This window comes from Deinococcus hopiensis KR-140, from assembly GCF_900176165.1.
Taxonomy (GTDB): domain Bacteria; phylum Deinococcota; class Deinococci; order Deinococcales; family Deinococcaceae; genus Deinococcus; species Deinococcus hopiensis.
On the sequence record NZ_FWWU01000009.1, the window covers coordinates 1,242,501 to 1,353,886 of the forward strand.

Here is a 111,386-nt window from a genome sequence, read left to right on the forward strand (position 1 = left end):
AGGACGACCCGCCTGACGGTCGCGCTCCGTTTGACGGAGGCGAGGACATTCTGGGTTCCCCGAAGTGCTGGCCCGATCAACTGCCGTTCTCGGTCGTCCGGCCGGCTGAGGAAGTACGGAGACGCCGTGTGGATCACGGCCGAACAGCCCTCCACCGCGCCGTCGAAGCTGCCTTCTTTGAGCAGGTCCGCCTCAAACAACCGGAGCCGCTCCGGATACTGGTCGGCGAGGTCGAGCAGGTGCTGGGTCTTGGGGTGCTCCTGCAAGCGGCGCACGGTACCGTGGACGGTGTGGCCGTCGCGCAGGAGTTCTTCCACGATCCAGGAGGCCAGGTAGCCGGCCGCGCCGCTCACCAGGATGCGCTGTTGTGCTTGAGGCATAGCTGCTCCGCTCAAGACGCCCACTTACTTGTAGCGGCGGTCCGTCAGCATCAGCTGAACGCCCCAGGTGCCGATGACGAGGCCGAGCGTCCAGAACTGGCTGAATGCCGGGATGAGGTGCCCAGCTTGCAGGATGCCGAGAACGGCCGAGGCTGACGCGATGACCGCAAGGCTGTTCACGCAGGCGTTCTGGTGCAAGATCTGTTCCAGTTCGTCCGTTCGCCGGTAGATAAAGCGTGTGAAGGGCACGAGGGCAACCGCAAGGATGACCAGCGGCGTGAGAAGCAACCGTTGCTGGAGAGCCGGAAGTCCGAGCAGGTCGGTGGCCTGAGCGGCCAGAACCAGGCCGCCGAGAATGGAGAGTCCGAGGAGCACCTTGAGTAGGTACGCGGGGTGTGGGTGTGCGGCGGGACTGTCGTTCATGGACTCCTCCAGTGGAGATGTAAAGATCTCTTTACATAGCGTGCCGGTGCGACCCTGAAATGTCAAGAGACCTTTACAAAAGCTTCTGTGAGGCGCTCCGGCCAACGCGGGTAACCTGCCGCCCTGTCCCTGAGATTCTCCGGGATCGAGAGAAGGCAGGGTATCCTTGCGGAAAGTGATCACGCGACCTGCCTTTCTCCCGTCTGCCCGGCCCCTGACCGCCCTGCTGACCCTCGCCGCCCTGGTGGGCGGAGGCGCGCTCGCCCAGACAGGCGGCATCTTGCCCCTCGTGTCGGTGGGTGAGAAGTGGCCCCAGGCGCAGGAAACGTACGTGATCCGCGTCTCGCCCCAGGACGCCGGAAAACCGCTGGGCCTGGAGGTCTACAGCCCCACCTTCAACCTGGCCGACTATGTGGACGGCCGCCGGGGCGAGGGCTACTTCGGAGATGAGCTGTACAAGAAAAACGAGCCCTTCGAGAGCATCTTCACCCTCACGGGTCCGGGCGGCACGGTGGTGGAGCGCCGATTCTCCGCCAACCGCCAGCACACCTGGGAGAGCCTGTTTGCCGGGGGGGTGCCTGCCGGGACCTACACCCTCAAGGTGACCAGCAAGGGCGACGGCAAGAACTCCTTTGCGCTGCGGGTGGCGGCCCCCTTTGGACTGGATACCAGCGACTTTTCGGTCAACGCCCGTGACACCTCCAACGTGCCCCTGCTCGCCGCGCGTCTGACCATCCCCGCCGAGTGGGTGGGCAAAACGGTGGCCCTGCTGAACTACGACATGGACGGCGCGCAGGAAGCCGAGAGCTGGGTGGAGCAGCCCGGTGGCAAAAGGGTCAACCTCAGCACCAGCGAGAACGGCAAGTCGGCCACGGACCGCTTCACGGTCACCCCCGAACTCGTCGGCGAGTGGAAGGTGTACATCCGCGTGCTGCCCACCACCAAGCAGTACAGCAACGCGGTGCGCTATTCCTTCCGGCTGGGCGAGCAGCCCATTCCCGCCCGCGTGGGCGGCTTTACCCCTCCTGAGAACGTGAAGATCGCCAACCAGCTCCTCGTGGATGTGGTGGACCCCCAGGGCCGGCCCATTCCCGGCGCGAGCTACACGCTGGTGGGCGACACCGTGGTGCGCCCGACGCTGCCGCCCGGCTACGTTCCGGTGAGCAGCGCGATTGTAGAGGGCACCGGCAACCTCGTCTCGCCCACGGAGGTGCGCTACCAGCCGGGCTACAACAAGGTGCGCTTCGTGGCCCGCGCGCCGGAGGGGCAGCTCGCGGTGGACGCGGTGGCGATCTACGGAGACCAGCGCATTCCTCTGCCCGGCATTCCCTTCGAGGTGGCGGGGCGGACGCTGACCACCCCCGCCACGCTGCCCCTCGCGCCCGGTGACTACCCGGTCAAGCCCACCCTGATTCCCGGCAGCACCGTCACGCCGCCTGTCCCAGGGCGGGTGTCCGATGCCGGTACGGGCCGCGTCACCATCGAGTACCGGGTGCAGACGGACCTCACGCTCGTCACGGCTCCCGACGTCCTGAACGCCTGCGATGTGACGCAGCTGACCGCCACCGCCAAGACCGACTTTCCGTACCGACTGCCGGGACGGCTGAAACTCAACCTCCCGGCAGGCTGGACGAGCGACTATCCGCTGGAACTTCCCGGCGACTTCAGCAGCAGCGTGCCCCTGCGCCTGAAGGTGCCCGTGCGCGTATGCCGGAGCGACACGGCCGAAGCGGTGCTGGACCCCACCGATCTACGCACCACCGGGCAAGCGCGCGTGCGTAACCCCAGCGGCGCGAACGTGACCCGCGCGGTGCAGGGCGGAGCACGCGCCACGCTGGGCAAGAACGTGGAGGTCTCGGCGCAGGGTTACGCAGTCACGCTGACCTTCACGGTGGACAGCACCCTCGAAAATGTCCGGCTGTTCGATCCACTGCCCGCCGGCGGGGGCACTCCCGCTGTGCGCGGGCCGCTGAGCGTGCAGGGTCCCAGCCTCGCGGGTGTCTCCCCCCGGGCCGACGGCGACACGGTGATTCTCACGCGGGTGATTCCGGGCACGTACACCATCACGTACGCGCTGCTCACGGACCTGCCCGCCGACCGCGCCGTCACGGCCCCGGACCTCGACTGGTAAGGACCGGGGAGGGGATACCGCCTGGACCTTCGGTGAGCTGAGGTTCGCCGGCGAGGAATACCTCGGTCCCGAGCAAGTGGCGGCGTATGACCGCAAGGCACGGTTTGGTCCTGGGCCGGAGTTGCGCCTGTTGAGCGCGCTGGGCCTGGCGGCGGGGAGCTGCCGCTGCGTGCGGCCAGCCTCTCCCCGACCATGCTGGAATGCCGCGCAGGGGAAGGTGGCGCGGGGTGGGCGTTCTGGGATTCACCGCTGAGGAGCCGTTCGGCCTCGCCTATTCCCGCAACGCCCTGCACCGCCTGCCCGACTGCTGGCAGGTGCAGGCGCTGCTGCGTCCCGGTGACGTGTGACGGCCGCGCGATCTGGCGTTTTCCTGCGCGTCCGAGGAGCGGGAGGTTCGGCTCGGAGCGTGGCTGGAGCGCGCTTTGCACGGCGGGGGAGGCGTTGCCCATCCACAACTTGAAGCGCACCTGCGGGGCGAGTTGGGGACCTCCACGTGGCTGCTCGGGCCCAGCTGGAACGCGTGGGCTTTGCGATTGGGACAGCGGAGTACAGCGCTTCGGGCGTTTTCGGGGCCCATGTATGCCGCCGAATCTGAATGTCAGCAGGGCTGCCCCCGGAGCGCCGTTTTTCCGGTACTCTGTGGCCATGAAGCGTTTGTGGTTCGCCCTGTTCGCCGCGTCCCTGCTGGGGGCGTGCGGCACGGTCGCCACCCCGGCCTCCTCCACCCCGCGCACTGCCGGGGAGCTGCTGGGCGCGCCGACCTCCCTGCAGGTTTCCGGGCGCAGCGTGCGCGCCGACGCCGCCCCTGTTCTGGCGGGCGACACCTTTCGCGTCCGGGTGAAGGTGCAGGCCAGCCGCGCGCCCCTGCCGCCCCTGACCGTCACCGGGGTGTATGTGGTCACCGAGGACGGTGTGTGGCGTGCCGGACGCACGCGCAGCGGTGAGGCGGGTTGCGCCGCCCAGAGCTGCGTGCAGGGTACCGGTGAGGGCGCAGCGTCCGGCCTGCGTGCGGGGGACGGCGTACAGGTGGTGGTCAGCCTGAAGGACGCGGGCGGGCGCACCATGTGGCTGCGCGACCCCCAGGCCAGCATCAAGTAGCCGGGCTACCCGCCCACCGTCACCGCACCGTCGCGCACCTGCAGCGTGTGATCGGCCCGGGTCGCCACCTCCCGGTCATGCGTAATGAGCACCACGGTGCGGCCCTCACGTGCCGGACCGATCAGCAACTCCAGCACGCGCTCGCCGGTGCGGGTGTCGAGATTGCCCGTCGGCTCGTCGGCCAGCAGCACGTCCGGATTGCGCGCCAGCGCGCGGGCGATGGCGACGCGCTGCGCCTCGCCGCCAGACAGCTGGGCGGGCAGGTGTGAGGCCCGGCCCGAGAGCCCCACGCCCTCCAGCAGCGCCCGCGCCCGTTCGCGACGCTCCCGCTTCGGCACGCCTGCCAGCGTGAGGGGAAACTCCACGTTTTCCAGTGCGGTCAGGATGGGCACGAGGTTGTGGTTCTGAAACACGAAGCCGTAGTGGGCCAACCGGAAGTCGGCCCGCCGCACTTCTGGGAGGGCGTGCAGGTCCGTCTCGCCCACGACGACCCGCCCCGTCGTCGGTGTGTCGAAGCCCGCCAGCAGGTTGAGCAGGGTACTTTTTCCACTGCCGGACGGCCCCACCACCGCCGTGAGGCCCGGCGCGAAGACGTGCGTGAAGGGCGCGAGGGCCGTGATGGTGCCCTCACCGCTCGGGTAAACGCGCGAGAGCTGCTCAGCGTGAAGGACGCAAGGAGCGGTGCGCTGGGAGGGAGCCACCATCACACCCGCCCCAGCGCGTCCACGATACTCAGGCGGCTGGCGCTGCGCGCGGGCAGCAGCCCCGAGAGCAAGCCCAGCAGCAGGCTGATGCCCAGCGCCAGCAACGTCAGCCGGGGCGTGAGGGCCGCCGCGTCGATTCCAGCGAGTTGCTGGGTATAGAGGTTCACAGCCCAGATGCCCAGCAGGCCCAGCAGCAGGCCCCCCACGCCGCCCACCAGCGACAGCAGCAGCGACTCGGTGAGCACCAGCGTCCGCACAAAGCCAGGCCGCGCGCCGATGGCCCGCAGGGTGCCGAACTCGCGGGTGCGCTCGAACACGCCCATCATTACCGTATTCGCCACGGCCAGACCGCCGACGATCAGGGCGATCAGCGAGATGCCGAAGCGCACAGCGTCACTGATCTTGAGCGCCCGGTCAATAAAACTCAGGAAGTCCGACTGCGTGGCCGCTTCCAGATTCAGCCGCTCGCTGATCTGCCGGGCAACAGTGCGCGCCTCACGCGGATCGGTCAGTTTGACGGCCACGAGCGAGACGCGCCCCTCGGCTCCCTCGGCGCGCTGCAGGGTTTCCAGGGGCAGAAAGATGAAGTTGTCCACCAGCCCCGATTGCGGCGCGAGGACTCCCACCACCCGCACGCTGCTGCGCCGATTGAGGTTGAGCCGCTTGCCCAGTTCCAGTCCCAGGTTCTGCGCGGCCTTGGCTCCCAACACCGCCGCACCCTGCCCCTCGTCCCCGGCAACCAGGAGTCGGCCCCGCGCCAGCGCGGTGTTGGGAAATACGGCCCCGATGCCGCCCGCTGCGGGGAGGCCATACAGGATCACGCTCTGGGCAGGGTCCAGGCCGCCCCGCACCGCCATGACCACGGGTGTCAGCGACTCGAGCCCCAGTTCCGCGCTCTGCTTTTGCAGGTCCCTTACCGTGCTCTGCGGCAGGTTGGGCTGCAGCGCCAGTCCCTGCGAGAGCGGCGTCAGGCTCACCTGAATATCCGGTCCGATACCGCCGAGTTCGGAGGTAAAGACCTTGCGGATGCCCTCACCCAGCGACAGAAAGACCACCATGCTCGCCACGGCGACCGTGATGCCCAGCGCCGTGAGGAACGTCCGAACCGGGCGGCGGGTCAGTCCCCGCCACGCCAGCGCCCACGTCTCGGTCCATTTCACGGTCTTCACGGTACGCCTCCGGGCGGGGGGTTGCCGGGACAAACGGCGGGCAGGAGCCACCAGTCGCCAGCAACCCATGTGTTCCTCGCCTGCTCCTCACGCCGGGCCTCTAGGGTGCCCCTATGCTGCGCCGCCTTACCCTTTGTGCCCTGCTGCTCGCCTCCTGCGCTGGGGCACAGACCCTCGTGCCGCTGGACTCGCGGCCTGCCACGCGCCAACTGCCTGCGCTGATCGCGGGGCTTGGTGGAGCCAGGGTACATGTGCCGGACGCCGCCCTGCTCGGCAACGCTGAACGCGGCGCGGACCCGGCGGCGCTGGCCGCGTGGCTGGGGGCCCAGCCCACGGACAAGCCGCTGATCGTCGCCCTGGACGCCTTCGCCTACGGTGGTCTGTTGCAGTCGCGCACGAGCGCGCTGAGTCCCCAGGAAGCCCTCGCCCGCGTCGAGCCGGTGCGCGAGTGGCAAACCCGGACCGGGCAACCCGTCTACGCCTTCATTACCCTGCCGCGTGAACCCGGCGCGCGGGACCGGGCGCGCAACCTGGCCGTGGTTCGGGAGATGATCGCGTGGGCGCGGGCGGGCGCGTTCCGCGAGCTGCACGTGACCTGGGACGATGCCCTGCCCGGCAGCCCTTCTCCCGCCGAGGGCGCGGAACTGGCGAAAACAGCGCCTGAAAACGTGCGCGTCTATCCCGGGGCCGACGAGGTGCTCGCCCTGCTGGTGGCCCGCGCCCTCGCGCCAGCCCAGAAGACGGTGCGCGTGGAGTACAGCAATTCGGCGGCGGCAGAGGCAGCGGTCAAGTACGAGGGCATTTCCCTGACCCAGAGCGCGGCCAACCACGCGGCGGCGGGCGGCTTCCGACTGGTGGAGTCGGGGGTGGCGGACCTGACCCTGTTCGTCTACAACGGAGGAGACGCCCGGCAGGCGGCCGTTCGCGTGAGCAGCCTGCTGCGAAAGGGTCCGGTGGCCGTGGCCGACGTGGCGCAGGTCAACCTGGGCAACGCCCGGCTGTGGCGTGACCTGTTCACCTTGCGCCAGCACGCCAACCTGCGCGCGTTGGCGGCATGGGGTACGCCGGGCAACAACCTGGGCACTGCCCTGGCCCACGCCCGCCTTACCCTGGAGGGAGCCAATCCGGTGCGGCAGGACGCTCTGCTCGCCCACGAGTACGCCAACGACGTGGTGTACAGCACCGAGGTCCGCGCCGCCCTGCGTAAGGCCATTCCCGAGAAGGAGCTGAACACCCCGGCCGGGCAAGCCAAGCTGCTGGAACTTGCCCGCCAGTATTTCCCGTTGCGGGTGGGGTTAAATTACCGCCTGCAAGACGCCTCACTGCCCTGGGGCCGCTCCTTCGAGTGGGACTTCCGGCTTGAGGGGCGCTAAAAAGTCCTGGGATGAAGCCGGAACTCTGGGCGACGCCGCGGCGCTGACCGCCCGGCTTCCCTTTGTTGTGGGAAGCCGCGGCGGTCAGCGCAGTGAGCGCCGTTCTGCCCGGCACCTGCCGTGAACAAGGGGCAGGAGGGCCAGGAAGAACCTGCCCAGTATGAAAGCAATTTTTACCTCGACTTGTACTACGCGGTTATGATTTTCTGTTCGAACATCCCAACACGCTGCCCAGGTCCTCTCCGCCCTGCGTTCCTGGAGGTGTTCCATGTGTACCCGTCTCGGATCGCTGCTCGTGCTCGGCCTGCGCCTCTCTGCGTGCAGCACCACCCCAGAAGCCACCGCACAGAAAACCCCCGGGCAGAGCGGTCTGCAGGCGCAGGCGAGCACGACACCGACAGCGACGTTCAGCACGAGCAGCGCGTGGGACAGCGGCTTTGGCGGCGTGGTCACCCTGCGTAACCCCACCGCCGCCATCAAAGGCTGGACCCTCAAATTCAGGTTCAACGGCAACGCCGCCCTCACCGGTACCCCCTGGGGTGCCGGCGGCGCCGTCTCCAAAGACAGTACCGGCCTCTACGCCATCACCCCCAACACCTGGGGCGGCGACACCATCCCCGCTGGAGGCGCGGTCACCGTCTCCTACGACGGCACCGGCACCTTCAGCGGCGTAAACACCTGCACCCTCAACGGCAATCCCTGCGACGGCACCACCCCCCCGCAGACACCACCGCTCCCACGGTCAGCGTCACGGCCAGCCCGACGGGCGTGACGGCGGCCGGAACGGTGAACCTGAGCGCGGCGAGCGACAACGTGGGGGTGACGAAAGTGGAGTTCTACCGGGGCTCAATCCTGCTGAGCACCGACACCACCTCGCCCTACACGGCGGCGGACAGCGTGACTTCGGCGCAGAACGGGACGCAGACGTACGTGGCCAAAGCCTTCGACGCCGCCGGAAATACCAGGTCCGCCTCCGCCAGCGTCACCGTCAATATCGCTGGCGCCACGCCGGCTCCCACAGGCCTCAAATATTCGGCGGCCCCCTACGTCATGCCGGGTGAGAGCCTGCTGGACCTGAAGCAGGTGATGGCGGTGACGGGGCAGAAGACCTTCATGCTGGCCTTTATCCTCGCGCCCAACGGGGGCGGCTGCACGCCGACGTGGGACGGCACGCACGCGGCCGATCAGCACCGATACGCTGGCGCAGCCGGTCATCAACACCATTCGGGGCAATGGGGGCGACGTGTCGCTGTCCATCGGCGGCTACGGCGGCACCAAACTGGGGCAGGCGTGCGCAGACGCGGCCTCCACCGCCGCCGCGTACCAGCAGGTGATCGACAAGTACGGAGGTCAAGGCCCTGGACTTTGATCTGGAAGAACCCGAGTACGAGAACCTGAGCGCCATCAACAACGAGATTGGCGCGGCCGCCATCCTCCAGCGCAACAACCCCGGGCTGTATCTGCCGTTCACCATGCCGGGCACGGCGTCCGGCACCGGATACTTCGGGAAGAATGTGCTGGACACAGCCAGGCGGCTGGGCGTGACGAACGCGAACTTCTCGATCATGCCCTTTGACGGCGGCTTTAACGGCGCGAGTAGCCAGATCGCTGCGCTGGAGCAGTTCCACTCCATGCTGATTACCGCCTTCGGCTGGGACAGCGCCACAGCTTACGCCCACGAGGGCGTCTCTATGATGAACGGCCGCACCGACACTGCCGAGCACTTCTATCCCGCCGATTTCCAGAGCGTGCTGGACTACGCCCACCAGAAGGGCCTGGGCCGCTACACCTTCTGGTCCGTGGGCCGGGACCGCGCCTGCCCCAACAACGCCGATCAGCTCTCGTCCATCTGCAGCGGCATCGCGCAGACCGACGGGGCCTTTACCAGGTTCACAGCGCAGTTCTAGCGTTGCCCGGGGAGGACGCTGCGAGTGGAGTTCGGGTCGCGGCGTCCCTCCTTGTGGAGACGGGGCATCATGAGGCATGGAACACACCCAGGTGGTTCAGGAAGAGCGCGGAGGCGGGCTGCACCTGCGTGTCCACGCCCTCACGCACGTCACCCGTTTCTCGCGCAGCGCCGAGGGGCAACTGAACGAGCACCGTGACCTCGACGGGCGCTTTATGGTGGAGGCGCGGCTGGAAGGGGGCGGTGTCCTGCTGGAGCCGGGGGCATTTCTGTACAGCGTCGGGAGAATCGAGGCCGAGGTGCGCCAGCAGCAGGCAGGCGGCTTTCTGCGCCGGGCGGTGGCGACAGCGGGCTCAGGGGAGTCGGCCTTCGCCACCCATTTCGGCGGGCGCGGCACGGTCTGGACCGAGCCCAGCAACCGGCACTTCCTGATCTCCAGCACGGACCGTCCGGACGACACGGTGCTGCTGGACGACGGCGCCTTTTACCTCGCGCAGGACACGATGCAACTCGGCAGCCACAGGCACACCAACATCTCCGGCGCACTCTCGGGGAATGGGCTGCAGCAGCCCAAGCTGACGGGTCAGGGTCTGTTTGTGGTGGAGTCGCCCGTGCCCGTCAGCGAGGTGGAGGTGATCGAGGTGAACGCCGGGCAGGGCCTGGTGGTGGACGGCGACATGATGCTGATGTACACGGGAAACTTGCAGGTCAGCCTGCGCCCACTGGTCCGGGGCCTGCGCAACATGCTCCGCAGCGGCGAGGGGCTGGTCTACACCTTCAGCGGCGAGGGCACGGTGTTCCTGACGCCTACTGCGCGGCGGGTGTCGGCGGCCTCGGTGGCGGGCTGAGGGCAAGTTCGCAGCCGTTTGGCCGACGTGCTGGATAGACTCCACCCCATGCCCCTCGGTTGCCTCGCCGCACTCTTTGGAATTCGCGAAAAGCCTGCCGCCGCCCGCGAAACCCGCGTGCCCACCTCGCTCCCGCTCAACCTCAAGCGCTACTTCTTCAGCAGGGATGAGAAGGCTTTTTTCGGCACGCTGGAGGGGGTGCTGAGGGACACGCCGTACCGGGTGTTTCCCAATGTGCGGCTCGACGATCTGTTCGAGGTCCAGAAAGCGGCACCGAAGGGCACGCGCAACCGGATTCAGAACAAACACGTGGATTTTCTGCTTGTGGATGCCCGGGACGCCTACCGCCCGGTCCTCGCCATTGAACTGGACGGACGCTCGCACGAGCGCGTGCGGCAGCAACACCGCGACGCTGTGAAGGACGTGGCGTTCAAATCGGCGGGGCTGAAGCTGCTGCGCCTGTCCTCCCGGGCGTACCGGGCGGCAGAATTGCGGGAGGTGCTGGGCAAAGAGTTGCGGTTATAACGGGCCATATGGCTTCTGAAAAGGACCTCCGTTTCCTCGGGCGTGCCGGGTTCTCTCCCCGGCGCGGTGACCTCATGAACATGCCCGACTTTACCCGGCGCATCACCCTGTAGGCAGTGCAGGGCCTGTCTTCAACCCAACTGGATCGCGGCGTCAGGCCGGAGGGAAACAGCAGTGGCGCCCTGCTGGCCCACACCGCTGCAGTGGCGCGTGGGTCTACCGCCCCGCCACTCTCTTCTGAATACCAGCAGAACGCCGGGGAAAAGCAAGAGTGGGGCCCGGCTCCTGCCCCTCGGGTGGCGAGGGACCGGTACCGGGGCTGGACACTGGAGCAGTGCGAGGAGCTGCCGGGGGAGGTGCGGCAGCGTACTCCTCACGGAATTCGCCGGGCGGAACGACGACTGGTTGCGGCGTAAAGTCGCGCCGCCAGGGGGCGCTCTGGTCAATTTCCACTGGGCCTGGTTTCCCATGCTGGAGGATGAACTGCGTCACCGGGGCAGATTCTGCTGATTTGCAACCCCCTGCCCGGGGAATGATGGTCCCTTCCTGCGCGGCTTACCCGCCACGCGCTACCCTGAGCCCCAATGAGCCTCACCCCCGCCGAACTGCAAACGTACCTCTCGGCCCTCGTCACCGGAGAACTCAAGCTCTCCACCATGATCTGGGGTCCGCCCGGCGTGGGCAAGAGCAGCGTGGTGGCGCAGGTCGCTGCCCGGCACCACCTGGGCTTCGTGGACGTGCGCCTCTCGCAACTCGCCCCCACGGACCTGCGCGGGTTGCCCGTACCCGAGGCAGATGGAGCGGGCGGGGGCGTGAGCCGCTGGTATCCCCCTGAGTTCCTGCCCCGGGAGGGCCGCGGCGTCCTCTTTCTGGACGAGGTGAACATGGCCCCACCCACCATGCAGGGCATGGCCCAGCAGTTGATCCTGGACCGCCGGGTGGGCAGCTACGAGCTTCCGGAAGGCTGGTTCGTGTGGGCGGCGGGCAACCGAAAGGAGGACCGCGCCTCCGTGTTCGACATGCCCGCGCCCCTCGCCAATAGGTTTCTGCACCTCACCGTGCGGCCCGATTTCGACGCGTGGCGTTCCTATGCGTTGGGGCGCGGCCTGCACGAACATGTGATCGCCTTCCTGACCTTCCGCCCCGAACTGCTGCACCGCCTGGACCCCACGCAACCCGGCTGGCCCAGCCCCCGCGCGTGGGAGATGGCCTCGCAGCTCCACCGCGCCCGGTTGGACGCTGCGCCCGCCGTGGGTGAGGCGGCCGGGGCCGAGTTCAGCGCCTTTGTCCGGCTGTACGAGCAGCTGCCGGACCTGGGCCTGGTGCTGCGCGGCCAGGGCACCGGGTTGAGACTCCCGGACGAGCCCAGCGTGCGCTACGCCGCCGTGGTGGGCCTGGCTGCCCGCGCCGCCAACGCCGACGAGGCTTTTCACGCTTTCGGCTGGCTGGCCGGCGCCGCTGGGCCCGAATGGCTGCAACTGTACGTCGCCACCCTGGTCAGCAAGTTCCAGGCCATCGGGCAACTGGGGGAACTGGCCGGGCTGCTGGGACGCGACGCGCGGCTGGCTGAACTGGTGCAGGGGACGTTGGCCCTGGCCGAAGGGTAAGCGTGACACCTCCCCCGCCCGTGACCCCCGAGTTTCAGCGCCTGATCTCCGGCTCGCGCCTGCGCCTGCGCGGCAAATCGGCCTTCTTTGCCACGCTGCTGCTGCATGCCGAATTCGTGCCCTCGCGCGAGGTGGTCGCGGCGGGCACCGACGGCGAGCGGATCTATGTGAACCCCGACGTGGCCCCCACCCTGCCCCCCTACGTGCTGGACGGCCTGCTGCTGCACGAGGTGCTGCACGCCGCCCTGTCGCATGTGCAGCGGCGCGGCCCGCGTGAGAAGAAGCGCTGGAATAAGGCTGCCGACACCATCGTCAACGGCATGGTGGTTGCCGCCGGGCTGCCCACGCCACCCCAGAGCGTGCGCGACGAGCATCTGGAACGGCTGAGCGTGGAGGAGGTTTACAGCGCGCTCCAAGGGCAGGACGACGGCGAGGGGAACGGGGAGGGCGACGATCTGCTCGACGGCCCGCCTTCCGACGCGCCCCCACGTGAGGGCAAGCCGAACCAGAACGTGACCCGCCAGTGGCAGCAGGCGATGGCCCAGGCCCGCAGTGTGGACGCCATGAGCGGCGGCAAGGGCGACGATCCGCTGGGGGCGCACCGTGAACTCGCGCGGCTGGCCCCGGCGCGTCTGGACTGGCGGGCGCAACTGTGGCGCTTTCTGGCCCGCACGCCGGTGGATTTCGGGGGTTTTGACCGCCGCTTTGTCGGGCGCGGGCTGTATCTGGAGGCGCTGGACGACGAATCCCTGACCGCCCTGGTGGCGGTGGACACCTCGGGCAGTGTGAACGACGAGGCGGTGCGCGCCCTGGTGGCCGAGGTGCAGGGCGTGCTTGGGGCGTATCCGCACGTCAGGGCGGTCCTCTACTACGCCGACACCGAAGCGTATGGCCCCTTTGACCTGCGCCCCGGTGACGAGGTGCCGGCGCCCGTGGGCGGCGGCGGCACCGATTTCCGGCCCATTTTCAAGCTCACCGACACGCATGAGCCCGACGTGCTGATTTACCTGACGGACGGCTATGGGGATTTTCCCGAGCAGGCCCCGTCAATGCCGACGCTGTGGGTGGTGCCGCCCGGTGGGCTGGAGGACGAGGGCTTTCCTTTCGGGGACGTGCTGCGATTGGAAGAGTAGGCCTATCCTGCCTCCATGATTCGCCCCGCCTCATTCATGCCCTCTACCGAGCCCCTGCCCCCCGGAGACGCGCTGCTGTTGCTGTTTCAGGGAGGCCGCCTGCTGCTGCGCGAGGACGGCACGCTGCCGCTGGGTCAGGCGGCGGACTTTGGATCCGCGTTCGTGAATCCGCTGGGTACGCTGGAGGAGCAGCCGGTGGTGGCGGCGCAGCTGGTGGATGACGCTCCGGCTGGTTTCGAGCTGCGCCCCCTGCGCAGCGTGTTCGGCCTGCTGCCGGAAGACCTCTTCGGCCTCGCCGGGTACGGGGTGCAGATCGTGGAATGGGACCGCACCCACCGCTTCTGCGGCCACTGCGCCACGCCCACGGTCCGGAATGGGCACGAACATTCCAAGACCTGCCCGAACTGCAGCCTGACCGTCTACCCCCGCGTCGCGCCCGTGGTGATGGTCCTCGTGACACGTGGCGGCGGCGCGGCGCGGGAGTTCCTGCTCGCGCGTGGGCCGCACTTTCCGCCCGGGATGTATTCGGCGCTCGCCGGCTTCGTCGAGCCGTCCGAGACGCTCGAGGATGCCTGCCACCGCGAGGTTCGCGAGGAGGTGGGCGTGGAGATCCGGGCGCTGCGCTACTTCGCCAGTCAGCCCTGGCCCTTTCCGCACTCGCTGATGATCGCCTTTACCGCCGAGTACGTGGGCGGCGAGATCACTCCGCAGCCCGGTGAGATTGAGGACGCGCGCTGGTATCCGGTGGGGGAGTTGCCGTCCCTGCCCATGCCCTTCAGCATTGCGCGGAGGCTGATCGACGCGGTGGCGCAGGCCGGGCCGTGAGCCTATCCCTCGGCACTCTGCCCTCTGCCCCGTTCTGCCATCATTTCCCCCATGACCTTCCCTGACCTCGGTTCACGGCCTCCCACGGCGCTGGGGGTGGACGCCGCCCTGGGCACCGCCTCGGACACGCGGGCGGACGCGGAGACGCTGACCAGCCTCAGCGTGCATCCCGACAGCCGCGTGCGGGCCCTCGTCGCCCGGCATCCGAATACGCCCGTGGAGGTGCTGGGCACCCTTGCGCCCGGCTTTCCGCGCGAGGTGCTCGCCAACTCGGGCCTGCCCCTGATTCGCCTGGCTCGCCCCAACCTGCTGAACGCGTTTCCAGCCGAAGGCGTGATCGCCCTGCTGGGGCTCCCCGAGGTGCCCGGCTGGGTGCTGGACGGCGCGGCCCGGCACGAGGACTTCGGGGTGCGCGCTGCCCTCGCCGCACAACCTGGGCTGAGTGCCCAGCGGGTAGAAGCCCTGGCGAGCGACGCAGGCTGGCAGGTGCGCGAGGCGGTGGCGAAGCGGCCTGCCCTGCCCGAACCCCTCATGCGCCAGCTGGCGGGCGACGACGACTATGACGTGCGAAAGGCCGTGGCGATCCGTCCCGATCTGCCCGGTGACGTGCTGCGGACCCTGGTGGCCGACGCGCACGGTACGGTGCGGGCGAGCGCGGCGCGTCGGCTGGACCTGCCGCTCGACTGCATGCTGACCCTGGGTGCCGACGGGGACCTGGACGTGCTCGCCACCCTGGCCCGCCGGGTGGATCTGCCACGGAACGTGCGCGGATGGCTGGCTGGGCACGAACATCCAGCGGTGCGCGCGGCGGCCCTGCTGGCGTGGCAGGTGCCCGCCGGGTGGCTGGACCGCGCCGAGCACGACGCCGATCCCGAGGTGCGCGCGGCCCTGGCCCGCCGCCCGGACACTGGCCCCGAGCGCCTCGCCCGGCTGGCTGGAGACGAGTCGGAAACGGTGCGGCGCGCCCTTCTGGAACGCAACGATCTGCCCGAAGCGGCCGTGCTGGCGCTGGCCCGCGCTCCCGAGCAGGACATCCGCCTGCACGTTGCGAGCGCCGAGGGCCTCACGCCCGCCGTGCTGGACGCGCTGCTGCAAGACGCCGATCCGGCCATTCGGACCATTCTGGCCGTACGGCCGGACCTCGGCTCCGAGCGCCTCGCCCGCCTCGCGGCGGACGCAGACGCGGAAGTGCGCCGTGGGGTGGCCTACGCCGAGGCCCCCAGCGGCGCTGTGCTGGAAACGCTGAGCCGGGACGCGAATGCCGGGGTGCGCCGCGCGGCCGCCCGTCACCCTGCCCTGCCTGCCCACCTCCTGCCCCTCCTGGCCGCTGACAGGGACGAGGGCGTGCGCCTGGCAATGGCTGGGCGGGCGGCGCTGCCGGGAGAAGTGCGGGCGCGCTTGGCGGCCGATCCCGATGAGAACGTGCGGGCGGAAGCCCTGGAGGATTGACTGGGGAAGCCTTCGGTCGCCAGCTTCTGCCCATACGAACTCCTCAAGATTCAGGAGAAAACACGCCCTCCGCGGTATGGAGCAGCACGCGGGGAATGGCCGCCTGTTGGGTAATTCTGCAGCGCCCGTACCATAATGATTCAGGTTCATCGGTGATGAAATAACCGATGAACCTGAGCGGAACGAGCGGGAAAAACGGTGGCGGAGAGGTGTGGAATCACCGAAGCGAAGCGGAGGGGAGCGGAGGGAACGGATGATCCGGAAACCGTATCAGTCCACCTCGGCCGCCTGCAGGGCAATCGATTCCAGTTCCTCCAGGTCCAGCAGGGTGACGGTCTGGGTGCTCACCCGAACGGCCCCCGCCGCTTCCATCTTGCGCAGCACGCGGGCGACGGTCTCGCGGCTGCTGCTCGCCCGGCCCATGATGTCGTGGGTGGTCAGGGGCAACACTTCGGGGTCCGGCACGCCCGCTGCCACCCGCTGCGCGTACAGACCCGCAAAGACGTGAGCGAGCGCCGCTTCCGTGTTCAGGCCGAAGGCGATCAACTCGTCGTTGAGAAAGGTCACGCGCCGGGCCAGCATCTCCGCGAGGTTCCACAGCACGCGTGGGTGACGGCGCAAGATCAGCTCAAAGTGGTCGCGGTGGAGCGCCAGCGTGCGCACGGGCGTCAGGGCGCGGACGGTCGCGCTGCGTTCCTGCCGGGCCAGCACTGCCGTCTCGCCCAGCACACCAGGTGCGTAGAGATCGCCCAGCACGCGCTCGCGGCTGCCAAGGCTGACCCGGCTCACGCGCACGGCCCCGGTGGTCAGCAGGTGCAGCACCTCGCCTTCCCGGTCCTGCTCGACGAGCAGTTCGCCAGGGGTAAAGTGCTGCTCGGCCACCACCTTGAGGGCTTCCAGCACCGCGTCCTCGGACACGTTTTGGAACAGGGGCGAGCGTTTCAGGTCGTCGAGCCGACTCATCCCCGTGATCCTAGCGCCCATCAAGGGGGCAGCTATCCCGGTCCGCCTTTAGGCCTACGCTACAGTGCCCTCCGTGACCGCCTCCAGCCCCCATTCCCCCGCCGCCCTCCTGGCCCGGGACCTGCGCCACGGTTTCGCTGGCAGTGACGTGCTGCACGGCGTCTCGCTGGAGGTCCGTTCCGGCGAGGTGGTGGCCGTGACGGGGCCGTCAGGCAGTGGCAAGAGCACCCTGCTGCACCTGCTTGGTGGCCTGGACACCCCCCAGAGCGGCGAGGTGTGGTGGGCAGGTGAGCGGGTGGATACCCTGAGCACCCAGGCCCGCGCGGGCCGCCGTGCTGGACGTGTGGGCCTGGTGTTTCAGCACCACTACCTGCTTGAAGACCTCACCGTGGCCCAGAACGTGCAGGTGCCCGCCCTGTTGGCCGGGCAAGACGGCGCGGCGCGGGCGCACGACCTGCTCGCCCGTGTGGGCCTGGCAGAGCGTGGCCGGGACCTGCCCGGCGTCCTGAGCGGCGGCGAACGCCAGCGGGTGGCCGTGGCCCGCGCCCTGGCGACGCGCCCGGCGGTGGTCCTCGCCGACGAGCCCACCGGCAGCCTCGACCGTGCCAACGCCGAGCGGGTGGCCGCCCTGCTGCTGGACCTCGCGCGCCAGGAAGGTGCAGGCGTGCTGCTCGTCACGCACGATGATCGCGTGGCAGCGCGGGCGGACCGGGCGCTGCACCTGCTGGACGGGAGGATTGGGGAAGCCGTTGGCCTTTAGCCGTTGGCCCTTGGGAACAACTCAGGCCAACGGCCGAAGGTCCCCTCACCATCCCGCCCGCCCGTACACGTCTGGCAGCGCGGGTGTAACCCCCAGTTCGCGCGCCGCCCGTTGGGTCCAGTGGGGGTCACGCAAGAAGGTTCGGGCAAGGGCCGTCAGATCGGCCGCGCCGTCCCGCAGCACCTGTTCAGCCTGACCGGGCGTCTCGATCATGCCGACGGCCATCACGTGCAGGTCCGGCACCTCGGCCTTGATGCGGGCGGCGAAAGGCACCTGGTACAGCGGCCCGGCGGTGATCTGCTGAGCGGCGGTGAGGCCGCCGCTGCTCACGTCCAGCACGTCCACGCCCTCGTACCGGAGCAGCGAGGCGAGCTGGGCGGCCTCGTCTACGCTCCAGCCGCCGTCGGCCCAGTCGGTGGCGCTCACCCGCACGAAGAGGGGCAGATGCATGGGCCACACGGCCCGGACGGCCCGGACCACCTCCAGCAAGAAGCGCGCGCGGTTTTCGAAGGGACCGCCGTACTCGTCAGTGCGCGTATTGGCGAGCGGCGACAGGAACTCGTGCAGCAGGTAGCCGTGGGCGGCGTGGACCTCGACCACGTCAAAGCCCGCCATCTGGGCGCGGCGGGCGGCGGCGGCGAAGTCGGCGGTCACGCGGCGGATGTCTTCCGCCGTCATGGTGACGGGCCGGGGGTAGGTCACGTGAAAGGGCTGATCGTCCGGGCCGATAACCTGCCAGCCGCCCGCCTCCGGGGGCACCGCGCCCCGGCCGCGCCAGGGGGAATAGGTGCTCGCCTTGCGCCCCGCGTGCGCGAGCTGCACGCCAATGAGCCCGCCGAAACGGTGAACGAAGTCGGTGATGTGCCCCAGGGGCACGATGTGTTCGTCGGCCCACAGACCCAGGTCCTCGGGGCTGATGCGGCCTTCTGGTGAGACGGCGGCGGCCTCGGTGAGAATCAGGCCCGCGCCGCCCAGCGCGTATTGGCCGAGGTGGACGAGGTGAAAGTCGTTGGCCAGCCCGTTTTGCGAGGAATACATGCACATGGGCGACACGACGGCGCGGTTGGGCAGGGTCAGGCTGTGCAGTTTGAGCGGGGTAAAGAGCAGGGGCAGGGTGGCCCCCTCGGCAGAAGCCGTGTTTGAGGCGGGAAGGGTCATGCGCCGACTGTAGCCAGTGGAACCGGGCATGTGCCAGGGGCGGACGCTTCATGCAGGGGAGAACCCGCCGTCTGGCCGGCGCCCTGCGCCGGGGCAGCGGGACACACCGTCTCCATGCACATCGTTTCCAGTCTGGACGGCCTCACGCCCACACATCTGCACGGCTTTTTCGAAAGCTGGCCGAAGCCACCGACACCCCAGACGCTGCGCCGCCTCCTGTCCCAGTCGTACCGCATTTCCCTCGCCGTAGAAGAAGACGGCCAGGTGGTGGGCCTCGCCCAGGCCACCGGCGACGGCGTGCTGACCGCCTTTATTCCGATGCTTGAAGTCCACGCCTCCCACCAGGGCCGGGGCCCGGAGCTGATGCGCCACCTGCTGGACAACTCGGCGACCTGTACGCCGTGGACCTGAGCTGCGACGCCGTGGTGCCATTTTACGAGCGGCTGGGGATGGAGCGGGCGAAGGCGGTGGTTCTGCGCAACCGCGCGCGGCAGGACGGAGCGGAGACGCAGTGAGGTCTTGCCTGTGTCCCCCTCGCCCTTTCTGCTGCCGCCTGTCTTTGCCCGGTTGGAACAGGCCCAGACTGTCCTCTGACCGGGATGGGGGCGGGGGGTGAGCTGTTCTGCGGGCTGCCGCTGTATTTCGCGCAGACGGCCCTGGGCAAATGGGTCATCCTCGCTGACTCGTCCTTTTCCAGCTTGGACCTTACCTCGGCCCAGCTGGTGGGGAAGCGCTGTACGAGGTGCAGGCCGGGACGCGCGCGGACCTGAGGTATTTCCCTGGGCTGCATCTGGCACGCTGGCCTGCTCTGGAGCAGCTTCAGGCCATCTGTGCCCTTCTCCGGACGGGTGGTTTGGCCCCTGCTCCCGGCCAACCGGCAACTGGTGCAGGAGGTCGGGGTAGACACCGTGCTGCTGGTGGACGGCGGCACCGACAGCCGGATGCGCGGTGATGAGGCGGGGCTCGGCACGCCGGAGCAAGACGCCGTGAGCCTGGCGGCCGTGCAGGCGCTGGAAGGGGTGGACCAGAAACGGCTGCTGTGCCGGGCCTTCGGGGTTGACGCCTTTCACGGGGTCGCCCATGCCCAGAGTATCTGGAGGCGGTGGCAGCTCTCGCGCGGGAAGGAGCGGACCTGGGAGCCTGGAGCCTCACGCCCGACATGCCCGAAGGCCAGCCGTACCGGGAGGTCCTCGCGTTTGTCCACGCCCAAATGCCCGACTTCCCCAGCATTGTGCCGTCCTCCGTGCTGGACGCGGTGGAGGGCCACTTCGGGGACCACCACTCCCTGGACCCGATGCGGGAGACACGGACGATAGGCGGGGTGACGCGGATCATTGAAGCCTTCCGCGCGGAACTGCCCGAGGTCAGGCCGTGGGAGAATATCCCGTTGTGAAGCCGCGCAGGACGGTCATCATCCACTGGAGGCCCTATGAAGCAAAGTGCAGTGGCAGCTCAGAAAATCGATGAACGAATCGCGGAACTCGGCGGTTGGCGCGGAGAGATGCTCGCGTGGGTGCGGACCCTCGTGCGCGACGCCGATCCCGAGGTGACCGAGGAGTGGAAGTGGGAGGTGCCCGTGTGGTCCCGCGCAGGCGTGATCTGCACCGGCGAGACGTACAAGGCCGCCGTGAAGATGACCTTCGCCCACGGCGCAGCCCTGGCAGACCCGGCGGGCCTCTTCAACGCCAGCCTGAAGGGGGGCACCCGGCGGGCCATCGACATCCGTGAAGGCGAGCGCCCCGACGCCGAAGCCCTGAAGACCCTCATCCGCGCAGCGGTGGCGCACAACCTTGCCCGAACGCGCGGCTGATCGGGAGCGTCCTCAACTGCTCGCGCTTGTGTGGCTCGCCACCGCCTTCCTCCAGAACAGGCGCGTGAGCGTAAACAGCAGCGCCGCAACCAGCGGTGAGGCGAGCGCCAGCCCCGGCGTCAGTGTGTCCGTCATTGCCTGTGCGGGCACGGTGGTTACAAAGGCGACGGGCAACACGAAGGTCAGGAACGTGCGGATGGGCACCGGAAAGGCCGTCACCGGAAAGCGGGCGGCGCCGAACACCCCGCCAAATAATTCGTTGGCGTTTTGCGTCTTTACGAACCGGAAGGCCGTCGTGGACAGCGCCAGCCAGATGCAATAGACCTCTTGCGAAAGTCACGATCGGCAGGCTTGGGTGAGGTTGCACAGCGCTGCGATGAGCTGAACCCGGAGTGCAAACCGACGCCGCCGATGTCGGTACACGCCCTTCAGCACACGGAAGATCTTCATGCGACGGATCATATGCTCGATTGCCTGCCTGGTATGCGCGAGGACACGGTTGTCCTGGCGCTGCTCCGCGGACAGAGGCGACGCCTGCGTCGCCTTATGGGGGGTAAGGGCGTGCCTGTGGCTTCTCCACAGGCCCTGATACCCTGCATCTCCAATAAGCGCCGTTTGGTGAGGAAAACGAACGCCTGACTGACGAAACAGCTTTAGGTCATGAACCGCCCCAGCGCTCGTGGCGGTGCCCAGGATGCGCTGCGTCACTGTGCACATCAGCACCTGAAATTTCAGGGTGTGCCGCTTTTTCTTGCCGCTGTACCACGCGCGCTGCTTTTTTTGGGCCGTTCACAGGGCACTTCGGAAGCATCGACCGCGACGATGCTGTACACGAGTTGTGCTTCCTGAAACACGCGTTTCTTGGGCAGCTGGAACCGTGCACTGGCAATCAGAGCCGCTTCCACGCGTTCCACCGTGCGATGCACGGTGGCTTCGTGCACACCCCAGTCGTCACCCAGGTGGGCGAAGGTCCGGTACTCGCGCCAGAATTCCAGGGTCATCAGCAGTTGTTCCGCCACGCTGAGCGCGGCGGGGCGGCCTGATTTCTTTTTCTGTCCTTCGCGTAGGGTCAGCACCTCTTCCATCTCAGCAAACGTTTCCGGGTAGACCCCGGTGCGTCGACGGAACTGCTTGCGATTCATCTTCAGCGTGCGTGTCAGACGGTCTCGCTCCACCCTCCCAGCTTAGCCTACGACTTTCGCAAGAGGTCTAATACACGATCACCACCGAGCACAGGTACAGCAGTGCGGCGAAGGCGACGCCGATGGTCGAGAGGGTCAGGTGCGCCCCCGCGTACACCAAGAGCCCCAGACCCACGAGCAGGTCCGTCACCCGCAGCACGTTCAGATACCGGGTGCTCACATTGAGCTGCGCGCCGATGGGCTTGAGCAGCGTAAAGTCCATGCTGCCCGTCCGCACAGCCTCGGCGATCTTGCCCATGTTGGGCTGGATAAACGCGCTGATCACGCCCTCAGTCAGCATAAAGCGCCCCACCACCAGCAGCGCGGCGCCCGACTGGGCCAGACTCGCCAGCACTGCGCCCACGAAGTTCGCCCGGTATTCCAGCTGCGCGGCCAGCGTCGCCTCCGTAAAGATGCGGACGAGCCGCAGGTAACGCTTCACGCCCCCACCGCCCCGTATTTGCGTGGTCCCACGCGCCACACCGACAGCCGCAGCAGCCAGAAGGCCAGCAGCCACGCGGTCAGCACGAGGGCCCCTTGCCCTGCGTCGGCCAGCCCGCCCTTGCCTGTGAGCAGGCGGGCGGGCAGACCCAGCATGTCGGGAAAGGGTGTCCAGACGGCCACCCGCTGCACCCACTCCAGGTAGAAGCTCAGCGGCGCGAACATCCCGCCCAGCGCGGCGTACACGGGCCACACCACCTCCTGAGAACTGGTGCTCGATTCGGTCCAGAAGGCGAGCAGGCCCACGCAGTATTCCCACAGAAAGCGGGCGCTGAAGCCCAGCAGGGCGAGTCCAAGCGCTGCTGGGTAAGCCCAGAGGTCACCCGTGACCCGCGCTCCCGCCAGCCACGCGAACAGCGCCGTCAGCGCCAGAAACCGCACCAGCCGCGGCGAGAGGGTGCCCTGACGCACCTCGGTGTCCAGCTCCCACGCCACCCACACCACCATCAGTTGACCGACCACCCAGGTGGACAGGAAGTAGGCGGCAAAGTCCCCTGGCGTGTACCCGCGAATCCGTCCGCCGGGAGCCGAGCCCGCCTGCGCCATGCACACCAGCAGCATCGCGAGTGACAGCGTGCCCGACAGCGTCCAGATGATGACTTCGGCGCGGTACTCGGTCATCAGCGCGAACTGGGTGGAGAGCGTCACGCGCAGCTTGCGCAGAAAGGGGGCCACGGACACCCTCCCTCTCCCGCGCCCCGAACAGCGCCGCCATCACCGTCTCGATGGGCGGGTCCTCCACCGTCAGGTCCACCACGTCGAGGTCCGCGAGGAGGCGGGCGGCGCGCGGACTGACCTCCGAGCGGGGCACGGTGAGTTCGGCGCTCAGGCCGTCCACCTTCACGCCTGTTCCGTATTTCCGAAGGGCCAGGGCCGAGATGGGCTGACGCAGTTGCAGCCTGACCGTCTTGCCACCGCTGCTGCGTTCGGCAAGTTTGGCGGGGTCCCCGTCGAACACGAGTTGCCCCGCGTCAATGACCAGTATCCGGCGGGCCAGGGCCGTCACGTCGGTCATGTAATGGCCGGTCAGGATCACCGTCGCGTCGTAGCGGGCGTTGTAGTCGCGGATAAAGGCGCGGACCGAATGCCCTCCAGACCCAGCACTTCCGTGAACTCGGCCATCGTCTCACGGTACTGGGCCCCGGAGATTTCGTAGATGGCCTGATTCACCAGAAAGGAATCGAGGGCGGGCAGGTCCCAGATGAGCTGCTGCTTTTGCCCCATCACCATGGTGATGGGCCGGAGAAAGTCGGCCTGGCGGCGCGGCTCGAAGCCCGCCACCCACACCTCGCCGCCGGACGGGTGCAGCAGGCCCGAGAGCATCTTGAGGGTGGTGGTCTTGCCCGCCCCGTTGGGCCCCACAAACCCCACCACCTCGCCCGGCGCAAGATCAGAGGTCACGCCGCGCACCGCCTCTACCTCACGGCCTTTGCGGCGCACGAAGGAACGGAGGTTGCCCAGAAAGCCGGGTTCCTTCTCGTGGACGGTGTGGCTCTTGCGTGCGTCTCGGACCTGCACGCTGGCGTCCGGTTGGGATGAGGTCATGGCTGCCCTCCCGGGCGGGCGGCGGGGTAGGGGAAGCGGCCAGCTTCCAGCAGGCAGGGCGGCTGGGCAGATGGTGTCGCCATCGTGCAGGACGCCGGCTTCACGCGCGCCGCACTCGTCGCCGCGGGGCGTGGTGACGATGGGGAGGCCCAGCCACGAGGGATGTGCCCGGAGGTCCGATTGACAGTTTTAAAACAAACTGTTTTAAATAAAACAATGAAGGACGAAGACCTGCATTCCAACCTCTGCATGGCCCTGATGCGCGTGGGGGCAGCGGTGACCGGGGGCTTTGACCGCTTCTTCGCGGTCCACAGGCTGACGCACGCGCAGTTCCGAACCCTGCTGGCCGTGTACGAGGCCGGTTCAGAGGGCGTGGCCCCCTCGGTGCTGGCCGAGCAGCTTTTTCTGGAACGCACCACCGTGACCGCCGTGACCACCCGGCTCGTGGACCGGGGCTGGCTGGAGCGCGCGCCCGGCGAAAACCGCCGCACTGTGCGGCTGCGGCTGACCCGTAAGGGCCTGGAGGTCTTGCGGGAACTCGTTCCCCTGGCCTCCGTGCTTGCGGCCCAGACCCTGGAGCCCCTGTCCACGCCGGCGCTTCAGGTCCTGCAAGGGGCGCTGAATGCTGCAGAGGAAGCGTTGCGGCACACCCTTCCCAGGGCCCGTGGCGCGGGTCTGCGGGCGCCCGGAGAGGAGTGACGATGTACCACTTCATTGTTCGCCGCATCATTCGGGGGGCCTTTGGTGGCCTGAATGCTGGAAAGGCCACGGGCGTGACCCGCCTGTTTGCTCCGGACGCCCGGCACCTTTTTATCGGCGAGCACGCGCTGGGCGGGGAGCGGTCCACGCCGGCCTCCATCGGGCGCTGGTATGCCCGCCTGCTTGCGGTCTTTCCGGGCATCCGCTTCGAGCTGGAGCGCGTTCTGGTCAGTGGCTGGCCGTGGAATACCCTTGTCGTGGCGGAGTGGCGGGAGAGCAGCCCCGGTATTGACGGCGTGCCCAACGAGAACACTGGCGTAAACATTATCGAGCTGCGCTGGGGGCAGGTGCGGCGCGTCAGCATCTACACCGATACCGCCACGCTGGAGCGCAACCTAAAGCGCCTCGCTCGCGCCGGGGTGACGGAAGCCGCCGCACCTCCCATCGTGGACCTTTCCCGCATGGGCAGCTGAACCCACCTCTTCTCCAGTCTGGTGGGGTTCCTCCGGAAGCCGGGCGGGAAAGAGGACAGGTGCCATCCTTTTTATGTTGTCTCTAAAGTAGGAACACTGCCGCAACACCTTTCGGCCTTACCCTCGGTCCATGTCTGCGCCCGCCTCCTTTCGGGAAGATCAACCTTCCCCGCTCTCCTCTCCACCGACGCCCGTGGCCTTAGGCACCCTGTTCGTCGGCGTGGCCCTCTCGGGCATAGGCGGCGGCCTGCCGGCCCACGCCCGGCGGACACTGCTCGCGCGCGGCTGGCTGACCGAGGGGACGTTCGCGGAGATGTTCACGCTCGCCCAGCTGATGCCCGGGCCGAACGCGGTGAATCTGGCAGCGGTGGTGGGCGCGCGGATGTGCGGAGGCGTGGGGGCCACGGCCTCGGTGCTCGGTATCCTGCTGCCCGGTCTCCTGGCGATGCTGGCGGCGAGTGCGGCGACGCTGGGGCGTCCCGGCGGCTTGCCCCCGGTGCTTCAGAGTGGACTGAAGGGCGCGGCCTGTGCGGCGCTGGGCGTGCTGCTGACGGCTGCGCTGCCGGTGGTGCGGGTGGGGTGGGGGATACGCGGCGGGCCAACCGTGACGGTCCTGACCCTGGTGGCCCTGGGGGTGCTGCGGCTGGACCTGCTGCCGGTGCTGCTCGTGCTGGTGGGAGCGGGGCTGCTGCTGCACCGTCCCCGGAGGACGGCGTGACGGATCTGACAGACCTGCTGCTGGCTTTTGTCCGGCTGGGCCTGATCAGCTTCGGTGGGGCCAATGTGGCGGAAATCGAGCGATCGCTGGTGCTGGAACACAGTTGGATCAGTTCCCAGACGATGGCGAGCGGCTTTGCCCTGGGGCAGATCATGCCGGGCCCAAACCTGCTGGCGGTCACGCACTACGGGTACGCCATTGCGGGCCTGCCCGGCGCGATGACGGCCACCCTGGGCTTTTACGGTCCCACGGCGCTCCTGAGTGCGGGCGCGGCCCTGCTCTGGCAGCGGCACAGCGGGCACCCGTGGGCGGCGGCTTTTCGCAGCGCCCTGCTGCCTTTCGGGGGCGGGGTGGTGCTGGCGAGCGCCGTGGTGCTGGCGCGCGGCACGGTCACGTCGTGGCCCACGGCCCTGCTCGTGGGCCTGGCCTTCACCGCGTTGTGGCGGACAGAGGCAAACAGCGCTTTGGTGGTGCTGCTTGCGGCGGTGTTGGGGGCACTGCTGAAGCTCTGATCCGGTTTCCGGATCATCCGTTCCGTCCCCTCCGCTTCGGCGGTTTCACGCCTCTGCGTCACCGTCTTTTCTGCTCACTCCGCTTGGGTTGATTCGTTCCGTCCGCTCTCCTGCGGGTCTGCTCAGGGCAGGTTGTTCTGAAACAACGGCTTGGCTGGAATCCTTCTGAACCCTACTTCGGCGACCCCCCTACCGTCGTTAGCCGGATGCCCTCGCGCGGGGCGAGGTGTAAGAAGGGCCCGCAGCACGTCCAGCATCTCGGAAGCGTTGTCGTGCAGCAGCACGCTTCCGCCGGGGCGCAGGCGGCTGTCGAGGTGGGCGCGCAGCAGATCGTCCCCGATGTTCAGGAAGTCCCCTGGACCGTCGGTCCAGAACACGGTGGTCAGGCCCAGGGTTCCGGCGGCTCGCAGGATTTCCGGGATGTACTCGCTGCGGGGCGGCCGGAGGTCGCGGGCAGGCCTGCCGGTCAGTTCGCGGATCACGCCGTTGGCGAGGTCCATCTCCTGGGCGGTCTCGGCGGGGGTCAGCTGCGGCAGGCGCAGGTGGTGGTAGGTGTGGTTGCCCACCTCGTGGCCCTCGGCCACCATGTCGCGGATGAAGTAGGGGTAGGCCCGCGCGTTGCGCCCAATCACGAAAAACGTGGCGTGGGCCCTGCTGCGCCGCAGGAGGTCTAGCAGCGGCGGCTCGAACAGCGGGTGCGGCGCGTCGTCGAAGGTCAGCGCGGCCATCCCCTCCGCTGTGGGTTTGCCCTTGTAGAGCAGGTGATCATGCAGGCCGCTCTCGGCGTTCAGCCGGGGCTGTTCTCCGCGCACTTGGTCCGGCGCGCGGAATTCGGGCAGGTTGCCGGGATTCCGCCACACGCGCTCATACGCGCTTGCGCCGGGGGCCCAGGCACTGAAGTCCTTCAGGCGGTCAAGCGGCACGCTGGCGGTCAGCAGGGGCAGCGTGGCGCCCAAGCTCGCATAACTGCCCCGGTCATACACGCCCAGGTCCACCCCGTCCAGCGCGGGGCGGGTGTCCAGCACACGGCGGGCCACCGTTTCCACCAGCGCCTTTAGGCCCGCGCGCTCCTGCAGCGTAATGGGTACCACGGCGTGCGCCACCGCGATAAAGCCGTTGCTGAGGTACGCGGCGCGGTGGACCTGCGGCGCCGCTGGGCTCAGCGTCGGTATTGGCAGGACCTGACCCCACTGGGTTCCCGGCGCGAGCGGCTGGGTCTGGTCTGGCGGCAGGGCCGGAATGGTGCCCACGTGGGGGCGGGCACGCTGCCGGGAGAAGTCCGCGCGCGCCTCCACCGCGGGCCACGCCCCCAAGGCGAGGATCAGGGCGAGGCGTGTGGGAGACAGGTCCAGCATGGATGTGAAAACAGAGCGGTCAGGCGGTGCTCGGTGCCCCCGTTGTGGGCGGTTTCCCCCGCGCCCACTTGAGCTTGCCGTCCATGCTGGTGGGCGTAGGGCCCTACGCCACATACAGCCGGGCAGCGGCCAGGTACTGGGCCCGCGCGTCGGCGTCGCGGCCCTGCTTGCGCTCCACGTTGCCCAGCATCGCCGCCGCAAGGGCATGCCGCCCGCCCACGTGCCCAGATAGGTGCGGGCCGGGGTCAGCACCGCCCCCTGCATGGACTGGAGCTCGCCCGTCCAGCGCACCTGCCAGTCCATCAACACCCACACCTTGAACAGGGTGGGCAGCGCATAGGCAGCCAGCGCGTTGCGGCCTGGGAGGGTGGCGCGAGCCAGCGGGCCACGGCGCTCTCGGGGCAGCGGGCCGCCAGCCAGCACACCCCCAGAATGCCCACCGTCGCCAGCCCAGCGCTATACAGACACGTCGGGGGAGTTCAGATCGCTTTGGCGAAGGGCAGGTGCCCGGAGGCGACCCAGCCGTGGCCCAGGCCAGTCAGGCCCACACCCAGCCCCAGCGGCGAGAGCGGCGCGCCGCTCATGTGCTGGAGCGGAATGGCGGTCTCGCCCACCATTCCAGTGCCCGCCGGGTGCGGGGCGTCTGCCAGGAAGGGGCCGTAGCCCGCGAGCAGCGCCGCTGCCACCCCCGCCTGTCAGCGCCAGCGCAGGCCTCCCAGCAGCGCGCCGCCCAGCGTGGCGAGGGCGATCAGTTGCAGCACGCCGAGCCCCCACAGCAGGCGGTGCTCGGTAACGCTCGTGAGGAAGGCCCCCACCGGGTACACCCCCGCCCGCCGCAGGGCCGCGGGCGAGAAGGGCAGCGCCGCTCCCGCGCAGAACGGGAACCACGGAAACACCAGGTCTGTGAGCCTCACGCCGCCGAAGGGCGCGTGCATCAGCCGCGCGGGCGTCCGGCTTCCCACCGCCACGTTGTTCGCCAGCATCAGCGCTGTCAGCCCCGCCATGCGTCCAAGGCCGTGAGGCGACCGGGCCGGGAGGACCTCTCCACCAGGGGTCCTGGGCCGCCTCCGGGGCAAAAGACGGAGGGAACAGGCTCATCACCCCTGATCGCTTCTGAAATCACGCCCGGGTGAAGTGGCCTACCGCCGCCCCGGCCCGGTACACTGGACCACATGACCATCACCCCCACCGTGATGATGCGAATGCTCCCGCGCGCCTGAGACGCTGCAGCAGGGGGCGGGGTGCGTGCAGAGGCGCATCCCGCCCACTTGTCTCTGGCGCGTGCCGCCCGCCACACCATTTTTTCCGTATCCTGACACGGTTGTCCGGCCATCTGCCGGGGGGGAGCCGAGCATGACACATCAGCCTGAAGGCCAATTCAGAGAAAACCCGTCCACTGGGGCGGGGCGGGAATTCCTGATCACCACCGCCATCGACTACGCCAACGGCGCGCCGCACATCGGCCACGTCTATGAGAAAATTCTGACCGACGCCCTCGCCCGTTACCACCGCCTCGCCGGGTACGACGTGACCTTCGTGACCGGCACCGACGAGCACGGCGAGAAGATCGCCAAGGCCGCCGCCAAGGCCGGGCAGACCCCGCAGAGCTTCGTGGATGATCTCGCCCGGCGCGCCTTCCAGGGCCTGTGGGACCGCCTGGAAATCAGCTACGACGACTTTATCCGCACCACCGAGCGACGCCACCAGCGCTATGTGGAGGAGGTGTTGCAGCGCGTGTACGACGCGGGCGACATCTACTTCGCCCAGTACGAGGGACTGTACTCGGTGGGCGCCGAACGCTACGTCACCGAAAAGGAACTCGTCGAAGGCCCGGATGGGGTGCGGCGCTACCCCGGTGACAAGGACCCGCCCGAACTGCGCCGGGAAGCCAACTACTTCTTCCGTATGGAGAAGTACCAGGACTGGCTGCGGGCGCACATCCAGGCCAATCCCGACTTCATCCAGCCCGCCGGCTACCGCAACGAGGTGCTGGAGATGCTGAAAGAGCCCATCGGGGACCTGAGCATCAGCCGTCCCAAGTCGCGTGTGCCCTGGGGGATCGAGTTGCCCTGGGACCCAGACCACGTGACGTACGTGTGGTTTGACGCCCTGCTCAATTACGTCTCCGCGCCGGTCAGCCGGGGCAAGCCCGAGGCCATCATCGGCGCCGCCTGGCACGTCGTCGGCAAGGACATCCTCAAGCCCCACGCCGTGTTCTGGCCCACCATGCTGCGCGCGGCGGGGCTGCCCCTCTACCGCCGCCTGGTGGTGCACAGCCATATCCTCGCGGAAGACGGGCGCAAGATGGGCAAGTCGCTGGGCAACGCCATTGATCCCGAAGCGCTGGTGGCCGCGTACCCCGTGGACGCCATCCGCTACACCCTGCTGCGCGAGGCCAGCTTGAGCGCCGACAGCCCGTACGGCGAGGGCATCCTGGTGTCGCGGCTGAACTCCGACCTCGCCAACGACCTGGGCAATCTGCTCTCGCGTACGGTCAGCATGGTTCAGAAGTACCGCGGCGGCGTGCTGCCCCAGGCCGTGGAGGTGGGTGACCGCGAGCGCGAGATTGAGGCGGCGGCCCTGGCCCTGCCCGGCGAGGTTCTGCGGCTGGTCAATGACCTGAAGGTCAACATGGCGATTGAAGCGGCCATGAACTTCGTGCGTGATCTCAACCGCTATATCGCTGAGAGTGCGCCGTGGAACCTCGCCAAGTCCGACCAGACCGCCCGCCGACTGGACACAGTGCTGTACACCGCCGTCGAAGGCCTGCGCGTGGCGAGCGTGGCGCTGGAGGCGGTGATTCCCGTCAAGGCCCGCGAGCTGCGCGCCCAGATTGGGCTCGGCGGGCAGTTCTACGCCCTCACCGGAGCTTGGGGCCTCACGCCTGCTGGAACGCGCCTCGTGGGCGGCCCGGTCCTGTTTCCCAAGCCGGAGCCGAAGCCCGAACTACCCAGGGCGGGGGAGGAGCCGGCCTCCGCGCCCGTCCCCGCACCCAAACCCAAGAGGGAGAAACCTGCCATGACCCAGACCGCCGAACCCACGGCCCAGACCGCCGCCCCCGCTCCCGCCGAGAACCTGATCTCCATCGACGACTTCGCCCGGGTGGACCTCCGCATCGCCGAAGTCGTGGCCGCCGAGGCGGTCGAAAAGGCCGACAAACTCCTCAAACTGACGGTGAAGCTGGGTGAAGAGACGCGCACGGTGGTCAGCGGCATTCGCAAGTGGTTCGCGCCGGAGGACCTCGTGGGCCGCAAGGTGGTGCTGGTCGTGAACCTCAAGCCCGCCAAGCTGCGCGGCATCGAGTCGCAGGGCATGATCCTGGCTGCCGAGGACGCGGATGGCAACCTCGATCTGGTGGGCACCCGGCTGGACCTGCCAAGCGGAACGAAGGTGCGCTGAAGCGCCACGGCCTTCGCTGAGGCGTGCCCCCCTTCGGGAGGCGGCACGTCTTCTTTTTGCTCCGAGCGGAATATCCCGGAGGCGTCCTCCACGGTCCACCTCGCCGCTTCTCGAACGGCCTGCACCCCGTCTTCCAGAAAGGGGCCGCGCGATTTCCACCTTCGCCTCCCTGGAGATGGAGAGGGGGACCGTTCCGTCCACAGCGTTCTCGCGCACCCGTACCGCAGTGCGGCGTTCCTGATCCATTCGGAGGGGTGTTCAAGCGCTTCGACCTCAGACCGCGCGTCCCAGCCCAGAAGATGACGCAGGGCGTCCATGACGGCGATTTCGTCTGGATCATCCGGGAAGTTGCGCGTCAGTTCCTGGCCCTGGTCAGGCCAAGTACCCAGGCGCGCCAGGGGTCCTCATCCTCTACCCCATACGGGCTCCTACCTCACCGTTGAGGAAGTGATTCAAGTCAGAGCGGACTTGCTGCCAATCGGGGCACGCAGGAGAAAAGCGGGTTCCGGGCGTGGCGTTGCCAAACCGGAACCCGCTCTACAGGCCAAGAGGTACAGCACTTCGGCGACGATGAGCCACCTCAAGGACAGGGCGTGGGCCTTCATCTGGGGGAACGGGCGCTGTACCCCTGGTTGCTCCTCCGCCGCTAGACTACCCCCCATGGCGTTCGTGATCGTATCGGGGCTGTCGGGCAGCGGAAAAAGTACCGCGCTCCGCACATTGGAGGACGCGGGCTTCTTTATCACCGACAACCTGCCGCCGGAGTTGTGGGGCGCGATGTACGACCTCGCGCAGGCGCGCGGGCTGAGGCGGGTGGCCGTGAGCACCGACGCGCGTACCCGCGACTTCCTGAGTGCCCTCGAAGACAGCTACCACCGCCTTTCGCGGCGGCACGAGAACCTGCGGGTGGTCTTTCTGGAGGCGACCTCCGAGGTGCTGCTGCGGCGCTACAACTTCACCCGCCGTGAGCATCCGCTGGGTGACTCGCTGATGGTGGACTTCGCCCGCGAACGCGACCTGCTCGCGCCTCTGCGGGCGCTGGCAGACGTGGTGATCGACACGACGGACCTCACGCCCGCGGACCTCGCCGCGCGGGTGCTGCAGGTGCTGCAGCTGCAGCAGGACTTCACGCTGCGGCTCCAGAGCTTTGGCTTCAAGCACACGCCGCCGAGGGACGCGGACCTCGTGGTGGACGTGCGCTCGCTGCCCAACCCCTACTACGATCCGGCGCTCCGCTCCCGTACAGGTCTGGAACCGGAAGTGGCGGGCTATGTGTTTGGTGACGCGGCCTCTGAGGAATTCTACGGCCAGGTGCGCGGTTTCGTGCGGTTGGCGGCCGAGCGGGCGCGGGCTTCGGGGCGTCACGGCTACACGGTGGCGGTGGGCTGCACGGGGGGACAACACCGCTCGGTGGCCGTGACGGACCGCCTGACGCGCGATCTGGGGGACCTGAATCCGGAGGTGACGGACCACCGGGACATGCAGCCCCCCACAGGAGAGGCGTGATGCGGCGGACGTTCCAGCCGTTTCCAGACCGGTCTGGACCTGAACGGGAGGGCGCGCGCGCCGTCACGCCGCAGGGCGGGCTGAACCGTCCATTCCACGTTCGCCCGGATCCCGTATGAGCCCCTGGCGACGCCGCCGCGCGCAGGCCCGGATGTGGCTCTCGCCTGGCATGGGGGTCAAGCGCTGGCTGCTGCTGTTCGTGGTCTGCACCTTGATTGGCGCGGTGGGCTTTCTCCACTTCACCTGGACTGGGCCGCTGCATTTCGTGGCAACGCGCTGGATTCTGGGCCTGAACGCCCTGGCAAACCCCGATGTCATGCCGATGTACGTGACCGGCATCAGCGTGATGGTGCTGTCACTCCTGGGCGCGCTGTTCGCCATCGTGATGCTCAACCGTTCGGTGCTGCACGCCACCGGCACCGCGCCCGACACCGCCGTGGACGTGATCTACTCCAAGCGCACCCTCTCGCGCGGGCCGCGTGTGGTGGCCGTAGGCGGCGGCACGGGGCTGTCGAATCTGCTGAGCGGCCTCAAGGAACACAGCAGCAACCTCACGGCCATCGTGACCGTCGCGGACGACGGCGGCTCCAGTGGGCGGCTGCGGGCGGCGCTGGACATGATCGCGCCCGGCGACCTGACGGACTGCTACGCGGCCCTCTCGGACTCGCCGGTGCTCGCGCGCTTGCTGCTGCACCGCTTCGGTCGCGGTGAGGGGCTGGAGGGCCACACCTTCGGAAATCTGCTGCTCGCCACGCTCAGCGAGGAACAGGGCGGGCTGCAGGGAGCGATGCAGGATATCCACGACGTGCTGCGGGTCCGCGGCCAGGTCTTTCCGGCCACCACCACGCCCGCCACCCTCGTCGCGCGGCTCAGTGATGGGCGGGAGGTGCGCGGCGAGAGCGAACTCGCGCGGCAGGTGGGCGCGTCGCGCATCGAGGACGTGCGGCTCGAACCGCCAGACCTGCCCGCCCTGCCCGCTGTGGTGGAAGCGGTTCGCAGCGCCGAGTTGATCGTGCTGGGGCCGGGGAGCCTCTTTACCTCCATTATCCCCGCGCTGCTGGTGCCCGAGATCGCGCGGGCAGTGCGCGAGTCGGCGGCCCCCGTCGCCTACGTCGCCAGCCTGATGACCGAACCCGGCGAGAGCACAGGTCTGAGTCTGAAAGACCACGTGGACGCCATCAGCACCCATTTGGGCCGGGCACCCACCTGGGTGCTGATGAACAGCACGCCGGTGCCGCCCACGGTGCAGGCCCGCTACGCCGCCGAGGGCGCGCAGGTCCTCACCCTGCAGGGAGCGGGGCGCGAGCTGCGGGGCCGCGTTCGCAGCGTGCCCCTGCTGCAGGCGGGTGACACGGCGCGCCATGATCCCCGGGCACTCGCCCAGGCGCTGCTCGGCCTGATCGCGCGGGTGCGGACGCTGGGGTAGAGGTGAAGGGGGTCGTGACCTGCGGCGCGGCTTTTCCCCCCGCAGGTCACCCCGTATACTTGCGCGCGTGCTCACCCTGCTGACCGCCGCCCTCCTGACGTTCGCCGATCCTGCCGGCGACGCGCGGGGCGACGGCGGCTACCTCCTGCCCACCCGGCCCGCCGTGAGCGCGGAGGCCCTGGACCTGCGGGCCTTTCGCGCCGAGGGGCAGGGTGCGGGCAGCCGCTTCACGGTGGAGCTCGGCCGCGTCGAGAATCCCTGGGGACTGCCGGACGGCTTCTCGGCGAACGTCACCGATATTTTTGTGGGCAGCGCCCTCGGTGGGCAACGTGAGCTGGACGCCCTGAACCTGCAAGCCACGACGGGCGGATGGACCTATCACCTGCGCGTAACAGGTGGCGGCAGCACCCTGACGTACGCGCCTGAGGGAAACGGCCCGGAAGAAACGCTCACGACGCCCGTGGTGCGGGTGCAGGGCAACGCCCTGGTGATCGACGCGGCTGTTCCACCGCGGCGCTGGGCCTACTGGGTGACGAGCAGCGTCTACTCGCCCCTCACGCCTGATGGCCTGCTGCGGCCCGTGGCGGCCCCCGGAGACACCCACCTCCAGGCCGCGCGTGACGATGCTCCCGTCCCGGTGGACGTGCTGGGCGCCGCCAGCGACACCTCTCCCTTCACCCGTGGAATTCTCGCACCCGTCGGGCAGACGAGGGACGACCGCCTGCTGATTCTCGCCGCGCTGGGTGGGCTAGGCCTGCTGCTCGTCGTGTTGGCGACGCTGCGGGTCTGGCGGCGCTGAGCTACCCACCGTGCGATTGCCGCCGGCGCTGCTGATCCTCACCGCCGCATTGCTGTGGGGCCTGCTGGGCATTCTGGGCAAGCAGGCGCAGGCGGCGGGGGTGGCCCCGCTGGAGGTGGCCTTTTGGCGTGCGGTGCTGGGTGGGGCCCTCTTCGCGCTGCACGCGGCGGTGACCCGCGCGCCCCTGCCGCGTGGCCGGGACCTCGGAGTGACCGTGGCTTTTGGGCTGGCGGGCGTCAGCGTCTTTTACGGGTCTTACCAGTTGGCCGTACGGATGGGAGGCGCGAGCCTCGCCAGCGTCTTGCTGTATACCGCCCCGGCCTTTGTGGCGCTGCTGGGCGTGCTGGTGCTGCGCGAGCGCCTGAGCCTGCGCGAACTCGCCGCCGTGGCGGGTACCCTGGCGGGCATTGCCCTGATCAGCCTGGGGGGCGGCGCGGGCGTGACGGTGACGGGCGCGGCGTTGGGCTGGGGCCTGGCCGCCGGGTTCACCTACAGCCTGTACTACCTGTACGGCAAGGCGTACTTTGCCCGCTACGCCCCGCCCGCCCTGCTGACGGTGGCCCTGCCGGTGGGGGCACTGGGCCTGCTGCCCTTCGTGGAGTTCACGGCCAAGACGCCCGCCGCGTGGCTCAGCCTCTCGGCCCTGTCGGTCCTGAGCACCTACCTCGCTTACCTGGCCTACAGCGCGGGTCTCCGCGGTCTGCCCGCCACGCGTGCGAGCGTGATCGCCAGCCTGGAACCTGTCGTGGCGGCGGGTCTCGCGGCGCTGCTCTTCGGTGAGCGCCTCTCGCTCACCGCTCTCCTGGGAGCGGCGCTGGTGATTGGAGCCGCCCTGTGGCTGGGACTGGCGGAGAACAAATCGGGGGAGGCTCAAGGCTAGCCGGGGGGAAAATGAGGACCAGCGGCCAGAGGGCCGGCAGGACCGCGGCGGTGCCCCAGCGCGAAGGGCAGCAGGCTGAGGGCGTCCACGCCTCAACTTGAGGAACCCGCGGCGGCGAGCACCTCGCGCTTCCCTCGCCGCCCAACCGTGCAGGGAGTGGGAGAGCCCCGCCGCTTCCCCCACTCCCTGCACGTCGCCCTGTTCAGTTTCCGGACAATCCTTTACAGCTCCGGCGCCTCTACTCCTTTCCGTCACCATTTTTCCTGTTCGCTCCGCTCGGGTAAACCAGCCGTTGCCCCACTGGTCAACCGGAAACCTCATGACAGCGGCGAGGGCGAGCAGTGACAGTTTCCTCCGTGGGGGCAGAGGCGTCTCTGCCCCTTCTGCCCGTTCGGTACAGGCAGGAAAGAGGGCGGGTGACCGGCCTGCGCCTCTGGGGGTGTGGCGGGGGTCATTTTCGTGCAGGGCCACTTGCAAAGGAAGGCTCCCGCCTAAGCTGGCCGGGGAGCAGGCCGCCGTCTTCAGGAGCGTGAGCGGGTTCCGACTGCTCCTGCACTGCATGGCTCCGGAGGATTCCACCGCCTCGGCGCTGGCAGGGATACACGGGCTCACCGTGAACGCCGCCGGCTGCAGGTTCGCGACTTTCAGCAGGCCCGGCCCGCTGAAAGTCGCGCGCCAGGAGCGTCGGGCGGGCCGTCAAGGTCTACCGCTGCCCGCACACCTCCTTTTTCACGCCGCGCGGGCTGATTCCGCTCGAAGAGCAGGTGGGTGAACTCTTCGGGCCCTACGCTGATGCGCGCCAAAGTCGTGGAGGCGGCGGGCCACCCGGTCAACCCCGTGGGCGGCCTGAACTTTACCGTGCGCCCCGATGGCCTGCGGCTTCTTCCCGCCACGCCCGAGGGCGAGCGCTGGCGGCCTGGGGTGCCCGGCACCCCAGGCCACGTTCACACCAGCGCTCTGCTGTTCCTCGATTGCCCCGAGGCCCGCGAACTGGAGCGCGGGCGGTACGCGCCCTTTGACCACGACCGGGACCGCCGGCGAGCCACATGTGGTGCGCGCCCATTGCCGGAGCGCGCAGGGTCGCCCTGCCGCACTCGGGCTATGCCAAATTCGTGTAGAGCAGCGGTCCGGTCTGTCTGAGGGACTTGAAGTGAGGGGCGAAGAAAAGGTGCCGCCAGGGAAGCCCGGCCCGTTTCCCCCCTCTGCGCCCCCAACTGTTAACGTCGAGGGAGAGGAGCCAAGAACACGGTCCTCGCCGTGTTTCTTTGGGGTTGGACAAGAACCGACCAGCCCGCTGGTAGGGGCTGCAATATCCCGGAAGGGGGAGGGGTATGGAGGAACCGGACGTGCCCGCCGCGTGTCCGTGCCCAGCGCCCGGCCTGCCCTTATGCTGGGCCCATCCACACGTGCCGGGCGCGCAATCCTTCAGGGCTGTCCGGCTATACTTTGACTGAGTACAAATTTTCATCCCCCATCCCCACCTGAGGAGACTGCCTTGCTGCCCACCCTGCACAAAATCCTGTTCTTCATCTTTGCCCTGGTGGCCGGCGGTTACGGTGCCTGGGGCTTTTACCGCCTGTACCTGCGCATTCGCCGGGGTCTGCCCGCGAACGAGGCCCGCTGGGACAATCTGCCGGAGCGCATCGGATACGCCCTGCGCGTCTCGCTGACGCAGGAGCGCACCTTCCGCCGCCGCCGCTGGATCAGCGTGTTGCACGCGTTCATCTTCTACGGCTTCACCTACTACCTGCTCGTCAACGTCATAGATGGGCTGGAGGGGTACTTCCACTTCAGCATCAAGAGCAACACGGTTATGGGCGCGGTGTACAACCTGCTCGCGGACCTTCTGTCGTTCCTCGTCCTCGTGGGCGTGGTCAGCCTGCTGATCCGGCGGCTGTACCTGCCCTCGCGCCGCGACTTCAAGTTCAACGAGAAGTCGGCGCTGCACCCGCTCGTCAAGCAGAACTACATCCGGCGCGACTCCATCATCGTGTCGTCCTTCATCCTGTTTCACGTCGGTAGCCGCATCATCGGCAACGCGGCGAAGATGGTGGCTGAGGCGCGCGATTCCACGCATTACGACGCCCTGCAACCGCTCTCGTCGGGCCTTGGGGCGCTCCTGTTCAGTGGCCTGAGCGACAGTGCCGTGATGGGCTGGCGCCTCTTCGGCTACTGGGCGGCGCTCGGCTCCATCCTTGCGTTCCTCGTCTATTTCCCCCGCTCGAAGCACATCCACATTTTTATGGCCCCGCTCAAGTACACCGTGCGCCGCCGCGAACCCACGGGCGTGCTGCCGCCCATGAAGGGGCTGGAGGAGGCGATGGAGGCCGAGGAACCCAAGCTCGGTGTGCAGAAGCTCGAAGACCTGGAATGGCCCCGCCTCCTCGACGCCTACGCCTGCATCCAGTGCAACCGCTGTCAGGACGTTTGCCCGGCAAACGCCACGGGCAAGGCCCTGTCGCCCGCTGCGCTGGAGATCAACAAGCGCATGGAGCTAAACGTCATCTCGGCGCACCCCAGCCCCTTCACGCTGAAGCCCGCCGCCTTCGAGAGCGGCGCGAGCACGGCGCACCCACTTCTCGAATACGCGATCAACGAGGAATCCGTCTGGGCCTGCACCACTTGCGGCGCGTGTATGCAGGTCTGTCCCGTGCAGGACGAGCAGATGCTCGACATTATCGACATTCGCCGCCATCAGGTCATGGTGGCCGGTGAGTTTCCGCCCCAACTCCAGACCGCCTTTCGCGGGATGGAGCGCGCGAGCAATCCTTGGGGCATCAGCCGAGACAAGCGCCTGGAATGGGCCGAGGGGCTGCGCGTGCCCACCATCGACGAGAACCCCGGGCCAGACCTGATCTACTGGGTAGGCTGCGCGGCGAGTTACGATCCGGGCGCGCAGAAGGTGGCGCGGTCCTTCGTGCAACTGCTTGACAAGGCGGGCGTGAACTACGCCGTGCTGGGCAAGAAGGAAGCCTGCACCGGCGACAGTGCCCGGCGCGCGGGCAACGAATTCCTGTTTCAACAGCTCGCCGCGGAGAACGTGGAGACGCTCAATCAGGTGGCCCCCAAGCTGATCGTCTCCACCTGCCCGCACTGCATGAACGCCATCGGCCACGAGTACAAGCAGCTCGGCGGCGACTACCGCGTCATCCACCACACCGAGTACCTCGAAACGCTGGTGGCGGCGGGCAAGCTGCCCCTGGCGCAGCTTCAGGAGTCGGTCACGTACCACGATCCCTGCTACCTGGGCCGCCACAACGGCGTGTTCGGCGCGCCGCGCACCCTCATCACGAAAATGGCAGGCGAGGTGCTGGAACTCGAACGCAACCGCGACAACTCGTTTTGCTGCGGAGCGGGTGGAGCGCAGTTTTGGAAGGAGGAGGAGGAGGGCCGCGAGCGCGTGTCCGACAACCGCTTCCGAGAGATTCAGGCCCGCCTCGACACGGCCGCTGAAAATGCTGCCGAGTACGGGCGCAGTGGCAAGGTGGTGGCCGTGGGCTGCCCCTTCTGCAAGTCGATGATGAACTCCACGCCCGAAAAGGCCAAGCGCGACGACATCGTGGTCAAGGACGTGGCCGAACTGATGCTCGAAAGTGTGCAGCGGGCGACGGGCGAGTGGGTGGCTCCGGCTGCCGCGCCCGGCAACGCGCTCGAGGCTTCCGCACAGCCTGTGGTGCCCAACGCCGAAACCCCGATGGCCCGCACGGGCGAAACTCCGGGAGAGGGCGCGCCCGAACTGGGCAAGACTTCCGCCGAGGTGAAGAACGCCCAGCCCGGTAGTCCGCTGGAAAACGCCCACACCCAGCCTGAAGCGCAGGCCGCCGCGCCCAGCCCAGTTACGTCCAGCTCGGCGGATTCGTCGCCGCGCAAGGCGTGGAAGCCTGGGGGAACGCCTGGCAATCAGCCCTCAGCGGTCAGCGAAACCGCAGGGGACGAGGGCAAGGGGCGGAAAGCCTGGAAGCCGAAGAGTGGGGGAGACGACGTGAGCGCCGCGCCCGTGGCGGCACAGACGTCCGCGCCTGCGACGGAGGCCGCGCCCGCCCGCAAGGCGTGGAAGCCCAAAGCGGCAACGCCGGACGCTGTCCCGGTCGTTGAGGCGGCTCCTGCGTCCCCTGCGCCTTCCTCCGGCGTGGCTCCGACCCGCAAAGCCTGGAAGCCGAAGGTGCAGGCCACCGGGTCGCAGACCACGGAGGCCACGGCTGCGCCGGCGCAGCGCGCTCCCGCCGTGCCCACAGGCGAGCGCAAGAAGTGGGCGCCGAAGGGCAGCGCGGCTCCTGCGGAGGCGGGCTCCCCGCAGACTGATCCGGCGCCTGCACCCGTTGAGGCGGTTGCTGAAGCCCAGATGCCAGCGCCCGCCCCAATTCCCGGCGAACGACCCAAGTGGCAGCCGAAGGCCAAAGCGCCCGCCGAGGAAGAGGTGCGGGCCGAAGTTGCGCCCACGTCCAGCCCCGTAGAGGCCGAGTCTCCTGCTGCCCCCGGTGTTTCCGCACCAGACGCTCCGCCCGCGCCCGGCTCCCGCAAGAAGTGGGCGCCGAAGAAGAAGGACTGAACCCACTCAATCCGAACGTCTGCGCTGCCTCCCCGGGGGCAGCGTTTTTCATCCCACCAACCGGCGGGCCGCTGAACGCTGACGGACGGCAGCGAAGGGCCAAAGGCCGCCCCCTCCCCGCGCTAAACTGCCCTTCATGACCATCGCCATCGTCACCGACTCCACGAGCGACCTCTCGCCCGAGTTGCGTGCCCAACACGAAATCCGCAGCGTGCCGCTGTACGTGCTGTTCGACGGCAAGATGCACAAAGACGGCATCGACATCACGCCTGCGGACCTCTTTCGGGGCCTGAAGGAAGGCAAGAAGACGCCCTCGACGAGCCAGCCCAGCCCCGCCGAGTTCGCAGCGGTGTATCAGGAAGCGCTCGCTGACGCCGATGAGGTCTTCAGCGTTCATATCAGCGGTCAGCTGTCGGGCACGGTGGGGAGCGCCCGGCTGGCCGCGCAGGACTTCGGTGGGCGAGTCACAGTGTTTGATAGCCGCTCGGCCACCATGGGCCTGGGGATGCAGGCCTTGCGGGCGACGCAGCGTGCGCGGGAAGGCCGCTCCATGGCCGAGATCGTCTCCGAACTGGAGCGCGTGGCGACGAAGGCCGACATCCGCTTCACGGTGGACACGCTCGAATTTCTGCGCATTAACGGGCGCATCGGCGGCGCTCAGGCCTTGCTGGGCAGCCTGCTGAACATCAAGCCCATCCTGACGGTGAAGGCGGGCCGGGTGGAGTCGGCGGGGCGGGTGCGCGGGCACAAGAAGGCAATGGCCGACATCGTGGAGCATGTGCGGCGGTATGTGGAGGCGAACGGGGGGGCGCGCGTGGCCATGATGTCTACCCCCGGCGGCGAGGGGTACGTGCAGGAGGTCCGCAACACCCTGGGCGGCCTGAACGTGAAGTTCGAGGACATGGGGGACCACCGCATCGGGGCCGTCATCGCCACGCATACCGGTCCCGGCACCATCGGCGCCATTCTGGAACCGCTGACCGCCTGAGCCCTTCTGATGGCTGTTTCTCCCCCTCCTGGCCTGCGCAACAAGGGCCGGTACGTGCTGCTGGCGCTGCTGGCTGCGGGCGTCTGGGCCTGCCGCCCCACCTCTCCGGCTCCCCAGTCCACCGCTCGGGGAGCACCTGCAGCTCTGGTGGCTTCTGCCGGGCCGTCGGCCCCACCTCCCGCACCCGATCCCAACCGCCAGGGCTGTCTGGGCGACGCGCCCACCGTGACGGCGGCACCTCCGCCCCCCCAGCCCCTCAGCGGTGAGCTCGGGCTGTGGGTGGCGGAGGTGGACCCGGCCACCTTAAGGCCCCTCCGCGCCGTCGCCCAGAACCCGGACCGGGTCTTTCCCCTCGCCAGCACCTACAAGCAGGCCGTGCTGTGGGCGGTGCTGCGGCAGTTCGACGCCGGAACGTTGTCGCCGAACGAGCGCTTCAAGATTACGCGGGAAAACCAGAGTCTCGGCGCGTATCCCTTCGACAACACTTCTCTTAAGGACCTGTCGGTCCGCATGATCCGCAACAGCGACAACACGGCCACCGATATCCTCCACCGCCGGGTGGGCCTGAAGGCCGTGCAGAACGTGGCGGACGAACTGGGACTGTGCCGCACCCGACTGATTCTGCCCACAAAAGACTGGTGGGCGGCGCAGGCGGGGCTGTCGGACACCCTCAAGGGCACCCACCGCTGGGACACGGCCACCGGGGAGGAGCGGGTCAAGCTGGCCGAAGCCATCGACGCTGACGCGCAGCGCTACCGTCCAGACTACGTGCAGCGCAGACTCGATGCCTATTTCGATGCGGACGCGAAGCCCGAAGACGATCTGCACGTCCACAACCTCAGCACGCCGTACGAGTTCGCTGCCCTGCTCGCGCACGAGTACCTGCGCCCCCGGCTCAGTCCGCAGGCATTGCGCTGGCAGCGCGAGGTGGCCGCGATGGGCTTCGGGCGCTCTGCACTGCGGGCGACAGCGGCGGACAACGTGACGCTGTTTGGAGGCAAAGGCGGCAACGGCTGGCGCATCCTGACGTACACGGGCTATTTCAAGACGAAAGATGGGCGGAACGTCGTCTACGCCTTTATGCAGCACGGCGCGGACCAGACCTACACCATGCCCAACACCCGCCGGGCTTTTGCCTGGATCAACGCCGCCGTAGACGAAGTGCTGGGCCAGCAGGTGCCCAAGCCGCATCCCCTGGAGGAGAAAGACGAGAAAGCGGCAGCTGGAAAGGCCAGGCCGTGAACTCCCTAGCGCCTGGGCTGTTCCTCAACGCCGGGGTGGGCGTTTCCCTGCGGCGCAAAGCGGTGTGACGTACGGGACGGTCCCCTCTCCTTTCCCCAATGGCAAGCGCCAACAGGTCAGCGCTGACCTGTTGGCGCTTGCCGTTTTCTGGCCGTTGCGTTGTCCCTACACCTCCACCAGTTCTGCGTCTGCCCGGGCCAGTTCGGCGTTGACGGCGTCTTCCAGCAGCAGGCGCACCTGCGGATAGGGGAGGGCCAGGGACGCGCCCGCCGCGGGTACGTGGCCACCACCACCCAGGGTCACGGCCACGTTCTGGGCGCTGACGTTGCCGCGCGACCTGAGCGACAGCTTGACCCGTTCCCCGAAATCCTTGATCATCACGGCGAGTTCCGCGCCTTCCGCGCCGCGCAGCAGGCTGACGTAGGATTCCACGTCTTCCCAGGTGGACCCAGCCCGCGCCAGCATGGCGTCGTCCACGTGAGCGAAGACCACCCGGCCGCCGTGCAGGAATTCCATCGTGCTCAGCACCTCGCGCAGCAGGATGTAGTAGCTGCGCGGATGCTGCCCGAGTTGATCACTGATCCAGCCCAGGCGTGCTCCGTGGGCGCGCAGCCGTGCGGCAGCCTCAAACGCCTCGGGCGTCACGCTCTCGAACTTGAACGAACCCGTGTCGGTGATCAACCCCAGCATCAGCGGCGTGGCGACGGGCTCGGACCAGGGCGCGCCCAGCGCGTCGACCACGTCGGCAATCATCATGGTGGTGGCGGGGCGGCCTGGGTCCACCACCATGGCGGCGGCGTGCCTGGCGTTCGTGCCGTGGTGGTCCACGTTGACCACCTCACCTGTAAAGGTGGTCAAATCCGCCCCCGCCACGCGCTCAGGATCGTTGTTGTCCACGTCCAGCACGGCAGCCAGGGCGTTCTCGGGCCACTCGCTCAGTGGGGGGTTGATTTCTCCGGGGCTGGCCAGAAACCGCAGGTAGCGCGGCACGTCCATAGGCGTGATCACCGTCTTGCCCAGGGCCCGCAGCGCGCGGGTCAGGCCCAGCACGCTGCCCAGCGCGTCACCGTCCGGATTCTCGTGCGAGAGCACCACGATGGGGCCGCGGTGCTCGGCCAGTTTCGCCGCGACTGCCGCGACATCACGGGCATAGGTCGCGGCAGCCTCATTCATGCCGGTCATGGGGCCGAGTATAGCCGTGCTGGGCGCGCCCCACCTTCCCGCAGGTGTACACCCAGGCTTTCGGTTCTTCTTTCCGTGAAAGTTCTCAAAGTCTCCCCGCCTCCATGCCCTATCCTGGCCCCCGTGCCCGCCCGCCTCAACCTGGCCGCCCTCACCGCCGACGAGCTGCAAACGCTTCTCGGCGCAGGCGGCGCGCAGGCCCGCTGGCCCGAGGTCAGTCAGGCCCGGCTGGAGGGCCGCGCCCTGCCGGGTCCGGCGCTGCCCACCACCCTCTCCTTCGGGCCGCTGGAGGAACGTGTCTGGGGAGCCACGCCCGAGCAGAGCCGCCTGCTCGCGGCGTTTGAGGCCCAGCTGCACGCCGCCGGGGCCGAGCCGGTAGGCGTGTTCTACAGCCCCGAGCGCCGCGTGTCGCCCCACGGGCGCGCTTTCGTGCTGGGCCCCGACGCCGCCGTCACCCTGCGCTGGAGTGAGGTGGCAGGCGCTCCCCAGCCCGTCCCCTTTGTGGAAGCCCTGACCTGGCTCCGCGACCGGGCCAGCGGCCTGGCCTGCGTGCTGAGCACCGGCGTGACGGTGGTGCCCGCCCCGGCCCTCAGCGAGGAGATCGACCTGCGCCCCCTGCCCGGGGCGTCCGCCACCGAGCTGCTTACGGCCCACCGCGCCGCCGTCTTGCGGCATGGGCGGGGCAACCGCGTCGTGGGCGTGGAAGGCTGGATACGGGCGTGGCAGGAGCTGCGCTCGCTCAACGTCGCTGCCTGGACCCGGCGGGGCCTGCTGCTGCCCGGCGAGGAGGGGGAAGGCTAGGGCAGCCCGCCAGAGGGGCCCCACCCGCGCGGCACAATGCCGGACATGACGCCCTCTTCGCCCGATGCCCGCCACGTCGCTTTCGATTGGGGCGGCGTCTTTACCGTCGGCACCTTCGATGGCCGCTCCACCCAGAACGTCGCGGACCGGGGGGGTGTGCCTGTTGAGCGGGTGCGCGAGAGCTACTTCCGGCATGTGCGGCAGCTGGAGGTGGGGGCCTGGACCCTCCCGCAGTTCTGGGCCGTGATGCAGGAGGAAACGGGCCTGACCCTGCCCTACGGGGAGTTCGAGCCGCTGTACCTCAGCAGCATCCACGACAACCTCCCCATGTACGCCACCCTGGACGCACTTCCCCGCGAGGTGCGGGTGGGGTTGCTGAGCAACAACTACCCCGTCGTCAGCGATCACCTGCGCCGTGATCCCCGCTTCGCCCGCTTCGACGCCCTCGTGTTCAGCAACGAGATCGGGCAGAAAAAGCCTCACGCTGACGCCTTCGCTGCGCTGGAGGACGCAATGGGGGTGCCCGCCGCGCAGGTGGCCTTTGTGGACGACGTGCAGGAGAACATCGACGCGGCGAATGCGGCGGGCTTTCACGGCCTGCTCTACCACCACGAGCGCCACGCCGAATTCGAGCGCGAGCTGGGCGTGTGGCTGGGCGTGCCGATCAGTGCCCTCACGGTGCGGTGATGGAGGTGGCCAGCCCTGCGGAAGGTCGTGGCAAGGCTCGGCGCCTACAACGCCCGCGACATCGAAGCCTTCATGTCTGGCTGGGCCGAGGACGCCCAGTATTTCGAGCCTCCGAATGCGCTGCTGACGAGCGGCGCGGAGCAGATCCGGGCGCGGCGCATCACGCGCTTTCGGAAACCGGACCTGTACGGTCACCTGCTCACGCGAACCGTGCTGGGCAACCGCGAGGTGGACCACGGGCAGGTCGCGCGCAACTTCCCGCGGGACGTGGGAGACCGGTGGGGGTGATCGCCACGTACGAGGTGGCGGAGGACAACATTACGCGGGCCTGGTTTATTTTGGGACCGCCAGCATTCGCTTCGCCGAACTGAGAGGCTTGGAGAGGGTGGCTTGAGCGCAGGTGGCGTTCAGGCCACCTCTTCTGTCTATTCCGCTGGGGTGGTGTACCCGCCGAAGTGGTGTACTTCCGCGCGGTCCGGGTACACCACCTCTACGCGGCCTGCCCACACCGCACAATGCCGTCATCCAAGGAGGCCCGGTATGACGCACACCTTTCAAACACGCGCTCGGCACGCCCCCCACCCCCAAGCGGGCCGCGTCCTCACCCCCGGCGCTCTGGCTTTTTTAGAGGAGCTGCACGGGCGCTTCAACGGGGGACGAGAGGCGTTGCTGGCAGCGCGGGAAGCGGGGCAGGCGCGGCTGGACGCGGGAGCGTTGCCCGACTTTTTGCCTGAGACTTCAAGCATTCGGACGGGGGAGTGGAAGATCGCCCCGCTGCCCGGGGAATTGCAAGACCGGCGGGTAGAAATCACGGGACCCGTGGACCGCAAGATGGTCATCAACGCCCTGAACAGCGGCGCGAAAATCTTCATGGCCGACTTCGAAGACGCCACGAGCCCGAGTTGGGACAACCTGGTGCAGGGACAGCTGAACCTGATGGACGCCGTGCGGCGCACCATCTCGTTGGAAGGGGGCGGCAAGCAGTACCGGTTGAACGAGACCGTGGCGACCTTGCTCGTGCGTCCCCGCGGACTGCATCTGCCCGAAAAGCACCTCACCGTCAACGGTGAGGCGATTAGCGGCGCGCTGTTTGACTTCGGGCTGTACGCCTACCACAACGCCCACGAGCGCCTGCGGCAGGGGCTGGGCACCCACTTCTACCTGCCCAAGCTCGAATCGCACCTCGAGGCGCGGTGGTGGAACGAGGTCTTTGCCTTTACTGAGCAGGCGTTGGGCGTCCCCGTAGGAACGCTGCGCGCCACCGTGCTGATCGAGACCATCCTCGCGGCCTTTGAGATGCACGAGATCCTGTACGAGTTGCGCGAACACTCGGCGGGGCTGAACTGTGGGCGCTGGGACTACATCTTCTCCTACATCAAGAAGCTGCGCAGCTTCGGTGACCGCATCCTCCCCGACCGGGCGCAGGTGACCATGAGCACGCCGATGATGCGCAATTACAGCAGGCTGGCCATTCAGACGTGCCACAAACGGGGGGCGCCAGCGGTCGGGGGAATGAGCGCCTTTATCCCCGTCAAAAATGACCCCGAGGCCAATGCGCGGGCCTTTGCCCAGGTGCGGGCCGACAAGGAACGCGAAGCGGGCGACGGACACGACGGCACCTGGGTCGCCCATCCCGGCATGGTTCAGCTCGCCACCGAGGTCTTTGACCGCCTCATGCCCACCCCAAACCAGATCGCCAGCTCCAAGCAGCAAGGCCTCCTGGTCACGGCCGCTGATCTGCTTACACCCCCCACCGGCACCATCACCGAGGCCGGAGTCAACACCAACGTGGACGTGAGCCTGCAATACACCGCTGCCTGGCTGGAGGGGCGGGGCGCGGTGCCGATCCACAACCTGATGGAAGACGCCGCCACCGCCGAGATTTCCCGGGCCCAGCTCTGGCAGTGGGCACACCACGGGCAGCGGACGGATGACGGCACCCCCATCACCCCTGAAGGACTGACCCGCCTGATCGCCGCCCACCGGGACCGCCTTCGGCGGGAGCAACCCGAACGCGCGGACCCCCTCTCTCAAGCCGCTGATCTCCTGCAAACCCTCGTCGCCTCCGAAACGTTCGCGGACTTTCTGACCCTTCCCGGTTATCAACGTTTGAAGTAAGCAACCCGCCGCCAGATTCCAGCGACTTCGCCCCAGTGGGCGAGGGCCGCCTCTCACACCCCTGAAGGAGACCACCATGACGCCCACCCCCCGCACACATGCCGAAATCCTGGAAAAAACCTGGAAGACCGAGGAGCGCTGGCAGGGCATTCGCCGCAACTACTCCGCCACTGAGGTGGTGCGGCTGCGCGGCTCCCTGCCCATCGAGCACACCCTCGCCAAGCACGGGGCGCAGAAGCTGTGGCGGCTGATGAAGGAAGAGCCGTTCGTGAACGCGCTGGGAGCGCTGACCGGCAACCAGGCCATGCAGCAGGTCAAGGCGGGCCTCAAGGCGATCTACCTCTCAGGCTGGCAGGTGGCGGCCGACGCCAACAACGCCGGACAGATGTATCCGGACCAGAGCCTGTACCCCGCCTCCTCCGTCCCGGACGTGGTGCGCCGCATCAACAACACCCTGCGCCGCGCGGACCAGATTCAGCACGCCGAGGGTGGGGGCAGCGTCGACTACTTCGCGCCCATTGTGGCGGATGCCGAGGCGGGCTTTGGCGGTCCCCTGAACGCCTTCGAGCTGATGAAGGCGATGATTGAGGCGGGCGCGGCGGGCGTGCATTTCGAGGACCAGCTCGCCTCTGAGAAGAAGTGCGGCCACCTGGGGGGCAAAGTGCTCGTGCCCACGTCGCAGTTCATCCGGACGCTGAACGCCGCCCGCCTCGCCGCCGACGTGTGTGGGGTGCCCACGGTCTTGATTGCCCGCACCGATGCCGACGCCGCCAACCTGCTCACCAGCGACGTGGACGACGCCGACAAGCCTTTTTGCACCGGCGAGCGCACCCCGGAAGGCTTCTTCTACGTCAAGCCCGGCATTGAGCAGGCCATCAGCCGCGCCCTCGCCTACGCTCCCTACGCCGACGTGATCTGGTGCGAAACTTCCGTGCCCAACCTGGAAGATGCCCGCAAATTTGCCGAGGCCGTCCACGCCCAGTTCCCCGGCAAGCTGCTGGCCTACAACTGCTCGCCGTCGTTTAACTGGAAAAAGAACCTGGACGACGAGACCATCGAGAAGTTCCAGCGCGAACTGGGGAAGATGGGCTACAAGTTCCAGTTCATCACGTTGGCGGGCTTCCACTCGCTGAACATGGGCATGTTCGACCTGGCCTACGGCTACGCCCGCAACCAGATGAAGAGCTTCGTGGAATTGCAGGAGCGCGAGTTCGCCGCCCAGGAGCGGGGCTTCACGGCCGTCAAGCACCAGCGTGAGGTGGGCACCGGCTACTTCGACCTCGTGGCGAACGCGGCAGGCGGCGGCCAGAGCAGCACCACGGCCTTGGCGGGCAGCACGGAAGCGCAGCAGTTTGGGCAGCCGCTGAGGGAGGTGGCGCTGGCGCACGATTGATGCAGCCCCCCGGTCATGACAGCCAGAAGGGGAGGGCCTCCCCAGGCCCTCCCCTTCTGGCTGTCATGACCCTCTCCCCTTGAGGGACTTGCACGGCGCAAAGAAGGGAGGTGAGGGGAGGCGCCCAACAAGAGGGAAGCCCCCTCCGAGGCCGGAGCCACGCGCGGACGTCCGCTTGAGGTGGGGCGGGGAAAACCGGCCCCTTGACATTCCGCTACTTGTAACTAAACTTATGACAAGGTCGGGACAGAAAGGGGGGTCAGGCTGTGAACAGTCAGTATTCCATCGCCGTACATATCCTGGCCCTGCTCAACGCCTTTCCCGGGCCGATGAGTTCCGAGGACGTCGCCGGAAGCGTTGGCGTCAATCCGGTGGTCATTCGCCACGTCACGGGCCTGCTCCGGCGTGCGGGACTGCTGGAAACGCAGCGTGGGGTGCCTGGAGCGCGCCTAACCCGTCCACCTTCGCAGATCACGCTGCTGGACGTGTACCGCGCGGTGGAGGCCCCCGAATCGGTGCTGAAGCTGCACGGCAAGCCCAACTTGGACTGTCCGGTGGGGGCGCGGATTCAGGGCGTCCTCGACGATGTGTTCGGTCAGGCCCAGGCCGCGCTGGAAGCGCGGCTTGCGCAGGTCCGGCTCTCGGACGTGAACTCGGCCTTGATGGACACGGGTTAACAGGAGAAGGCCGTTTTTTTTGCCCTAACCTGTCAGTTTTTTATCTACATCTCGCCCTCTCGTCGCATGTCCGGCGCGCTGGACAAAAGGAGCCTTCCATGATCGCCATTACCGGAGCCACCGGCCACCTCGGACAACTGACCACCGCTGCCCTGCTCAAGCGTGGCGTGCCCGCCGCAGAAATCGCGGCCCTGGTGCGTGATCCGGCCAAGGCTGAGGCGTTCTCCGCCCAGGGCGTCCAGGTCCGGCAGGCCGACTACACGCAGCCGCAAACGCTGGACGCTGCGCTACAGGGTGTGGAACGGCTCCTGCTGGTCTCGTCGAACGATTTCACGGACCGGGTGGGGCAGCACCGCAACGTGGTGGAGGCGGCCGTGCGGGCCGGGGTGAAGCTCCTCGCCTACACCAGCCTCCTGCGGGCCGACACCTCTGGCCTGGGCCTCGCCGCCGATCACAAGGCCACCGAGGAGATTGTCCGCGCGTCGGGGTTGCCGTTTGTCTTCCTGCGCAACGGTTGGTACCTGGAAAACTACAACGTGCCCCAGGCCGTGCAGTTTGGGGCCGTTGCGGGCAGTGCAGGCGAGGGCCGCGTGAGTGCCGCGAGCCGCGCCGACTACGCGGAAGCGGCGGCGGTGGTGTTGGCCGAGCCGGGGCACGAAAGCAAGGTCTATGAACTCGGTGGCGATCAGGCCTTTACCCTCGCCGAACTCGCCGCCGAGGTGCAGGCCCAGAGCGGCTGCCCGGTGACTTACCAGCACCTGCCCCAGGACGCTTACGCCGGAATGCTCCGGAGCGTCGGTGTTCCCGGCGTGGTGGCCGACATGCTGGCGGATTCCGATGTTCAGCTGGAGCGGGGTGAACTGCACACGAACTCACATGATCTCAGCCGCCTGATTGGGCGGCCGACCACGCCGCTCGCGGAGGGTGTTCGCGCGGCCCTGTCGTGAGTCGGATGCGGTTTGGGACTAAACTTTTTTAACTGTTCAATCCGAGCAAAGCGAGAAGGAAATGGTCGAAAGGGGTGACCGAACCCGCGGGTTCCGGTTCGGTAACGGGTTGGACGGAAACCGTATGGGGGAGTCTGCGACACGGTTGGGGGTCCCCCCCGCTCAGCTCCAGGTCTGGTGGGCCAGCGCCTTCTTGGCCTGCTTGTGCCGGTACGTGCGTTGGTCCGCGCGGCTGAAGACCTCACTCTGCGGGGGCTTTTCCCCGTGGGGGCCAGCAGCGTTTTCTGGGTCTCGCGCGGCGCGACCTCGCCGTCCCGACGGGAGGCGGTGCTGTGCCCGCCTTCCAGCCGCCGGATGGGTCGGCCCGGCCAGGGCAAAGGCGAGCAGCAGCCCGTCGAGGGTGCCGCCCAGCCGCGTCAGCAATTCGGAATTTTCCAGGTCGGGAATCAGTTCCGCATTGGCGGGCAGGATGATGGCCCCGGGAACCAGCAGCGCGATCAGGCCGAGAACAAAGAGGCGGGCTGGGGCAAAGCCCCGCCGTACGGTAGGTCAGCAGGTACGGGGCGTACAGCAGCAGGCTGCGGTCGCGCGTGCCCGCGAACACGAGCAGTTTGTACAACGCCAGCGGCGCCCCGAGGATGACGGAGTTTGCCAGGTGAAGCTGCCTCCTAGAGGCAGGCCGGGGCTCCAAGCTGAAGTCCGGACGCGAGGCGAAATAAGGGCTGCTGAAGCGGCTGACCAGCCACGCCGCCTTATCAGGATTCGGGTTCATCCGTGATGAAATCATGGGCCAACCCGGTCCGACGTGCAACGCTTCGCCGCAGAGCGAGCAGGAAAAACGGTGACGGAGAGGCGTGAAACCGCTGCAACAGACAGGAGGAAATGGAGCGGATGGTCCGGAAACCGGACCACAGGTCCTGACCGTAGTGCGGCGTGTACTCGTGCTCAGCCCGGCAGCCCGTCGTCAGGCGCAACACCTCTGCGTCAGTGCGGTAGGCGTGCGTTTCTACCCGGTCAACGCGTGTGCCGTACGGATTGAACACCCAGTCGGTCTGCCCCGAAGTGTTTTGCACCTTCTGAACCGACCGGGAGTTCCCCCGGTCAGCCTCACCTGCTGCGCAGGGATCTGGCGTGAGACCCACGGCAGGATGGTCTCACGCTTCTCGGGGAAGCGTTCACCGGGGGCCGTGAAGCTTGCCCCGGTGAGTTCGGCACGCCTCTCTGTCCTGAGTTGCAGGGAAGACAGCGCCGCAACCGGCTGTGCCAGAAACAACGGGGTGAGCAGGAGGAGCAGGCGTCTTGGCGAGCAGCAAAAGGGGAGGTCTCCCGGCCTCCCGCGTCTGCCTCCCGGCGTTGTTTCAACGCTTTTGCTCCTGCTGCTGGGCTGAATTCTGAGACGACGCCAAAAACCAGAGCATTTGTCCGAATGGCGCCGTGGGGTGCCCCTCCACTCACGGCGCCATTCTCCCCTATGCGCATTTCGCTTGCCGTGCTTGGTCGAAAAGAAGTCAGCACTTTGACGCATGCTCCCGTGAAATCCAGCAGTGACGGGCAGAGGCGCGTTGCGTTTTTCCGCCGCATGGGTGCGAACGAAACAAAAAAGAGGCGGAATTCCGCCCCTCGTTCGCGTGGATCGGCCTACTCGGTCCCCACCTCGTGCCCGTCGTCGCGCTGCTCGAGTCGAAAGCCGTGCGGCAGAAAGTCGCGCACAAGACCGCTGACCACGTCGCCGTGTTGATTGACGCAGACCACGCGGGCGTCTGGCGCGAACTCGAACAGAATCTGACGGCACGAGCCGCAGGGGCTGGCGGGCGGGGTGGCCTCGGAGTAGACCACGAGGTCGGTGAACTCCCGCGCTCCCGCCGTCGCCATCGCCTGCACAGCGCTCTGTTCAGCGCAGCGGGCCAGGCCGTAGGAGGCGTTCTCGACGTTTGCGCCGAAATACACCTGGCCGTCCAGGGTCCGGAGCGCCGCTCCGACGCGAAACTTACTGTACGGCGCATACGCCTGCTTGAAGGCCGCCTTCGCGCCCTCCAGCAGCTGGGGATCGGGGATCAGGTTCAGGGCGTTGGCATTACTCACGGGCGTGGTCCTCCGGTGGATCAAGGGGATCAAAGTGGGGCGTACGCTCCACGCGCACGCGGGTCACGCGGCGCTGGTCGGCGTCCTCGACGGTAAAGGCCCAGCCCTCATATACGAAGCTCTGGCCGATTTCGGGAATGTCACCGAAGTGGTTGGTCATAAAGCCCGACAGGGTATCGAACTCGCCCTCGTCGTCTTCGAGGTTGCTGCCCAGCCGCTCTTCCACCTCACCCACGGTCAGGCTGGCGTCCATCAGGTAGAGGCCTTCGCCCAGCACCTCGATCATAGACACCTCGTCCTCATCGGTCTCGTCGTAGATTTCGCCCACGATCTCTTCGAGCGCGTCTTCGAGGGTGACCAGCCCGGCGGTGCCGCCAAACTCGTCTACCACGATGCTCAGGTGCGACTTCTTCTCGCGCATCTTGGCGAGCAGGTCCTTGATCTTCATGCCCTCCGGCACGAAGAACACCGGGCGCATCACATCGGCGATGACCACCGTATCAAGCTGGCTGAGGTAGCGCAGCATGTCTGAGGTGTGCGCGATCCCGACGATATTGTCCGCCGTATCCTGAAAGACCGGCACGCGCGAGTAGCCGTGTTCCTCGTTCATCTCCACGAGGCGGCGCAGCGGGCTGGCCCCGTCCACCACCACCATGTCCACCCGGGGCGTCATGACCTCGCGCACGGTGGTGTCTGACAGGTCGAATACGTTGTACACGAGTTCCTTCTCGTCGTCTTCGAGCACGCCCTCCTGGCTGGAGGCGGACACGATCATGCGGATTTCCTCTTCCGAGTAGGCGGTGTGGTGCCCCGCCACAGCTTTGAGTCCCAGCAGCCGCAGCACCAGCCCGCCCAGGCCGTTGAGCCCCAGGATCACGGGCCGGAAGATGGCGGTAAAGGCCACCAGCGGGCGCACCAGCCCCAGCGACATGGCCTCGCTCTTTTGCAGCGCCGCCGATTTGGGCACGAGTTCGCCGAGCACGATGTGCAGCGTGGTAGACAGGATAAAGGCGAGGGCAAAGGCGGCGGGTTGCTGGTAGGTGTGGGGTACCCCAGCCTGCTGGAACAGCGGCTCGGTGAGGTGTTCGATGGCAGGCTCCGCGATAAAGCCGATCAGCAGGCTCATCATCGACACGCCCAGCTGTACGGCGGCGATATACAGGTCGAGGTGACTGAGCACCCGCTGCACCATGCGGGCTGCGCGGTTGCCCTCCTCGACAAGTTGGTCAATTTTGGTACGCCGTACGCTGACCAAGGCGTATTCCACGGCGACGAAGTACCCGTTGGCGAGTACCAGCAAGAGCAGCGAGGCCACCCGAATCCAATCGTTCATCTGTTTGCGCGCTCCAACGCGCCCCGGTCCGCCGAAGTAGGCGCAGGCTGACCCGCCGTTCCCCCGGGGGGGCGCGGATTCAGGACCGGAAAGGGACGCCACAGCAAAAAATCCGCCCTGGGGCGGCGTTCACCGGGCAAACCAAGAGAGCCAGAACTGGGAGGCTCCATAGACAAGGCGGAGTGTATCACATCCTCTCATTTTTTCAGGGCGAGGATTCCTTTGACAGCGTCCGTGTCTGTATCAAGCGCCGTGTCTGATCAACGCCAGCAGGGGTGGCCCCAGCACGCTGCACCCCACCAGCAGTGCGCCCAGGCTGGCGAGCAGCACCGCCCCCGCTGCCGCGTCCTTCGCCACCTTTGCCAGCGGGTGAAGTTCGGGAGTTGCCAGGTCCACCACCGCCTCGACCGCCGTGTTCAGCAGTTCCACACTCAGGACCAGGGCGCAGGCGAGCACGATGGGCGCGGGGGGAGTGTGCAGGACCCAGGTCAGCGAGAGGGCCAGCGCGGCGGCCCAGACCTCGATGCGGAAATTGGCCTGCGTGCGGTAGACGTGGCGCAGGCCCGAGACGGCAAAGCCAGCCGAGCGCCACCAGCGGCGCGGGGAGAGGGCGGAGCCGTCAGACCTCACCCGGCCGCCTGCAGGGGAAGCGGTTCAGCGCCGCGGGAGCTCAGAAACGGGATGGAGAACGGTCTGCTGGCGTCTGTGCGTCTACCCTCTGGCACGAGGACGGGCTGCGCCCGTCACCCCCCTTCCCGGCCCTCCCCCACAGGGAGGGAGAAAAAGCCCCTCTTGCCGAACTACACACCTTCGGGCAGCGCCAATTGCGCCGCGTTCCAGGCGTCGTGGAAGACCTGCCATTCCTCCCCGGTCGCGCCTTCCTCAAAGCCCAGTCCCTCGGCGTGAGGATGGTCGTGCCCGGCGAGGTGCGTCAGGCCGTGGCTGGCGAGCAGGGCCACCTCGCGCGTGAGCGAGTGCCCACGTGCCCTGGCCTGCCGCGCCGCCGTGTCCAGGCTGATAAAGATGTCACCGAGGTGCGGAGGCATAAAGGGATCGCCCGGTTCCCAGGTGGGAAAACTCAGCACATCGGTGGCCGCGTCCTCGCCCCAGTGCTCGCGCTTGAGTTGGCGGATGGCCCGGTCCCCGACGAGCACCACCGTCACGTCCCGGTCCTCCAGGCCGAACTGCTGCATCGCCGCCTCCAGACTCGCGCGCAGGGCGGGGCGCAGACCGGAGGGCGGCGTCTTGCGGGCGATGAGCTCGATCACGCCTCAGAGCATAGGGCAGCGCGCGGAGAACAGACTTGTAAAGCTCTTCTGTAAAGCTGTCCAAGTCCGGAGGAGCGGGCCAAAAAAGCAGAGGCAGAGGCCCCAGACGGCTCCCTCTGCTCTCTGCTCCCGGGGCCCTCTGCCTAGCGGTCCCCTTCATCCTCCGGGATATTGGCAAACTCACCGCGCCGCGCGCCCCGCTTGTCCTGCTCGGCTTCCTCGGCAGCCTCGTAGGCCTTGATGATGCGGCCCACGAGGGGGTGACGCACCACATCCACATCGGTAAACTCGTGCCAGCCGATGCCCTCGATGCTGCCCAGCACGCGTTTGGCAACGGCAAGGCCGCTCGTCACGTGGCGCGGCAGGTCAATCTGCGTCACGTCGCCCGTCACGACGACTTTGGAGGAAAAGCCCATGCGGGTGAGGAACATCTTCATCTGCTCGCCGGTGGTGTTCTGCGCCTCGTCGAGGATCACGAAGGCGTCGTTCAGTGTCCGGCCACGCATAAAGGCCAGCGGCGCAACTTCGATGACACCGCTCGTCAGGTACGACTCGAACTTCTCCTGATCCAGCATGTCGTACAGCGCGTCGTACAGTGGGCGCAGGTAAGGATCGATCTTGGCCTGGAGGTCACCGGGCAAGAAGCCCAGCCGCTCGCCCGCTTCCACCGCCGGACGGGTCAGGATAATGCGCTTGACCTTCTTGGCCTTGAGGGCCTGCACGGCCATCGCCACGGCGAGGTAGGTCTTGCCGGTGCCCGCAGGGCCGATGCCGAAGGTGATGTCGCCCTTCTCGATCTTGTCGAGGTAAATCTTTTGCCCCGGCGTCTTGGGCTTGAGGCCGCGGGGCAGGCTCAGGCCCTGCACCTGGGTTTCCTGGGCCAGGCTGCGGCCCTCGCCGCTCATGCGGGCGCTGCGCAGCAGGCTCTCGGGGGTCAGCTCGCCGCCGCCACGCACCACGTCCAGCGCGTCGCGGACCATGCGTTCGGCAGCCTGCACGTCACTGCTGTCTCCGGTAATCGTGACCGTCTCGCCCCGCGCGATGATCTTGGCGGGGGTCAGCTCGCGCATGCGGCGCAGGTTGGCGTCGCCCGCGCCCAGCAGCGCAAAAGCTTCGCGCTGGTTGGCGAGGTGCAGCGTGGCGGTCGCGCCGCTTTGTTCCGGGGAGGGCTGGCCGGTGGGGGTGCGTTCTGTCAAATCAGCTCCTGTTCGTGTGCGCCTACAAGCGCACTCTCCCCCCGCGTCTAGGCTGGAGGGAGAGGCAGGGGGAAAAGGTCATTCGGACGCTCTCATTTTCGGACGGATGGAGGAGGGCAGACGTGGGGCGGGGCACAATCGGGCGCAGCAAGGCCGTGGACGTAAGGGAAGGGTGAACGGCGCACGCGGCCGGGGAAGAGGGCGAGGCCGTGGCATAGACTGGGCCGCGTGAATGGCGGCGTGAAGTTTCCTGGCGGGCCAGCGGATGAACAGCGGGGTGCCCTGCGCGCTTACCTGTATGCCGATCCGGCGGCGCACTCCCTTTCTCCGGCCATGCACCGCGCGGCCTTCGCACACGCTGGCCTGCGGGGCGAATACGAGGCGGTGCGCGTGCCGCCGGAAGGTTTGCGGGACGCCCTGGAGCGTCTGCGGCAGCCCGGGGTGCTGGGTGCGAACCTCAGCTTGCCCCACAAGGAGGCGGCGCTGCCGGACCTTGATGCCCTCACGCCGGGGGCACGCGCCATCGGGGCCGTCAATACGGTGATTCACCGCGACGGGCGGCTCACGGGCGAGAACACGGACGCGCCGGGGCTGCTCGCGGCTCTACGGGACGCAAACGCGCCGGCCCAGAGTCACGTCGTCGTTCTGGGAGCGGGTGGGGCGGCGCGGGCGGCGGTGTACGTGGCCCGTGAACACCTGGGGCGGGACGTGTCTGTCGTCAACCGCACCCGTGCCCGCGCCGAGGAACTCGCCGCCGCGTGGACCACGCCCGGCCCACAGGTTCGCGCCGCTGATCCCTCTGAGGTCCCCTGGGACGAGGTTTCCCTCATTGTCAATGCCTCCAGTGCGGGGCTCTCCAACCCTGAGCAGACGCCGCTGCCCGACTTCGACTTCCCCCGGCTTTCGACCCACGCCCTCGTGTACGACATGGTGTACAAGCCGCGCGAAACCCGGTTGATGGCGGAAGCGCGCCGGGCGGGGCTGCGAGCGGAAAACGGGCTGGGTATGCTTGCGCACCAGGCGCGGCTGGCCTTCGCCGCCTGGACGGGAGCGGACGTTCCCGTGGGCGTGTTTCTGGAGGCGCTGGAGGCGCGGGCCTGATGCGCGCCGCCGTGCTGCCGCCGCACCGACGCCTGCCGCTGGCGGTGATGCTGCTCGTGCTGCTGCTGAGCCTGTTCGCGGCGGCGCTGCTCAATTCCTTTGTGCTGGCGCAGCAGCAGGCGCGCTTCGACCGCGATGTCAAGCGGTACACCGATACCCTCTCAGAGCGGCTGGCCGCTTACGAGGCGCTGCTGCGCGGCACCCGCGCTTTCTGGCAGGTGCAGGGGCAGACGCCGGAGGATCAGCCTGGCGAGGCGGAATTCGCGGCCTATGCCCGGCACCTGGGCATCGGGGAGCGCTCCGGGGACGTGCTGGCCCTGGGTTTTTCGCGCTGGGGCGAGACGCTGGGGGGCTCGCCGCGGGCGGTGGTGTCGCGCATCGCGCCGCTGAGCAGCACCAACCGCACCGTGCTGGGCTTCGACATGCTGGGCGAGGCGGTGCGGCGGGAAGCGATCTTGCGCGTACGTGCACGCGGCGGTCTGCAGGCGAGCCGCCCGCTGAGGCTGGTGCAGCGCGGTCCGGACGGCCAGCCACTCCGGGGCATGCTGCTGTTTTTGCCGGTGCAGGAAGGTGCGTCGTTTGGAGGCGTGGTGTACGTGGCGTTGCGGCTTGACCGCCTGCTGAGCAGCCTGGTTCCAACGGGTACCGAGCGCAGCGTGCAGGTCCGGGTGCGGGCGGGCGGCGAGTTGCTGGGCACGCTTCATTCCAACGCGGAGACGGCCTTTCACCAGACGGTCCGGCTGAATGCCGCCGGCCTGCCCTGGGAGCTGGAGGTCAGCGCACCGAACACCTTCGGGCGCGATCCCGTGGCGGCGCTGCCGGTGGTGGTGCTGATCGCCGGGATGCTCGTGGCAGGGCTGGCCTTCTTGCTGATGCAGTCGCAGGTGAGGGCCCGCGAACGGGCCGAGCGGGCCACCCGGACCCTGGCCGAGTCGCGCGTCAGTCTGGAGCGGTCGCGCGCCGAGTTCGAGGCGATTTTCCAGGCCATTCAGGACGCGGCGGCCTTTGCCGACGGCGGAGGGCAGGTGCGGCAGGTCAACCGGGCCCTGAGCCGGCAATTCGGCCACGCGCCGGACGCGCTGATCGGGCAGCCGCTCGACCGGCTGCATGTGGACCGCCGCCTGGCCCGGCACTCTACCTTTCAGGCCCTCACCACGCCCTACCGCCGCGCGGACGGCAGCCTCTTCTGGGGCGAAGCGCAGCGCAGCGAGGTGGTCGCTGCGGGTGGCGAGGTGCTCGGCCTACTGGAGGTCGTGCGGGACGTGACCGGGCGGCTGGAGGCCGAGCGGGCCGTGCAGGCCGAGGAACGCCGCTCGCGCGCGGTGCTCGACGCCATTCCCCACATCGTCTGGGTCAGCGATGCCCAGGGCCGCATCACCGACGTGAACGCCCACCACCGCGAGCGGCTGGGCGAGGACCGGGTGCGGGAGCGCGTGCATTCCGAGGACCGCGAAGCCTACGACCGCATGTGGGCCGCCGCCTACGGCACCCACGCGCAGACCAGCTGCGAGGTGCGGCTCCTGGTCGGCGGAGCGCCGGGCGAGCGCGCGTACCGCTGGTTTGTGCTGCGGGTGGCGGCCACCCGCGATGAGGGCGGCGCGGGCGAGGTCAGCGAGTGGGTGGCGTCGGCCAGTGACATCCACGACCGCCTGCTGGCCGAGCGCCTCGCGCAGCGAAACGAGGAGCGCTACCGCGGTGTGCTGGAGGGCATGCCCCAGATCGTGTGGCTGGCCGACGGCGGCGGTCAGCCCACCTACTTCAACCAGCGCTGGGAAGAGTACGTGGGTCCTGAACGTGCCCACGCGGGGTTTCTGAACCTGCTGCACCCCGAAGACCGGCCCGAGTACCAGCGCCGCTGGATGGAGGCGGTGCGGGCGAACCGGCCTTTCGAGGACGAGCACCGGCTGCTCGGCCACGGCGACCGTTACCGCACCTTTGTCACCCGGGGGCTGCCGGTGCGCGGCGCGGGCGGTCAGGTACTCGAGTGGGTGGGCACCAGCACCGACGTGGACGACCAGGTGTACGCCGAGGCAGCGGCGCGGCTGCTGGCCGACGTGTCCGAGCGGCTCTCGGCGCGCACCGTGGACCTGCTGGGCGACCAGGTGGGGCATTACCGGGCAGCGCTGGACCTGATCACCGGGCGGATGGTGGAGCGCGCCGGGCTGTGGGGCATGACGCCGCGCCTGACCCTGCTGGCCACCTCACGTGGGCACCCAGACCAGTTTTCGCCGGACCTGCACGCACAGGTGCGCTCGGCGCTGGAAGAGGTCGTCCGCAGCGAGGACCCCGTATTCGCCGGTCAGGGCAACTACCCCGCCCTGCACGAGCTGAATGCGGCGGGCGCGGTGCTGTACCCCCTGATGGGCCGCGACGGTTCGGTTCGGGGGGTGCTGGGCCTGGCCTACCGTCAGCCGGCGTCGGACCGCGACCACGAACTCGCCTACGAACTCGCCAAGCGGTTTGCGACGGCCCTCGACAACGACGCGCTGCGCGCCCAGGCGGAGGCAGCCAACACTGCGCTGCAGGCCCTCAACCAGTCGCTGGAAGAGCGGGTTGCGGTGCGCACGCTGGAGTTGCAGGAGGCCAACCGCGAACTCGAAGCGTTTTCCTACAGCGTCTCGCACGACCTGCGCACCCCGCTGCGGCACATCGTGGGGTTTGGTGACCTGCTGCGCAAGGACCTGGGCGAGGGCCTCAGCCCCAAGGGCGAGCGCTACCTGGGGGTGATCACCGACGCAGCGGCCCGCATGAGCCAGCTGATCGACGACCTGCTGGAGTTCTCGCGCATGGGCCGTCAGGAGCTGCGCCGGGGTCCGGTGGACCTCAGCGCGGTCGTGCGCGATGCCTGGCAGAATCTGGAACCTGACCGCGCCGGGCGCGACGTGGCCCTGACCGTGGGCGAGCTGCCCACCGTGCAGGGCGACGCGGCGCTGCTGTCGCAGGTCTTTGCCAACCTGCTGTCCAACGCGCTGAAGTACACCCGCACGCGGGAGCAGGCCCGGGTGGACGTGAGCGCGCATCTCCAGGGCGCGGAGGTCACGCTGACAGTTCGTGACAACGGCGTAGGTTTCGATCCCAAATACACGGATAAACTGTTCGGCGTGTTTCAACGTCTGCACCGCGCCGAGGAGTTTGAGGGCACTGGCATCGGCCTGGCGAACGTTCGCCGAATCGTCTTGCGCCACGGGGGCCGGGTCCGCGCCGAGGCCGTTCCCGGTGAGGGGGCCGCCTTTCACGTCACCCTGCCGCTAGGTGGGCCGGGTGGGGACGTGAACGAATGAGTTCCAGTTCTCCGAACCGCGATCACGCCCTGCCGCAGGAGGGCCAGACCCTGCATATCCTGCACCTCGAGGACAACGAACTCGACCACGAACTCGTGGCCCTGAGCCTCGACGGCGAACTGCCCTGGCCGGTGGAGATCGAGCGCGCCGAGGACGAGGCGGGGTTTCTGAACGCCCTCACCGCGCGCCCGCCGCACATCGTCTTGAGCGACTTCGCGCTGCCCGGTTACGACGGCCTGTCGGCCTACCACGCCGTGCAGGCCCGCGCCCCCCATCTGCCCTTCATCATCGTGACGGGCGCGATGGGGGAAGAGGTGGCGGTGGACACCCTGCGCCAGGGCGTGACCGACTACATCCTCAAGGGCCGCCTGGAACGCCTCGCGCCGAGCGTGAAGCGTGCCATCGCCGAGGCCGACGCCCGCGATCAGCGTGAGCGTGCCGAGCAGGAGGTCCGCAAGCTCAACCTGTCGCTGCAGGTCCGGCTGGAGGAGGTCGAGCGGTTGCGCGGCATCGCCGAGGCCCAGCGTCAGCGCCTGGAGTTGCAGGCCCAGCAGCTCGAAGAGGCCCTGCAACTCCAGAAGACGTTTCTGGCCGAGACCAGCCACGAGCTGCGCACGCCCCTGACTGCCCTGCTGGGCTACCTGCGCCGCGCCGAGCGCGAGGTGGGCGGCTCACAGACCCTGCTGGACGCCCAAAGGGTCGCCGAGAACATGACCCGGCTGGTCAACGACCTCTTGCAGCTCTCGCGCGGCGAACTCGTGCCCAGCATCGAGACGCACTTCGTCAACCTGGGCCGTATTGTGCGGCACGTGGGGCGCGACTACGGGGTGGCCGCCGAGTCGCCCGATATGGAGATCGTGGGCGATCCAGGGCGGCTCACGCAGGTGTTTGTCAACCTCGTCACCAATGCGGTGCGGGTGTGCGGCTCGGCGGAGCTGGTGCAGTTGCGCGGCTGGCAGAACGGGGCGGGCGACGCCTGTGTGGACGTGGTGGACCGGGGGCCCGGCGTGCCGGACCACATCAAGCCGCGCATCTTCGACAAGTTCTACCGGGGGAAGGAGGCGGGCTCGGCCGGCCTGGGCTTAACCATCGCGCAGCAGGTGGTCCACTCCCACGGCGGTACGTTGGAGGTGCTGGACACCCCAGGCGGCGGGGCCACCTTCCGGGTGTGCCTCCCGCTGCCCGCCGAGGACGACGACGAGTTTGAGGTGGACGCGGACCTGTCGTAAGTCTCTTCCGGGCGCTACCCTGGGCCCATGACCCCATCCGACGTCAATACCGCCCTTCTCAACCCCAACGTCAAGACCATGCACGTCACCTGGCTGGGCGAGCAGCGCTATGTGGGCGTGTCGGCCAGTGGGCACCAGCTGCTGATTGACAACAGTCCCGTCAAGGTGGGCGTGTCGCCGATGGAGGCCCTGCTGGGCGCGCTTGCCACCTGCACCGCCTACGACGTGGTGGAGGTGATGAAAAAGCGCCGCACGCCCCTGAGCAGGTACCGCATCGAGGTGGAGGGCGAGCGGGCCGAGACCACCCCGAAGCGGTACACCCGCATCGTGGTGCGCCACATCGCCTCCGGGGAGGGCGTGACCCAGGAAGCCCTGGACCGGGCCGCCCACCTCAGCCACGAGAAGTACTGCTCGGTGGCGGCCAGCCTCAACAGTGAGGTCGTGCTGGAGACGCGGGTGGAGGAGATGACGGCTACGGCCAGTGTGTAGCGCGGGACCCGGCAGCTGTAGGGGAAGGTGGGAGAGGGGCTAAGCCCGTCTCCCACCTTCCCCTTCCCCAGGTCCTATTCCCCCCACACCGTCACGCCTGCGCCCCGAAGCAGCCGGATCACCAGCCCCAGTGGAAAGCCCACCACGTTCGAATAGTCGCCGTCCACCCGCGCGACAAGGGCCATTCCGAGGGCCTGGATGCCGTAGCCCCCGGCCTTGTCCAGGCCTTCGCCTGTGCGGGCGTAGTGGTGGATCTCAGCGTCGGTCAGCGAACGGAAGGTCACGTCGGTGCGCTCCACGCCGCCCGTCTCCTGCCCGGCCACGATGACCGTGACGCCCGTGTACACCTGGTGGGTCTGGCCCGAGAGGCGGTGGAGAAAGGCGGCGTTCTCCGCCTCATCCTCCGGCTTGCCCAGCAGTTCGCCACCGGTGGCGACGACGGTATCGGCGGCGATCACCACGGTTTGCGGGTGCTGCCGGGCCACCGCCCGTGCCTTGAGGCCCGCGAGTTCGCCCGCCAACCGCTCGGGATCCCGCTCGGGGCTGTCCTCGGCCTCACCGCTGACCAGCACCCGGAAGGGCACGCCCAGGTTCCCCAGCAGTTCGCGCCGCCGGGGACTGCCTGAGGCCAGGATCACCTCGCGTCCACCCGCCACAACTTCAGTAGCCAGAACCGTTCCCCTCCCCACGCACGAGGCCCACGCCGCCTGAGGTGCCGAGCCGCGTCGCGCCCGCGTCAATCATCGCCCGCGCGTCCGCTGGGGTCCGCACGCCGCCCGCCGCCTTGATCTGGGCGCGGCCCGCGATCACTTCCGCCATCAGGCGCACGTCCTCCACGGTTGCGCCACCCGTGCCGAAGCCCGTACTGGTCTTGACGAACTCCGCGCCCGCCGATACCGCCGCCGCCGTCGCGGCCCGTTTTTGCTCGTCGCCGAGGTAGCAGGTCTCGATAATCACTTTCAGTACGGTCTCGGGAATGGCCCGGCGCACAGCGCGGATGTCCGCCTCCACCGTGTCCCAGTCGCCTTCCAGGGCCGCGCCGATATGGATGACCATATCCACCTCGTCGGCCCCAGCCTCCACGCTCAGGCGGGCCTCGACGGCCTTCTGGCCGGGCAGCGTTGCGCCCAGGGGAAAGCCGCAGACGGTGGCGACCTTCACGCCGGACCCCGCGAGTTCGGCGGCAGCGAGGGGCACGTACACGGGATTCACGCATACGGCGGCAAAAGCGTGCTCGCGCGCCTCGGCGCACAGCTGGCGGATGTCGGCGGCGGTGGCCGTGGCCTTGAGGAGGGTGTGGTCGATGTAAGGGGCGAGGTTCACGCCGTCCAGCATACCCGCCCCCTGCGCCCGGCCTCCTCCTTTGTGGGCTACCCTCTGGGCATGACCGAAGCCGCCCCCCGCCTCGCCCCCGGTGAGGCTTTCCCCGAGTTTGCCCTGCCCGACGCGTCCGGCCACCCGCACCGCCTGACCGACTACGCGGGACGCTACGTCGTGCTGTACGCCTACCCCAAGGACGACACGCCCGGCTGCACCAAAGAAGCCTGCGACTTCCGCGACAACGCGCTCCTGAAGTCGCTCGGAGCCGTTATCCTGGGCGTGAGCCGCGACGATGCCGAGAGCCACGGGCAATTCGCCGAGAAGTACAGCCTGCCCTTTCCACTCCTGACCGATTCTGACGCCGCCTTTCTGAAGACGGTCGGCGCATATGGCGCCAAGAACATGTACGGCAAGGTCACCGAGGGGGTCAAGCGGGCCACCTTCCTGATCGGTCCAGACGGCAAACTCGTCAGAAGTTGGCTGGCGGTGAAGGTGGAGGGCCACGCCGATGCGGTGGTGGCCAGCATCGAGGCGGACCGGAAGGCGCGGGGCCATGCCTGAGTTGGAGGCTTTGAAGAAGGAGGCCGCCCTGCGCGCCGTCACCCTGGTGGAGAGTGGAATGCGCGTGGGCCTGGGCACCGGTAGCACCGCGAAATACGCCATTGAGGCCATCGGGGAGCGGCTCGCGTCGGGCGACGTGCGGAACGTGGTGGGCGTGGCGACGAGCGACGTTTCGGAAGCGCTGGCCCGTGAGGTGGGCATTCCGGTGGAGCCGCTGGACCCCCGGCCCCTTGACATCGCCATCGATGGCGCGGACGAGATTGATCCGGAACTGAACCTGATCAAGGGGCTGGGCGGAGCCTTACTGCGCGAGAAATTGACCGAGGTGCAGGCGCGGCGACTGGTGATTATCGCGGACCACACCAAAGTCGTGGCCCGGCTGGGAGAAAAGGCTCCGGTGCCCGTGGAGATCGCCCGCTTCGGCTTTCTGTCCACCATTGAGCGGTTGCGGGAGGTGGTGCCGGGTGGGCGGCTGAGGCAGCCGGGCGCACAGCCCTACGTGACGGACAATGGCAACTACATTTACGACGCGCAGCTTCCGGCGCAGTTCGGTCCTGCGGAGCTGGAGCGGCAGCTGAAGGGAACGTTGGGCGTCGTGGAAACGGGATTTTTCCTGGGGATGGCGGAGGTGGCGTTCGTGGCCGCCCCCGAGGGGGTGCGGGAGCTTCGGAGATAACGCCCGCACCAGAAGGGCAAAAAGTCTGCGCCCCAGCCGATGAAGGCTGGGGCGCAGGTTGTCGTGAAAGCGCCGGGGAATGTCAACCCATAACGCGGCGGGCACCCATAAAGCGGCTGGCCCAGTAGGGGTTGCCCAGCATGGGCTCAATGATGGTACGCCCGTGGTAGCTGTTCGCGTTGGCCATCATGCCGTCGCCGACGTAGACGCCCACGTGGCTCACGCCGCGGCCCATCGTGTTGAAAAAGACCAGGTCGCCGGGTTGCAGGTTTCGGCTGCTGACCGCGCGGCCCATGTTCCACTGGCCGATGGCGCTGTGGGGCAGGCGAACGCCCATCTGCGCGAAGACCTGCATGGTGAAGCCCGAGCAGTCGATGCCGCCGCCGCCCACGCCGCCCATCGCGTAGCGGATGCCCAGGAAGCGCGTGGCCGCCGTGCGAACGAAGGCGCCGCCTCGGGAGACGGGGGCGGCCGTGTTCAGGCGCGAGGTCGGGGGCTGCGCGGTGGCCGCGCCGCCCAGGTTGAGTTTCTGGCCTACGGCGATGGTGGTGCTGCTCAGCCGGTTGAGGCGCATCAGGGCAGCGGGCTCCATCCGGTTCGCGGCAGCGATTTTGGACAGCGTGTCACCGGATCTGACGGTGTAGGTGGCGGCGCTGGCTCCGGTGGACGCGAGGGCGAGGGCAATCAGAAGGGGACGCATGGCTTTCATCGACAGGAGAAGTTTAACGTGGCTTCATTTTTTTTTCCTTAATCCATGGAGGAAGTGACAGTTTTTATGCGCCTATACGTCCCTTATACGAACCTGATCACGATGAATACGGATAAAATCCGCGCTTGTCCTCAAGCTTCTCAGATTCTGACTCATTTCTAACGGGGCCAGGAAAACGGCGACCAGGCGGGCATCAAGGCGAAGAGGCCTATTCACGCGATCTCATGATCCTCATGACATAAAAGGAGGCTGGAATTTTGCCAGCCTCCCAGGATGTTTTCATGGGAAAGCGCCCCTCTGGGGTGGTGTGGACGGTGGGAGGGACGGCTCTATACTCGGAGTCAACGGCGCTGCTCCCACTTCCCCTCCCCATTCTCTTTTTGCAGGAGGCTCCATGAAAGAACCCCTGACCACGGAACAACTGCTGCAAGGCCTGAAGCATTACCGCCGCATCGCCCGGCAGGACATGCTGCGCGCGCCTGAGACGCCCCACCCCGACGCCTTTTTGAAGCACGCCGAGAGCCGGCGCGAGGTCTACGTGGCGTTGGGCACCTACGCCGAGTCGCACGCTACTGAGGACGTTGTGGCGCACGCACTGGCGCTGTACCGGCAGCTCCCCTTCGCCACTGGCACCCCAGAGCACGAGCATCCGGATCTCAAGGGCCGCGAGAACGCGCTGGAGAACTTCTTCCTGCTTGTGGGGCTGGACCCCAAAACGCGCCGGGAAGCGCGCAGCAAGCGCCCCAAGCTCCAGAACCCGGCGCCCACGGGTTGACCTGGGCGTGAGCGTGGCCGAAGCGGACGCCCGTCCCACCGCCCTGAGCACCCTGGAAGAGCAGGCCCGGACCTGCACGGCCTGCCGCCTGCGCCCAGGCTGCTCGGGGGTGGTGGCGGCAGGTGGCAGGCCGGACGCGCCCCTCCTGATTGTGGGTGAGGCCCCAGGCGGCGATGAGGACCGCCTGGGCCACCCCTTTGCCGGACCGGCCGGGCAGATGCTGGACCGCATTCTGGCCGCCGTGGAGCTGACCCGCGAGGAGGTCCACCTCACCAGCCTGGTTCAGTGCCGTCCACCGGGAGACCGCGCTCCGTGGGGAGACGAGGTGGAGGCCTGCACGCGGCTGTGGTTGAGGCCACGCCTGAACCTGCTGCGCCCACGCGTCGTCCTGACCCTGGGCAACGCGCCCGCCCAGTTCCTGCTCGGTACGCGGCAGGGCATCACCCGGCTGCGCGGCACCTGGTTTCCCTTTTCTTGTGGAGATGGGGCGCACGGCGCGCTGCTGATGCCCCTGTTTCATCCCGCCTACCTGCTGCGGCACGAATCGCGCGCCGTGGGAGGCCCCCGTAGCCTGACCTGGCGCGATATCCGCGAGGTGGCGGCGGTGCTGCGGGGCGAGAAGGAACCGGAGGGGTTGCGGCCCGGTCCGCCGGTGCCCGTGGGCAACCAGCCGCTGTTGTTCTGAGGCGACCTGGCGTAGGAGGAGCGTCATGCCACAACCGGTCGTGGGTCATCCGCCCTGCCTGGACGGTTCTTCCGGGGGGCCAGGCCGCAGTCAGGAGGCCCTGTTCGGGACGTTCCACCCCGCCCGCAGCGGAGACCAGCATTTCGATCACCACATGGCCGAGCGGATGCGGCACACCCCGGTGCTGAGCGGCCGCACCAACTTCCTGGACAAGCTGGAGTGCTGGACGGGCGTGGCGAACGGTTCCCGGGCTGGCGCTGGGCGGCGGGAGACGGCGCGCGGCTTCAGGCTGGATACCGGTGGGCTGCGGTCCGCGGAGCTGGGGCGTGGTGCGGGAACACCCGTATGGTCCGGATCGCCGACGCCGCCGGGGAAATCCCGGCGCTCAAGCAGGCGGTGGGGCGCAAAACTTCTGCGTTTGCTGGGCGTATGCGCTGAAATCACCTGTTGGCGCACGGCCCGGTGGACGAACATCACCCGATGACCTTTCCGCTGGTGGGCGGCTCGGAAAACCTCCTGGCCTGCTGCGACACCCGCGCCGTTGCTGTTCGGGAGGTGTAGAGGTTGAGGGGTGCTCAGCGCTCTGGCACCGGCAGGCGGCGTTGGAGGGCTTGGCGGTTCGCGCCTGGGGAATTGAGCGGGCACGTCCTTCCGGCTGTTTAGCGCCGCCTCAATCCACGCACGCCGCACCTCGCCGTCGCCAAGCAGGTATTCCTCCACAATCTATTCCCCCTCCGGGCCCAGCACGGCGAGGGCCGCCACGGCCATTCGGCCCTTGCTTGAGGTGCAGTGGAGCAGCGGCCAGCAGCGGCAGTCGGGCGTCTGGTGCAGCGTCCGCCCGGCCAGGTTCCCGCCGCAGGTTGAGGACCGCGTCAGGCGAGCCGGTGTCCTTCCTGCAGGTGGTCCGGCTTGCCCCCAGGCAGGAGCTGTCACGGGAATACCATCAGGACTGCGTCTCATCCGTTATCAAGTCACCGATAAACTGAGCGGATCAAGCGGGAAAAACCGTGACGCGGAGGCGTGGAATCGCCGGAGCGAAGCGGAGCTCAGGGAACGGAACGGATGATCCGGAAAACGCATCACAGGCCTTCCGGCGATGCGGCTGCCCCATTCGCCCACATCCCGGAAGCTGACGCACCCGGCGGAAGAATCGGGCGCCGCAGCCCCAGCCTTTCGCATCCTCAAGCTCCTTCCTGACCAGTGACGGCGGAGGGCTGATAGCTTTTCCCCATGCCCCACCCCGAATTCGTCGGACTCGTGAATACCCTCCAAGCCACCGCCGAGGCGGCCATGGGCGAACTCAACGCCGCTACCGCCAGCGCTGCCCGCGACGGCCTCCTGACAGAGGGCCGCGCGCGGCAGACGGCCGAGCGCTCGCTGAAACTGCTCACCATGCTGGCCGAAAAGACGCGCGGCAACCTCGACTTCGGTGAAGCCGAACTGCTCACCGACGCCATCGGTGCTTTGCGCGCGCGCCTCGGCAATTGACATGCGCGCCGTGCTGCAGCGGGTAACGCGCGCCACCTGCACGGTGGACGGTGAAGTCACGGGTGAGACGGGCCCCGGCTTTCTGGTGCTGCTGGGCGTGGCCCCGGTCGACACGCCCGAAACGGCCCGCGCCCTCGCCGCCAAGATCGTCAAGCTGCGCGTCTTCGGTGACGACTCGGGCAGGATGAACCGCAGCGTGCTGGACATCGGCGGTGGGGTACTGAGCGTCAGCCAGTTCACCCTGTATGCCGACGCGCGCCGGGGCAATCGGCCGAGCTTTACCGGAGCCGCCGCGCCGGACCTCGCCCGCGCCCTGTATGGGGAATTTAACGCGGCGCTGCGCTCGCAGGGCGTGTCGGTGGGGGAGGGCATCTTCGGCGCGCATATGGTGCTGGACCTGACGAACGACGGCCCGGTTACGCTGGTGTTGGATACGGCAGAGTGAGGTGAACCTTCACGCATGGACTGGCAGGGCCCGCTATCCTGCCGCCCATGACACTCCGTCCCCTGGGCCATGTCCTGCTGCTCGCCGCTGCCCTGCTGACCGGCGTGGCCGGGGCCTACACGGTCAAACCCGGAGACACCCTGTATTCCATCGCCCGCGCCAACGGCATCACCGTGCCCGAGCTGATGCGCCTCAACGGCCTGACGGGCACCACCATTGAGGTGGGGCAAGTGCTGCGGCTGACGGGGGAGGCCCCGGCCAAACCTCCGCCTGCAGCGGCCTCCACCACGCCGCCCCTGACCCCGGCAGGCACCCCCGCACCATTGCCCCGTCCCCTTCCCCCCGGCACCGCGCAGCTCGCCGGGGTGACGGTCAGCGCTCCCGCCAGCCTCCGCATGGGCGACGCCTTCGTGCTGCACCTCAGCGGGCCGCGTGCCGGGCAGGCCACGGTCAGTTTTCCCAGCGAGGTGGGCGAGGATGTGCGCAGGCCAAACGAGGTGCTGACCCCCATTGGGGCTGCCGGGGAATACGTGGTACCGGGGCGTGTGGTGCTGGGCAAGACCACGCCCGCCGTGTACGAGGTGCGGGTAGGCGGCGATCTGGTGCGCGGCAGCATTCCGGTGACTGGGCTCGGGCAGACGGTGCAGCACCTCAACCTGCCCCCGGCGATCAGCCGCAAGCTTGAAGACCCTGGGCGCAAGGCCGAAGACGCTGCCGTCGAAAAGGCGTACGCCCTGCGGACGCCGCAGGCCTGGACCAAACCCTTTCGGCCCGCGGCGCAGGTTGGCGCCCAGAGCAGCGCCTTTGGTCAGCCGCGCACCTATGTGGCGGGTGGGCCGGTGCAGTACCACTACGGCACCGACTACCCCGCACGCGTCGGTACGCCCGTGACGGCCGTCAACGACGGCACCGTGATCCTGGCGGGCAAGTACCCCGTGCGTGGCGGACTGGTGGTCATCGACCACGGTGCGGGCGTGACCAGCCTGTATTTCCACCAGAGCAAGGTCATTGTCAAGCCGGGGCAAAAGGTCACGCGCGGTCAGAAACTCGGTGAGGTGGGCAGCACAGGCCTGAGCGCCGGGCCCCACCTTCACCTCGAAATCCGCGTGCGCGGCGAGGGCACGGCCCCAGCGGGGTGGATGAACCGGATCTGGCCGAAGTGAGTCGCCGGCGGCCAGCCTCCAGCTGCCAGCAAGAGCGGTTTAATGGGCGGCTGGAGGCTGGTAGCCTCTCCCTATGCTTCCCACCCCCGAACAACTCAGCGAATTCGGCTCGGGTTTCCTGCCCGGGCTGATCGGCATCCGCTTTACGCAAGTCGAGGCGCGGCTGCTCAGAAGCGAGTTCACCGTGCGGCCCGAGCTCCTCGCGCCCAACGGCTTTCTGCACGCGGCGAGCGTGGTTGCGCTGGCGGACACCACCTGCGGCTACGGCACCCGCCTGCTGTTGCCCGAGGGCGCAAATGGCTTTACCACCATCGAACTCAAGAGTAACCACCTGGGCACTGCCCGCGAAGGCGTGGTGACCTGCGAGGCCCGCGCCGTTCATACTGGGCGCACCACCCAGGTCTGGGACGCCGAGGTCCGCACGCCGGGCGGCAAGGTGATCGCGCTGTTCCGCTGCACGCAAGCGGTGCTGTACCCGAAGGGATGAGGCCAGGGCAGAGGGCCGCCCTCTGCCCTGGCCTCATCCCTTCCCCGGCTTGGCAGCCTGCGCTACTCATGGGTTGGGGATGCAGCGCGTCGGAACGGCCTGATCACCGCGCTTCGGCTGGTGGAGGGCCGAGGGACGGCGCGGTAGGATAAGCACCTTCTCCATGCCCCCAGCCTCCGCCTTTCTCCAGCATCCGGACCCCCTCACGCGCGAGGTGGCGCGGGGGTACGCCTCGGGCGCATTCCTGATGGACAACGGCGACGGCGTGCAGTGGTACGGGGTAGACACGCGGGCGCTGGTGCCCCTCACCGAGGCGGACGGCCTGCATGTGGCGCGGCGACTGCGGCGGGAACTGGACCGCTTTGAGGTCCGGGTGGATAGCGCTTTCGGGGACGTGGTGGAGGGTTGCCGGGGCCGCCTGCCCGGCGCGCCCGAGCGCGACGGCGAGTGGATCAGTCCGCCCCTCGCAGCGATGTACGCCCACCTGTTCGACTCGGGACTGGCCCATTCCTTTGAGGTCTGGCGGGATGGAGAACTCGCGGGCGGCATCCTGGGCCTGGCCCTCGGCGGAGCCTTTATCGCGGAAAGCAAGTTTCACCGGGTGACCAACGCGAGCAAGGCGGCCCTCGTGCGGCTGGCCGGGCATCTGCACGCGCAGAGCTTTACGCTGCTTGATGCCCAGATACAAAACCCCCACCTCGCCCGGCTGGGGGTCTACGAGGTGGGGGGGAAGGAGTACCGGCGGCGGCTGCGGGAGGCGCTGGAGCGGGAGGCAAAACTGTAGCGCCCTCCAGCCGCCCGCCTCACTTCACGAACGTTCCCCACAGCAGGTATCCGTTGAGTCCGATGATGATCGCCGCGAACAACCAGCCCAGTGCCGTGATGTGGGGACGGCTTTGCAGCACGCCCATTACGTCCCGGCGGGCGGTGAACATCAGGAGGGGCACCAGGGCGAAGGGCACGCCGAAGCTCAGGACCACCTGCGACAGCACCAGCGTGGAGGTGGCGTCCAGACCCATCAAGATCACCACGAAGGCCGGCAGCATGGTGATGGTGCGGCGCAGCCAGATCGGGATATGAAAGCCCACGAAGCCCTGCATGATGACCTGTCCGGCCATCGTGCCCACGGCGCTGCTGCTCAGGCCGCTGGCGAGCAGCGCGATTGCAAAGGCGATGGCGGCGGCCGGGCCGAGCAGCGGCGTCAGCGTGCGGTAGGCCGTTTCCAGGTTGCCGTCGCTTGCCACGCCCCCCTTGTAGAAGGTGGCCGCGCTGACCGCCAGCATGCTCATGTTGATCAGTCCGGCAAAGCCCATGGCAATCAGCACGTCGATGCGGTTAAGCCGCGAGAGCCGCACCTTTTCCTCGTCCGTGCGGGTGGGAATGCGGCCCTGCGTCAGTGCCGAGTGCAGGTAGATGACGTGGGGCATGACGGTGGCCCCAATGATGCCCACGGCCAGGTACACGGCCTCCTTGCCCTGAAAGGTGGGTACGAAACCGCCCAGCGCCGCCATCCCCGGATGCGCCAGCACGAACTGCACGAGGTACGCCACCCCGATGGCGAGCACGAAGCCCAGAATGGCGATTTCCAGCGGGCGGAAGCCGCGCTTTTGCAGCCCCAGCAGCGCGAAGGTCAGCACGCCCGTGATCGCCGCTCCCCAGATCAGCGGTAAGCCGGTGAGCAGATGGATGGCGAGGGCCGCACCCAGGAACTCAGCCAGGTCGGTCGCCATCGCCACCACCTCGGCCTGCACCCAGTACAGCCACACCAGGGGCCGGGGCCAGCGCTCGCGGATTACTTCGGGGAGATTCTTGCCCGTGGCAATGCCCAGCTTGGAGCTGAGGTTCTGAATCAGCATCGCCATCAGGTTGGCGGCCAGGATCACCCACAGCAGCGAGTAGCCGAAGCGGGCCCCGCCCTGGATGTTGGTGGCGAAGTTGCCGGGGTCCATATAGGCGATGGAGGCGATGATGGCCGGACCCAGAAACGGCGCCACGCGCCCCAGCCCGCGCCGCTTTTCTCCACGCTGGCTGAGGATCTCGGCGGCGCGGGCGGTCATGCGGGCGTCGAGGGTGGACATGTGCAGGGCAGGCGGTTCGGGCACGGGCCCAGGAGAACGGAGTGAAGACATGCCGTAAGTTTAGGTCAACCTAAAATTAATATCTACCTTAACAAATACTTAGGCGAGGAGGGGGGCGCATTCATACGCTCCCCCTAGCCAAATCCCCACGCCGGGCGCAGGGGCGGCTTACCCTGAAACCATGACGGCTTCCGTTCTGACCAGCCCCGAGCAGACCCACACTGTGCCCCTGCGCGTGCTGATCTGCGACGAGATGAACCCAGGCAACCTCCAGCACGAGGGCTTCGAGATTGACTACGAGGGCAACCTCCCCCGAGAGGAGACGCTGCGCCGTCTGCCTGGGTACGACGCCCTGATCACCCGCAGCCGCACCAAGGTGGACCGCGAACTGCTGGAGGCCGCCGGACCGCGCCTGAAGGTAATCGGACGCGGCGGCGTGGGGGTGGACAACATTGATCTCGACGCCTGCTCGCGGCGGGGCATCCTGGTGCTGAACGCTCCCGAGAGCAACAACGTCTCGGCCGCCGAACTCGCGCTGATGCACCTGCTCGCCGCCGCGCGTGGGCTCACCCGTTCGGACCGCAAGACCCGCGCGGGGGAGTGGGACCGCAAGTTCCTGGGCGTGGAACTCAAGGACAAGACGCTGGGTATCGTCGGGCTGGGCCGCATCGGCAGCATTATTGCGGACCGCGCCCAGGGCCTGCGGATGAACGTGGTGGCTTTTGACCCCTACGTTCCCGAGAACAAGTTTGAGCGCCTGGGCGTGGAGCGGGCCCCTTCCCTTGACGAGCTGCTCTCGCGGGTGGACTTCCTGACGGTTCACACACCCCTGACCGAGGAAACGCTGGGCATGGTCGGTGCGCGGGAACTGGCCCTCTTGAAGCCCGGCGCCATCGTGGTGAACGCGGCGCGCGGCGGCATCGTGCAGGAGCAGGCGTTGGTGGACGCGCTGCACTCCGGCCACCTCTTCGGTGCGGGCGTGGACGTGTTTATCGAGGAGCCGCCCGTGCCCGAGCACCCCTTCCTGAGCGCGCCCAACCTGGGCATCACGGCGCACCTCGGGGCGAACACGCGGGAGGCGCAGGAACGGGTGGGCGCGGAGATCGTGGGGCGCGTGCTGGCCGCGCTGCACGGCGACGTTAGCCGGGGTGCGGTAAATGCCCCCGCCCTCGACGCCAAGACGATGGAGGTGCTGGGCGGTTACCTGGAACTGGGCGAGAAGCTGGGGCGTATCCTCGCGCAGCTGCTGCCCGGCGCGCACGATCTGGAAATCACCTTCCGGGGTGAGTTTCCCGCCGATCCCGCGCCCGTCGTCACGTCGGCCCTCGTGGGTTACCTCAGCGGCTCCACCGACGAGCGGCCCAACATGATCAATGCCCGGGCGCTCGCCAAGGAGCGCGGCCTGAACCTCGCCGTGCGTGAGGTGGCCGACAGCCCCGATTACCAGACCGAAGTGATCGTGAAGGTCACGAGCGGCGCGCAAGGCGAGCGCCAGCGCACCCGCACAGTGGGTGGCACGGTCTTCGGGCGCAGCCCCCGCCTGACCCGCCTGCGCGACTTCCGGGTAGAACTCGCTCCGGAAGGGCACATCCTCGTCGCCTCCAACCAGGACCGGCCGGGGGCCGTCGCCAAGTTGTCGAACCTGCTGGGCACCTGGGGCATCAACATCGCCGGGATGGCCCTGGGCCGCGCTGAGAAGGGCGGGCAGGCCCTGTTTACCCTGACGCTCGACGACAGCCTGACTCCCGAGCAGCTGCAGGCGATCCGGGACCTGGACGTGATCGACTCGGCGTATCTGATTCGGGTGTAATCCCGGCAGGGGCGGGCGGGACGTGCGGCGAGAACGGCGCGTCCCGCCCGCCCCATGTGGCTCTATTTCTTGCAGGTCGGGCTCACCCGAACGCTGGGGTCGGCGGCCGTGTAACACGCCCTATCCGCGAAGTCCTTGCGGTTTTTGTTGTACTCGGCAAGGTCAATGGGCAGTGGGAACTTCTTCGGCTCGGTCCCCTTGCCCGTACCGGTGAAGTTGAAGGTAAAGGCGTAGGCGGCAGCCCCGCCGGAGGCACGGCGCTGAAGGCGAACTGACCGAAGAAGACGGCCCGCGCGCCGCCGAGGCTGAGGCTGGAGCTGTTGGAGAGGTTGAGGAAAGGCGCTCACGCTGCCGTGAATGCCCGCGTTGTGCGGTGTGGAGGCACCGCGGTGGCGTTTCGCAGTTCGGCCTGTACGGCCCAGCGCCCATTCGTGGTCTTCACGTCCAGCACCTTCCGCCGCCAGATGCGGTTGAGGAGGTGCTCGCCCCACATCCCTCCAGGAGCACGCGCCGACCGGAGCCGCCCGCCCTGCGGCCCGGGGCCCGCCTCGTTGCCGGGCGCACTGGAGGGCGCGGTTCAGCTCCTGAAGCGCTGGACGCCTACACGGCGCGGCGCTGAAGCTGTTTGAACGGGAGGACCTCCACTTGCCAGGAGGCGGCCGCGTGGCTGCACAAACGCCTGATTCGTAAAGATTCCGGTTCATCCGTGATGAAATAGCGGGTCAACCCAAGCGGAGCGAGCAGGAAAAACGGTGGCGGAGAGGCGTGGAATTCCCGAAGCGGAGGTGGCGGATGGTCCGGAAACCGCATCAGACCCTGGAAGCCGGCGGTCTGGGCGTCAGCGCCGAAGTGGAGTGGCCTCCCCCCCCAGCTCCCGCCGCAGCCGGTCCGCCGCCACGAGCAGCACGTCCCACGTCGTGGAAAAGGGCGGGGCGTAGGCGAGGTCACTGCCAAAAAGGTCCTCCACGCCCGCGCCCACGTGCAGCAGGGCCGCCACCACGTCCACGCGCTTGACGCTGTGTGGCTGGCCTAGCAGCTGCGCCCCCAGCAGCCGCCCGCTGCCGCGCTCACCCGTCATCCGGACGTGGATGGGTGCGGCGTCGGGGAAGTAGCCCGCGTGGTCCGTGCTATCCACATCCACGCTGGCGGCGTCCAGACCCAGCGCCTCGGCCTCGGCCTGCGTCAGGCCGGTGCGGGCTACACCCAGGTTAAAGGTCCTGAAAATGCCGGTGCCCACGATGCCGGGAAAGTGCGCGTCGCCGCCCGTCATGTTTACCCCCGCGACGCGCCCCATGCGGTTGGCGGTGAGGCCCAGGGGGATATAGACCTGCTTGCCGGAGACGCGGTGCTGCGCCTCGCAGTTGTCGCCCGCCGCGTAGACGCCCTCCACGTCCGTCTCCTGCCGGGCATTCACCGCGACGGCTCCCGTCTTGCCCAGCGATACGCCCGCCGCCTCGGCCAGCGCCGTGTTGGGGCGCACCCCGATGGCGATCACCACGAGGTCCGTTTCCACCGGGCCTTCGCTCGTCTGCACGGCGGTCACGCGCCCATGCGTTCCCGTCAGGGCCTCCACCGTTAAGCCGCAGCGGACTTCCACGCCGTGCTTTTCCACCTCGGCACGCAGGCGGCGCTGGTCCAGGCGGTCCAGGATACGTCCGGCCACTTCCGGCCCCTTTTCCAGGATGGTCACGTCCAGCCCCTGCTCGCGCAGCGCCTCAGCCATCTCCAGGCCGATATAGCCTCCGCCGATGATGCAGGCCCGGCGCGCTCCTTTCACGCTCGCCTTGAGGGCAAGACCGTCCTGCAGGTCGCGCAACACGTGAACGCCCACGAGGCCCGTTCTGGCCCAGTCGGGGCGGACGGGGCTCGATCCCGTGGCGATGAGGAGGCGGTCATAGGGTTCGGTGACCGAGCGGCCCGACTGGCGGTCATGCACCGTGAGGGTGCGGGCCGAAGGGTCCACTCCACTGACCTCGTGGCGCACCTTGACGTCGATGCCCCGCTCGCGCATCTGGTTCGGCGTGCGGGCGATCAGGTCACCGAAGTTTTCCACCTGTCCGGCGATCACGTAGGGCAGCCCGCAGGCCCCGTAGCTGATCTCGCCGCCGCGCTCAAAGACCGTAACGGTCGCGTCCGGGTCCGTCCGCCTGGCCCGACTCGCCGCGCTCATGCCCGCCGCCACCCCGCCCACCACCACAATCCGCATACCCGTCAGGGTACGTCGGGGCCCCCTTCAGAGGACCGCGAGAAGAAGTTCATGCGGCCTTCAGGACCCATGCTCTAGCTTAGGCGGGTGAATCCCCGCTTCCCCGCATCCCGCCGCCTCCTGCGGTGGGGGATGCTGTCCCTGCTCACCGCCGCGCCGACCGCCCGCGCCGTGTCCGGCGAAACCCGTGTGCCGCCCGATCCCCTCGTGCTCCTGGGCGTCGCTCCCGGGGCCCTACCTGCCCAGGCGGGCACGCCCGTCCCCGGCCTCGTCGCCGTACGGGGGCGCTACAGCTCGCACGTCCGCCTGCTTGACGCCGCTACCGGTGAGGAGCGCCGCGAGGTCTTTTTGCCCCCTGAGGTGCTGCTGGATGTGCCCCCGGCCCTCAGTAACGACGGGCGCTGGCTGGCCGTGGCCCTGATGCCCGACGCCGGCACCGGGCAGGGGCGCGTCGGCATTCTCAGCACCTTTCCCCCCGTTGCGCCCGCTCCGGCGGCCCAGGTGTCGGCGCTGCCCTCCGGCTTCACCTTTCAGAAGGTGCTTAGCGGTGGGCTGGGCGGTACCCATGGCCTCGCCTTCAGCCCCGACGGGACCCGGCTCGTGACCCTGAACCGCTTGGGATATGCGCAGCTGTGGGACTGGCAGAACGGGCGGCGCGTGACCACTGTGTCCAGCCAGACGGGCGCGGAGCCCACCCGCGTGGAGTTTAGCTCCGACAGCCGCCTCTTCGCCCCGATGTTCCGGGCCCAGACGCGCACCCGCATTTTCGACGCGCGCACTGGCGAGCCGCGCGCCACCTTGAACGGTGTCGGCTACGGCACCTTTACGCCCGATGGCCGGGGGCTGCTCGCCTCGCGCGGGCGGCTGGTCACTGTGCCCGAGGGCCGCGAGGTTCCGCCGCCCGCCTACCTGCTGGGCACGAACGGCGTCCTGGGCTTTAGCGCCGACGGCGCACGCGTCCTCGTGCGCCGCACGGGCGTGGACGTGCAGGGCCGCGAGTGGCTGGAACTGCGCGATGTGGCGACGGGCAAGACGCTGGGGGCCCTGACCCGCGTGTGGGACGGTTGGCCCGAGGCCCTCAGCCCCGACGGCACCACCCTTATCGGTGGCGACGGTGAGGGCGGCATCCGGCTGTTGCCATTGGCACCCCGCTGAGCAAGGGGGGCAGGTCAGACGGCTGCCCCCCGCACGTCTCCTTATGCGGCTACTCTGGGCCTATGACCGACTCCACGCGCGAGGCCCACCTGCCCCTGAACCGTCAGCGTCTGATCGCCCCCGGCCCGGTGGAGGTGGAGCCGCGCGTGCTGCTGGAACTTGCCCAGCCGCAGATGCACCACCGCGCGGCGGCGGGAATCGAAAAGCTGATGGAGGCCCGCACCAAGCTCACCGCGCTGCTCGGTGACCCCTACGACGCCGTGATTACCACCAGCAGTGGGACCGGAGCCTTTGAGGGAGCCCTCGTCAGCTTGACTCCGGAGGGCAGCAAGGTGGTCAATGCCCAGGCGGGAAAATTCAGTGAGCGCTGGGGCGAGATGAGCCGCAGGCTGGGCTACGACACCGCGCTGGTGGCGAAGCCCTGGGGCGAGGTGCTGGACCCGGACGAGATCGCCAGCGCGGCGAAGGACGCCCACACCCTGCTGATCACCCACAGCGAGACGAGCACGGGCGCGCTGCATGACCTCCAGGCCATCGCAGGGGCGGCAAAGGCGCACAACCCGGACCTGATCGTCATCGCTGACTGCATCACCTCCTACGGGGTGGCGGAGTTGCGGCCCGCCGCGTGGGGGGTGGACGCCATCGTCAGCGGCAGCCAGAAGGGCACGGCCACGCCGCCCGGCCTCGGCTTCGTGCTGTTTTCGCCTGAGGTGCAGGAGCGCATGATCCCGGCGACGGGACGCGGCTTCTACCTTGACCTGACCCGCGAGCTGAAGGGCCAGAAGGCGGGCAGCACCCCCCAGACGCCCGCCATCAACCTGATCTACGCGCTCTCGCTGGCGCTGGACCGTCTGCTTTCCGTGCCGCTGGAAGTGCTGTGGGCCGAAAAGCGGCGGCAGGCCGACGCGCTGACCGCCGCCGGAACTGCCCTCGGTGCCCGCGCCTGGGCCCCCCGCACCACGCCCGCCGTCGCCGTGCTGCGGCCCCCCGTTCCGCTGACCGGACGGCAGGTGTCGGCCCGCCTCGCGGAGATGGGGCAGCGCGCCCTCCCCGGCCAGGCTCCCCACGAAGACGCGGTGTTCCGCATCTCCACCCTGGGCTACGCTGACCGCTACGACGCCTTGGGCATTGCGGGCATTCTGGAAGACGCTTTCGCTGGGCTGGGCGTGAACTTCGAGCGCGGCGCGGCGGTGGGGGCCGCGTGGGCGGCGCTGAGGGAGACGCGGGCCATCTCCCCGCTCGTGGGTCAGGCGGGCTGAGGGCATCTGGGGCCAGGGGCAGGCGCGGTGTGCCTCTGCCCCCAGCCTCCACATTTGCAGCCTCGCGGGTTCGGACGTTTGTAGGCTTGCCGGACGCGTTTGCTCCCAGAAACGCCCTTCGGTGGTTTCCCCCCGCTCCTCTCCTGCCCGGGGTGAAGAGGCCCTTTGCCCTCACCGCCCGGCGGACCCTTTCCCTGGCCGTGGCCCAGGCCCAGCCCACGCCCGCCGCCCTCGCCGCCGCGCAAACCCGTGTTGCATGGCCCTCGGGTTCGGGTACAGCCCTTTCACCGCGCAGTCCCGCCTGAGGCAGCCGGTCAACTCCCCCCGCAGCCGCTGGAACTGCCGCCACGCCTGTTCGTGCCCGGACCGTCGGCAGTGTGGTGCAGACCAGCGACTCGTCGGATTGAGGTGGCTCGCAGACGGTCTACCTTGGCGTTCCGGTCCCTGCAGCTTTCACGCCCAGGACGCGGTGACGCCGCGCGGGTTCTACACCCTGGAGCGGCAGGTCAGCCTGGCCGCTGCGGTGAAACGGGTGGGTGACGTGATGCGGGCGGCGCTCAACTTGAACCGTTCCCCCAACCTGCGGGACTGGCTGCAGTTCGGGGCGAGGCAGGACGGCGTTCCGCGTCGCCCCAGCTCCCCCTTCCAGCCCTGACGCCCAGAGGAGCGGAAGTGCAGCCACGCGGCATGGGCAGCGGTGGCGACAGCCGGAACACCAGCGCGCCCCCATCGAGTCTTCGCTGACGGCGGCCCAGCTTCTGGTGCGGGGGCAAGCGCAAGGCATCGGGCTGGAGCTCCGCTGACGCGCGTGGCGTCTGGCAAGACCGTGAACAGGGTGTGGCGCTTTACCGTAAGGACAACCCGGAGTCTACCGGTGTGCTGACACTGCAGCAGAAGCTGGGCCGCTCCACCGCCCGGCGTTCGCTCCTTTGGGCGGCTCGTCTGTCCCGGTCTCCATCCCTTACCCTGCCGGACATGGCGACGCTTTACACCATTCTCCTGACCCTGCACAACATCAACCGCTGGCTGGTGCTGCTTACCGGCCTGTGGGCCTTGATTCGCTCGCTGGGCGGCGTGGGCGGCGGGAAGGACCTTACGCCCGCAGACCGCCGCCCGGTGGTGATGTTCGCGGGTACGGTTCACCTTCAGCTCGTGCTGGGGCTGCTGCTGTTCGCGCTGGTGGGCTCGCAGGGAGGGCGGGTGTTCGGGGACGCCCCCCGCGCCAGTTTTCGGTGGGAGCACCTGGGCCTCGGCCTGATCGCCGCCGTGTTCGCCACCCTCGCCAGCGCCATCAGCAAGCGGGCAAAGGGCAGCCAGGCCCCCTTTCGTGCGGCGGCGCTGTGGTCTGGCCTGGCCCTGCTGACCGTGCTGCTGATGATTCCGTGGTGGCGTCCGCTGTTGCGGCTGTTTTCGTAAACGGAAGCGTTCAGGGCAGTTTCCTCAGGACCGCCGGGGTCTCCGGAGTGCCGAACGGAGTGTGCCACACCTCGGTTGGGACCTGGAGACAGGGGCCCTGTGGGCCGGTTCAGCTCCTCTCCGCGTTGCTCGGGGTTCAGCAGGCGCGCCACCTCGTCGAGCAGTTCGGGATCTTCCGGAGAGGCCTGACGGTCTGGCCCCACTGCCCGCAGGCCCCAGTGGTCGCCGTGCCAAAGCTCCACCTTCTGCAGGGAGGCGAGGTCAAACAGCAGCTGGTGCTGGACTGCCCGCAGTCCGCAGGCCCCGTTCGGCGGTTTGAACTCCCACCTGCCCCGCCGCCAGACGTCAGCGGCCCTGGGAAAGGAAGAGCGCAGAATACCGTGGGGGTCGAAGGTCCGTATGTGCAGTTCGTCCTGTTGGGGGCGGCCAGGACCCACCGCCCCCAGCTGGGCTTCCAGACTTCGGAAACCACATGGACGTCGGCAAAGTGGGGACCGAAGTGCCGCGCGTCGCCCCGGCGTATGCGGGCGGAAATCTCCCGGCGGCGCAACAGGCGGGTGAGCAGCAGGGCGGAGTCCCGGCAGCAGCCGACCAGACGCTCTTCAAGGGGGCGCGGTGTGATCAGCGGAGCGCTGCACGTCGTCTCCGTACACCGGCCCCCCGCCGAAGTGGAAGAGAAGTCCGCGCACCACCTGGGCGAGGTCCTGAACGCCTGGGGGCAACTCCTCCAGCAGCTTGGCAAACGGTCCAAGACGGGTGTGGGGACTGTGCGTGGTGTACCGCTTCAGGTGGTCTGCACCGTGGCCCACCGTGCTTCGAGCATGGGGGAGAATGGGGCGCCGCGCGTGGAAGGGCACCCCTCACGGCTCCATTCTCCCAACGCTCATTCAAGTTCGTTTGCTGGGCTCGGTCAAAAAGAAGTCCGCACTTGGACATCTGGGCCAAGGAGGCCCACGCTACGCGTGAGGGGTGTTCAGGCGCCGTGGCGTGCCAAACGGTTTTTTTCGTGTTCTCCCGGGGAGCATTGAGGTGGAGCATTTTCCTCCAGGCGCCTGAGCGGGCCGGAGCCTAGCGCAGCGCTTTCAGACGGGCTTCGATAACCTGCGCCGCACTTGGAGAAGCCGCCGTCACCGTGCGGATCAGGGCCGCTTCTTCTGCGTCGCTGTAGTCCTGCATCTGCACGCCGTTGAGGTAGACGCTGGGGGTGCCCCGCACGTCCACCTTCAGGCCCGCCGCATACTGGGCGCGGACGGCGGTGCGGGGCGCGGCGCTCGTCAGGCACTTCTGGAAGGTGCCCACGTTCAGTTTCAGGGCGCGGGCATACTCCACGAACTTCGCCGTGGGGTTGGGCTGGGGCACCCAGTCCTCGACTCGGCTGAAGAGCTGGTCCGCGTAGGGCCAGAACTTGCCCTGCGCCGCCGCGCACTCGCTGGCGATGGCCGCAGGTTCGGCGTTCTCATGCTGTTCCAGCGGAAAGTGGTAATGCACGACGCGGTAGACGTTCGGCTGCGCCGCCCAGGTCCGGTGCGCCGTGTCCCACATCCGTTTGCAGTAGGGGCACTGAAAATCGCTGAAGACGCGCAGCACGTTCGGGGCCTTGGAATTGCCCTCGGCGTTGGCCGTGGTGGGAAAGGCGCTGTCCGGGTGAATCAGCAGCGAGGTGTAGGCGCTCCAGCGCTCGGCGTTGCCGCTGCCCGTGACCTTGAGGCGCAGCACGGTGCCCTCGCTGTCTTCGGCGAAGCCTTGGGCGGTGCGGGCCTGCGCCTTCACCTCCTCCGCGCCCAGGGAGCGGGCCAAGTCGGCGACGTTCTTCTCCTCGCCGCCCCAGGCCAGTACCAGGCCGCGCGCCACCTCCTGCGCGCCCTGCCCCTGGACAAGCAGCCCCACCAGCCGGCCCCCGGCCAGGTCCAACGTTACCCTGGTCTGGCCCTGGCTGAGGGTGAGGCCGCTGACCGTAAAGCCCTTCACCAGCGGATTGGCCGTCACCTCGGCAGGGGTGCTGTAGAGCTGCGCCCCCGCATTTGTTCCCAGCGCCAGGGCCGCTGCGACGGCCACCATAAGACCTGTTCGTTTCACCCCGGCAGTGTAAAGCCCGGGGGTTGGCTGACCGCGCCTTCCTGCACGCCCCGGCCCGGTTTACCGCCCCGGCTCGATGATCACCTTGCCCGTCGTCTTGCGGTCCAGAATGTCCTGAAAGGCGCGGGGGCTATCGGCCAGGGCATACGTCGGCCCCACCTGGGGCGTGACTTGCCCGCTGGCCACCAGGCGGGTCAGGACCTCGGCCGCCTCGCGGGTGGCCTCGCGGTCCGTCATCAGCGGAGTCAGCCAGAGGCCCGTCACCGTCAGGTTGCGCTTCATCAGCTCAAAGGGACGCAGATTGGCCTGCTCGCGGCTGGCGTTGCCGATCACGATGATGCGCCCGAGGGGGGCCGCCATGTCCAGGCTTTCCTGAAACCGCTTGCCGCCCACCACTTCCAGAAGGAGGGGCACGCCCTTCCCGCCCGCCGCGTCCCGCACCTTCTGCACCCGGTCGGGGTCATCTTGCAGCAGCGTCACGTCTGCGCCCAGCCCGCGGGCAATCTCCAGTTTTTCCTCGGTGCTTGCCATCGCCACCACGTGCATGCCGAGGGCCTTCGCCAGCTGAATGGACGCCGTGCCCAGCGCTCCCGCCGCCGCCTGCACCAGCACCCACTCGCCCGCCACACCGCGTCCCAGCGTCTTCAGGCCGTGGTAGGCCGTGAAGTACGACACCGGAAAGGCAGCGGCCTGCGCGGCATTGAGGTTCTCGGGAACGGGCACGAGGCCTGCCGCCGGGCACACCGCGTATTGGGCCAGGCTGCCGCGTCCGCCCAGCGCAGCCACCCGCTGCCCCACCTGCACCCCGGTCACCCCTTCGCCCAGCATGTCCACCACGCCTGCAAACTCCATGCCCGGCGTGTAGGGCACGCGTGTGCGGGTCAGGTATTCGCCCGCCACCGCCAGCACGTCCGCAAAGTTGATGCCCACCGCCTCCACCTTCAGGCGCACCTCACCGGGGCCGGGTTGAGGCACGGGGAGGTCGCGCAGCTGCATCACCTCGGGCGGACCGAGGCGTTCGACGAGGATGCCGCGCATGGTCTGGCCGGTTGGGGTCTGGGTCATGAAAGGCAGCATAACCGAAGGTTTCCCCCTGTCCCCCAGAAAGTGAACGTCTACGTACATCGTGAACGTCCACGTATTTGACCCCCGCCGTCCCCGCATGGAAGCATGGGCGCACATGCAGAGCGGAGGGCAACGTGGGGGTCAGGCCCCCGGCTTCCGGCACGCCGTCTCTGGCCGGGTGAAGGGTTCTCCCGGTGCCTGCCACGCTTCAGGAGGTAACGCATGAGCATCGTAGACCAGACCCGTGAGGGTGACGTTCTCGTCCTGACCATCAACAATCCGCCCGTCAACGCCTTTTCTCCCGGTGTGCCCGAGGGCCTTCACGCGGGCCTGGACGCCGCTGAGTCGGCCGGGGAGGTTCGCGCCGTGGTCATCATCGGCGGCGGGCGCACCTTTATCGCGGGAGCGGACATCAAGACCTTCGACCTGCCCCGCGAGCAGGCCCCGGACCTGCGCGGCTTTATCTCGCGCTTGGACGCCTTCCCCAAGCCCACCGTCGCCGCCATTCACGGCACGGCGCTGGGCGGTGGCCTGGAGGTGGCCCTCGCCTGTACCTACCGGGTGGCCGTGAAGGACGCGCAGATGGGCCTGCCCGAAGTCAAACTCGGCGTGCTGCCGGGCGCGGGGGGCACCCAGCGCCTGCCCCGCGTGGTGGGCGTGCAAAAGGCGCTGGAGATGATGCTCTCCGGCAATCCCATCAAGGCCACCGAGGCGAAGGACCTCGGCCTGGTGGACGACCTGGTGGAGGGTGACTTGCGCTCGGGAGCCGTCGAATTTGCCCGTGCCCACGCCGATGCCCGCCCCCTGCCCCGCGTCAGCGAGCGGACCGTGACGGACGCTGTCCCCCAGGTGTTCGGGGCCGCGCGCCAGGGCATCCTCAAGACGCACCGGGGTCAGCTCTCGCCCTCCCTCATCGTGGACCTCGCCGAGATGTCCGCCACCCAGCCCTTTGCCGTGGGTTGGGACAGTGAGGCCCGCCTTTTTATGCAGGCCAAAGACTCCCCGCAGTCGCGTGGTCTGCGCCACATCTTCTTCGCCGAGCGGGAAGCGGGCAAGGTTCCCGGCCTGACGAAAGACACGCCCACCACGGACGTCAGGCAGGTGGGCATCATCGGTGCGGGCACGATGGGCGGCGGCATTGCCATGAACTTCCTGAACGCGGGCCTGCCCGTCACCATCGTGGAGACGGCGCAGGAGGCGCTGGACCGTGGGCTGTCGGTCATCCGCCGCAACTACGAGAACACCGCCAAAAAGGGCCGCCTGACGGTGGAGCAGGTGGAGCAGCGCATGGGCCTCCTCACGCCCACCCTGAACGTGGAAGACCTCGCGGACGCGGACCTCATCATTGAGGCCGTGTTCGAGAACATGGACGTGAAGAAGGATATTTTCACGCGTCTGGACGCGGTCGCCAAGCCCGGCGCGATTCTCGCCACAAACACCTCCACGCTGGACGTGAACGAGATCGCCTCCGTCACTGGGCGGCCCGAACAGGTCATCGGCCTGCACTTCTTCAGCCCCGCCAACGTGATGAAGTTGCTGGAAATCGTGCGGGCGGACAAAACGAGCGATTCCGTCCTTGCCACCTGCCTCGCCCTGGCCCGGAAAATCAAGAAAGTCGGCGTGGTGGTGGGCGTGTGCGACGGCTTTGTGGGCAACCGCATGATCCACCGCTACGGCGACGAGGCCCGCAAGCTGGTGGAGGAAGGGGCCCGGCCCCAAGACGCCGACGCCACCATGCACGCCCTCGGCCTGCCGATGGGGCCGTTTGAAATGAGCGATATGGCGGGCCTGGATATCGGCTACGCCATCCGCGCGCACCAGGCCAAGGTGCGCGGCGAGCCCAAGCCCGACGGCTGGCTGGACCGCATCGTGGAAACGGGACGCAAGGGCCAGAAGACGGGTGGCGGCATCTACGACTACGACGAGAAGCGGCGGCCCTCGCCCAACGCCGACGTGCAGAAGCTGATTGAGGACCACCGCGCCGAGAAGGGCATCCGACCCCGCGAAATCGGGCAGGAGGAACTGACCGAGCGGCTCGTGTACTCGCTGGTCAATGAGGGCGCGAAGATTCTGGAGGAAGGCATTGCCCAGCGCGCGGGCGACATCGACGTGATCTACATCTACGGCTACGGCTTTCCCGCCTACCGGGGCGGCCCGATGGGCTACGCCGACGAGGTGGGCCTGAAGAACGTCGCCGCCGCCCTTGAAAAGCACGGCCAGACGCCCGCGCCTTTGCTGAAGCAGTTGGCGGAAGAGGGCGGGACGTTCGCGGCGTGGGATAGGCAGAAGGGGAGAGGGTAGGGCCTGAAGTCCTGCGCCTTGCGGCATTCAGGAGAACGCCTGCTCTGGAGGGCTGGCGTCTATCTGAAACGGGTATGAAGTTCGGCCCTCCCAAATGGTGCAGGACATTGAAGACCGTAAATATGCTGTCGCCCAGTGCGATGGCCTGTTCGCCAAATTTGATCAGGCAGATTGGAAATTCAAGGCGTGTATTTTCGGGAGAACTTGGCCCGCAATCGAGTCATCGCCGCTTCCATTCAATTGTTCAAGAAGCCGTCTCTGCTTTCTTTGGGGAAGGCGAAGGATAAGAGGTTTTCTCTATGCGTGAAGCTGTCATCGTCTCCACCGCCCGCACCCCCATCGGCAGGGCCTACCGGGGGGCCTTCAACGCCACGCCCTCGCCCACGCTGGCCGCCCACGCCATCCGCGCCGCCGTGGAGCGGGCGGGGGTCGAGCCCGCCGAGATCGACGACTGCGTGATCGGGGCCGCCATGCAGCAGGGCGTGCAGACCACCATCGGTCGCAACGCGGCCCTGCGCGCGGGGCTGGGCGCCGGCGTGGCGGGCATGTCCATCGACCGTCAGTGCGCCTCGGGCCTGATGGCGATTGCCACCGCCGCCAAGCAGATCATCGTGGACCGCATGGACGTGTGCGTGGCGGGCGGGGTGGAGTCCATCTCGCTGGTGCAGACGCCGGAAATGCGCGTGGGACCAGACCCCGAACTGCTGTCGATGCACAACGGCATCTACATGCCGATGATCGATACAGCGGAGGTGGTGGGCAAGCGGTACGACATCACCCGCGAACGCTGCGACGCCTACGCCCTCAGATCGCAGCAGCGCACCGCCCAGGCCCAGGCCGAGGGCCGCTTCGGCGACGAGATCATCTCCGTCACCACCCGCATGGGCGTGCAGAACAAAGAAACGGGCGAGATCACGATGCGGGAAGTGACCCTCACCCAGGACGAGGGCAACCGTCCAGACACCACGCTGGAGGGCCTCGCCTCTCTGAAGGCCGTCCGCGGTGAGGGCAACCAGATCACGGCGGGCAACGCTTCCCAGCTTTCCGACGGCGCGTCCGCCAGCGTGCTGATGGAAGCCGGGATGGCCGAACGCCGGGGCCTCAAGCCCCTGGGCCGCTACCTCGGCATGGCGGTGGCCGGAACCGAGCCCGACGAGATGGGGATTGGTCCGGTGTTCGCCGTGCCCAAGCTCCTGAGCCGCTTCGGCCTCGACGTGGAAGACATCGGCCTGTGGGAACTGAACGAGGCCTTCGCCGTGCAGGTGCTGTACTGCCAAGACCGCCTGGGCATTCCCGATGATCGCCTCAATGTAAACGGCGGGGCCATCTCCATCGGCCACCCCTACGGCATGAGCGGCGCACGGTTGGTGGGTCACGCCCTGCTCGAAGGCCGCCGCCGGGGCGTGAAGTACGTCGTCACGACGATGTGCGTGGGCGGCGGGATGGGGGCAGCGGGGCTGTTCGAGGTGTTGTGAGGAAGGCGGTTGGCCTTTGGGTTTTCCCGCCTCCCTCCTTGCGCGGGACTCGGCAGACTTGCAAAGCCGCGAGGCGGAAGGAAGGGGACCCGTAGAGCTACGGATATAGAGGGGGGAGGCGAGCGTCAGCTTGCCCTCTTCTTTTGTCCTCTCCCGTCAGGCGTCGTTCCTCCCGTCTCCTTCCCCCGCTGCCCCTCTACCTCGAAGGTGGGCAGCCGGGGCGCGCGCGGGTGAGTTCGGGCCCGGCCTCGCTCAGCGCGGAAAAGGGGAGGTGCAGACGCTCCACCATCTCCTGCTGGTACGCCGTGTCCTGGGTGCTCAGGCTGGAGGCCCCGGCCCCCAGCGCCCGCAAGCTCGGCGTGGTGGTCCCGGAAGGCGCAACGGGCGCTGCCCCACACACCGGGAACCAGGGCCGAGTTTTCGCCGCCGCGCGGCGGCGTAGGGCTGCTGATCAGGTCCAGCCGTATCCTCCGCCCAGCTGTGGCGGTCAGGACGAGAGGTGGTGGGTTCAAGCCCAGCAGGTGCCGGGCTGCACCGTTGTCCTCAGGCACGCGCAAGTCGGCAGGTGGGGTCAGGAGGTCGTCACGGCGCATGATCCAGGGGAATGTGCTTCAGGAACGCGCTGAACGGGGCAGAACCGGGCGCATCCAGCAGGGCGACTGGGCGGCTCTGCCCAGCACGTCCTTCGGTGTGGCGTACGTCCACGGCCGGTCCAGCCACCACGCGAAGCCCGCCAGCAGCGCGGCGACGGGGTGTGGTCAGGGGAAAGCCGTTGTCCGCCGCCACGTGGGTCAGCGGTGCGCCGTGCTGGGCAAGGTAAAGCCGGGGAGCCGCCACGGCGTGGCCCAGCGCGTGGGTGAGGGCAGCCGCTCCCAGTCCGGCCAGCAGCGCAAGCAGCAGGTCCGATGCGGCGAAGACGGCGGCTCCCACCCGGGCTGGGCGACTGCGCGGCGAGGGCGTGCAGGGACGTTCGTAGAGCGCCGGCGGTCACGAACACAGCCTGCGTGCCTATACACCCCATTTGGGGTCTTATCCTGTTCCTCATCCTTGTATCATGGAACGGTGCGTGTTCTCGTCACCGGGGCAACCGGCTTTCTGGGGGGTGTGGTGGCGCGGGAACTGCTGGAGGCAGGTCATGCGGTCATGGCCACTGGACGTCAGGCTGAACGGGGCGAGCGCCTGAGGGCGTGGGGGCTCGACTTTCGCCCTGCCGATCTCCGGGGAGCTGACTGGGCGTGGGTGTTGCGGGGCGCAGACGCGGTGGTCCACTGCGCGGCCCGTTCCAGCCTGTGGGGACGCTGGTCCGACTTTGTGTCTGACAACGTGAACGTGAGTGCGGCGCTGGCCGGGGAGTGTGCCCGGCGCGGGCTGCGCCTGATCCATATCAGTACGCCCAGCGTCTACAACGCCGCGGGACGGACTTCCCGGGTTCCCGAATCCACGCCCATCGGTCCCCACTTCGACAGTCTCTATGCCCGGAGCAAATGGCTGGCGGAGGAGGCCGTTCGCGCGGCGCTTCCCGACGCCACCCTGCTGCGGCCCCGCGGCATCTACGGCGCGGGCGATACGGGCATTGTGCCGCGGCTCGTGCGCTCGCTGCGCTCGGAGCGATTGCCACGCCTGACGCGGGGCGAGGTATACACCGAACTCACCCACGTCCGCAACGTGTCGCACGCCGTCCGGCTCGCCTTGTCAGGGCCTGCGCCGGGTGTGTTCAACGTCACCGACGGCGAAACCATTCCCCTCTGGGCAACCCTGGACCGACTGGCGGACGCGCTGGAGGTGTCCCGTCCGGCCCGCTTCATACCCGCACCTGTGGTGGAGGCACTCGCGGCAGGGATGGAAGGGGTCGCCCGCCTCCTGCCCGGTCAGCCGGAACCGGTCTTCACGGCGAGCGGGATACGCCTGCTCACCCGGTCCATGACGCTGGACCTGACGCGGGCGCGGGCGCGGCTGGGATACGTCCCTGTCGTTCGTCCGGCCTCGGGCCTGGATGAGGTGCTGGCCCAGGCGGCGCGGGGGGCTTTCGGATGAGCGCGGCCATCCGGGTCCTGCCGCTGACCGCCGGGCAATGCCTGGGCCTCGCAGCGTTGACCGGGCGGGGAGCGCCCTGGCGGGTGGAGCGGTATCCGGCGGGTTTCGCGCTGATCTTGCATCCCCTTCACGGGCCGGTCCTGTTCGACACAGGCTACGCGCCCCGCGTGCTGAGCGCCATGTCCCGGTGGCCGGGGCTGCTGTACGGTCTGGTCACCCCCGTGCAGATCGATGTGCGCGAGACGGCGGCGGCGCAACTCGCCCGCCTGGGCTTTCCCCCCGCCGGGGTCCGTCAGATCATCGTCTCGCACCTTCACGCGGACCATGTGGGGGGCCTGCGGGACTTTCCCGGCGCCACCTTTGTCCTCGATCTGGAACCGTCCCGGTCCCTGCTCGCCCAGCGGGGGCTGCGGGCGTTACGGCGGGCCTTCCTGCCCGAACTGCTGCCGCCCGATTTCCTCGCGCGGGTGCGGCCCCTGACTTTCGCACCCGCCCCGTCTGGCCTCGCCCCGTTTTCCGAGGCCGCCGACGTGTTTGGGGACGGGAGCGTTTACGCTGTCCGGGTACCCGGACACGCGCCCGGCATGATCGCCCTGATCGCGCGAACCCAACCCGGCGCGGCCCTGGAAGGGGACGGCGCGGGCCTTTCCCTGCTCGCCGCCGACGTGGCCTGGAGGGTGCCGGCGCTGCGGAGCGGGGGAGAACCCCATCCCCTCGCCCGGCTGGCCTTCGGGGACCCGGTGGGCGAGCGCCGCAGCCGGGCCGGGGTACGCGCCTGGCTGGAGGTCCACCCCCACGCGCGGGTGATCCTCAGCCACGATCTCCCGGAAGCTGGTCCGGAACCGGTTCATGTCCGATAACCTGACCGTCTTGCACCACGCCCTGGCCGAGGGGGCGCTGATGTTCCGCGACCGCCTGGCGCTGGAGCGGCACCAACAGGCGCTGGGAGCCGAGCAGATGCGGTGGCTGGTGGGACACAGCCCCTTTCTGGCTGCGCGGTTCGGGCGGGCGCGCCTGGAGCCGCACGACTGGCCGCTGCTGCCGCCCACCGGCAAGACCGAGATGATGCGGCACTTCGACGCCCTCAACACGGCGGGCCTGCGCCTGGGGGACGTGCTGCGCCTTGCCCGCCACGCCGAGGACACCCGCGATTTTCAGGCCACCCTCCCCGGCGGCCTCACGGTGGGGTTGTCGAGCGGCACGAGCGGCCAGCAGGGCGTGTTTGTGGTCAGCCGGGCCGAACGGCTGCACTGGGCGGGTGTCATCCTGCGTCACCTGCTGCCCGGCTGGCCGCTGTCGCTGACGCGGCGGCACCGGGTGGCCTTTCTTCTGCGTGCCGACGGCGGGCTGTACCGCAGCGTCCAGGGGCGGCGGCTGTCGTTCACCTTCCTGGATCTGCTGCGCCCAGTGGACGAACTGGCCGCCGAACTCACCCGGCTGGACCCCACCGTTCTCGTCGGACCGCCCAGTGTGCTGCGGGCGGTGCTGGCCGCCGGAGCCCGGGCGCGGCCCGAGCGGGTGGTGAGCGTGGCCGAGGTGCTGGAAGACGAGGACCGCGAAGCGCTGGACTCGGCCTTCGGGCCCGTCGTGCAGGTGTACCAGGCCACCGAGGGCCTGCTGGGGCTGCCCTGCCCGCACGGGCATCTGCACCTGAACGAGGCCCACGTGCATTTTGAACTCGAAGACCTGGGAGACGGCTACGTGCAGCCCATCGTGACCGACCTGCGGCGGCGGGTGCAACCCATTGTGCGCCACCGCCTCGACGATCTGCTGGTGATGGCGGACGGCTGCTCCTGCGGCCTGGCCTCACGGCGCGTGCTGCGCGTGGCCGGGCGCCAGGACGACGCCCTTCGCCTGCCGGACCACAGGGGCCGCCGGGTGACTGTATGGCCGGATTTCATGCGCTCGGCGATGAACCGGGTTCCCGGGCTGCAGGAGTACCGGGTAGAACAGGTCTCTGGTCACGGCCTGAGCCTCTGGCTTGATCCCCCTACGCCCGGCGTACAGGACGCCGCACGGCGGGAGGTCAGGGCCGCCCTGGGCCGGGTGGGGGTGGATCTCAGCGCCCTGCAGGTCACCACGGGTCCGCTGTCACCTCCCGTACCGGGTCAGAAGCGCCGCCGGGTGTTGCGAACGTGGAGGACGTCGTGATGTCGCGTATGCGCCTAAACTGCCGCCTCCTCGCCACCGCGCAGGCCCTGCCTGCCCGCGTCGTGCCCACGGCCGAGGTGGCGGCGCTGTGCGGCGTTCCCGCCAATGTGGCCGAGGCGCGCACAGGGGTGCGCGAGCGGCGCTGGCTCTCGGGCAGCGAAACGGCCCTGAGCCTGGGGGTACAGGCGGCCCGGGACGCTCTGGGGGGAGCAGGCCTGGAGGTGAGCGACGTGGACGTGCTGCTCAACGCGAGCGGCAGCCAGCTTCAGCCCATCCCCGACGGCGCGCCCCTCCTCGCGCGGGAACTGGGGCTGCGGGGCAGGGCCGCCTACAGCCTGCACGCCACCTGCCTGAGCTTCCTGGTGGCCCTGGAACACGCCGCGCTGCTGCTGCACACGGGCCGGGCCAGGCACGTCCTGATCGTCAGCAGCGAGGCGGGCAGCCTGGGACTGAACTTTGCGCAGCCCGAGAGTGGCCTTCTGATCGGTGACGGCGCGGCGGCGGTGGTGGTGGGGCAGGCCACGCGGGAGGACCAGGGCGTTGAGGCTGCCCTGTTCGAGACGTACCCCGAGGGCGCGGACCACACCCGCATCCGGGGCGGCGGCAGCCTGCGCTCGCCCCACCTGCTGGACGTGACGCGCGAGGAGCTGCTGTTCGACATGCAGGGCCTCCACGTGCTGCGCCTGGCCTCGGCCATCCTGCCCGATTTTCTGGAACGCTTGCGGCCGGGATTGGGCCGGGGCCTCCCCGGCATTACCCGCGTCATTCCCCACCAGGCGAGCGCGGCGGGACTGAAACTGATGGAGCGCTTTGGCTGGCCGCCCGGGAGGACCGAGGTGACGCTGCCGCACCTGGGCAACGTCATCGCCGCCAGCCTGCCCCTCACCCTGCACCAGGCGCGGGCGGCGGGGCGGGTACGTGAGGGCGACACGCTACTGCTTGCGGGCACAGGGGCGGGGCTGACGGCGGGGGGGATAATCTTCCGCCTGTGAGGCGGCGAGTGGCGGAGGGTGGAGTCCGGGGCACGGAGCGGCGCTGGCGCCGTCTCCGCGCCCTGCATACCGGGGCCGTCCTCGGCTTTTTCGCCTTTAAGGCCGCCACGCTGCTCGTCAACGTTCAACGCTTTCCCCGGCTGAGGGGGGGCGCTGCGCCCCCCCGTCTCCCGCGCGTCTCGCTCCTTGTCCCGGCGCGGAACGAGGCGCATACCCTGCCCCGGACCCTGCCCGGTCTGCTCGTGCAGGGGGCAGACGAGGTCCTGGTGCTGGACGATGGCAGCGCAGACGGTACAGCGGGAGTAGCGCGGGAACTCGGGGCGCAGGTGCTGGAAGGGCGGCCCCTCCCGCCCGGTTGGTACGGCAAGCCCTGGGCGTGTCAGCAACTCGGGGAGGCCGCGCGCGGGGACGTTCTCGTTTTTACCGATGCCGACGTGAGCTGGTATCCGGGCGCGCTCAACGCCGTTTTGCACCGGTTGGAGCGTTCGGGTGCGGACCTCCTCACCGTGCTGCCCCGACCCGAACGTCTCACACCCGGCGCGCGGCTCCTGACCCCACTCGTGGACGTGGTGGTGCTGAGCTTTCTGCCCTATCCCTTTCTCCAGTCGCGCCTGCCCCTCGCCACCACCGCCAACGGGCAGGTGATGGCCTTTTGTCGGGAGGCCTACGGGGCGCTGGGCGGGTACGGCGCGGTGAGGGCAGAACTGCTGGAAGACACCGTTTTCGCCCGCCACCTCAAACGTGCGGGCCACCGGGTGGAGCAGGCGCTGGGGCAGGGTCAGATCGGCGTGACCATGTATCCCTCCTACCGCGAGTCGGTGGCCGGCTTCGGCAAGAACGCGCTCGGGGTGCATCTGGACTCTCGGGTCCTGCTCGTCGCCTCCGCCGTGTGGCACCTGCTCGCGTACACGCTGCCCTGGTTGCTGCCCGCACGTTCTCCGGCACAGCGGGCCGTCCGTTTCCTGACCCTGACCGAGCGCACGGCGGTGAACCTTCTGACCGGACGCCGCCAGCCTGCCGACTGGCTCGAAGGGCTGTTCGGCCCGCTCACCCCCCTGTTTGCCCTGCCCGCCTACGGCCTCGCGCTGGGGCGGCGGGTGGAATGGAAGGGGCGGGTGTACGAGCAGCGGCCCGCCTCCAGGCAGAAGGCGAGCCGCGAAGCGGTGAAGGGCGCTCTTCGCCCGGAGAACACGGCCTCTGCGCCGAGGCGATGATGTTTTGCTCGCCGTCGGCCCAGGGTCCCGGTAATTACGCGCTGGTCCCGATGGTGTCGCTGAAGCGGTGCATGAAATCGCCCAGGGGGGGGCCGGCATTCTTGCAGGGCCGCCTGATGTTCTGACGGACCGGACAGGTCGGTGCGCTGATCGGGGTCCGCCACAGGATGGGACGGCGGCTTGCGCCCGTCCCGGCGGCACTTCGCCTGGGTGTACCGCCCGCCTCGCACGGCCCGCCACTCGCAAGCTCAGCAGGGAAATGCGGCACGCCTCCCCGCAGAAGATGCTCTTGGTGCGGCGGCCCTGTGCGCCCAGCATCCGCAACAGCTTGCCGGAGCATTCGTCCACGCTCGCCGTCTGCGCGGAGTACCCGCGCCGCCAGGCTGCCAGGGAGGCGCGCTCCACCTCGCCCAGATGCGCCCAGTTGGCGCAGGGCGCGCTCCGCGGCCTGTCGTTGGGCGCACCTGGGAAACGCCTCGTCGCGGAAACAGCCTGTAGAAGTGCTCGGGCACCTTGTCCGGTTCCAGGGGCCGTGGGAGGGCCCCAGGACAGGAAGAGGGCAACGGTCCCTCGGGCCCGCGGATGCCCTCGCCGGAGTACCGTTTTTCCGGGGCCCCGGCGAAGCCGCCGCAGTTCAGGTGGTGAAAGCCGTTGGCCATCCAGCCGCCTTCGACGCCCAGCCAGTGTGGTTCACGCGGCACAAAGGGTTTGTCTGAATCGTCGTGGGTCCCGAATCTGTTGGCGTACAGGTGCCACTCGCCGATCTATGCGGTGTGGCGACCGCCGTCTGTCAGCACGTGCCCGGGGCAGCGGTGGTGCGGATCGAAGCTTGTTGATCACCATGCCGTGGGTGGTGGGGAACTTGCGCGTGAAGGGGAACCCCCGGTACGGCGTGATGGCCTGGGCGTTGCCCGCGTAACCCAGCGCTGAGGCCCACAACTGAAGACGAGGCTGGGCCGTTTCATAGAAGGGTCACTGGGCTGTTTCCGGCTGGGCCGCTCCCTGGCGCTTGCGCCAGCGGTCCGCGTAACCCAGGGGGTGGGGCTCGGGATCGCGGTCGATTTCCCACGCCTGCCGGGGGCCACGCGCGGCGAGGGCGAGGCGGGGCAGGTCCGCTTTGGGCTCGCGGTCCTCGGTCAGCAGGCCGTTCTTCTCCTGAAAGGTATCCGTGAGCTGGGTGTAGCAAAAGCCCGCCAGCGCGTCGCAGTCGTGGACCGCCCCAAGGAGGCCCTCATACAACTCCAGGAAGGCCCCACTGTCGGCGGCGCGGTGGTAGCCCCAGCCGCGCTGGTCCTCGACGCTGTAGGCAATCCCACCGAACTCGCTGAGGATGGCGGGCTTGCCCTCTGCCGTGAAACCGTCGAGCAGCAGTTGTCGTCCCCAGGGCTGCGTCAGCACGCCCGCCAGCGCCCCGAAGCTGCCGTAGCGTTCGCGCAGCACCTCGGGCACGTGGGCGTAGTCGTGGATGCCCAGCAGGTCGGTCGCCACGTGTTCCCAGCCGTCGTTGCCGATCACCGGGCGGGTCGGGTCCAGCGTCTTGGTGAGGTGGTACAGCGCCCGCACGTAGTCGCGGTGCGCCCCGTTGGACGGCAGGTCCGGCACGCCCCACGACTCGTTGAAGGGCACCCACGCGACGATGCACGGGTGCGAGCGGTCGCGCCGGATGGCCTCGGTCCACTCCCGGGTCAGGCGCTCCACGCCTTCGGGGGTAAAGCGGTAGGGGCTGGGCATCTCCTCCCACACGAGCAGGCCCAGCACGTCGCACCAGTACAGCCAGCGGGGGTCCTCGATCTTCTGGTGTTTTCTGGCGCCGTTGAAGCCCAGCCGCTTGGTGAGTTCCACGTCGCGGCGCAGCTCCTCGTCGGTGGCGGTCATCAGCGACTCGGGCCAGTAGCCCTGGTCCAGCACCATCTTCAGGAAATACGGCTGGCCATTGAGCAAGAAGCGCTGTCCGTCGGTCGCGACCGAGCGCAGCGCCGTGTAGCTCACCACCCGGTCTACCACTGCGTCTCCGTCGAGCAGTTCTACCGTGGCCTGCAGCAGCTGAGGATGCTCGGGGCTCCAGAGCAGGTCGTTGCGCGCGTCGTCGATGCCGGGGTCTGGAATGGCGATGCGGCGGGTGATGTCGCGGGCAGTGAGCTTGTAGGTGTCTTCCGCCAGTTCGCGGTCTTCGGCAAACAGGGTGACGCGCAGGCGAAGCCCGGCTTTGAGGGGCCCACTGACCCGCACGTCCAGGCTCAGCTCCCACTGGTCCAGGTGCGGCGTCCAGCGCAGGGTGTCCAGACGGGTCTCGGGCACACTTTCGAGCCACACTGTCTGCCAGATGCCCGTGGTGCGCGGATACCAGATGATGTGCGGCTCGCGCTGCCAGTCCTGCTTGCCGCGCGGCTGCGTCAGGTCGTGGGGATCGTCCTCGGCCCGCACCACCAGGTCCACCACACCTTCCTCCCCGATGGTTTCCGTGATGTCGGCCGTAAAGGGCGTGTGCCCACCCTCGTGCGTGGCAACGGGCACGCCGTTGGCCCACACCCGCGCCGCGTAATCCACCGCCCCGAAATGCACGAGTACCCGCCCTGTCCGTTCCGCGGGGTCCAGCGTTACCCGGCGGGCATACCACACCACCGGATGAAAGCCCTCATCGTGAATCCGGCTTCTCACGCTCTCAGGGGGATAGGGCACCACGATCTTCCGGTCAAAGGCCACCTCCGCCGGAGTGCGCCACTGGGCCGCGTCGTCGTAGGCAAACTGCCACGCGCCGTCGAGGCTGCGCCAGCCTTCGCGCTGAAGTTGAGGCCGGGGGTGTGCGGGATACGTGTTCATGGGTCCTCCCTGTCGCGGGGCCTGGCCCAGCGAGACCAAGCTGTTTTATTGCAAGTATCTTCGTCGTTTGGAAGGCGGCTGTCTATCCCCCCGCGCTCCTCAAGGAAGGGGCCGGAGAAAAAGACTCTGGAAGGCGTCTTTCTTCACCTGATGCCGCAGTGGTAGAAGGAGCGGCGGGAGAGAGCAGAGACTCAGCGTGAATGGCTAAGTAGCAATCCACTTTGGGAAAATAGCAGGGAAAGCGGTCCTGCCTTTATGGACGTGGCTTCCCGGTGGCCACAGGGGCTCTGGAGCTGTAATAGAAAGGTATGAGGAAACGCGGAAACATAACGGCCATGCGCCGAGTTTCCCTTGCTTTGCTGGTAGCCGCTCCGCTCCTCACGCTCTGCACCGCACAGGCGGCGTCCTTTACGGTGGGGCTGGCCTTTGACCTGGGGGGGCGCAACGATCAGGGCTTCAACCAGGCGGCCTACGAGGGAGCGCGGCGGGCCGTGGACGAGACGGGCGGTTCGGTCCAGACCTACGAGCCCAAAACGCTCGCAGAAGTGGGCAAGGGCATCTCCGGGCTGGCCGACCGGGGTGCCAGCGTGGTGATCGGCATCGGGTTTGCGAACAACGACGCCGTGTCGGCAGCGGCCAGCGGCCACAAGGACACCCGCTTCGTCACGGTGGACGACCTGCCCAAGGGTGACAACACGGTGGGGCTGCGCTTCCGCGAGCAGGAAGGCAGCTTCCTGGCCGGCTACCTGGCGGGCAAACAGAGCGCGACGGGCCGCCTCGGGTTTATCGGTGGGGTCGACATTCCGGTGATCAACCGCTTCCGCGCTGGATTTGTTGCTGGGGCCAAGTTCGCCTGCCCCAGTTGCAAGGTCACGGTTGCGTTCGTGGACACCAGCAGCCAGGGCTTCAACAACGCCAAGAAGGCCACCCAGATCGCGGCGGGCATGATGAAGAGCGGTGTGGACGTGATCTACGCGGCGGCTGGGGCCAGTGGCCAGGGGCTGGTCGAGCAGGTCCGGACCCAGCCCTGCCTCAAGGCGAGCGCGCTGCCCGCGGGCATCAAGTTCCGGTCCAACGCCTTTTCGGGCGTGCCGCGCAGCGCTGCCGAGCAAAAGGTCTGCGCGGGCGACTCGCGCCCCACCTTCTATATCGGCGTGGACGTGAACCAGAACGGACTGGGGGACTTCGACAAGAATCCGACGACGCTCAACCACGGCCTGACCTCGGTCTTGAAGCGCGTGGACAACGCGGTGTATTCCGTCGTGAAGGAAGTCGCCGAGGGGCGGCCCTGGCGAGCGGGCGACCGCTCCTTCGGCCTGAGCAACGGCGGCATCGCGCTGGCCGTGGACCAGTACAACCGGGCCCTGATTCCGGACACCATGCAGGCCAACCTGGACACGGTAGAGAAGCTGATCGTCAGCGGGACGCTGAAGGTGCCGGCGAAGTAACGGCCCGGGGCAAAATCGGGGGCCAGGGAAAACTGGCCCCCCGGGAAAACTGGCCCCCCGGCCCCTTGTCTCGACTCCGGCCCCTGCCCCTGCGTGGCCGCGCGCTAGCCTGCCAGGCATGAGTGCTGACGGTCTGCCCGAGCGGTTCGATGTCCTGGTTCATCCCGCCCCTGAACTCCGGGGCGAACTGCGCGCGCAGCCCAGCAAGAACTACACCACCCGCTTCCTGCTCGCAGCGGCCCTGGCCGATGGCGAAACCCGCGTGGTAGGCGCGGCCACCAGCGAGGACGCCCGCGCCCTGCTGCGCTGCTTGCAGGACTGGGGCGCGGGCATAGCGCATGTGGAAAGCGACGTGGTGGTGCGTGGCTTCGGAGCCCGGCCCCGGGAAGGCGTGACCCTCAACCCAGGCAATGCCGGAGCGGTGGCCCGCTTCCTGATGGGCGTGGCGGCGCTGACCACGGGCACCACCTTCGTGACCGACTACGCCGAGTCGCTGGGCAAGCGGCCCCAGGGAGACCTGCTGGAGGCCCTCGAACGGCTGGGCGCGCGGGTGACGAGCGAAGGTGGCCGGCTGCCGGTCACGGTCAGCGGCCCAGTGCGGGGTGGACGGGCGAACGTCTCTGCCGAGCGGTCCAGCCAGTACGCCTCCGCGCTGATGTTTCTCGCCCCGCTGCTGCCAGACGGCCTGGACCTGCGCCTGACGGGCGACATCAAGAGCCACGCGCCGCTGCGTCAGACGCTGGCGACGTTGGCGGCCTTCGGGGTGCAGGCCACGGCGAGCGAGGACCTCTCCCGCGTCACCATCCCCGGCGGACAGACATACCGCCCCGGACGGGTCCTCGTGCCGGGCGACTACCCAGGCAGCGCGGCGATCCTTGCGGCAGCGGCCCTGCGCCCCGGGGAAGTCACGCTGACCAACCTCCGCGAAGGTGACCTGCAGGGCGAGCGCGAGTCGGTGGACGTGCTGCGCGAAATGGGTGCCGATATTGTGCGCGAGGGTGACCGGGTAATGGTGCGGGGCGGGCGGCCCCTGCGGGCGGTGACGCGCGACGGCGACGGCTTCACGGACGCGGTGCAGGCGCTGACCGCCGCCGCTTCGGGAGCCCGGGGAACGACCACCTGGGAAAACGTCGCCACGCTGCGACTCAAGGAATGTGACCGCATCAGCGACACCCGCCGCGAGTTGGAGCGGCTGGGCCTGAGCGCCGCGGAGACGGCCGACAGCCTCAGCGTCACGGGCGTGGACCGCATCGCCGGGGGCGTGACCGCCGATGGGCACGGCGACCACCGCATGATCATGCTGCTCACCTTGCTGGGATTGAAAGCCGAGGCCCCCATCCGCATCACAGGCGCGCACCACATCCGCAAAAGCTACCCGATGTTTTTTCGCCACCTCGAACAGCTGGGCGCGCATTTCGAGTACCTGGAAACGGACGCGCGGTAGGGCGCGTACTCGGGGCTTGTTCCGGCCTGACGACGCGCCCCTTGCCCCGGTCAGAAAACGGCCCTGCTGAACTGCACGCTGCTGTTCCCGTTTCTGCTGCTGTGCGCCCTGTGCCCGCTGCGGTGGCGCGACATCCATCCGCAGCGGGCGCAGGGCGTTGCCAGGGAGGGCTGACCTTCCTGCAGGGCGCGCTGCTCGCGGTGGTCCTGAGGTGATCGTTCGATTCCTGGCCGCAGGACGGCGCGGCTTCGGGTGCCCGTTCACGCGGTTTCCCCGGCCTTCTCACGCCGGCGTGTTTTCCTGGAACCATGCTGCAAAAAGTGTGGTTCGTTCTCGGGGCCCTGACGTTCATGGGAAGTGCAGGCGCGCTGGCCCCAAAGCTTCAGGCGCCCAGGGGCTTTCAGGCGTCCGTATTCGCCGAAGGTTTTCAGCAACCGCGTTTTATGGCGGTGGCCCCGAATGGTGACGTGTTCGTCAGTGATCCCCAGGCCGGAACGGTGACGGCGCTGCCGGACAGCGATGGCAACGGGAAGGCGGACGGCAGGGCAGTTTTTGCCTCGGGCCTCAACCGTCCGCACGGGCTGGCCTTCCACGGCGGCTTCCTGTACGTTGCCAACACCGACGGCGTGGTGCGCTACGCCTACAAGTCCGGGCAGCGTCAGGCGAGCGGTGCGGCGCAGAAGGTGGTGGACCTGCCCGCAGGCGGCGGGCACTGGACCCGTACTGTGGAATTCGGCCCCGACGGCCGGATGTACGTGGCGGCGGGCAGCACCTGCAACGTCTGTGAGGAGGCGGACCCGCGCCGCGCCGCCGTGTGGGTCTACGGTGCAGACGGCAAGAACGGCAAACCCTATGCCACCGGCCTGCGAAACCCGGTGGGCTTGGAGTGGTTCGGCGGCACCCTGTACGCCACCAACAACGGGCGTGATCAACTGGGCGACGATCTGCCGCCCGAGGGCTTCTACAAACTGAAGGCGGGCGGCTTCTACGGCTGGCCCTACTGCTACACGGTGAAGGCCAGTCAGCCGCAGGTGTGGGACAGGGACTTTGGCAAGAAGAGTGCGGCCACCTGCACATCCGCCACCCCCGCCTTCGCCCTGGCCACCGGCCACTCCGCGCCGCTGGGCCTGGCCTTCTCCACGGGCAAGGCGTTTCCCACGGCTTACCGCAACCAAATGTTCGTGGCCCTGCACGGCTCCTGGAACCGCAGCGAGAAGAGCGGCTACAAGGTGGTGACGGTGAATCCGAAGACGGGTGAGGTGCGCGACTTCCTAACCGGCTTTCTGCGCGGGGGCGAGGTGCTGGGCCGCCCGGTGGACCTCGTGGTGGCGCGAGACGGCTCGCTGCTGCTCACCGACGACGGCGGGGGGCGCATCTGGCGAATTGCGTACAAGGGGAGCGAGCGGTCCGTTTCAGAAAAACGTTGACAATTGCAGAACAGGCGAAGCCGACATCTGACGCGCGCCTCTCCTCGCGCAACTGTCAAAGGACCTTTGAAGCAGACCACCCGTGGATCACTTGCCACGGGTGTAGGCGTTCAGACCTCTGAATGATAAGGGGGTGAAAATCCGTCCTGGCCGGGGGTTCCTCCAAACATCACCGAACTCGGGAAACCGTTTGTCTATGGCAAGTGGCCCACGGGGGCAGGTCGTCAAACCGCTTCGACAAGCAGTTGACCCCGGGCCGCCAGGCACGTTCCCCACTGCGTACACTGAGCCGTGACCACCACCCTGCCCGCTGCGTCCGCGCCGGTCCCAGAGGGGACCCTGCGCGCCACCCCCGCCCAGAACTTCGCCACCATCGCCTTTGCGTGGTGGCTGACCACCGGCATCTTCGTGGACGGCTGGGCGCACAACCGCTTCGGGGAGAGCCTGGAGACGTTTTTCACGCCCTGGCACGCGCTGTTCTACTCGGGTTTTCTGGCCGTGGCCGCGTGGACGCTGTGGCTGGCCTCACGCGGTTGGCGGGCCGGGCGGCGCGGGCTGGCCGCCTTTCCCGAGGGCTACCACCTCGCGGCCCTCGGGCTCCCCATCTTCGCCCTGGGCGGTGTCGGGGACCTGATCTGGCACACGGTCTTCGGCATCGAGGTGGGCATTGAGGCCCTGCTCTCGCCCACGCACCTGCTGCTGTTCGGGGGCGCGGCGTGTCTGCTCGCCGCGCCGCTCGTGAGCGCGTGGCGTACGCCCAGCCCGCGCGTGGCGCCAGCGGGGGTGGTGTGGCCCGCCGTGCTCTCGGCCACGGCGCTGCTGGGCTTCGTGTCCTTTATGAACATGTACTTGTGGGCGCTGCTTCAGGCCCCGCAGGGCCTGGGCTACGTGCAGACGCGCGGTGAACTGGCGAGCGTGCTCGTGACCGCGCTGATCCTGGCTGCGCCCGTACTGCTGCTGCTGCGCCGCTTTCAACTGCCGTTCGGGGCCGTGACGCTGATGTACGGGCTCAACACCCTGATGATGGCCCTGATGCTGGTGCCCGGCGAGTGGCGCGTGCCGCTTTTGCTCGCGGCGTGTGGCCTGCTGGTGGACGTGCTGCTGCTCCTCCTGAAGCCCTCGCCCGCCCAGCCCTGGGCCCTGCGCGTCTTCGCCTTCCTGCTGCCGCTTGCCGTGTGGGGACCGTATCTGGGCGGCCTGGCGGCGCTGCACCTGACCAACCTCAGCCTGGAACTGTGGATGGGCATGGCGGTCATGACGGGGTGGGGCGGCGTGGGCTTGAGCGCGCTGGTGGTGCCGCCGCCCGTTCCGGCAGAGGGTTGAGGGCCGGGAGCAGGGGGTCCACCAGCTTTTTGCCCTCTGCTCCCCGGCGTATGCTGCCCCGCGTGACCACCTCGCTCCCGGTTCGTCCTGCCCGCACGCCCGAGGAAGTGCGGGCCTTCTACGACGCCCACCGCACCGTCCGCCGCTACGTAACGCGTGAGGACGGCTCCCCGCTGCCCCTGCCTCCGGAGCATCTGGAAGCCATTCTGCACGCCGCCCAGCGGGCCCCTACCGACGCCACCGCACAACTCTATTCCCTGATTCGCCTCACGCACCCGGAGGTTCGCGCCCGCGCCGCTGAACTGACGAACAACGCCCATATCGCCACCGCGTCCGAGGCCCTCACCGTCTGCCTGGATGTGCGGCGCACCGGGCAAATTCTGGGAGCCACCGGAAACCACGTGGGCCACTGGCCCGCTGTTGCCGTGCATTTCGGCATTGGCGACGCGGTGATGGCTGGGCAGAACCTGCTGACCGCCGCTGAGATGCTGGGGTACCAGGGCTGCTGGATCGGTGGGGTCCTGAACGGGCTCGGCGGCCTGTTGGATCTGCTGGAGCTTCCCCAGGGCGTACTGCCCTTTGCCGCGCTGACCATCGGCACGCCCGCCGAGCAGCCGCCCCTGCGCCCGCGCGTGCCCCGGCCCCTCGTTGTCCACGAGGACCGCTACCGTGACGGCACGCCCGAAGAGCTGCGGGAGGCGGTGGAGCTGATGAACCCCATCGCCGCGCGGCGGGACCACCCGGGCGACTGGGCGCGGCTCCTGCGCGCGTACTGGGCTCCGGGCGGCAGCATGGAGGGCCGCGAGCCGCATCTGGTTGCGGCGCTGAAACGGCAGGGCCTGTGGGCAGGCGAGGAGTAGGAGGGGTGGGCTCACCTGAGGCGGGTGTGGGCGGGCAGGACGGGAGAAGAAGGCGGCTGATCACGCTCTTCGCGCTGGGGTTTTTCCTCTGGGGTCCGGAGCAACGACGTGCGCCTTTCAGGCTTTTTTTGAAGCGGTGAAGCGGGCGGACGCCGCCGCTCCCGTTGAAGTCAGGAGGCCGGTTTTCGAGACGCTTGGCGCGCGTACGTGTGCTCAGGGGATGGAAGTGGCCGCTTTACAGGCTTAGGTTGGGTAAACCTCCTGCAACACGCCTCCCTTTCCCTGCGTGACGGCCTATCCACTCGGAACGCGCTGGGTCTCCTTCCGCTGGATCGGCGGCGAAGTCACTGCCCCGGAACCTGTTTACTGCGGTGCCCCGTCGTGCAATGGAGCTGCTCGTGGGCGGTGCAACCGCCCACAGCGTGCTGTTTCAAAACGGTTGGACCGGCATCGCTGATCCCCCTCCTCCAAACAAGCTGCCCGCATGGATTGAGGCTTATCGCCAGCAGAAGTGACGCGGCCCGCCGTGTGTACGTGCCCACCCCTAACCTGCCCCATCCCTGAACCGCCCCGCCTCCCGTATTCTCCCCCCATGTCCACCTCCGACTACGATCTGACCACGCTGGCCGCCCGCTCGGGCGAGGAAGCGCGTCCCAACGGCAGCGTGCCGCTGGTGGAACCCCTGTACCAGTCCACCGTGTACGCCTATCCCGATCTGGACGCCCTGGAACGTGCCATGAGCGGCGAGGAGCCCAGCAGCTTTTACTACCGTAACGGCACGCCCAATGCGGCCACCCTGGAGCGCGCCCTCGCCACGCTGGAAGGCACTGACGCGGCCCTGGCTGCCGGAAGCGGGATGGCCGCCATCAGCGCCGCGCTGCTCGGTGTGCTGCGGGCCGGTGATCACGTGGTGGCCGATGCCCGCGTCTACGGCGTGTCTTACGCCCTGCTCGCAGAAGAGTTTCCCCGTCTGGGCATCACTACCACCTTCGTGGACGCCTGCAACCCCGCCGAGGTAGAAGCGGCCTTTCGGCCCGAAACGCGTGTGTTGCACGTCGAAAGCCTGACCAACCCACTCATGACCGTGCCCGACGTGCCCCGCCTGGCCGAACTCGCCCACGCGCGCGGCTCGGTGCTGAGCGTGGACAACACCTTCGCGAGCCCCGCTGTGTTTCGCCCGGCGCTGCATGGGGCCGATCTGGTAACGCACTCCATCAGCAAATACCTCAGCGGACACAGCAACGCGTTTGGCGGTGTGGCCTGCGGGCGCGCGGACCTGATTGCCTCGGCCCGGACCCGCCTGCTGCGGCTGGGCGGAACCATGAGCGCCTTTGACGCGTGGATGACGGTGCAGGGCCTCAAGACGCTGGGCCTGCGGATGCGGGCCCACTCCGGTAACGCGCAGGCTGTGGCCGACGTGCTGGCAAATCACCCGCGCGTACGGGCCGTATACCACCCCGGTCTGGCGGACCACGCACAGTTCAAGCGGGCCGCCGAACTCTATCCGAATGGTTTCGGCGGGATGCTCAGCGCTGACATCGACGATGCCCCCGCCTTTGTCCGTGCGCTGGCGGGCCGCATTCCCCTCGCGCCCAGCCTCGCCGACGTGGTGACCACCCTCTCCTGGCCATGGGGCACCTCGCACCGTGCCTTGCCGGAGACCGAGCGCCGCCGCCTGGGCATCACGCCGAACCTGCTGCGGGTGTCGGTGGGCATCGAGGACATTTCGGACCTGCTCACGGACATCGAGGGAGCGCTGGAGGGCTGAAGATGCGCCTGCGCATCCCCTTCACCACGTTGCTGCTCACGCTGCCTTCGGCCTGCGCCCGGGACAGATCGGGCTGAATACCGGGCGCAGCGTGGGCCGCCTGCGAAGGACCCCGCGGACACCGCTGTCCGTCAGGTGGAGGTCGCTGCCTGGCCCTGGTCGACGCCTCCAGAGGGCAAAAGCGTGCGCCATTCGCCTGCACCTTCACGAACCGTTCGGACAGCCGCTGGGTGCAGCCCACTTCTCTGGCGCTGGGGCCCAGGGCCCGCTCAGAGCTTGGTGATCGCCGCCCGTTCGCTGTACTGCTGGAAAACGGTGCCGTACTCGCCCCGCGCCTCGGCGCAGCGCTGGGGCTTGACGCGTTCGACGATCACCTCGGTCACGTCCGGAGTGCTGGACAGAATCTCCACCGTTTCGCGGATGTAGTCCGCCAGCGCCAGGGCATGCGGGTTAGTAGCCTGCGCCGGGCCCTGAAGCTCCGTCTGCACGAAGGGCGGAATCAGTTCGATCACCTGCACCTGGGTGTCCCGCAACTGGTGGCGCAGCGCCTGGGTGTACGGGTGAATGGCCGCCTTTGTGGCCCCGTAGCCCGGGTTACCCGCCTTGGGCGCGAAGGCGATGCCCGAGGAGACGGCCAACACGGTGCCCCGCGGCTGGGTCAGCAGGTGCGGCAGCAACGCGGCGTTCAGGCGAATGGGCCCCAGCAGATTGGTGGCGATCGTCGCTTCAGCCACCTCCAGCGGGCCGGCCCGCAGGTTCTCGCCGCGCACGATGCCCGCGTTGTGGATCACAACGTTCAGCGCCGGAAAGGCGCGCAGCTGCTCCGCCGTAAAACGCTGGATGGCGCCCGGTTCCTCGATGTCGAGGATCCGGGGATGCACGCCCGGATTTGTCGCCGACACCGCGTTCAGCTGCGCCTACCGCCCCGCGGTGATGACCGCGTTGCCGAGCGCGTGAAACTGCTGCGCGAGGGCCTGGCCGATGCCCGAGCCACCGCCCGGAATCAGGATGGTGTTCCTCCTGACAAGGAGCGTAGAATAGACACGCGCTTTTGGGAAGTAAGCACCTGAAAGGGTCATACTTACCGAAAGGAGAGTGAAGCTGTGGTGGACGTTGAAGGGGCCAGACTGGTACGGGGAACGCTTTTCCCCGGTCTTTACACGCCGCCTGCAGAGACTGGTCCAGGGTTGGACCGGTTGCCGCGCGAGATTACCGGACGGGTGGCCGACAAGTGGACGGTGACCGCGTTGGAGGTCCCCGCAGACCACGGGCGGCTGCGCTTTACCCAGGTGGGCGAGTGGATGGGCGGCTTGAGCCAGAAGACGCTGACGAAGGCCCTGCGGCAGATGGGGACCGGCGGGCCGGTGCCGCGCACGGTCTATCCCGTTATTCCGCCCCAGGTGAAGTGCGGGCTGACAGATATGGGCGGTGGTCTGAGCGCGGCCTTCTGCGGCGGGCGGCACTGGGCCGAGCGGCACCGTGAAGCCGTCGGGGCGGCCCGTCAGACATTTGGCAGCCGTTGCGGGAACTCCTGAGGGCTGCCGTCCATGCCCCTTTCCCACGCCATCGGCTTTGACGACTCGCCCTTCGCCCGTGAGCACCGCGGCGATGTGCGCGTCTTTGGCACAGTGTTCGCAGGATGGACCCTGCACGGAGTGGTCAGCGGACGGGTCCGGCGCGACGGGCGCAACAGCACGCCCGAACTCGCGCGCCTCGTGCAGGAAAGTGGCGCGGCCGGGCACCTGCAGCTGATTTTGCTTCAGGGCGTGGCGCTGGCAGGCTTCAACGTGGTAGACGCCCCCACGCTGCGCTCGGCCACGGGGTTGCCCGTCCTGATCGTGGCCCGGCGGGCGCCGAATCTCGACCGCATCCGCACCGCGCTGCTCACGCGCGTACCGGGCGGAGCGCGCAAGTGGCGCTTGATCGAGGCTCTCGGGCCGATGGAGCCGTGTGGGGGCGTGTACGTGCAGCGGGTGGGGCTGGACCTCGACGAGGCTGGGCAATCCCTCGCTGCCCTCACGGTGACCGGGCGCATTCCCGAGCCCCTGCGGGCCGCCCACCTGATCGCGGGAGGAGTGATGCGGGGCAGCAGCCGGGGCGGGCGGGTGTGAAGCTTTAGCCCGGCTTCTGCGCGTTCTCAATCTCCCGCAGGTGGCGGATGCGGTCCAGGGTGCCGGGGTGGGTCTGCAGCAGGTCTTCGACGCGGTGCTCCGCCTTTACGCTGTTCTCGTCGGCGTTCTTGTCCTCGGTTTCCAGACGTCCCAGGATGTCCCGCAGGGGCTTGGTGCTGCCGTAGGCCCCCATCAGAAAGCGGCCCGACACCTCGTCGGCCTGCGTCTCCGCGTCTCTGGAGTAGCCGCGTTGCAGCAGCGAGGCCGGCACGGCGGCGGCGAAGGTGCCCGCGCTGATCAGGTCCCCCGTCACCGCCACGGTGAGGAGGGTCAGGCCCAGGCCCTGATATACCCCGGTCAGGGCGTGCCGGTGGGTCACGTGCCCCGATTCGTGGGCGAGCACGCCCAGCAGTTCGCGGTCCGAGCGCGACAGGGCCACGAGCTGATCGGTCATCACCACGGTGCCGTTGGGCAGCGCAAATGCGTTCGCGCCGATCTCGAAAGGAGCCCCGTTCGGCGCGCCGTCGCGCAGCAGCAGCCGGTAGGGGTAGCTGCCACCCGCCCACTTGGTGACCTGCCGGAAGCCTGCCTGAAGTTGCGCCTGCTTCGCCCCGCTGAGGTGGCTGGGGCCCAGATAATGGCCCTGGTCCAGAAACTCCACCGTTTCCCGGTCAAAGGCCACCAGCACGCTCCGGGGGGTGGCGCTCGCCGCGCCGCGAGCCAGCATTGGGATTCCGAACACCACGAACGCCACCGATAGCGCCAGCGTGAGCCCCAGCGCCCCCAGGGCCGTCCACCACCGCGCCTCCAGCCGCCGCACGCCGCTCAGCGCACGGTTGCGGCCGAGCCGCGCCTCCAGGGCCGTGACCCCCGCGTCGTCTGGCGTCTCGAAGCGCGCGCCGTCTGGAAACTTCAGCACCCGCCGCACACCGGGAATGGGCGGGTCAATGCGCAGTTGGCGCAGGGGCCAGCGCGTCTCGGTGCCGCCCTCGATATGCAGCGTCGCGCGCTCGCCTGCCACATCCAGCGTGGCCTGGTGATGCCGGCTGCTGCGCCCGTCGAAGGCCACGCCGGACAGCGAGAGAAGGGGGAGAGAAGGAGAAGTCAAGGGGCACCTCGGGGAGTGGGAGTTCGGCGGGGTCAGAATCCCAGGTTGATGTCGAGCAGTTCGGTGGCGGCCTCGCCCAGCGCACTCTCGCCCAGCGTCACGTCCGCCGCGAAGTCGTCCAGCGGCGCAATGGCCCGCACATGCACGCCCTGCGCGACGTAGCGGGCGCGGCGCACGTCGGCCCAGGGGGTGGCCAGCCCCAGCGTGAACACCTGCGCCAGCCGGTTGGTCAGGCTGATCCACACCAGCCGCCATGGACTGAAGGAAGCCCCGGTGCGGACCACGCCGCCGATCTCCACATGGTTGAGGACGTAGCGCATGGTGGCGGCGCGGACGTACTGCCACGCCACCACATACAGGGCCAGAAAGGCAAGGTACGCGGCCCCCACAGCGACGGCGATCCCCGTCCAGCTCCAGTCGTCCAGGTTGCTCCGTAGACCCCCCACCACGGCAAACACGGCGATCAGGGGCACCGCCAGCAGAACCGTCCCGCCGATGGTCAGGCCCAGCCCAGTCAGCCCGATGAGGTAAAATTGCCCCACGTCGCCCCGGAAGGTGGCCCGGGCGTTGCCGTAGGCGGCGTTGTGCACCTGAAAGCGCCGCTGCATGAACCATGCCCACGGCAGGCCCAGCGCGCTCGACAAGCCCCCAACGATGTTGCCCAGCCCATAGGCCAGGTACGCCTCGCCCGCCTGCCCGTGGTGACGGAAGCGCAGGCCCCGGTGTGCCGTGTTCGCCGCCGTGAAGCGCAGCGACTTCATAACCAGCCAGGGGTACAGCACGAAGAACAGTACGGCGATCAGGCCCGCCAGCCAATAGGTCTTCTCAAAGTTCTGCGACAGCGTGTAGGTCAGGAAAAATGCGCCCACGATCAGGTAGCCGCGCAGCAGGGCCAGCGGTTCGGCGGTGTACTCGAAGTTGTGGCCGTCCAGCCAGGTGTGGCCGTAGAAATACTGCCGTTGCCGTACCCGCGCCCAGGGCAGGTACAGCCCCAGCGTCACGATGCTCAGCGCGGTGTTCACGATCCAGATGCGGAAGTATTCGCCCGCCTCGCCGGTAAAGGCCATCGGATAGACCTGAACGTTGGGAGCCACCGGGCGCAGGGCCACGGGCTGTGGGGACGGCCCGCCCGCCTCTCCGCCTCCACCTTTTTCCAGTCGAACCGGGGGAAGGGGGGCAACCTGCTCCTCGGCCTGCGGGTGCCGTCCCAGGGGTGGACGCGGGGGCTGGGGCGGCTCGTCGGTCATGTGCGCATGCTATAGGCAAAGGGGCGCAGGCGGGGCCAAGGATCCCGCTCCGTCCAGACGGGAAGTCGGGGCAGTTCCCACCGATGGTGTCCCTCCTGCCTGAAACGTCCCGCCCCCCCGCGCCTACACTGGGGACATGACCGCGCCCCTCCACGTCCGCCGCCGAACCGTGACCGCCTGGGTGGGGAACGTGCCCGTCGGCAGCGCGCACCCCATCGCCGTGCAGTCCATGACAAACACCGACACCGCCGACGCCGAGGCCACCGCCATTCAGGTGGCCCAGCTTGCCCGCGCGGGGTCTGAGATCGTGCGCGTGACGGTCAACACCCGCGAGGCCGCCGCCGCCCTCCCCGAGATCGTGTCCCGGCTGCATGACCTCGGCATTGACGTGCCCATCGTGGGCGACTTCCACTACAACGGGCACATCCTGCTGCGGGAATTCCCGGAGGCGGCCCGCCTGCTCGCCAAGTACCGCATCAACCCCGGGAACGTGGGGGCCGGGCAGCACCACGACGTCAACTTCGCGACGATGATCGAGGTGGCGAAGGACTTCGGCAAGCCTGTCCGCATCGGTGTGAACTGGGGCTCGCTGGACCAACAGGTCCTCGCCCGCCTGATGGACGAAAACGCCCGGCGCGGCAGCCCCAAATCGGGCACCGACGTAATGATCGACGCGATGGTGGTCTCCGCCCTCGACTCGGCCCGCTACGCCGAGGAACTGGGGCTGCCGCACGACCGCATCCTGATCTCGGTGAAGGTCAGCTCCGCGCCTGAGCTGTGGCAGGTCTACCGTCAGTTGGCTGCCCAGTGCGACTACCCGCTGCACCTCGGCCTGACCGAAGCGGGCATGGGCATGAAAGGCATGGTGGCCTCCTCCGTGGCCCTCGCGCCACTGCTGGTGGACGGGATCGGAGATACCATCCGCGTGTCGCTGACGCCCGAACCCGGCGCGCCGCGCAAATTGGAGGTGGAGGTCGCGCAGCAGATTCTCCAGAGCCTCGGCCTGCGCCAGTTTCTGCCCCAGGTCACGTCCTGCCCCGGCTGCGGACGCACCACGTCCACCTTCTTCCAGGGCCTTGCGCAACAAATCCAGAACCACATCCGCGACGCCATGCCCGAATGGAAGGCCAAGTACGCCGGCGTGGAGGACATGCAGGTGGCCGTGATGGGCTGCATCGTGAACGGCCCCGGCGAGAGCAAACACGCCAACATCGGCATCTCACTGCCCGGCACCGGCGAGGACCCCCGCGCCCCCGTGTACCAGGACGGCAAGCTGCTGACCACCCTGAAGGGCCCGCGCATCGCGGAGGACTTTCAGGACCTGCTGGAAAAGTATGTGGAGGAGAGGTACGGGCGGGGGGTAGGTGTCTGATGGGGGGATGAGGAGCAGCCCCTCGAACCCAATCACTTCGTAAGCAATTCAATTGGAGTGCGTACCAGACTGCTGCCGTTCCACCCATTTGCGCCATCATCCCCTATGCACCTCGCCCTGATTGCCGACATTCACGCCAATGTCTACGCCTTGGACGCTGTACTCGAGCATATTCGGGGGCAGGCGGTGGACCTGACCGTCAACCTCGGAGACGTGCTGTGGGGCAATCTCGACGCGCCGGGCTGCGTGGAGCGGGTGATGGGCTTTCCCGGGGTGCGCGGCAACCACGACGAGGAGTTGGCCCCTGAGTGTGGACCGCTGACCGAGGAAGCGGGGGCCTTTCTGGCCGGGCTGCCCCTCACGTTGCCGTTGGAAGGCGTGCTCTGCTTTCACGGCACGCCCACGGGCAACCGCCAACACCTGATGTTGACGGTCACGCCGCAGGGGGCGCGGCCCGCCACGCCGGAAGAGATTCGGGACCGGCTGGGCGAGGTGGCCGCTTCCGTCGTCGTCTGCGCCCATACCCACCTGCCGCGTGTGGTTCAGCTTCCGGGTGGGCCGCTCGTGGTCAATCCCGGCAGTGTTGGGCTGCCCGCGTATACCGACGCCGCACCATCCCCCTACGTCGCCGAGAATTTCAGCCCACACGCCCGCTACGCCGTCCTGACCCGGACCTGCGGGGGCTGGCAGGTGGATCACCACGCCGTGCCCTACGATCACGAGCGGGCCGCGCGGGAAACGGCCGCTGCGGGCCGCCCGGACCGGGCCCACTGGCTGCGAACCGGGCTGGCACAATAGACCCATGAATATTTGGGGCACCGGCAGTTTCGAGAATGAGGTGGGCGCGGCCTTCGCGGAGGAAGTGGTGCAGGACGGCGCGTTCGCTCTGGCCGAGGCCTTCGACGTGGCGCTGGACCCCGACACGGAGTTCCTCGCTGCGGAGGAAGGCCACCGCACCCTCGCCGCCGCTGAAATCCTGGCCGCCGTGCTGACGGGAGATACGTCCAGCCTTACCGGCGCGGCCCTGCGCGCCTGGGTGGCGGGTGTGGACGCGGCGGAACTGGCGGGCTTGCGCGAGTCGGCCCTGGAGGCGGTGAT

General features: G+C 68.4%; 115 protein-coding genes and 1 pseudogene (2 of these 116 cut by a window edge). 75 read left to right on the forward strand and 41 right to left on the reverse strand.

The features are described 5' to 3' along the window. Together B9A95_RS19575 and B9A95_RS19580 are read right to left on the reverse strand one after the other, a co-directional pair. Positions 1-380, reverse strand: the beginning of a protein-coding gene (locus B9A95_RS19575) for an NAD-dependent epimerase/dehydratase family protein (RefSeq protein ID WP_084048815.1). It extends 676 nt beyond the left edge of the window; the window shows 380 of its 1,056 coding nt (coding positions 1-380); its start codon is at positions 378-380; its stop codon lies beyond the left edge, outside the window. Positions 381-404: 24 nt separating this feature from the next. Next, the gene (locus B9A95_RS19580) at positions 405-803 is read right to left on the reverse strand and encodes a hypothetical protein (RefSeq protein ID WP_084048816.1); all 399 of its coding nucleotides are present in this window, start codon (positions 801-803) and stop codon (positions 405-407) included. A gap of 175 nt (positions 804-978) precedes the next feature. Here B9A95_RS19580 and B9A95_RS19585 point away from each other — a divergent pair, with 175 nt between their 5' ends. After that, entirely contained in the window at positions 979-2,934 is a 1,956-nt protein-coding gene (locus B9A95_RS19585; RefSeq protein ID WP_084048817.1) for a hypothetical protein, read from the forward strand. Positions 2,935-3,579: 645 nt separating this feature from the next. Further along, positions 3,580-4,032, forward strand: coding sequence for a hypothetical protein (locus B9A95_RS19590; protein WP_084048818.1), 453 nt, complete (start codon positions 3,580-3,582; stop codon positions 4,030-4,032). 5 nt (positions 4,033-4,037) lie between these two features. Here the strand turns inward: B9A95_RS19590 and B9A95_RS19595 are convergent, their stop codons facing one another. Continuing rightward, a complete protein-coding gene (locus B9A95_RS19595) occupies positions 4,038-4,736 on the reverse strand; it encodes an ABC transporter ATP-binding protein (protein WP_084048819.1) in 699 nt (232 codons plus the stop codon). Further along, complete coding sequence (locus B9A95_RS19600) at positions 4,736-5,896, reverse strand: ABC transporter permease (protein ID WP_084050849.1); 1,161 nt, start codon at positions 5,894-5,896, stop codon at positions 4,736-4,738. The genes B9A95_RS19595 and B9A95_RS19600 overlap by 1 nt, the downstream gene beginning before the upstream one ends. Before the next feature lie 122 nt (positions 5,897-6,018). Here B9A95_RS19600 and B9A95_RS19605 point away from each other — a divergent pair, with 122 nt between their 5' ends. From B9A95_RS19605 to B9A95_RS19645, 10 genes are all read left to right on the forward strand, one after another. Next, positions 6,019-7,278 carry a DUF4127 family protein gene (locus B9A95_RS19605; RefSeq protein ID WP_084048820.1) on the forward strand — a complete coding sequence of 420 codons (1,260 nt, stop codon included), beginning with the start codon at positions 6,019-6,021 and terminating at the stop codon, positions 7,276-7,278. Between the two features lie 268 nt (positions 7,279-7,546). Further along, on the forward strand, positions 7,547-8,050 hold the full coding sequence (locus B9A95_RS33990; RefSeq protein ID WP_170928720.1) for a cellulose binding domain-containing protein: 504 nt from the start codon (positions 7,547-7,549) through the stop codon (positions 8,048-8,050). Continuing rightward, positions 8,047-8,676: an Ig-like domain-containing protein gene (locus B9A95_RS34710; RefSeq protein ID WP_245808392.1), complete on the forward strand. Its 630-nt coding sequence runs from the start codon at positions 8,047-8,049 to the stop codon at positions 8,674-8,676. Before B9A95_RS33990 ends, B9A95_RS34710 begins: the two co-directional genes overlap by 4 nt. A gap of 74 nt (positions 8,677-8,750) precedes the next feature. Then, positions 8,751-9,185, forward strand: coding sequence for a glycoside hydrolase family 18 protein (locus B9A95_RS34715; protein ID WP_084048821.1), 435 nt, complete (start codon positions 8,751-8,753; stop codon positions 9,183-9,185). A 76-nt stretch (positions 9,186-9,261) separates the two neighbouring features. Continuing rightward, positions 9,262-10,032 carry an AIM24 family protein gene (locus tag B9A95_RS19620; protein WP_084048822.1) on the forward strand — a complete coding sequence of 257 codons (771 nt, stop codon included), beginning with the start codon at positions 9,262-9,264 and terminating at the stop codon, positions 10,030-10,032. A gap of 48 nt (positions 10,033-10,080) precedes the next feature. After that, positions 10,081-10,557, forward strand: coding sequence for a DUF2726 domain-containing protein (locus tag B9A95_RS19625; protein ID WP_084048823.1), 477 nt, complete (start codon positions 10,081-10,083; stop codon positions 10,555-10,557). Positions 10,558-11,141: 584 nt separating this feature from the next. Continuing rightward, positions 11,142-12,164, forward strand: a complete 1,023-nt coding sequence (locus tag B9A95_RS19630; protein ID WP_084048824.1) for an ATP-binding protein — start codon at positions 11,142-11,144, stop codon at positions 12,162-12,164. Positions 12,165-12,166: 2 nt separating this feature from the next. Next, a complete protein-coding gene (locus tag B9A95_RS19635) occupies positions 12,167-13,297 on the forward strand; it encodes a vWA domain-containing protein (protein ID WP_084048825.1) in 1,131 nt (376 codons plus the stop codon). Positions 13,298-13,312: 15 nt separating this feature from the next. Then, positions 13,313-14,122 carry an NAD(+) diphosphatase gene (nudC, locus tag B9A95_RS19640; RefSeq protein WP_084048826.1) on the forward strand — a complete coding sequence of 270 codons (810 nt, stop codon included), beginning with the start codon at positions 13,313-13,315 and terminating at the stop codon, positions 14,120-14,122. Between the two features lie 51 nt (positions 14,123-14,173). Then, a complete protein-coding gene (locus B9A95_RS19645) occupies positions 14,174-15,571 on the forward strand; it encodes a hypothetical protein (RefSeq protein WP_084048827.1) in 1,398 nt (465 codons plus the stop codon). 270 nt (positions 15,572-15,841) lie between these two features. On the opposite strand, the gene B9A95_RS19650 is transcribed toward B9A95_RS19645, so the two are convergent. Beyond that, positions 15,842-16,534: a Crp/Fnr family transcriptional regulator gene (locus B9A95_RS19650; protein WP_084048828.1), complete on the reverse strand. Its 693-nt coding sequence runs from the start codon at positions 16,532-16,534 to the stop codon at positions 15,842-15,844. A 64-nt stretch (positions 16,535-16,598) separates the two neighbouring features. Between B9A95_RS19650 and B9A95_RS19655 the strand changes: the two genes are divergently transcribed. Further along, complete coding sequence (locus B9A95_RS19655; RefSeq protein WP_084048829.1) at positions 16,599-17,294, forward strand: ABC transporter ATP-binding protein; 696 nt, start codon at positions 16,599-16,601, stop codon at positions 17,292-17,294. 45 nt (positions 17,295-17,339) lie between these two features. On the opposite strand, the gene B9A95_RS19660 is transcribed toward B9A95_RS19655, so the two are convergent. Continuing rightward, positions 17,340-18,452: an NADH:flavin oxidoreductase/NADH oxidase gene (locus B9A95_RS19660; RefSeq protein WP_084050850.1), complete on the reverse strand. Its 1,113-nt coding sequence runs from the start codon at positions 18,450-18,452 to the stop codon at positions 17,340-17,342. 114 nt (positions 18,453-18,566) lie between these two features. Here B9A95_RS19660 and B9A95_RS35605 point away from each other — a divergent pair, with 114 nt between their 5' ends. The 4 genes and pseudogenes from B9A95_RS35605 to B9A95_RS19675 all read left to right on the forward strand — a co-directional run bounded on the left by B9A95_RS35605 (position 18,567) and on the right by B9A95_RS19675 (position 20,262). Then, the gene (locus B9A95_RS35605) at positions 18,567-18,863 is read left to right on the forward strand and encodes a GNAT family N-acetyltransferase (protein ID WP_245808393.1); all 297 of its coding nucleotides are present in this window, start codon (positions 18,567-18,569) and stop codon (positions 18,861-18,863) included. Positions 18,864-19,336: 473 nt separating this feature from the next. Further along, positions 19,337-19,501, forward strand: a pseudogene (locus B9A95_RS37255) (hypothetical protein); the annotation flags it as partial. A gap of 53 nt (positions 19,502-19,554) precedes the next feature. Next, a complete protein-coding gene (locus tag B9A95_RS35610; RefSeq protein ID WP_084048830.1) occupies positions 19,555-19,845 on the forward strand; it encodes a hypothetical protein in 291 nt (96 codons plus the stop codon). Between the two features lie 36 nt (positions 19,846-19,881). Continuing rightward, positions 19,882-20,262 (forward strand): DUF1801 domain-containing protein, encoded by a 381-nt coding sequence (locus tag B9A95_RS19675; protein WP_084048831.1) that lies wholly within the window; start codon positions 19,882-19,884, stop codon positions 20,260-20,262. A 12-nt stretch (positions 20,263-20,274) separates the two neighbouring features. On the opposite strand, the gene B9A95_RS19680 is transcribed toward B9A95_RS19675, so the two are convergent. The 6 genes from B9A95_RS19680 to B9A95_RS36600 all read right to left on the reverse strand — a co-directional run bounded on the left by B9A95_RS19680 (position 20,275) and on the right by B9A95_RS36600 (position 23,489). After that, the gene (locus B9A95_RS19680; protein WP_281255903.1) at positions 20,275-20,577 is read right to left on the reverse strand and encodes an ABC-2 family transporter protein; all 303 of its coding nucleotides are present in this window, start codon (positions 20,575-20,577) and stop codon (positions 20,275-20,277) included. Positions 20,578-20,598: 21 nt separating this feature from the next. Continuing rightward, a complete protein-coding gene (locus tag B9A95_RS19685; protein WP_245808063.1) occupies positions 20,599-20,985 on the reverse strand; it encodes a transposase family protein in 387 nt (128 codons plus the stop codon). 8 nt (positions 20,986-20,993) lie between these two features. Continuing rightward, positions 20,994-21,404, reverse strand: a complete 411-nt coding sequence (locus B9A95_RS19690) for a transposase family protein (protein ID WP_084045069.1) — start codon at positions 21,402-21,404, stop codon at positions 20,994-20,996. 67 nt (positions 21,405-21,471) lie between these two features. Beyond that, complete coding sequence (locus B9A95_RS19695) at positions 21,472-21,885, reverse strand: ABC-2 family transporter protein (RefSeq protein ID WP_084048832.1); 414 nt, start codon at positions 21,883-21,885, stop codon at positions 21,472-21,474. Beyond that, the gene (locus B9A95_RS19700) at positions 21,882-22,619 is read right to left on the reverse strand and encodes an ABC transporter permease (RefSeq protein WP_245808394.1); all 738 of its coding nucleotides are present in this window, start codon (positions 22,617-22,619) and stop codon (positions 21,882-21,884) included. The genes B9A95_RS19695 and B9A95_RS19700 overlap by 4 nt, the downstream gene beginning before the upstream one ends. Positions 22,620-22,976: 357 nt before the next feature. Further along, positions 22,977-23,489: an ATP-binding cassette domain-containing protein gene (locus B9A95_RS36600; protein ID WP_342744600.1), complete on the reverse strand. Its 513-nt coding sequence runs from the start codon at positions 23,487-23,489 to the stop codon at positions 22,977-22,979. 216 nt (positions 23,490-23,705) lie between these two features. Here B9A95_RS36600 and B9A95_RS19710 point away from each other — a divergent pair, with 216 nt between their 5' ends. The 4 genes from B9A95_RS19710 to B9A95_RS19725 all read left to right on the forward strand — a co-directional run bounded on the left by B9A95_RS19710 (position 23,706) and on the right by B9A95_RS19725 (position 25,891). Next, positions 23,706-24,188 (forward strand): MarR family winged helix-turn-helix transcriptional regulator, encoded by a 483-nt coding sequence (locus B9A95_RS19710; protein ID WP_170928722.1) that lies wholly within the window; start codon positions 23,706-23,708, stop codon positions 24,186-24,188. A 2-nt stretch (positions 24,189-24,190) separates the two neighbouring features. Next, positions 24,191-24,661, forward strand: coding sequence for a nuclear transport factor 2 family protein (locus B9A95_RS19715; RefSeq protein WP_084048835.1), 471 nt, complete (start codon positions 24,191-24,193; stop codon positions 24,659-24,661). Between the two features lie 130 nt (positions 24,662-24,791). After that, positions 24,792-25,379 carry a chromate transporter gene (locus tag B9A95_RS19720; RefSeq protein ID WP_084048836.1) on the forward strand — a complete coding sequence of 196 codons (588 nt, stop codon included), beginning with the start codon at positions 24,792-24,794 and terminating at the stop codon, positions 25,377-25,379. Beyond that, the gene (locus tag B9A95_RS19725; RefSeq protein WP_084048837.1) at positions 25,376-25,891 is read left to right on the forward strand and encodes a chromate transporter; all 516 of its coding nucleotides are present in this window, start codon (positions 25,376-25,378) and stop codon (positions 25,889-25,891) included. The genes B9A95_RS19720 and B9A95_RS19725 overlap by 4 nt, the downstream gene beginning before the upstream one ends. 122 nt (positions 25,892-26,013) lie before the next feature. On the opposite strand, the gene B9A95_RS19730 is transcribed toward B9A95_RS19725, so the two are convergent. The 4 genes from B9A95_RS19730 to B9A95_RS19740 all read right to left on the reverse strand — a co-directional run bounded on the left by B9A95_RS19730 (position 26,014) and on the right by B9A95_RS19740 (position 28,250). Next, complete coding sequence (locus B9A95_RS19730) at positions 26,014-27,246, reverse strand: polysaccharide deacetylase family protein (RefSeq protein WP_245808395.1); 1,233 nt, start codon at positions 27,244-27,246, stop codon at positions 26,014-26,016. A 103-nt stretch (positions 27,247-27,349) separates the two neighbouring features. Further along, positions 27,350-27,559: a hypothetical protein gene (locus tag B9A95_RS32530; protein WP_139806898.1), complete on the reverse strand. Its 210-nt coding sequence runs from the start codon at positions 27,557-27,559 to the stop codon at positions 27,350-27,352. Positions 27,560-27,725: 166 nt separating this feature from the next. Next, on the reverse strand, positions 27,726-27,932 hold the full coding sequence (locus B9A95_RS19735; RefSeq protein WP_084048838.1) for a hypothetical protein: 207 nt from the start codon (positions 27,930-27,932) through the stop codon (positions 27,726-27,728). A gap of 9 nt (positions 27,933-27,941) precedes the next feature. Further along, positions 27,942-28,250, reverse strand: coding sequence for a hypothetical protein (locus B9A95_RS19740; RefSeq protein WP_084048839.1), 309 nt, complete (start codon positions 28,248-28,250; stop codon positions 27,942-27,944). A 349-nt stretch (positions 28,251-28,599) separates the two neighbouring features. Between B9A95_RS19740 and metG the strand changes: the two genes are divergently transcribed. The 9 genes from metG (at position 28,600) to B9A95_RS19785 (ending at position 42,035) form a co-directional block, all read left to right on the forward strand. Then, positions 28,600-30,645, forward strand: coding sequence for a methionine--tRNA ligase (gene metG / locus B9A95_RS19745; protein ID WP_084048840.1), 2,046 nt, complete (start codon positions 28,600-28,602; stop codon positions 30,643-30,645). Between the two features lie 660 nt (positions 30,646-31,305). Continuing rightward, positions 31,306-32,151: an RNase adapter RapZ gene (gene rapZ, locus B9A95_RS19755; protein ID WP_084048842.1), complete on the forward strand. Its 846-nt coding sequence runs from the start codon at positions 31,306-31,308 to the stop codon at positions 32,149-32,151. Positions 32,152-32,266: 115 nt separating this feature from the next. Beyond that, positions 32,267-33,577 (forward strand): gluconeogenesis factor YvcK family protein, encoded by a 1,311-nt coding sequence (locus tag B9A95_RS19760; protein WP_084048843.1) that lies wholly within the window; start codon positions 32,267-32,269, stop codon positions 33,575-33,577. A gap of 67 nt (positions 33,578-33,644) precedes the next feature. Next, positions 33,645-34,376: a glucodextranase DOMON-like domain-containing protein gene (locus B9A95_RS19765; protein ID WP_245808396.1), complete on the forward strand. Its 732-nt coding sequence runs from the start codon at positions 33,645-33,647 to the stop codon at positions 34,374-34,376. Positions 34,377-34,386: 10 nt separating this feature from the next. Beyond that, a complete protein-coding gene (locus B9A95_RS19770; protein WP_084048845.1) occupies positions 34,387-35,256 on the forward strand; it encodes a DMT family transporter in 870 nt (289 codons plus the stop codon). 792 nt (positions 35,257-36,048) lie between these two features. Then, the gene (locus B9A95_RS32535) at positions 36,049-36,396 is read left to right on the forward strand and encodes a hypothetical protein (RefSeq protein WP_139806899.1); all 348 of its coding nucleotides are present in this window, start codon (positions 36,049-36,051) and stop codon (positions 36,394-36,396) included. A 355-nt stretch (positions 36,397-36,751) separates the two neighbouring features. Then, complete coding sequence (locus B9A95_RS19775) at positions 36,752-39,805, forward strand: (Fe-S)-binding protein (protein ID WP_084048846.1); 3,054 nt, start codon at positions 36,752-36,754, stop codon at positions 39,803-39,805. Positions 39,806-39,941: 136 nt separating this feature from the next. After that, positions 39,942-40,793, forward strand: coding sequence for a DegV family protein (locus B9A95_RS19780; protein ID WP_084048847.1), 852 nt, complete (start codon positions 39,942-39,944; stop codon positions 40,791-40,793). Positions 40,794-40,802: 9 nt separating this feature from the next. Then, on the forward strand, positions 40,803-42,035 hold the full coding sequence (locus B9A95_RS19785; protein WP_084048848.1) for a serine hydrolase: 1,233 nt from the start codon (positions 40,803-40,805) through the stop codon (positions 42,033-42,035). 165 nt (positions 42,036-42,200) lie between these two features. On the opposite strand, the gene B9A95_RS19790 is transcribed toward B9A95_RS19785, so the two are convergent. Continuing rightward, on the reverse strand, positions 42,201-43,217 hold the full coding sequence (locus B9A95_RS19790; RefSeq protein WP_084048849.1) for a DHH family phosphoesterase: 1,017 nt from the start codon (positions 43,215-43,217) through the stop codon (positions 42,201-42,203). 123 nt (positions 43,218-43,340) lie between these two features. Between B9A95_RS19790 and B9A95_RS19795 the strand changes: the two genes are divergently transcribed. The 7 genes from B9A95_RS19795 to B9A95_RS19825 all read left to right on the forward strand — a co-directional run bounded on the left by B9A95_RS19795 (position 43,341) and on the right by B9A95_RS19825 (position 49,840). Beyond that, entirely contained in the window at positions 43,341-44,018 is a 678-nt protein-coding gene (locus B9A95_RS19795; RefSeq protein ID WP_245808397.1) for a hypothetical protein, read from the forward strand. Between the two features lie 45 nt (positions 44,019-44,063). Further along, complete coding sequence (locus B9A95_RS19800) at positions 44,064-44,705, forward strand: HAD family hydrolase (protein ID WP_084048850.1); 642 nt, start codon at positions 44,064-44,066, stop codon at positions 44,703-44,705. Positions 44,706-44,732: 27 nt separating this feature from the next. Next, positions 44,733-44,993: a nuclear transport factor 2 family protein gene (locus B9A95_RS19805; RefSeq protein ID WP_212648355.1), complete on the forward strand. Its 261-nt coding sequence runs from the start codon at positions 44,733-44,735 to the stop codon at positions 44,991-44,993. Positions 44,994-45,245: 252 nt separating this feature from the next. Further along, the gene (gene aceB / locus B9A95_RS19810) at positions 45,246-46,823 is read left to right on the forward strand and encodes a malate synthase A (protein WP_084048851.1); all 1,578 of its coding nucleotides are present in this window, start codon (positions 45,246-45,248) and stop codon (positions 46,821-46,823) included. A 76-nt stretch (positions 46,824-46,899) separates the two neighbouring features. Further along, entirely contained in the window at positions 46,900-48,216 is a 1,317-nt protein-coding gene (gene aceA, locus B9A95_RS19815; RefSeq protein ID WP_084048852.1) for an isocitrate lyase, read from the forward strand. Between the two features lie 266 nt (positions 48,217-48,482). Continuing rightward, entirely contained in the window at positions 48,483-48,893 is a 411-nt protein-coding gene (locus tag B9A95_RS19820) for an Rrf2 family transcriptional regulator (protein WP_084048853.1), read from the forward strand. A gap of 98 nt (positions 48,894-48,991) precedes the next feature. After that, positions 48,992-49,840: an SDR family oxidoreductase gene (locus B9A95_RS19825; protein ID WP_084048854.1), complete on the forward strand. Its 849-nt coding sequence runs from the start codon at positions 48,992-48,994 to the stop codon at positions 49,838-49,840. 162 nt (positions 49,841-50,002) lie between these two features. Here the strand turns inward: B9A95_RS19825 and B9A95_RS19830 are convergent, their stop codons facing one another. The 7 genes from B9A95_RS19830 to B9A95_RS19860 all read right to left on the reverse strand — a co-directional run bounded on the left by B9A95_RS19830 (position 50,003) and on the right by B9A95_RS19860 (position 55,719). Beyond that, entirely contained in the window at positions 50,003-50,263 is a 261-nt protein-coding gene (locus B9A95_RS19830) for a hypothetical protein (RefSeq protein ID WP_084048855.1), read from the reverse strand. 332 nt (positions 50,264-50,595) lie between these two features. Further along, positions 50,596-50,913 carry a hypothetical protein gene (locus B9A95_RS19835; RefSeq protein ID WP_084048856.1) on the reverse strand — a complete coding sequence of 106 codons (318 nt, stop codon included), beginning with the start codon at positions 50,911-50,913 and terminating at the stop codon, positions 50,596-50,598. Between the two features lie 565 nt (positions 50,914-51,478). Next, the gene (gene cdd, locus B9A95_RS19840; protein WP_084048857.1) at positions 51,479-51,922 is read right to left on the reverse strand and encodes a cytidine deaminase; all 444 of its coding nucleotides are present in this window, start codon (positions 51,920-51,922) and stop codon (positions 51,479-51,481) included. Further along, positions 51,915-53,255 (reverse strand): hemolysin family protein, encoded by a 1,341-nt coding sequence (locus B9A95_RS19845; protein ID WP_084048858.1) that lies wholly within the window; start codon positions 53,253-53,255, stop codon positions 51,915-51,917. Before B9A95_RS19845 ends, cdd begins: the two co-directional genes overlap by 8 nt. Before the next feature lie 243 nt (positions 53,256-53,498). After that, positions 53,499-53,885: a diacylglycerol kinase gene (locus B9A95_RS19850; RefSeq protein WP_084048859.1), complete on the reverse strand. Its 387-nt coding sequence runs from the start codon at positions 53,883-53,885 to the stop codon at positions 53,499-53,501. A 170-nt stretch (positions 53,886-54,055) separates the two neighbouring features. Then, positions 54,056-54,523, reverse strand: a complete 468-nt coding sequence (gene ybeY / locus B9A95_RS19855; protein ID WP_084048860.1) for an rRNA maturation RNase YbeY — start codon at positions 54,521-54,523, stop codon at positions 54,056-54,058. Positions 54,524-54,666: 143 nt separating this feature from the next. Continuing rightward, on the reverse strand, positions 54,667-55,719 hold the full coding sequence (locus tag B9A95_RS19860; protein ID WP_084048861.1) for a PhoH family protein: 1,053 nt from the start codon (positions 55,717-55,719) through the stop codon (positions 54,667-54,669). Between the two features lie 228 nt (positions 55,720-55,947). On the opposite strand from B9A95_RS19860, the gene aroE reads away from it, so the two are divergent. Genes aroE through B9A95_RS19880 form a run of 4 tightly spaced genes read left to right on the forward strand, consistent with a single transcriptional unit; the run spans position 55,948 to position 61,819 of the window. Beyond that, positions 55,948-56,820: a shikimate dehydrogenase gene (aroE, locus tag B9A95_RS19865; RefSeq protein ID WP_245808398.1), complete on the forward strand. Its 873-nt coding sequence runs from the start codon at positions 55,948-55,950 to the stop codon at positions 56,818-56,820. After that, positions 56,820-60,101 (forward strand): PAS domain S-box protein, encoded by a 3,282-nt coding sequence (locus B9A95_RS19870; protein ID WP_084048862.1) that lies wholly within the window; start codon positions 56,820-56,822, stop codon positions 60,099-60,101. Before aroE ends, B9A95_RS19870 begins: the two co-directional genes overlap by 1 nt. Next, positions 60,098-61,330, forward strand: coding sequence for a hybrid sensor histidine kinase/response regulator (locus B9A95_RS19875; protein WP_084048863.1), 1,233 nt, complete (start codon positions 60,098-60,100; stop codon positions 61,328-61,330). The genes B9A95_RS19870 and B9A95_RS19875 overlap by 4 nt, the downstream gene beginning before the upstream one ends. A 27-nt stretch (positions 61,331-61,357) precedes the next feature. After that, positions 61,358-61,819 carry an OsmC family protein gene (locus tag B9A95_RS19880; protein ID WP_084048864.1) on the forward strand — a complete coding sequence of 154 codons (462 nt, stop codon included), beginning with the start codon at positions 61,358-61,360 and terminating at the stop codon, positions 61,817-61,819. Between the two features lie 74 nt (positions 61,820-61,893). Here the strand turns inward: B9A95_RS19880 and B9A95_RS19885 are convergent, their stop codons facing one another. Next, positions 61,894-62,457 (reverse strand): Maf family nucleotide pyrophosphatase, encoded by a 564-nt coding sequence (locus B9A95_RS19885; protein WP_084050853.1) that lies wholly within the window; start codon positions 62,455-62,457, stop codon positions 61,894-61,896. A 22-nt stretch (positions 62,458-62,479) separates the two neighbouring features. Beyond that, positions 62,480-63,142 (reverse strand): deoxyribose-phosphate aldolase, encoded by a 663-nt coding sequence (deoC, locus tag B9A95_RS19890; protein ID WP_139806902.1) that lies wholly within the window; start codon positions 63,140-63,142, stop codon positions 62,480-62,482. A 60-nt stretch (positions 63,143-63,202) separates the two neighbouring features. On the opposite strand from deoC, the gene prxQ reads away from it, so the two are divergent. Together prxQ and rpiA are read left to right on the forward strand one after the other, a co-directional pair. Next, positions 63,203-63,700, forward strand: coding sequence for a thioredoxin-dependent peroxiredoxin PrxQ (prxQ, locus tag B9A95_RS19895; protein WP_084048866.1), 498 nt, complete (start codon positions 63,203-63,205; stop codon positions 63,698-63,700). After that, on the forward strand, positions 63,693-64,376 hold the full coding sequence (gene rpiA / locus B9A95_RS19900) for a ribose 5-phosphate isomerase A (RefSeq protein WP_084048867.1): 684 nt from the start codon (positions 63,693-63,695) through the stop codon (positions 64,374-64,376). Before prxQ ends, rpiA begins: the two co-directional genes overlap by 8 nt. 82 nt (positions 64,377-64,458) lie before the next feature. Here the strand turns inward: rpiA and B9A95_RS19905 are convergent, their stop codons facing one another. Beyond that, positions 64,459-65,085, reverse strand: a complete 627-nt coding sequence (locus B9A95_RS19905) for a C40 family peptidase (protein WP_084048868.1) — start codon at positions 65,083-65,085, stop codon at positions 64,459-64,461. 394 nt (positions 65,086-65,479) lie between these two features. Between B9A95_RS19905 and B9A95_RS19910 the strand changes: the two genes are divergently transcribed. The 8 genes from B9A95_RS19910 to aat all read left to right on the forward strand — a co-directional run bounded on the left by B9A95_RS19910 (position 65,480) and on the right by aat (position 70,912). After that, the gene (locus B9A95_RS19910; protein ID WP_084048869.1) at positions 65,480-65,860 is read left to right on the forward strand and encodes a hypothetical protein; all 381 of its coding nucleotides are present in this window, start codon (positions 65,480-65,482) and stop codon (positions 65,858-65,860) included. A gap of 7 nt (positions 65,861-65,867) precedes the next feature. Further along, a complete protein-coding gene (locus tag B9A95_RS19915; RefSeq protein ID WP_084048870.1) occupies positions 65,868-66,545 on the forward strand; it encodes a uracil-DNA glycosylase in 678 nt (225 codons plus the stop codon). Positions 66,546-66,570: 25 nt separating this feature from the next. Next, positions 66,571-67,029: a hypothetical protein gene (locus B9A95_RS19920; RefSeq protein WP_084048871.1), complete on the forward strand. Its 459-nt coding sequence runs from the start codon at positions 66,571-66,573 to the stop codon at positions 67,027-67,029. A gap of 746 nt (positions 67,030-67,775) precedes the next feature. Beyond that, complete coding sequence (locus B9A95_RS19925; protein WP_084048872.1) at positions 67,776-68,033, forward strand: DUF1844 domain-containing protein; 258 nt, start codon at positions 67,776-67,778, stop codon at positions 68,031-68,033. 1 nt (position 68,034) lies between these two features. After that, entirely contained in the window at positions 68,035-68,478 is a 444-nt protein-coding gene (gene dtd / locus B9A95_RS19930; RefSeq protein ID WP_084048873.1) for a D-aminoacyl-tRNA deacylase, read from the forward strand. A 47-nt stretch (positions 68,479-68,525) separates the two neighbouring features. Next, entirely contained in the window at positions 68,526-69,641 is a 1,116-nt protein-coding gene (locus B9A95_RS19935) for a peptidoglycan DD-metalloendopeptidase family protein (RefSeq protein WP_084048874.1), read from the forward strand. A gap of 73 nt (positions 69,642-69,714) precedes the next feature. Beyond that, complete coding sequence (locus B9A95_RS19940) at positions 69,715-70,128, forward strand: PaaI family thioesterase (protein ID WP_084048875.1); 414 nt, start codon at positions 69,715-69,717, stop codon at positions 70,126-70,128. A gap of 163 nt (positions 70,129-70,291) precedes the next feature. After that, positions 70,292-70,912 carry a leucyl/phenylalanyl-tRNA--protein transferase gene (gene aat / locus B9A95_RS19945; RefSeq protein ID WP_084048876.1) on the forward strand — a complete coding sequence of 207 codons (621 nt, stop codon included), beginning with the start codon at positions 70,292-70,294 and terminating at the stop codon, positions 70,910-70,912. Positions 70,913-70,931: 19 nt separating this feature from the next. On the opposite strand, the gene B9A95_RS19950 is transcribed toward aat, so the two are convergent. Then, positions 70,932-72,185 (reverse strand): Nramp family divalent metal transporter, encoded by a 1,254-nt coding sequence (locus B9A95_RS19950; protein WP_170928806.1) that lies wholly within the window; start codon positions 72,183-72,185, stop codon positions 70,932-70,934. Positions 72,186-72,387: 202 nt separating this feature from the next. Between B9A95_RS19950 and serA the strand changes: the two genes are divergently transcribed. Then, the gene (gene serA, locus B9A95_RS19955; protein ID WP_084048878.1) at positions 72,388-74,016 is read left to right on the forward strand and encodes a phosphoglycerate dehydrogenase; all 1,629 of its coding nucleotides are present in this window, start codon (positions 72,388-72,390) and stop codon (positions 74,014-74,016) included. A 62-nt stretch (positions 74,017-74,078) separates the two neighbouring features. On the opposite strand, the gene B9A95_RS19960 is transcribed toward serA, so the two are convergent. The 3 genes from B9A95_RS19960 to B9A95_RS19965 all read right to left on the reverse strand — a co-directional run bounded on the left by B9A95_RS19960 (position 74,079) and on the right by B9A95_RS19965 (position 76,222). After that, on the reverse strand, positions 74,079-74,363 hold the full coding sequence (locus B9A95_RS19960) for a hypothetical protein (RefSeq protein WP_084048879.1): 285 nt from the start codon (positions 74,361-74,363) through the stop codon (positions 74,079-74,081). Beyond that, entirely contained in the window at positions 74,360-74,509 is a 150-nt protein-coding gene (locus tag B9A95_RS34000; RefSeq protein ID WP_170928723.1) for a hypothetical protein, read from the reverse strand. The genes B9A95_RS19960 and B9A95_RS34000 overlap by 4 nt, the downstream gene beginning before the upstream one ends. 345 nt (positions 74,510-74,854) lie before the next feature. Beyond that, on the reverse strand, positions 74,855-76,222 hold the full coding sequence (locus B9A95_RS19965) for an FAD-dependent oxidoreductase (RefSeq protein ID WP_084048880.1): 1,368 nt from the start codon (positions 76,220-76,222) through the stop codon (positions 74,855-74,857). A gap of 87 nt (positions 76,223-76,309) precedes the next feature. Between B9A95_RS19965 and B9A95_RS19970 the strand changes: the two genes are divergently transcribed. From B9A95_RS19970 to B9A95_RS19985, 5 genes are all read left to right on the forward strand, one after another. Continuing rightward, positions 76,310-77,377 (forward strand): WD40 repeat domain-containing protein, encoded by a 1,068-nt coding sequence (locus B9A95_RS19970; RefSeq protein WP_245808399.1) that lies wholly within the window; start codon positions 76,310-76,312, stop codon positions 77,375-77,377. A gap of 62 nt (positions 77,378-77,439) precedes the next feature. Beyond that, positions 77,440-78,636: an aminotransferase class V-fold PLP-dependent enzyme gene (locus B9A95_RS19975; protein ID WP_084048882.1), complete on the forward strand. Its 1,197-nt coding sequence runs from the start codon at positions 77,440-77,442 to the stop codon at positions 78,634-78,636. Between the two features lie 152 nt (positions 78,637-78,788). Beyond that, positions 78,789-78,941: a hypothetical protein gene (locus B9A95_RS34005; RefSeq protein ID WP_170928724.1), complete on the forward strand. Its 153-nt coding sequence runs from the start codon at positions 78,789-78,791 to the stop codon at positions 78,939-78,941. 164 nt (positions 78,942-79,105) lie between these two features. Further along, a complete protein-coding gene (locus B9A95_RS19980; protein WP_084048883.1) occupies positions 79,106-79,291 on the forward strand; it encodes a hypothetical protein in 186 nt (61 codons plus the stop codon). Positions 79,292-79,611: 320 nt separating this feature from the next. Continuing rightward, the gene (locus B9A95_RS19985) at positions 79,612-80,052 is read left to right on the forward strand and encodes a hypothetical protein (protein WP_084050854.1); all 441 of its coding nucleotides are present in this window, start codon (positions 79,612-79,614) and stop codon (positions 80,050-80,052) included. Between the two features lie 602 nt (positions 80,053-80,654). Here the strand turns inward: B9A95_RS19985 and B9A95_RS19990 are convergent. The 3 genes from B9A95_RS19990 to B9A95_RS20000 form a co-directional block, all read right to left on the reverse strand. After that, entirely contained in the window at positions 80,655-80,909 is a 255-nt protein-coding gene (locus B9A95_RS19990; protein WP_084048884.1) for a hypothetical protein, read from the reverse strand. A gap of 211 nt (positions 80,910-81,120) precedes the next feature. Then, on the reverse strand, positions 81,121-82,128 hold the full coding sequence (locus tag B9A95_RS19995) for a DsbA family protein (RefSeq protein WP_245808400.1): 1,008 nt from the start codon (positions 82,126-82,128) through the stop codon (positions 81,121-81,123). A gap of 60 nt (positions 82,129-82,188) precedes the next feature. After that, on the reverse strand, positions 82,189-83,193 hold the full coding sequence (locus B9A95_RS20000; RefSeq protein ID WP_245808401.1) for an NADPH:quinone oxidoreductase family protein: 1,005 nt from the start codon (positions 83,191-83,193) through the stop codon (positions 82,189-82,191). Between the two features lie 222 nt (positions 83,194-83,415). Between B9A95_RS20000 and B9A95_RS20005 the strand changes: the two genes are divergently transcribed. Beyond that, complete coding sequence (locus tag B9A95_RS20005; RefSeq protein WP_084048886.1) at positions 83,416-85,494, forward strand: 3-hydroxyacyl-CoA dehydrogenase NAD-binding domain-containing protein; 2,079 nt, start codon at positions 83,416-83,418, stop codon at positions 85,492-85,494. A gap of 299 nt (positions 85,495-85,793) precedes the next feature. Next, entirely contained in the window at positions 85,794-86,969 is a 1,176-nt protein-coding gene (locus B9A95_RS20010) for an acetyl-CoA C-acyltransferase (protein ID WP_084048887.1), read from the forward strand. A gap of 125 nt (positions 86,970-87,094) precedes the next feature. Here the strand turns inward: B9A95_RS20010 and B9A95_RS32540 are convergent, their stop codons facing one another. After that, positions 87,095-87,562, reverse strand: a complete 468-nt coding sequence (locus tag B9A95_RS32540; protein ID WP_139806903.1) for a hypothetical protein — start codon at positions 87,560-87,562, stop codon at positions 87,095-87,097. After that, the gene (locus B9A95_RS20015) at positions 87,552-87,899 is read right to left on the reverse strand and encodes a hypothetical protein (RefSeq protein WP_084048888.1); all 348 of its coding nucleotides are present in this window, start codon (positions 87,897-87,899) and stop codon (positions 87,552-87,554) included. Before B9A95_RS20015 ends, B9A95_RS32540 begins: the two co-directional genes overlap by 11 nt. Positions 87,900-88,031: 132 nt before the next feature. Here B9A95_RS20015 and B9A95_RS20020 point away from each other — a divergent pair, with 132 nt between their 5' ends. The 5 genes from B9A95_RS20020 (at position 88,032) to B9A95_RS20040 (ending at position 93,360) form a co-directional block, all read left to right on the forward strand. After that, positions 88,032-89,003: an NAD-dependent epimerase/dehydratase family protein gene (locus B9A95_RS20020; protein WP_084048889.1), complete on the forward strand. Its 972-nt coding sequence runs from the start codon at positions 88,032-88,034 to the stop codon at positions 89,001-89,003. After that, on the forward strand, positions 89,000-89,863 hold the full coding sequence (locus B9A95_RS20025; protein ID WP_084048890.1) for an MBL fold metallo-hydrolase: 864 nt from the start codon (positions 89,000-89,002) through the stop codon (positions 89,861-89,863). The genes B9A95_RS20020 and B9A95_RS20025 overlap by 4 nt, the downstream gene beginning before the upstream one ends. Next, positions 89,853-91,154, forward strand: a complete 1,302-nt coding sequence (locus tag B9A95_RS20030) for a F390 synthetase-related protein (RefSeq protein ID WP_084048891.1) — start codon at positions 89,853-89,855, stop codon at positions 91,152-91,154. The genes B9A95_RS20025 and B9A95_RS20030 overlap by 11 nt, the downstream gene beginning before the upstream one ends. Next, entirely contained in the window at positions 91,154-92,146 is a 993-nt protein-coding gene (locus B9A95_RS20035) for a 3-oxoacyl-ACP synthase III family protein (protein WP_084048892.1), read from the forward strand. Before B9A95_RS20030 ends, B9A95_RS20035 begins: the two co-directional genes overlap by 1 nt. A gap of 62 nt (positions 92,147-92,208) precedes the next feature. Beyond that, complete coding sequence (locus tag B9A95_RS20040; protein WP_084050856.1) at positions 92,209-93,360, forward strand: glycosyltransferase family 2 protein; 1,152 nt, start codon at positions 92,209-92,211, stop codon at positions 93,358-93,360. A 972-nt stretch (positions 93,361-94,332) separates the two neighbouring features. Here B9A95_RS20040 and B9A95_RS20045 read toward each other — a convergent pair. Next, positions 94,333-96,180: a glycoside hydrolase family 2 TIM barrel-domain containing protein gene (locus B9A95_RS20045; protein WP_084048893.1), complete on the reverse strand. Its 1,848-nt coding sequence runs from the start codon at positions 96,178-96,180 to the stop codon at positions 94,333-94,335. A 335-nt stretch (positions 96,181-96,515) separates the two neighbouring features. On the opposite strand from B9A95_RS20045, the gene B9A95_RS20050 reads away from it, so the two are divergent. The 6 genes from B9A95_RS20050 (at position 96,516) to B9A95_RS20075 (ending at position 104,450) form a co-directional block, all read left to right on the forward strand. After that, positions 96,516-97,628, forward strand: a complete 1,113-nt coding sequence (locus B9A95_RS20050; protein ID WP_245808402.1) for a BMP family lipoprotein — start codon at positions 96,516-96,518, stop codon at positions 97,626-97,628. Positions 97,629-97,746: 118 nt separating this feature from the next. After that, positions 97,747-99,072, forward strand: coding sequence for a 3-phosphoshikimate 1-carboxyvinyltransferase (gene aroA, locus B9A95_RS20055; protein WP_084048895.1), 1,326 nt, complete (start codon positions 97,747-97,749; stop codon positions 99,070-99,072). A 308-nt stretch (positions 99,073-99,380) separates the two neighbouring features. Continuing rightward, positions 99,381-100,499 (forward strand): PQQ-dependent sugar dehydrogenase, encoded by a 1,119-nt coding sequence (locus B9A95_RS20060; RefSeq protein ID WP_084048896.1) that lies wholly within the window; start codon positions 99,381-99,383, stop codon positions 100,497-100,499. Between the two features lie 291 nt (positions 100,500-100,790). Continuing rightward, the gene (locus tag B9A95_RS20065; protein WP_084048897.1) at positions 100,791-101,822 is read left to right on the forward strand and encodes a hypothetical protein; all 1,032 of its coding nucleotides are present in this window, start codon (positions 100,791-100,793) and stop codon (positions 101,820-101,822) included. Between the two features lie 50 nt (positions 101,823-101,872). Continuing rightward, positions 101,873-102,682 (forward strand): nitroreductase family protein, encoded by an 810-nt coding sequence (locus B9A95_RS20070; protein WP_084048898.1) that lies wholly within the window; start codon positions 101,873-101,875, stop codon positions 102,680-102,682. A 592-nt stretch (positions 102,683-103,274) separates the two neighbouring features. Beyond that, positions 103,275-104,450 (forward strand): trans-sulfuration enzyme family protein, encoded by a 1,176-nt coding sequence (locus B9A95_RS20075; RefSeq protein ID WP_084048899.1) that lies wholly within the window; start codon positions 103,275-103,277, stop codon positions 104,448-104,450. Positions 104,451-104,719: 269 nt separating this feature from the next. Here B9A95_RS20075 and B9A95_RS20080 read toward each other — a convergent pair whose 3' ends face one another. Together B9A95_RS20080 and B9A95_RS35615 are read right to left on the reverse strand one after the other, a co-directional pair. Continuing rightward, positions 104,720-105,331: an SDR family NAD(P)-dependent oxidoreductase gene (locus B9A95_RS20080; RefSeq protein ID WP_245808403.1), complete on the reverse strand. Its 612-nt coding sequence runs from the start codon at positions 105,329-105,331 to the stop codon at positions 104,720-104,722. Between the two features lie 36 nt (positions 105,332-105,367). Then, positions 105,368-105,529: a hypothetical protein gene (locus tag B9A95_RS35615; protein WP_245808404.1), complete on the reverse strand. Its 162-nt coding sequence runs from the start codon at positions 105,527-105,529 to the stop codon at positions 105,368-105,370. 24 nt (positions 105,530-105,553) lie between these two features. On the opposite strand from B9A95_RS35615, the gene B9A95_RS20085 reads away from it, so the two are divergent. Further along, positions 105,554-105,985, forward strand: a complete 432-nt coding sequence (locus B9A95_RS20085) for a winged helix-turn-helix transcriptional regulator (RefSeq protein WP_245808405.1) — start codon at positions 105,554-105,556, stop codon at positions 105,983-105,985. A gap of 12 nt (positions 105,986-105,997) precedes the next feature. Further along, a complete protein-coding gene (locus tag B9A95_RS20090) occupies positions 105,998-106,561 on the forward strand; it encodes an endonuclease dU (RefSeq protein WP_084048900.1) in 564 nt (187 codons plus the stop codon). 4 nt (positions 106,562-106,565) lie between these two features. Here the strand turns inward: B9A95_RS20090 and B9A95_RS20095 are convergent, their stop codons facing one another. Continuing rightward, positions 106,566-107,669: a M48 family metallopeptidase gene (locus B9A95_RS20095; RefSeq protein ID WP_139806904.1), complete on the reverse strand. Its 1,104-nt coding sequence runs from the start codon at positions 107,667-107,669 to the stop codon at positions 106,566-106,568. A gap of 32 nt (positions 107,670-107,701) precedes the next feature. Continuing rightward, on the reverse strand, positions 107,702-108,916 hold the full coding sequence (locus B9A95_RS32545; RefSeq protein ID WP_139806905.1) for a YjgN family protein: 1,215 nt from the start codon (positions 108,914-108,916) through the stop codon (positions 107,702-107,704). A 136-nt stretch (positions 108,917-109,052) separates the two neighbouring features. Here B9A95_RS32545 and ispG point away from each other — a divergent pair, with 136 nt between their 5' ends. The 3 genes from ispG to B9A95_RS20110 form a co-directional block, all read left to right on the forward strand. Next, positions 109,053-110,288, forward strand: coding sequence for a flavodoxin-dependent (E)-4-hydroxy-3-methylbut-2-enyl-diphosphate synthase (ispG, locus tag B9A95_RS20100; RefSeq protein WP_084048902.1), 1,236 nt, complete (start codon positions 109,053-109,055; stop codon positions 110,286-110,288). A gap of 105 nt (positions 110,289-110,393) precedes the next feature. Then, entirely contained in the window at positions 110,394-111,086 is a 693-nt protein-coding gene (locus B9A95_RS20105; protein ID WP_084048903.1) for a metallophosphoesterase family protein, read from the forward strand. Between the two features lie 4 nt (positions 111,087-111,090). After that, positions 111,091-111,386, forward strand: the 5' portion of a protein-coding gene (locus B9A95_RS20110) for a DUF4259 domain-containing protein (protein ID WP_084048904.1). It continues 103 nt past the right edge of the window; only the first 296 of its 399 coding nucleotides appear in the window; it begins with the start codon at positions 111,091-111,093; its stop codon lies off the right edge, out of view.

Excerpts from the sequence above, each read along its gene's own strand:
- B9A95_RS19690 (WP_084045069.1), bottom strand. The coding sequence starts at position 21,404 with ATGAATCGCAAGCAGTTCCGTCGACGCACCGGGGTCTACCCGGAAACG.
- nudC (WP_084048826.1), top strand. The coding sequence starts at position 13,313 with ATGATTCGCCCCGCCTCATTCATGCCCTCTACCGAGCCCCTGCCCCCC.
- B9A95_RS19590 (WP_084048818.1), top strand. The coding sequence starts at position 3,580 with ATGAAGCGTTTGTGGTTCGCCCTGTTCGCCGCGTCCCTGCTGGGGGCG.
- B9A95_RS19595 (WP_084048819.1), bottom strand. The coding sequence starts at position 4,736 with ATGGTGGCTCCCTCCCAGCGCACCGCTCCTTGCGTCCTTCACGCTGAG.
- B9A95_RS34715 (WP_084048821.1), top strand. The coding sequence starts at position 8,751 with ATGCCGGGCACGGCGTCCGGCACCGGATACTTCGGGAAGAATGTGCTG.
- B9A95_RS32540 (WP_139806903.1), bottom strand. The coding sequence starts at position 87,562 with ATGCGCCGTGACGACCTCCTGACCCCACCTGCCGACTTGCGCGTGCCT.
- B9A95_RS19935 (WP_084048874.1), top strand. The coding sequence starts at position 68,526 with ATGACACTCCGTCCCCTGGGCCATGTCCTGCTGCTCGCCGCTGCCCTG.
- aceB (WP_084048851.1), top strand. The coding sequence starts at position 45,246 with ATGACGCACACCTTTCAAACACGCGCTCGGCACGCCCCCCACCCCCAA.
- dtd (WP_084048873.1), top strand. The coding sequence starts at position 68,035 with ATGCGCGCCGTGCTGCAGCGGGTAACGCGCGCCACCTGCACGGTGGAC.
- B9A95_RS20005 (WP_084048886.1), top strand. The coding sequence starts at position 83,416 with ATGAGCATCGTAGACCAGACCCGTGAGGGTGACGTTCTCGTCCTGACC.
- B9A95_RS20010 (WP_084048887.1), top strand. The coding sequence starts at position 85,794 with ATGCGTGAAGCTGTCATCGTCTCCACCGCCCGCACCCCCATCGGCAGG.
- B9A95_RS19800 (WP_084048850.1), top strand. The coding sequence starts at position 44,064 with ATGACGCCCTCTTCGCCCGATGCCCGCCACGTCGCTTTCGATTGGGGC.
- B9A95_RS19870 (WP_084048862.1), top strand. The coding sequence starts at position 56,820 with ATGCGCGCCGCCGTGCTGCCGCCGCACCGACGCCTGCCGCTGGCGGTG.
- B9A95_RS19625 (WP_084048823.1), top strand. The coding sequence starts at position 10,081 with ATGCCCCTCGGTTGCCTCGCCGCACTCTTTGGAATTCGCGAAAAGCCT.
- B9A95_RS33990 (WP_170928720.1), top strand. The coding sequence starts at position 7,547 with ATGTGTACCCGTCTCGGATCGCTGCTCGTGCTCGGCCTGCGCCTCTCT.
- B9A95_RS19580 (WP_084048816.1), bottom strand. The coding sequence starts at position 803 with ATGAACGACAGTCCCGCCGCACACCCACACCCCGCGTACCTACTCAAG.
- B9A95_RS19880 (WP_084048864.1), top strand. The coding sequence starts at position 61,358 with ATGACCCCATCCGACGTCAATACCGCCCTTCTCAACCCCAACGTCAAG.
- B9A95_RS19910 (WP_084048869.1), top strand. The coding sequence starts at position 65,480 with ATGAAAGAACCCCTGACCACGGAACAACTGCTGCAAGGCCTGAAGCAT.
- B9A95_RS32545 (WP_139806905.1), bottom strand. The coding sequence starts at position 108,916 with ATGACCGACGAGCCGCCCCAGCCCCCGCGTCCACCCCTGGGACGGCAC.
- B9A95_RS19710 (WP_170928722.1), top strand. The coding sequence starts at position 23,706 with ATGAAGGACGAAGACCTGCATTCCAACCTCTGCATGGCCCTGATGCGC.
- B9A95_RS34000 (WP_170928723.1), bottom strand. The coding sequence starts at position 74,509 with ATGTGGGGCGAGCACCTCCTCAACCGCATCTGGCGGCGGAAGGTGCTG.
- B9A95_RS19730 (WP_245808395.1), bottom strand. The coding sequence starts at position 27,246 with ATGCTGGACCTGTCTCCCACACGCCTCGCCCTGATCCTCGCCTTGGGG.
- B9A95_RS20105 (WP_084048903.1), top strand. The coding sequence starts at position 110,394 with ATGCACCTCGCCCTGATTGCCGACATTCACGCCAATGTCTACGCCTTG.
- aat (WP_084048876.1), top strand. The coding sequence starts at position 70,292 with ATGCCCCCAGCCTCCGCCTTTCTCCAGCATCCGGACCCCCTCACGCGC.
- ispG (WP_084048902.1), top strand. The coding sequence starts at position 109,053 with ATGACCGCGCCCCTCCACGTCCGCCGCCGAACCGTGACCGCCTGGGTG.
- rpiA (WP_084048867.1), top strand. The coding sequence starts at position 63,693 with ATGCCTGAGTTGGAGGCTTTGAAGAAGGAGGCCGCCCTGCGCGCCGTC.
- B9A95_RS35605 (WP_245808393.1), top strand. The coding sequence starts at position 18,567 with ATGCACATCGTTTCCAGTCTGGACGGCCTCACGCCCACACATCTGCAC.
- B9A95_RS19925 (WP_084048872.1), top strand. The coding sequence starts at position 67,776 with ATGCCCCACCCCGAATTCGTCGGACTCGTGAATACCCTCCAAGCCACC.
- metG (WP_084048840.1), top strand. The coding sequence starts at position 28,600 with ATGACACATCAGCCTGAAGGCCAATTCAGAGAAAACCCGTCCACTGGG.
- B9A95_RS19660 (WP_084050850.1), bottom strand. The coding sequence starts at position 18,452 with ATGACCCTTCCCGCCTCAAACACGGCTTCTGCCGAGGGGGCCACCCTG.
- B9A95_RS20000 (WP_245808401.1), bottom strand. The coding sequence starts at position 83,193 with ATGACCCAGACCCCAACCGGCCAGACCATGCGCGGCATCCTCGTCGAA.
- B9A95_RS19780 (WP_084048847.1), top strand. The coding sequence starts at position 39,942 with ATGACCATCGCCATCGTCACCGACTCCACGAGCGACCTCTCGCCCGAG.
- B9A95_RS19760 (WP_084048843.1), top strand. The coding sequence starts at position 32,267 with ATGAGCCCCTGGCGACGCCGCCGCGCGCAGGCCCGGATGTGGCTCTCG.
- B9A95_RS20075 (WP_084048899.1), top strand. The coding sequence starts at position 103,275 with ATGTCCACCTCCGACTACGATCTGACCACGCTGGCCGCCCGCTCGGGC.
- B9A95_RS19905 (WP_084048868.1), bottom strand. The coding sequence starts at position 65,085 with ATGAAAGCCATGCGTCCCCTTCTGATTGCCCTCGCCCTCGCGTCCACC.
- B9A95_RS20050 (WP_245808402.1), top strand. The coding sequence starts at position 96,516 with ATGCGCCGAGTTTCCCTTGCTTTGCTGGTAGCCGCTCCGCTCCTCACG.
- B9A95_RS20025 (WP_084048890.1), top strand. The coding sequence starts at position 89,000 with ATGAGCGCGGCCATCCGGGTCCTGCCGCTGACCGCCGGGCAATGCCTG.
- B9A95_RS19845 (WP_084048858.1), bottom strand. The coding sequence starts at position 53,255 with ATGAACGATTGGATTCGGGTGGCCTCGCTGCTCTTGCTGGTACTCGCC.
- B9A95_RS19920 (WP_084048871.1), top strand. The coding sequence starts at position 66,571 with ATGCCACAACCGGTCGTGGGTCATCCGCCCTGCCTGGACGGTTCTTCC.
- B9A95_RS19790 (WP_084048849.1), bottom strand. The coding sequence starts at position 43,217 with ATGACCGGCATGAATGAGGCTGCCGCGACCTATGCCCGTGATGTCGCG.
- B9A95_RS19950 (WP_170928806.1), bottom strand. The coding sequence starts at position 72,185 with ATGACCGCCCGCGCCGCCGAGATCCTCAGCCAGCGTGGAGAAAAGCGG.
- B9A95_RS20090 (WP_084048900.1), top strand. The coding sequence starts at position 105,998 with ATGCCCCTTTCCCACGCCATCGGCTTTGACGACTCGCCCTTCGCCCGT.
- B9A95_RS19940 (WP_084048875.1), top strand. The coding sequence starts at position 69,715 with ATGCTTCCCACCCCCGAACAACTCAGCGAATTCGGCTCGGGTTTCCTG.
- B9A95_RS19620 (WP_084048822.1), top strand. The coding sequence starts at position 9,262 with ATGGAACACACCCAGGTGGTTCAGGAAGAGCGCGGAGGCGGGCTGCAC.
- B9A95_RS19720 (WP_084048836.1), top strand. The coding sequence starts at position 24,792 with ATGTCTGCGCCCGCCTCCTTTCGGGAAGATCAACCTTCCCCGCTCTCC.
- B9A95_RS20035 (WP_084048892.1), top strand. The coding sequence starts at position 91,154 with ATGTCGCGTATGCGCCTAAACTGCCGCCTCCTCGCCACCGCGCAGGCC.
- B9A95_RS19825 (WP_084048854.1), top strand. The coding sequence starts at position 48,992 with ATGATCGCCATTACCGGAGCCACCGGCCACCTCGGACAACTGACCACC.
- B9A95_RS20070 (WP_084048898.1), top strand. The coding sequence starts at position 101,873 with ATGCTGCCCCGCGTGACCACCTCGCTCCCGGTTCGTCCTGCCCGCACG.
- B9A95_RS19650 (WP_084048828.1), bottom strand. The coding sequence starts at position 16,534 with ATGAGTCGGCTCGACGACCTGAAACGCTCGCCCCTGTTCCAAAACGTG.
- aroA (WP_084048895.1), top strand. The coding sequence starts at position 97,747 with ATGAGTGCTGACGGTCTGCCCGAGCGGTTCGATGTCCTGGTTCATCCC.
- B9A95_RS35615 (WP_245808404.1), bottom strand. The coding sequence starts at position 105,529 with ATGACCCTTTCAGGTGCTTACTTCCCAAAAGCGCGTGTCTATTCTACG.
- B9A95_RS20060 (WP_084048896.1), top strand. The coding sequence starts at position 99,381 with ATGCTGCAAAAAGTGTGGTTCGTTCTCGGGGCCCTGACGTTCATGGGA.
- prxQ (WP_084048866.1), top strand. The coding sequence starts at position 63,203 with ATGACCGAAGCCGCCCCCCGCCTCGCCCCCGGTGAGGCTTTCCCCGAG.
- B9A95_RS20030 (WP_084048891.1), top strand. The coding sequence starts at position 89,853 with ATGTCCGATAACCTGACCGTCTTGCACCACGCCCTGGCCGAGGGGGCG.
- B9A95_RS19630 (WP_084048824.1), top strand. The coding sequence starts at position 11,142 with ATGAGCCTCACCCCCGCCGAACTGCAAACGTACCTCTCGGCCCTCGTC.
- B9A95_RS19740 (WP_084048839.1), bottom strand. The coding sequence starts at position 28,250 with ATGGCGGGGCTGACAGCGCTGATGCTGGCGAACAACGTGGCGGTGGGA.
- B9A95_RS19675 (WP_084048831.1), top strand. The coding sequence starts at position 19,882 with ATGAAGCAAAGTGCAGTGGCAGCTCAGAAAATCGATGAACGAATCGCG.
- B9A95_RS19715 (WP_084048835.1), top strand. The coding sequence starts at position 24,191 with ATGTACCACTTCATTGTTCGCCGCATCATTCGGGGGGCCTTTGGTGGC.
- B9A95_RS19645 (WP_084048827.1), top strand. The coding sequence starts at position 14,174 with ATGACCTTCCCTGACCTCGGTTCACGGCCTCCCACGGCGCTGGGGGTG.
- rapZ (WP_084048842.1), top strand. The coding sequence starts at position 31,306 with ATGGCGTTCGTGATCGTATCGGGGCTGTCGGGCAGCGGAAAAAGTACC.
- B9A95_RS19605 (WP_084048820.1), top strand. The coding sequence starts at position 6,019 with ATGCTGCGCCGCCTTACCCTTTGTGCCCTGCTGCTCGCCTCCTGCGCT.
- B9A95_RS36600 (WP_342744600.1), bottom strand. The coding sequence starts at position 23,489 with ATGACCTCATCCCAACCGGACGCCAGCGTGCAGGTCCGAGACGCACGC.
- B9A95_RS32535 (WP_139806899.1), top strand. The coding sequence starts at position 36,049 with ATGCGCGCCAAAGTCGTGGAGGCGGCGGGCCACCCGGTCAACCCCGTG.
- B9A95_RS19975 (WP_084048882.1), top strand. The coding sequence starts at position 77,440 with ATGACCGACTCCACGCGCGAGGCCCACCTGCCCCTGAACCGTCAGCGT.
- B9A95_RS19985 (WP_084050854.1), top strand. The coding sequence starts at position 79,612 with ATGGCGACGCTTTACACCATTCTCCTGACCCTGCACAACATCAACCGC.
- B9A95_RS19875 (WP_084048863.1), top strand. The coding sequence starts at position 60,098 with ATGAGTTCCAGTTCTCCGAACCGCGATCACGCCCTGCCGCAGGAGGGC.
- B9A95_RS20045 (WP_084048893.1), bottom strand. The coding sequence starts at position 96,180 with ATGAACACGTATCCCGCACACCCCCGGCCTCAACTTCAGCGCGAAGGC.
- B9A95_RS19785 (WP_084048848.1), top strand. The coding sequence starts at position 40,803 with ATGGCTGTTTCTCCCCCTCCTGGCCTGCGCAACAAGGGCCGGTACGTG.
- serA (WP_084048878.1), top strand. The coding sequence starts at position 72,388 with ATGACGGCTTCCGTTCTGACCAGCCCCGAGCAGACCCACACTGTGCCC.
- aceA (WP_084048852.1), top strand. The coding sequence starts at position 46,900 with ATGACGCCCACCCCCCGCACACATGCCGAAATCCTGGAAAAAACCTGG.
- B9A95_RS19965 (WP_084048880.1), bottom strand. The coding sequence starts at position 76,222 with ATGCGGATTGTGGTGGTGGGCGGGGTGGCGGCGGGCATGAGCGCGGCG.